The organism is Streptomyces sp. NPDC087906 (assembly GCF_055584925.1).
On record NZ_JBVJLC010000008.1, the window covers coordinates 28938 to 141275 of the forward strand.

Below are 112338 nucleotides of genomic sequence, written 5' to 3' on the forward strand. Positions count from 1 at the left end.
CCCGGCGCCACCTGGTTGTGACAACCCCCCCCGCCGCCCCACCCCCCGCCCCGTCTACGATTGTTGTACGTGCCAACACCCCCCCGGGGGGGGCGCCCCCCCCCCCCCCCCCCCACCACGGTCATCTCCGCTTACGGTCGTCCCGCTGCGAGTCGCCGGATCAACGGCGGCGTTCCACAAGGGAGATCGGGGGTGTGCTCGTGCGGATCGGACTGCTCACCGACGGTGGTTATCCGTACGCGACGGGTGAGTCCAGGCTCTGGTGCGACCGGCTCGTGCGCGGGCTCACACAGCACGAGTTCGACATCTACGCGCTCAGCCGCAGCGCCCAGCAGGAAGGGCGCGGCTGGATAGAACTGCCGCCCCAGGTCCGGCAGGTGCGCACGGCAGCGCTCTGGGCCCCCGCCGACGACGGCAGGACGTACGGCCGCCGCGACCGCCGCAGGTTCGCCGCGCACTTCACGCGGCTCGCCGCCGCCATCTGCGCGCCGGGCGACGACCCGGCCGCAGCCGACGGCTTCGCTGCGGGGCTCTACGGACTCGCCGACCTGGCCAGGGAGCGCGGCGGCCTGTACGCGGCGCTCCGCTCCGAAGTCGCCGTCCGGCTCCTCGAAGCGGCCTGCCGTGCGCCCGGCGCGCGCCGGAGCGTGCACGCCACGAGCGTCACCGGCTATCTGGCCTTCGCCGACCACCTGGAGCGCGCCCTGCGCCCCCTGTCGCTCGACTGGTACGCCGACGGCGACGCCTGCGACGACGGCCATGACGGCAACGACGGCGACGCCGTCGGCGGCCTGGCGGGCGTCGACCTCTGCCACGCCGCGTCCGGCGGCTCTGCGGCCCTGCCAGGACTGCTGGCCAAACGCTTCTTCGGGGTACCGCTGCTGGTCACCGAGTACGGCGTCCAGCTCCGCGCGCACTACCTCGCCAGCGGCGGCTCGGCCGCCGAACCTGCTGGAACGGCCGCCCTGGGCACCCCCGTACGCGCCCTGCTCGCCGGATTCCAGGGCCGGCTCGCCGCCGAGGTCTACCGGCAGGCGGCCGTCATCACCCCCGGCAACGCGCACGCCAGGCGCTGGCAGGAGCGCTGCGGCGCCGACCCCGCCAAACTGCGCACGGTCTACCCGGGCATGGAGGCCGACCGGTTCGCCGCCGTGGGCGAGAGCGACGACGGCGGCGACACCGACACCGTCGTCTGGGTCGGCAGGATCGAACCCGCCAAGGACCTCGTCTCCCTGCTGCACGCCTTCGCCGCCGTCAGGACCGCGCGGCCCGGCGCGCGGCTGCGGATCATAGGCGCCCCCGCCCAGGGCCCCGAAGCGGCCGACTACCCGGCCCACATCCGCGCCCTGGCGGCCCAGCTCTTCCCCGACGAGGCGCCGGACGCGCACGCCGTCGGGGAGAACCCGGTCTCCTTCGAGGAGATCGGCTGTCCCGAGGCGCCCGAGCTCCCCGACGCGTACGCGGCGGGGAGCGTGGTCGTCCTGTCCAGCATCGTCGAGGGCTTCCCGCTCAGCCTCGTCGAAGCGATGTTCTGCGGCCGGGCCACGGTCTCGACCGACGTCGGGGCCGTCGTCGAAGTCATCGGCGGCACCGGACTCGTCGTACCGCCGCGCAACCCGAAGGCGCTCGCCGACGCCGTCGCCGGGCTGCTCGCCGACGACGTGCGCCGCGAGCGGCTCGGCGCAGCCGCCCGCGCCCGCGCACTCGAACTGTTCACGGTCGAGCAGAATCTCGCCGCTTTCCGCTCCATCTATCTCGAAATCGTCTCGCACGCCCCCGTACGCCGCCCGGCCGAAGCCGTCGGCGCCGACGGAGCGCCGCTGCCCTTCGCCCACCCGGCCGAGGGACAGGTGCCGAGCCGCTGGCCGGTCGGCGCCACAGCGGGCACCACGGCCGGCGCGGGGGAGAGCGATGTCTGACGGAGGCACCACCATGACCGAAGCCCGCACCACCGCTACGACCACGACGGATCCCCCGTCGAGCACCACCATGACCGTCCCCGTCCCGGCCGCACGGCGCGGCCCCGCCGACCCGGTGATACTGCTGATGCACCGCCACCGGCGGCTGTGCGAAGGCGCCGTCGACCCGCTGGAGATCGCCGCCGGGCTCGAAGCGCACGGCATCACCGACCGGACGGCGGCCCGCTTCCGGCACCGCGACGTCTTCTCGCTCGCCGAGGAGCTGTACGCCCGCGTCCCGCGCGACGGCGACCGGCCGGCCGCCGCCCTGCGCCCCCCGCGCGAGCCGGAACCCGTCGCCGACGCGCGCACCGGCTGGGCCGGTTCGGCCCGCTGGCTCACGCTCTCGCTGCTGCCCGGCGCCGTCAGCGCCCTCACCCTCGTCGGACTGCATCGCACGACCGGCCAGACCCAGCTCGCGATAGCCCTGGCGGGGGCCTTCGCCCTGTCCGGCGCGCTGTCGAGCGCGCTGCGCCGGGGCCCGCTGCGCGCCACCGGGCGACGGGTCCCCGCCGCGGGACTCTGGGTGTACTGGCTCCTCGCCTACCTGGTCTGCGGCGACGGACTGCTCGACGCCCTCGTCGCCGGCGGCCCGCACGGGCCGTGGCCGGCGACCCTGACCCCGCTCGTCGCGCTGTCCTTCGCCGTCGCCCCCGCCGTCTGCTGCGCCCACCTGTTCTCCGTACACGCCAGGCGGCGGCTCTCCGACAGCAGCGGCCTCGCCGACTTCGCCGCGGGAGCCAGGCCCCTGCTGCTCGCGACCGCCGCCCTCTACGCCTGCGCGCTGACCGGCCTCGTCCTCCTCACGACCCTCGCCTTCGGCGCGGGCGCCGCGCTCGCCCCGACGCTCGCCCTCGGCACGCTGCTCATGCTCGCCCGGCTGCTGACCGTCCACGGCTACCCCGACCCCGCGGCGGCCGGACTCGTCTGCGCCTGCCTCGCCGAGGCCCTGGCCTGCCTGTCCGTCGTCGCAGGCCGGATCCCCGGCTGCGGACCGCTCGCCGCCCCCGTCACCGGCGTCGTACACGCCTGGGGAGCGGGAGCCGTCCCCGCACTCGCCTGCGCCGCGGCGGCGCTCGTCCTGCTCGCCCACGCCGTCGTCACCCTCGGCAGGGCATCGGCCCACACCTGACCCCGGCCCCCGGCCACCCCTGACCCCACCCCCCGCTGACACCCGCCCGCCGACATTCCGCCCCGCATCCCACGCGACATCCCGCTGCAAGGAGAACGAACGAGATGACCCCGCAATCCCCAGCTCAGACCCTTCGGCGCAGAGGGGCGGCACGATGAGGGTCCTGCTGCTCGGCGCCAACGGATTCCTCGGCCGGTTCGTGGCCGACCGGCTGCTCGCCGACCCCGCCGTGCATCTCACCGCCCTGGGCCGAGGCGACGACGCCGACGTACGGTTCGACCTCGCCGGCGGCAGCCCCGGAGCGCTCACCCGCTTCCTGGACGCCGTCCACCCCGGGGTCGTCATCAACTGCGCCGGCGCCACCCGGGGCGGCGCGCGCGAGCTGATCCGGCACAACACCGTCGCCGTCGCCACCGTCTGCGAGGCGCTGCGCCGCAGCGGCTGCGGCGCCCGGCTCGTCCAGCTCGGCTGCGCATCCGAGTACGGCCCTTCGCCGCACGGCTCGTCCACGGCCGAGGACGCCGTACCGCGCCCCGGCGGACCGTACGGAGTCAGCAAGCTCGCCGCCTCCGAACTGGTCCTGGGCGCGGGGCTCGACGCCGTGGTGCTGCGGATCTTCTCGCCCGTCGGACCCGGCACCCCGGCGGGGTCGCCGCTCGGCCGGCTCGCCGAGGCCATGCGCCGCGCCATGCAGGGCGGCGACGGCGAGCTGAAGCTCGCCGGGCTCGGCGTCCAGCGGGACTTCGTGGACGTACGGGACGTGGCGCGCGCCGTGCACGCCGCCTCGCTGTCCGCGGCGCAGGGCATCGTCAACATCGGCACCGGCCGGTCCGTGAAGCTCAGGGACGCCGCCGCCGTGCTGGCCAGGGTCGCCGGATACGCGGGCGCGCTGCACGAGTTGGACGCCCCGGGCCCCGCCCGGCACGGCCACGCGCCGATCGGCGCCCAGCGCGGCGAGTCCGCGCCGGAGCAGCTCGGCGCCGGCCCGTTCCCGTACCCCGACGGCTGCGGATCCTGGCAGCAGGCGGACGTGCGCACCGCGCGCGACCGGCTCGGCTGGCGCCCGCGGATCAATCTGGAGGAATCGCTCGCCGACATCTGGATGGAGGCGGCGTGCCGTATCTGACCACGACAGGTCAGCGCCTCTCCGCCACCGAGGCCGGCGAGGTCGGCCTCGGTGTCCCGGGCTACGCGCATCCGCTGCTGGCGCCCGCCGAATGGGCCGGTCTCACCCGGCCCGCCACGCCGCTGCACTGGGTCGTGCTCAACGTCGCCCAGGGCCCCGGCACCCGGCCCGACCCGCACTGCCTCGACGCCGCAGGACGGCTGACCAACGCGGGCGTACGGGTGCTCGGCCATCTCGACCTGGCGTACGGCAGCCGCCCGTTCGGCGAGATCGTCGCCGACGCGCAGCGCTATCTGGACTGGTACCGCGTCGCCGGTTTCTCCCTCGACCGGTGCCCGGCCGACCGGGCGGAGCTGCCTGCGGTACGGCGGGTCACGGCCACCCTGGAGGCGCTGGTGGAGGGCGCGCACGTCGTCCTCGGGCACGGGACCCACCCGTACCCCGGATACGCGGAGGCCGCCGACCAGTTGGTGACCTTCTCCGGGCCGTGGAGCGACTACCGCTGGTCGCAGGCGGCCGAGTGGACGGCCGGCTATCCGCCGGAACGATTCGTCCATCTCGTCCACGGACTGCCCCGCACCCACCTGGACGAGGCGATGCGGGTCGCCCGCTGGCAGGGCGCGGGGACGATCTTCTTCACCGACCGGACGGGCCCGCAGAACCCGTTCGACGCGCTGCCCGGCTACTGGGACGAGATCGTCTCGCGGGTCGGACCTGGTGTCTCGGAATGAGCAGGCGCGTGGCACTGTTACAGAGAGAACGGATTACTGAATGAACGACCAACCCCCTTGTAGAGGTCCCTGTGTCGCTGCCCCCCTTGGTCGAGCCCGCTGCTGAGCTGACCGTCGACGAGGTCCGCAGGTACTCCCGTCACTTGATCATCCCCGATGTCGGGATGGACGGGCAGAAGCGGCTGAAGAACGCGAAGGTGCTGTGTGTGGGGGCCGGTGGCCTCGGCTCCCCGGCCCTGATGTACCTGGCGGCGGCCGGTGTCGGCACGCTCGGCATCGTGGAGTTCGACGAGGTCGACGAGTCGAACCTGCAGCGCCAGATCATCCACAGCCAGTCCGACATCGGCCGCTCCAAGGCCCAGTCGGCGCGTGACTCCGTCCTCGGCATCAACCCGTACGTCAACGTGGTCCTGCACGAAGAGCGGCTCGAAGCCGAGAACGTGATGGAGATCTTCGCCCAGTACGACCTGATCGTGGACGGCACGGACAACTTCGCCACCCGGTATCTGGTCAACGACGCCTGCGTGCTGCTGGACAAGCCGTACGTCTGGGGTTCGATCTACCGCTTCGACGGTCAGGCGAGCGTCTTCTGGTCGGAGCACGGCCCGTGCTACCGCTGCCTCTACCCGGAGCCCCCGCCCCCCGGCATGGTCCCCTCCTGCGCCGAGGGCGGCGTGCTGGGCGTGCTCTGCGCGTCCGTCGGGGCGATCCAGGTCACCGAGGCGATCAAGCTGCTGACCGGCATCGGCGACCCGCTGGTCGGGCGGCTGATGATCTACGACGCGCTGGAGATGCAGTACCGCCAGGTCAAGGTCCGCAAGGACCCCGACTGCGCGGTCTGCGGCGAGCACCCCACCGTCACCGAGCTGATCGACTACGAGGCGTTCTGCGGCGTCGTGTCGGAGGAGGCCCAGGAGGCGGCGGCTGGTTCGACGATCACTCCGAAGCAGCTCAAGGAGTGGATGGACGACGGCGAGAACATCGAGGTCATCGATGTCCGCGAGCCGAACGAGTTCGAGATCGTCTCGATCCCCGGCGCCAAGCTGATCCCCAAGAACGAGTTCTTGATGGGCAACGCGCTGGAGCACCTGCCGCAGGACAAGAAGATCGTCCTGCACTGCAAGACGGGGGTGCGCAGCGCCGAGGTGCTCGCCGTCCTGAAGTCGGCGGGCTTCTCCGACGCCGTGCATGTGGGCGGCGGGGTCGTCGGCTGGGTCAACCAGATCGAGCCGGAGAAGCCGATCTACTAGATCCACCGGAACGTCGCGCATACGCAGGGCCCGGACCGTACGCGGTCCGGGCCCTGCGTCGTCCGTGTGGGGTTACTTGCAGACGGTGCCGGCCTTGGGCACGGTCCCGTCCAGCAGGTAGCCGTTGACGGCCTTCTGGATGCACGCGTCGCCGCTGTCGTACGCGCCGTGGCCCTGGCCCTCGTAGGTGATCTCCACGCCGACGCCCTTGCCCAGCGCGTCCGCCATCGCCTTCGCGCCCGCGTACGGGGTCGCCGGGTCACCGGTGTTGCCGACGACGACGATCGGGGCCGAGCCCGGCGCGCTGACGTCGGGATGCGTCCAGGTGCCCGGCACGGGCCACTCGGAGCAGCTCATGATGCCCCAGCCGAGGAAGTCGCCGAAGACCGGCGATGCCTTGCGGAACTCCGGCAGCTTGGCCTTCGTCTGCGCCAGCGTGTAGCGCTCCTTGGAGTCGACGCAGTTGACGGCCGCGTTCGCCGCCTGGATGTTGCTGTACCTGCCCTGCTGGTCGCGGCCGTTCATCGCGTCGGACAGCGCGAGCAGCAGCCCGCCGTTGCCGCCGTCCGCCTCGTCAAGACCCTGTTCGAGCAGCGGCCAGTACTCCTTCGAGTAGAGCGCCTGCGCGATGCCGTTGGTGGCCTGGGTCTGCGTCAGCTTGCGGCTGCCGATGCCCGCGATCGGCTGCTTGTCGAGCCGGGCGAGCAGCGAGGAGATGAACCCCTCGATCTGCTTCGGGGTGCTGCCGGGCAGGGTGCAGGCGTCGCCGCGCGACACGCAGTCCTTGGCGAAGTTGTCCAGGGCGAGCTGGAAGCCCTTCGCCTGGCCGAGGGAGCTCTGCTCGGCGTCCTGCGTCGGGTCGACGACACCGTCGAAGACGGCCCTGCCGACGCTCTTCGGGTACAGGTGCGCGTAGACGCCGCCCAGCTCCGTGCCGTACGAGATGCCGAAGTAGTACAGCTTCTTGTCGCCGAGCACCTGGCGCATCAGCTCCATGTCGCGGGCCGCGTTGGTCGTCCCGACGTACGGCAGTTCGCGTCCCGAGTCGCGCTCGCAGCCGGCGGCGAAGCTCGCCAGGCCCTCGGTGAGGGACTTCTCCTCGGCGGCGTCGTCGGGGGTCGCGTCCTGCGCGTAGTACGCGTCGAGCTGCTTGTCGCTCTCGCACCGGACGCCGTCGCTGTCGCCGACGCCGCGCGGGTCGAAGCTGACCAGGTCGTAGCGGGCGCGCAGCTTCTCGTAGTCCTTCGCGAAGGACGGCAGTCCGGTGACGCCCGAGCCGCCGGGGCCGCCGAAGTTGAAGACGAGCGAGCCGATCCGGTGGCCCGTGTCGGCGGCCTTGGCGCGGATGAGCGCCAGTTTGATCGTGTCGCCGTCCGGCTTCGCGTAGTCGAGCGGGACCGTCATGAACGAGCACTGCCAGCTCACCTTGCCGGGCAGCGGGGACGGCGAGGGGCCGCCGCCCTGCTCGACGGACGGGGCGGCGCAGGTCTTCCAGTCCAGCTTCTGGGTGGCCAGGTTCGTGGGCCGGGCCGTCGGGTCGGAGCTGCCGCTGCCCCTCCCGCCGTCGGATCCGCTGTCGGAACACGCGGAGACGGCCAGGAGGGCGGCGGCGGTGACGGCGGCCAGGGCAGCGGCGCGCCGGGCGGAGGAGGTCGGCATCCCCCCATCCTGTGTCACAGCGGGGCGCGCCGCGCCCGGCGGGGTCCAAGCGGAGTAGCGCGGGGCGCCTGCCGCGCGCCGCCCTGTCCTACAGGGCTCCCTTGCGGGTGAGCTGGTTGAAGGACAGCCAGCCGGGCAGCACCGGCAGCCAGAACGTCATCAGCCGGAACAGCAGGACGGCGGGTGCCGCGACCTCCTTCGGCAGTCCGACGGCGAGCAGACCCAGCGTCAGGGCGCCCTCGACGGCCCCCACCCCGCCGGGGGTCGGCGCCGCCGAGCCCAGCGCGTTGCCCGCGAGGAAGACCACGGCGATGCTCGCGTAGCTGAGCTGCTGGTTGCCGTTGTCGAACGCGCGGATCGACGCGTCCAGGCACATCACGAACATGCCGGTCAGCAGCAGCATCCCGCCGATGCCGGTGAGCAGCTTCATCGGCCGCTGGAGTACGTCGAGCATGCGCGGCACGACGCCCGCGAACAGCGAGCGCAGCCGCGTCACGACGAACTTGCGCAGGAACGGGATCGCCGTCACGACCAGCACCAGCACGGCCACCGTCAGCAGACCGGCGATCACCGTCCTGGACGGGGTGAGCGACGTCGTCTTCTCCGTACCCGTCAGATAGCCGAAGGACAGCAGCAGCAGGATGTGCGCGCCCAGCCCGAAGAGCTGCGACGCCCCGACGCTCGCCACGGCGAGCCCGGGACGGACCCCGGCGCGCTGCAGGAAGCGGGTGTTGAGCGCCACACCGCCGACGGCGGCCGGTGCGACGAGCTTCACGAACGACCCGGCGACCTGCGCGATGACCGTCCGCAGGAAGCTGACCCGCTCGGGCACGAAGCCCAGCAGGCTCATCGCCGCCGCGATGTAGCTCAGCGCGGAGAACAGCGCCGCAGCCGCCACCCAGCCCCAGTGCGCCTCGCCGACCACCATCGTGTAGTCGAGCTGGGTGAGCTGGGAGAGCAGGAAGTACGCGGCGACGGCCCCGGCGATGAAGGTGACGAGCGTACGGGCCCTGATCCGCTCCAGCCTGACCGGTTCGACCGGCGCCTGCGGCCGGATCAGCAGCACCTGCTGACGGATCTGCGAGAGCAGGTCCTCCTCGCGCGCCTCGTCGAGGGCGTCGTCTATGGCGCGCTTCTCCGCCTGCTTCTCGGCCCGCAGGGATTTGCGTACGGCCTTGCGGTCGCCGCCGCTGGCCGCCTTGGCGTCCGCCAGCCGGTGGCGCTTGTTCGCGTCGGACGCTTCGAGCACGGCCTCCCGTTCGCGCTGCGCGCGCTCGCGGGCGAGCTTGCGCAGCGTCGCGCGGGTGGAGCGGCTCAGCGCGATCGGCTGGAGCAGCGGCAGCGAGTCGGCGACGGCGTCGGGGCCCATCACCTCGACGGCCGCGGCGACCGAGCGGCGCGCGCCGACCCGTAGCCCCATCGTGGTGAGGAGCTGCGCGGTGTCCATGCGCAGCACGACGTCGCCCGCCGCGATCTCCCCGCCGCGCAGCTCGGTCAGGATCACCTGCCCCGACCGGTCGATCATGATCGCGTCGCCGGTCAGCGCGCGGTGCGCGATCCGCCGCGACTGGAGCGCCTTGACCTGCCGCCAGGCGCCGCGCAGCAGCTCGTCGGTGACGTCGTCCGTCTCGATCGAGTCCAGCGATCTGCCGCCCAGATGCTCGTAGACGAGCATGACGGCGTCGGGCCCCAGCTCGGAGGTGGCGATCAGTTTCGGCGCGTGCGCGCCCGCCGCGATGGCCGCGTAGGCGAGCAGCGCCTCCTGTTCGAGCGCCTGGCGCAGGGAGGGGATCGAGCGGCGCGCGGTGATCGAGCGCAGCGTGAGCTGCCGCCACAGCCGGTAGAAGAAGCCCTGCGCCTGCTGTTCCCTGTCGACGACCGTGACGTCGAGCGGCGCGCCCTCCTCCAGGGTGACGAAGTAGCGCCGCCCCCGGTCGGCCTGCTCGCCCGACTCGGCGCCCTCCTCGGCGCGCATGGCGCTGACGGGCCGGAAGCCGACCCTGCGCAGCCCCGCCATCAGGGTCTGCCCGGTGGGCCGTACGTTGGGCGAGCCGACCGCGTAGAGCGTGCCGTACGCGACGGTCCAGCCGATCAGTACGGTCAGGGCGATCGAGAACGGCGTGGTGTAGCCGGCCACGAGCATGGCGAACGCGTCGAGCAGCAGGACCACCCAGAGCACCACGCGCCAGCGGGGTCTGCGGGCCATGCCCACGGCCGTCATGTACGCGATGACGGGGGCCAGATAGCCGTGCACGGGATCGGTGAGCCCGGAGCCGGCCTGCGACCTGGTCAGCGCCTCCTGGATGGAGCCCGGCGCCGCTCTGGTGACCCAGAGGTCCGTGGCGAGCGTCACGCCGTGCGCGAGTACGGCGGCGAGTACGCCGTCGGCGATCCGCAGCCCGTCGCGTTTGATCAGCCGCTCGATGGCGAAGGCGACGGGGACGAGCAGGACGGCGATGCTGGAGATCAGCCCCGCCATCTTGGCCAGCAGGTCGGGCGCCTGGCCCGTACCCCTGCTGATGTCGTCCTCAAGGCCGGACGTGGTGCCGTGGGCGAAGGCCGAGAGGGCGAGCACCAGACCGATCGCGAGGATGCCGATGACCAGCCGCAGCAGGTCGGAGGGGCGGTGCACCCGGGCGGCGAGCAGCGGCTCGTCGCCGGAGACCCGGTCGGTGGGGGTCACCTCGTCGTTGCAGGGCGGCTCGTAGGGGTGGGCGCCGGTGTGCTCGTCCGAGCCGGTCTGGTCGCCGTTCTCAGGCCGGTCGGCGTCGGGGCGTGCGGGGGTACCGGAGGGCGAACCCGTGGCGCGAGCGCGCGCCACGGGCTCCTCCGTGGAGTCCGCATCCGTGTCTTCTTGATCTCGTATCACCAGTCACCGCCCGGACGATGGTGGCACGAGCCGACGACAGACGGGGGCATCAGGGTGCATTGCGGGGGCGTGGGCCGCGCGAGATACCTCCCTTTGCGTGCGTACGTACGCGGGGTGACGGCGCGCGACCGTCGTACGCCAGGAGGGGACTGTCGGTGCCGTGGGGCAGGATGGACCGGATGACGAGCGAGGAGCGTGCAGGCGAACGGGACGAGCCGCAGCGCCTCCCGGAATACGCGGAGCGGGTGCTGGACGTGGCCGAGCTGATCCCGGCAGGCCGGGTGATGACGTACGGCGACGTCGCCGAATGGCTCGGCGACGGCGGCCCGCGCCAGGTCGGCCGGGTGATGGCGCTGTACGGCGGCGCGGTGCCCTGGTGGCGGGTGGTCAGGTCGGACGGCGTGCTGCTGCCCGAGCACGAACTGCGGGCCCTCGACCACTATCGGGAGGAGTCCACCCCGCTGCGCGAGGCGGGACGCGCCACGCACGGCCATCTGCCGCGGCTCGACATGAGACGGGCGCGGTGGGACGGGACGGATCCGGTCGACGCGGGATCCGACGACGGCGCGGATCGCGGCGGCGCGGGTTCCGAAGGCGCGGGTTCCGGCCGTGCGGATCGCGGCGGCGCGGGTTCCGGTCGTGCAGGATCCGGCCGTGCAGGATCCGGCAGCACGGATCGCGGCAGCGCGGATCCCGGCCGTGCGGGTTCCGGCAGCACGGGTCCGGGTCCCGGCCATGGGAATCGCGGCAGCGCGGGTCCCGGCGGCGCGAGATCCGGCGGTGCGGATGCGGGCGATGTGGCTCACACAGGACAGTTTCCGGCATCGGACGGCCCGGCGTGAGCGCCGCACGCCATGCGGACGGATCCGCCGCGTGCCGGGCGGCGGCCCGGTAGCGTCTGAGGCACCCGCCCCGCGCACCCCGGCCGGTGCTCCCGGCACCACCAGCACCTCGTTCAGCACGTCCCCCAGCACCTCCTCCAGGACCGGCGATCCACGTGAGCTCCTCCTCCACCACCGGGCGCACCCCGGCACCGCAGCGCCGGGTACGGCAGCGGTCCACGGGTGCGTACCGACTGGTGCGCACGCCTCCGGAGCCGGTGGTCCCTCCTGAGCTGGACGCCGCACAGCGCAGGGTGGTTGACCACGGGACCGGGCCGCTGCTGGTGCTCGCCGGTCCCGGCACGGGCAAGACGACGACGCTCGTGGAGTCGGTGGCCGCGCGTGTCGCGGCGGGCGCCGATCCGGAGCGGATCCTGGTGCTCACCTTCAGCCGCAAGGCGGCGGTGGAGCTGCGCGACCGGATGGCGGTCAGGCTCGGCGGCACCCGCGGGCCGCAGGCCACGACGTTCCACTCGTTCTGCTACGCCCTGATCCGCGCGCACCAGGAGGCCGACCTCTTCACCGAGCCGCTGCGGCTGCTCTCCGGGCCCGAGCAGGACGTCGCCGTACGCGACCTGCTCGCGGGCCAGCTCGACCTGGAGCGCGAGGGCCGGGTGCGCGTCCGGTGGCCGGACGAGCTGCGCGCGTGCCTCACCACGCGCGGCTTCGCCGACGAGGTGCGCGCGGTGCTCGCCCGCAGCCGGGAGCTGGGGCTCGGACCCGACTCGCTGGCCGCCTTCGCCGCGCGTACCGGCAGGCCCGACTGGTCGGCGGCGGCTTCCTTCCTCGCCGAATATCTCGACGTCCTCGATCTGCAAGGCGTGCTCGACTACGCGGAGCTGGTGCACCGCGCCGTGCTGCTGGCGCGCCGCCCGGAGGTCGCGAAGCGGCTGACGGCCCAGTACGACACGGTCTTCGTGGACGAGTACCAGGACACCGACCCGGCGCAGGTCAGACTGCTCGGCGCACTGGCGGGCGGGGGCCGTTCGCTGATCGCCTTCGGCGACCCGGACCAGTCGATCTACGCCTTCCGGGGCGCCGACGTGAACGGCATCCTGGGCTTCCCCGACGCGTTCCCGCGCGCCGACGGCCGGCCGGCCCCGGTGGAGGTGCTGACCACCTCGCGCCGCTCGGGCGCCGCGCTGCTGGCGGCGAGCAGGATGCTGACGCGGCGGATGCCGCTGCCCCGGCTGCCGGCGGAGAAGGTGCGGGCCCACCGCGAGCTGGCGGCGGTACGGGACGGGGGGCGGGTCGAGACGTACACCTTCCCGACCCCGTCGACGGAGCTGGAGAACATCGCGGACATCCTGCGCAGGGCGCATCTGGAGGACGGCGTCCGGTGGAGCGAGATGGCCGTGCTGGTCCGCGCGGGCGGCCGCACCATCCCCTCCGTACGGCGCGCCCTCACCTCGGCCGGTGTGCCGCTGGAGGTCGACGGCGACGACGTACCCCTGCGCCACGAGCCCGCCGTCGCGCCGCTGTTGACGGCGCTCAGGGCGGTGGCGACGGCGGCGCTGCGCCCGGCGCCGGGCGAGCCGGCGGCGGACGGGGGCGACGGGGGCACTGCTCCCTGGCTGGACGTCGAGACGGCGCTGACGCTTCTCTCCTCGCCGCTCGGCGGGATGGACGCGGCCGATCTGCGCCGGCTCGGCCGGGCCCTGCGGGACGACGAACGGGCGGCCGGGAACCGGCTCCCGCCGCCCTCCGACGCGCTGCTCGCCCTCGCACTCGCCGAGCCCGAACGGCTCGTCGCGCACGACCCCGCGTACGCCAGGGGCGCGCAGGTGCTCGGCGGGCTGCTGCGCAAGGCGCGCGAACTGCTCGAAGGCGGCGGCACGGCGGAGGAGGCTTTGTGGGAGCTGTGGGACGGCACGAACCTGCCGCGCAGGCTCGAACGGTCGGCGCTGCGCGGCGGGGCTGCGGGCCGTAACGCCGACCGCGACCTCGACGCGGTCTGTGCGCTCTTCGACGCCGCCGCCCGCGCGGAGGAGCGGATCGGCGGCCGTGGCGCGCTCAACTTCCTCGAAGAGCTGGACGCCCAGGACATCGCGGCCGACACCCTCAGCAGGCGGGCGGTACGCCCCGACGCCGTACGGCTGATGACGGCGCACCGCTCGAAAGGGCTGGAGTGGCGGCTGGTCGTCGTGGCGGGGGTCCAGGAGGGGCTCTGGCCGGATCTGCGGCGGCGCGGCTCGCTGCTGGAGGCCGACAGGATCGGCAGGGACGGCCTCGCCGAGCCGCTCACCCCCGGCGCCCTCCTTACCGAGGAGCGCAGGCTGTTCTACGTGGCGGCGACGCGCGCCCGCGAACGGCTCGTCGTCACGGCGGTGAAGGCCCCCGCCGACGACGGCGACCAGCCCTCCCGCTTCCTCACCGAACTGGGCGTCGAGCCGCGCGACATCACCGGCCGCCCGCGCAGGCCGCTCGCCGTCGCCCCGCTCGTCGCCGAACTGCGCGCCACGACGGTCGACCCGGCGGCGAGCCCCGCCCTGCGGGACGCGGCGGCCCGCAGGCTCGCCACACTCGCCGCGCTCACCGACGAGGACGGCCAGGCGCTGGTCCCCACCGCGCACCCGAACAGTTGGTGGGGCATGTACGAGCCGACGCTCAGCGCGGTCCCGCTGCGCGACCGGGGCCAGCCGGTCGCGCTCTCCGGCAGTGCGCTGGACCAGCTCGCGAACACCTGCGCGCTCCAGTGGTTCCTCGGCCGCGAGGTGAAGGCGGCCGAACCGGCCACGGCGGCGCAGGGGTTCGGCAACGTGGTGCACGTCCTGGCCGACGAGGTCGCCTCCGGACGCACCCCCGCCGACCTCGCCGTCCTGATGGAACGGCTGGACTCCGTCTGGGACGCGCTCGCCTTCGACGCCCCCTGGAAGTCCCACCAGGAAAAGGAGCACGCGCGCGTGGCGCTCGAACGCTTCCTGAAGTGGCACGTCGGCGACCGAGCCGGCCGCACCCCCGTCGCCACGGAACACGAATTCGACGTCACGATCGAGGCCGGCGAGTACGAGGTCCGGATCCGGGGCTCGATGGACCGCGTGGAGAAGGACGTCCAGGGCCGGGCGTACGTCGTGGACTTCAAGACGGGCAAGGCGACCCCGACCAAGGAAGAGGTCGCCCACCACCCCCAGCTAGCCGTCTACCAACTCGCGGTACGCGAAGGAGCCCTGGACGAAATCTTCGACGGCCACCGCCCGGAGTCGGCAGGCGCCGAACTGGTCCAACTCCGCCAACCGGCCCCGAAGCGCGAGGGCGGCGACGAACTCCCCAAGATCCAGGCCCAGGAACCACTGGCAGGCGAATGGGTGGGCGACCTCCTGGCCACGGCGGCGGGCCGAGTCCTGGACGAACGCTTCACCCCGAGCACGGGCCAGCACTGCGCCCACTGCGCGTTCCGAGCGTCGTGCGGAGCGCAACCGGAGGGCCGGCAGATCGTGGAGTGACAGGTGCCCGTCCGGGCGGGGCAGGCGCGTTCGCGACGTTGGCCGTGCGCCGGCGCCGCCAGGCCACCGGCCGTCTGCTGGGTGGCGTGGGCACTGCCCGTTCGCGGTCGCGGTATGTGCTCACCGGGGGATGCGCGGCGTGCGGGGCGGCTGCTGTCCCGCCGGGCAGGACGGCTCGCCTGGTCGTGCATCCCGGGCACGTGCGCGCGTGGGGCTGCCCGGAAAGCCGGGCGGTGCCGCCCCCGGGGCTCCGGGCCGAGGAGCCGAGTGCGTGGCGGGTGTTCCTCGGTCGGACGGAATCGCCGGTCACGGCACCACGCCGTCCGGCGCACGCCGAGGGGGGGCCGGAACGCCCCTTCCGACGGCTCCCCGCCGACGCGGCCCGGCGCCTCGCGGCGGCTGCTGCCCGTACGCTCCTCCCGGCCGGGGGAGGCCTGAGGCCGTAGCGGGGGGCGTTGTCGGTGGGGGCGGATAGCCTCTCTGGGGTGGCCGCACACCTCACCGATCCCGGGCAGCTCAAGGAGCTCCTCGGCATCCCCTTCACCCCGGAGCAGACGGCGTGCATCACCGCCCCGCCCGCCCCGCAGGTCATCGTGGCCGGGGCCGGGTCGGGGAAGACGACGGTGATGGCCGCGCGGGTGGTGTGGCTGGTCGGGACGGGGCAGGTCGCGCCCGAGCAGGTCCTCGGGCTCACCTTCACCAACAAGGCCGCCGGCGAACTGGCCGAGCGCGTCCGCAAGGCCCTCGTGCGGGCCGGGGTCACCGACCCCGACGCCATCGACCCCGACCACCCGCCCGGCGAGCCCCGCATCTCCACGTACCACGCCTTCGCCGGGCAGCTCCTCACCGATCACGGGCTGCGGATAGGGCTCGAACCGACCGCGCGGCTCCTCGCCGACGCCACCCGCTTCCAGCTCGCAGCGCGGGTGCTGCGCGAGGCGCCGGGACCGTACCCGTCCCTCGTCAAGACGCTTCCCGCGCTCGTCAGCGATCTGCTCGCGCTGGACGCCGAGCTGGCGGAGCACCTGGTGCGGCCCGCGAAGCTCGGCGCGTACGACACCGAGCTGCTGCGCACCCTGGACGGTGCGAAACTCAGCAACGCCGAGCTGCGCAAGGCCCCCGAGGCCGCCCTCGCGCGGGGCGAACTCCTCGACCTCGTCGGGCGCTACCGCGACGCCAAGAGCGCCCGCGACCTCCTCGACTTCGGCGACCAGATCGCCCTCTCCGCCGAACTCGCCCTCACCAGGCCCGAGGTCGGCGGCATCCTCAGGGACGAGTTCCGGGTGGTGCTCCTCGACGAGTACCAGGACACGTCCGTCGCCCAGCGGCTCCTGCTGGCCGGTCTGTTCGGCGGCGGCAGCGGACACGCGGTGACCGCCGTCGGCGACCCCTGCCAGGCGATCTACGGCTGGCGCGGCGCGTCCGTCGCCAACCTGGACGACTTCCCGGCCCACTTCCCGTACGCCGACGGCGCGCCCGCCACCCGCTTCTCGCTCAGCGAGAACCGGCGCAGCGGCGGCCGCCTCCTCGACCTCGCCAACTCCCTCGCCGAGCCGCTGCGCGCGATGCACGAAGGCGTCGAGGCGCTACGGGCCGCGCCGGGCGCCGAGCGGGACGGCAGCGTGCGCTGCGCCCTGCTCGCCACGCACGCCGAGGAGATCGCGTGGCTGGCCGACTCGATCGGCCATCTCGTACGTACCGGCAAGGAGCCCGGCGAGATCGCCGTCCTGTGCCGCACGGCGGGCGACTTCGCCGCGATCCAGGGCGCGCTGGTCGCGCGTGACGTGCCCGTCGAGGTGGTCGGCCTGTCCGGGCTGCTGCATCTGCCCGAGGTGGCCGACCTGGTGGCGGTGTGCGAGGTGCTGCAGGACCCCGGCGCCAACGCCTCGCTCGTCCGGCTGCTGACCGGGCCCCGCTGGCGGATCGGCCCGCGCGACCTGGCGCTGCTGGGCCGCAGGGCCCGGCTGCTCGTCCACAGAGGCGGCGCCGGCTCCGCCGACCCCGACGACCCGGCCGCCATGGACGAGCGGCTGGCCGCCGCCGTCGAGGGCACGGACCCGGCGGAGGTCATCTCCCTCGCCGACGCGCTCGACACGTTCCTGGAGTCGGCGGGCGCGCCCCAGGACGGCCTGCCGTTCTCGGCGGCCGCCCGGGTACGGTTCGCCCGCCTCGCCACCGAACTGCGCGACCTGCGCAGATCCCTCGCCGACCCGCTGATGGACGTCCTGCACCGGGTGCTGGCCACGACGGGCCTGGAGGTCGAGCTGGCCGCGTCGCCGCACGCGCTGGCCGCCCGCCGCCGCGAGACCCTCGGCAACTTCCTCGACATAGCCGCCTCCTTCGCCGCGCTCGACGGCGAGGCCGGGCTGCTGGCGTTCCTGGCGTTCCTGCGCACGGCGGCGCAGTACGAGAAGGGCCTGGACAACGCGCTGCCCGGCGGCGAGAACACCGTGAAGGTGCTCACGGCGCACAAGGCCAAGGGCCTGGAGTGGGACGTCGTGGCCGTGCCGGGCCTGGTCACCGGACAGTTCCCGAGCGGCCGGGCACGCGAGGCATGGACGGCGCAGCCGAAGGTGCTTCCGCACGCGCTGCGCGGCGACGCGGCGACCCTCCCGGACATCGAGTCCTGGGACGCGAAGGGGCTGAAGACGTTCAAGGACCGGATGAAGGCGCATCAGCACACCGAGGAACTGCGCCTGGGCTACGTCGCCTTCACCCGCCCGCGCACCCTGCTGCTGGGTTCGGGCCACTGGTGGGGCCCCAGCCAGAAGCGCCCGAGGGGCCCGTCGGACTTCCTGCACGCGCTGTACGACCACTGCGCGGCGGGGTACGGCGAGATCGAGGCGTGGGCGGACGAACCGGCGGAGAGCGAGGAGAACCCGGCCCTCCTGGCGGAGACCACCCCGCAGCCCTGGCCGCTCCCCCTGGACGAGCGGTCCATGCGCCGCCGCCGGGAAGCGGCGGACACGGTCCTGACCTACCTGGAGTCAGGCCCGCCAGAACCGGAACCCGCCCCGGCCCCGGCTCCGACCGCGGACGATCCGTACGAGGAGCCGTACGCCCCCGAGGAGGACGACCCGGAACCCGACCCCGACCTGGCGGACTGGGACGCCTGGACGGACGCGCGGGCGGAGCCCGCCGCCGAGCACGACGGGGCGGCGGCCGACGAGACGCTGCCGTACGGGACCGTGCCGTACGGGACCGTGCCGTACGGGACCGTGCCGGACGGGACCGTGCCGGACGGGACCGTGCCGTACGGGACCGTGCCGGACGGGACCGTGCCGGACGGGACAGCGCCGTACGGGACAGCGCCGTACGGGACAGCGCCGGACGGGACCGTCCCCGACCGGAGCGCGCGCGGCGCCATCCCTGCCAGGGATACCCCGCCCGAGGGGCCGGAGCCAGAGTCCGATCTGGCGGACTGGGACGCCTGGACCGACACCCGGGACGAGCCCGCACCCGCCCCGGACGGCGCCAGCCCCGGCGGGGCCGTGCCCGGCACGGTCGCGCCCGGTGGGATCCGGGCCGGCGGCGCCCCGCCCGCACCGGACGGCACCCCGCACGACGGCACCGAGCCCCCGCCCCACGCTGCCCCGCTCCTCCCCGCCCCCCGCCCCCCGCAGGGAACGCCGCAAGGGGCGCCGCACAGCGGACCCCTCACGCCCGAGGAGGTCCGGACCCTCGACTCCTGGGATCGTGATCTTGACGCGCTCGCGCGCGAGCTGACCCGCGCTCGGGCCGCTGTTCGCGACGTGTCCGTACCGGCGTCGCTGTCCGCGTCCCAGTTGCTGCGGCTCGCCGCCGATCCCGACGGGTACGCGCAGGATCTCGCCCGGCCCATGCCGCGGCCCCCGCAGCCCGCAGCGCGCCGGGGGACCCGGTTCCACGCCTGGGTGGAGTCGCGGTTCGAGGAGTTGCCGCTGCCGATGCTCGGGCCCGACGAGCTGCCGGGGGGCGCCGCCGACGAGCCCGAGATCGCGGACGAGCGCGACCTGGCCGCCCTCAAGGCGGCGTTCGAGCGGACGGCGTACGCGTCCCGCACCCCGTACCGCGTCGAGGCGCCGTTCCATCTCACCCTCGCCGGGCGGGTGATCCGCGGCCGGATCGACGCCGTCTACCGCGATCTCGACCCCGCGACCGGCGCGTACACGTACGAGATCGTCGACTGGAAGACCAGCAGGATCCGCAACGCCGACCCGCTCCAGCTCGCCGTCTACCGGCTGGCCTGGGCCGAGCAGCACGGCCTGGCGCCGGCCGAGGTGGCGGCCGCCTTCCTCTACGTGCGCAGCGGCGACGTGGTGCGTCCCGCCGTGCTGCCCGGCAGGGCCGAGCTGGAGCGGATCCTCACCGAAGGAGCGGCCGAACCGGCAGACGAGCACGCCCCCTGAGCCGGTTAGGCTCGACATCATGAGCGAGACCCCGGACAGCGTCGTCCGTACGTACATAGAGACCCACCGGGCGGCTTTCCTCGACGACCTCGCCGAGTGGCTGCGCATCCCCTCCGTCTCCGCCCAGCCCGAGCACACCGCCGATGTGCGCCGCAGCGCCGACTGGCTGGCCGCCAAGCTGGCGGAGACCGGGTTCCCGGTCACCGAGGTCTGGGAGACGGGCACCCCCGCGGCGCCCGGCGCGCCCGCCGTCTTCGCCGAGTGGGCGTCCGACGACCCCGGGGCGCCGACCGTGCTGGTCTACGGCCACCACGACGTGCAGCCCGCCGCCCGCGAGGACGGCTGGCTCAGCGACCCCTTCGACCCCGTCGTACGGGACGGCCTGCTGTACGGACGCGGCGCCGCCGACGACAAGGGGCAGGTGTTCTTCCACACACTGGGCGTCCGCGCCCATCTCGCGGCCACCGGCCGCACCAGCCCCGCCGTCCATCTCAAGCTCCTGATCGAGGGCGAGGAGGAGTCGGGCTCGCCGCACCTGCGGGAGCTGGCCGAGCGGCAGGCGGCCCGGCTCGCCGCCGACGTGGTGATGGTCTCCGACACCGGCATGTGGTCCCGGGACACCCCCACCGTCTGCACCGGGATGCGCGGGCTCGCCGTCTGCGAGATCGAGCTGTACGGGCCCGACGAGGACATCCACTCGGGGGCCTTCGGCGGCGCCGTACCGAACCCGGCCACCGTCGCGGCGCGGCTCGTCGCCGCGCTGCACGACGCCGACGAGCGGGTCGCGATCCCCGGCTTCTACGACGGCGTCGCCGAGCTGACCGCGACCGAGCGCGCCCTCTTCGCCGAGCTGCCCTTCGACGAGCGGGAGTGGCTGGGGACCGCCAGGTCGCAGGGCACACTGGGGGAGGCCGGCTACTCCACCCTGGAGCGGCTGTGGGCGCGTCCCACCGCCGAGGTCAACGGCATCGGCGGCGGCTACCAGGGCTCCGGCGACAAGACGATCATCCCGTCGTCGGCCATGCTGAAGCTGTCGTTCCGGCTGGTCGAAGGACAGGACCCGGACCGGATCGAGCGGTCCGTACGCGCGTGGGCGCAGGCGCGCGTCCCGGCCGGTATCCGCCACAAGATCACCTTCGGCCCCGCCACCCGCCCGTGTCTGACCCCGCTGGACCACCCGGCGCTCCGGTCGGTCGTACGGGCCATGGGCCGCGCGTTCGGCCAGAAGATCCGCTACACCCGGGCGGGCGGTTCGGGCCCCGCGGCCGATCTGCGGGACGTGCTCGGCGCGCCGGTGCTGTTCCTGGGTGTCTCCGTACCGTCCGACGGCTGGCACTCGCCGAACGAGAAGATCGAGCTGGCACTCCTGCTCAAGGGTGTCGAGAGCAGCGCGTACCTGTGGGGCGAGCTTGCCGCGGCCCCGCGCTGAGCGGCTCGCGCAGTCCGCGCGTCGTGCGGCGCCGCCGCCACTGAGAAATACCCACGTCGTCCGGGGGAGTTGGAAGTACTTGTGAGCACCACCAGCAACGAAGACATCGCACACCGACCGATCGGCCTCACCGCCCCGAGCGGGATCGACCGCGCGGCCCACCACCGGCTGGACGAGGCGTGGCTGTCGGCTGCCTGGAGCCACCCGACGACGCGCGTCTTCGTCGTGTCGGGCGGCCAGGCGCTGATCGACGACACCCCCGAAGGCACCACCGAACTCGTCATGACACCGTCCTTCGAGGCGCCCGTCACCGAGACGCACCGCTACTTCCTCGGCACGGACGACGCGGGCGTGCGCTACTTCGCGCTCCAGAAGGACTCGCTGCCGGGACGCATGGACCAGTCGGCGCGCCCCGCGGGGCTGCGCGAGGCGGGGCTGCTGCTGTCGGCGCGCGACGCGGGCCTGCTGGTGCACGCCGTCGCACTCGAGAACTGGCAGCGGCTGCACCGCTTCTGCTCGCGCTGCGGCGAACGTACGGTGATCGCCGCGGCAGGCCACATCCGGCGCTGCCCCGCCTGCGGCGCCGAGCACTACCCGCGTACCGACCCCGCGGTGATCATGCTCGTCACGGACGAGGAGGACCGGGCGCTGCTCGGCCGCCAGGTGCACTGGCCGGAGGGCCGGTTCTCGACCCTCGCCGGCTTCGTCGAGCCGGGCGAGTCCATCGAGATGTCGGTGGCCCGCGAGGTCTTCGAGGAGGCCGGGGTCGTGGTCGGCGACGTCGAGTACGTCGCGAGCCAGCCGTGGCCGTTCCCTTCGAGCCTGATGCTGGGCTTCATGGCCCGCGCCACGTCGTCGGAGATCACCGTGGACGGCGAGGAGATCGAGGAGGCGCGCTGGTTCTCCCGCGAGGACCTGCGGACGGCGATCGAGACGGGCGAGATCCTGCCGCCGCTCGGCATCTCGATCGCGGCCCGGCTGGTCGAGCTGTGGTACGGGAAGCCGCTGCCCAAGCCCGAGCGGTGACCTGACACGAAGGAGCCCCCGCCGTTCGGCGGGGGCTCCTGGACGCCGTCGTGCGTCAGGCGCCGATCTTCTGCTTGACCTGGGCGAGCGACGGGTTCGTCAGCGTCGAACCGTCGTCGAACAGCACGGTCGGCACCGTCTGGTTGCCGCCGTTCGCCTTCTCGACGAAGGCCGCCGACTCGGGATCCTGCTCGATGTTGATCTCCTTGTACGCGATGCCCTCGCGGTCCATCTGGCCCTTGAGCCGACGGCAGTATCCGCACCACGTGGTGCTGTACATCGTCACAGTGCCCGGCATGTCCCTCGCGCTCCTCTGGCTCGTCCGTCTCGCCCTACGCGTGTGAACGTAGCGGAGGCGGCGGCCATTCCCGTACCGCGACCTCCGGTGCGGCACCCCGCGCGTTCGGTGCGGTACCCCGCGCGTTCGTACGACGAATACGCATCGCCTGTGGACAACTTCCGCTCCTGTCACAGCCGACCTGGCAGCATGGCGGGGTGACACCAGCAACGCACTCCCCACTGTTCCCGCAGGATTCCGACGCCGGCCAGATCGTGGCCCCGCCGCGCGACGCCGACGCGGTGCTCGAAGGGCTCGACCCCGAGCAGCGGGCCGTCGCCACGGCGCTGCACGGACCGGTGTGCGTGCTGGCCGGGGCCGGCACGGGCAAGACGCGCGCGATCACGCACCGGATCGCGTACGGGGTCAGGGCCGGCATCCTCCAGCCCGGCACGGTCCTGGCCGTCACGTTCACCAACCGCGCGGCGGGCGAGATGCGGGGGCGGCTGCGCCAGCTCGGCGCCGGCGGGGTCCAGGCGCGCACGTTCCATTCGGCCGCCCTGCGCCAGCTCCAGTTCTTCTGGCCGAAGGCGGTCGGCGGCGATCTGCCCCGGCTGCTGGAGCGCAAGGTGCAGCTCGTCGCCGAGGCGGCGGCGCGCTGCCGGATCAGGCTCGACCGGGGCGAACTGCGGGATGTGACGGGGGAGATCGAGTGGGCGAAGGTCACCCAGACCGTCCCCGCCGACTATCCGGCGGAGGTCGCCAAGTCGCTGCGCGACGCCCCGCGCGACCCGGCGGAGATCGGCCAGATCTACGGGATGTACGAGCAGCTCAAGCGGGACCGCGGGGTGATCGACTTCGAGGACGTCCTGCTGCTGACCGTCGGCATCCTCCAGGACCGGCATGACATCGCCGACCAGGTCCGCCGCCAGTACCAGCACTTCGTGGTGGACGAGTACCAGGACGTGAGCCCGCTCCAGCAGCGGCTGCTGGAGCTGTGGCTGGGCGACAGGGAGACCCTGTGCGTGGTGGGCGACGCCAGCCAGACGATCTACTCCTTCACCGGCGCCACCCCCGACCACCTGCTGAACTTCCGCACCCGCCACCCGGGGGCGACGATGGTCAAGCTCGTCAGGGACTACCGCTCCACGCCGCAGGTCGTCCATCTGGCCAACGGCCTGCTGAGCCAGGCCCGTGGCCGCGCGGCCGAGCACCGGCTCGAACTGATCTCGCAGCGCGAGGCGGGCCCCGACCCGGTCTTCACCGAGTACGCGGACGAGCCGGCCGAGGCCGAGGGCACCGCGCGCCGGATCCGCGACCTGATCGCTGCGGGCGTCCAGGCGGGCGAGATCGCCGTGCTCTACCGGATCAACGCGCAGTCGGAGGTCTACGAACAGGCCCTGGCCGACGCGGGCGTGCCGTACCAGCTCCGCGGCGCCGAGCGGTTCTTCGAGCGGCAGGAAGTACGGGAGGCGGGCGCCGCGCTGCGGGGGGCCGCCCGGTTCGGCTCGAACGACTCGATCCTCGACGATGTCGTCGATCTGCCGTCGCAGGTGCGCGCCGTGCTCTCCACGAAGGGCTGGACCACCGAACCGCCGGCCGGTTCCGGCGCCGTCCGCGACCGCTGGGAGTCGCTGGCCGCGCTGGTGCGGCTCGCCGAGGACTTCGTCAGGGCCAAGCCGTCGGCGACGCTCTCCGACCTGGTCGCCGAGTTGGACGAGCGCGCGGCGGCGCAGCACGCGCCGACGGTGCAGGGCGTCACGCTCGCCTCGCTGCACGCGGCGAAGGGGCTCGAATGGGACGCCGTGTTCCTGGTCGGCCTCACCGAAGGCATGATGCCGATCACGTACGCGAAGACCGACGAGCAGGTCGAGGAGGAGCGCAGGCTCCTCTACGTCGGCGTGACGAGGGCGCGGCTGCATCTCTCGCTGTCCTGGTCGCTGGCCCGCTCACCGGGCGGCCGGGCCTCCCGGCGGCCGACCCGCTTTCTCACCGGGCTGCGCCCCGGCTCGGCGGCGCCCGCCGCGCGCGGTGGGTACGGGACGTACAGCGCGGGGGCCGGCGCGGCCGCCGTCGAGCGCGGTGGTGCGGGCGCCCGGCGCAAGCGGCGCGGACCGGCGCTGTGCCGGGTGTGCGGCAAGACCCTCACGGACGCCGGCGAGATGAAGCTGATGCGCTGCGAGGACTGCCCCTCCGACATGGACGAGGCGCTGTACGAGCGGCTGCGCGACTGGCGCGCCGGCCAGGCCCAACTGATCGGCCAGCCCGCGTACTGCGTCTTCACGGACAAGACGCTGATGGCCATCGCCGAGGCGGTGCCGGGCGGCGAGGGCGAGTTGGCCGGTATCGCCGGGGTCGGCAGCCGGAAACTCGGCCGGTACGGGGCCGATGTCCTGGCCATCTGCGCAGGCGGGGAGCCTGGGGAGGCCGTCGCGGGCGGGGACGGAACAAGCTGATTCAAACTCGTCGGGAAAATAGTTTGCGCGCGCCCCGTCGGTCCCCATAGGTTCTTAACCACGGAAACAAGCGCTTCACCGAAGCCCTGTCGCCGTGCTCTACTTATCCGAATACGTGTGACCGGCCCCGGCCTGTCCCTTAGACGCCGAGAGGAGGCGATTTCCATGATCAGCATCAACAGCGGCAGCAGCGCCAAAATGACCGATCGTCCGGTCGCCTCTGTCTGCTCTCTCGGCGTCTCCCGCCCGGAGTTCATTGTCGTCACCGATCTGCTCGGCGCCTTCGCCGTGCGTTCGGGGTCCGTCGTGGAGTCAGGTGTCAACCTGCTGCCCGGTCGGCGCGTCAATGACCCGCGACGGACCAAGGCAGTGGCAGCGGGAGCGACGGCGGCCGAGGCTCAGGCCACGGCCTATGCGCTCGCGGCGGCCACTGCCGAACCCCAGCAGCAGATGAAGCACCAGCACAAGATGTGGGCCTTCCGTGGGCTCGAACCCTGGAGCGATCCAGTCTGATCGAGAATCAGGCCGGCGCCTTCAGGGCCGCGGAACCCCACCCGGGATCCGCGGCCCTTTTGTTTGTCCCTGAACGGGACGGACAGCGCGAAGGGGCCTCGGGGACAAGAAGCACCAGGTACCAAGCCGCAACCCGGCCAACAGGCCGGACCGACCAGACGAGGAAGAACAACCCGTGCAACTCGAAGCGCACGCCCCGTCCGTACCGCCTTCCGGAACAAACCCCCCGCCCGGTCTCACGGAGGACTCCACCTTGACCCCGCTCACCACCCTCACCGCGCTCGACGACGCCATCGACAGCCTCGGTGTGCCCGTTCCCTGCCGTGCCTACGACCCGGAGGTCTTCTTCGCCGAGTCCCCGGCCGACGTCGAGTACGCCAAGTCGCTCTGCCGCACCTGCCCGCTGGTCGAGGCCTGCCTCGCCGGGGCGAAGGAGCGGCGCGAGCCCTGGGGCGTCTGGGGCGGCGAGCTCTTCGTCCAGGGCGTGGTCGTTGCCCGCAAGCGGCCCCGCGGCCGTCCGCGCAAGAACCCGGTCTCGGCATGAACGCGACCGGAACCATCGACCGCCCCTTCACTCACGATCCCCAGAAACAGGATCCGATGACCCCTTCCACCCGAGAGCCGTCCGGCTCCGCCACACCAGTCGTCACCACGCTGGGCGCGAATGACTCGCGCCAGAACAGGACCCGCGAGATGCAACTCATTCCAGAAGCCCTTGCCCGTGCGCATATGGACGAACGAATGCGGGATGCCGCGGCGGAGCGCCAGGCATCGCGCCTGGTCGCCGCCCGGCGTATGCAGAGACGCGCCGAGCGCGCGTCGATGCGCGCCCGCCGCGCGCTGGCCATCGCCGTCATGCAGTGACCGCCGCCGTGCGGTAGCCGCTGAGCGCGGATCGAACTGAAGACGCGGGGGCCGGTCCTTGAAGGGACCGGCCCCCGCGGCGCGTTCAGCCCGCAGGCTCGCCTTCGCCCTTGGTACCGCCTTCGCCCTCGGGCTCGGCCTCGTCCCCGTACTCCGACTCCGGCAGGAAGCCGGGCAGCCAGTCCTCCAGCTCGGCGCGCAGCCGCACCGTCGCGTTGAGCTGGCAGAGCACCCCGATCGTGCTCAGCGTGACGCGGTGGATCAGCAGATACGCCGGCGGCAGATTGAGCTGCCGCCCCAACTGGTGGGCGGGGGAGCGGGGATCGGCGATCCGCGCCGCCTGCGTACGCATCCACGTGCGCGTGAAGGTGAACTCCTCCACGGCGGCCGGTTCGATGATCGGCAGCAGATAGTCCAGCACCGCGTCCGGGTCGAGGTCGATGGTCTCCCTGACGAAGCCCTCTTCCCGCAGCAGGTCGTACACCCCCTCGGCGTCCCCCTCAAGTGTCGTACGCAGCGCCTCCCCGATGGTGTCCGGCAGCCCGCCGGGCAGCCGGTCGACCGTGCCGAAGTCGAGCACGCCCAGCCGGAACTCGCCGATCCGCTCCTCCAGGGAGTCCGCGTCGTCTTCCTCGGCGCCGACGGGCGGCAGCAGCCGGAAGTTCCCCGGGTGCGGATCCGCGTGCAGCAGTCCGGTGCGCGCCGGGCCCGAGAAGAGGAATCTCGCCAGCAACTGGCCCGCCCGGTCCCGCTGTTCGGTGGTGCCGTCCGTGATGATGTCGGCCAGCGGCCAGCCGTCGATCCACTCCGTGACCAGCACCTGCTCGCTCTGGTGCACCACCTCGGGGATGACCACGTCGGGATCGTCGGTGAACTCCTCGGCATGCTCCTGCTGGGCCTGCGCCTCCAAGCCGTAGTCCAGCTCCTCGGCGACCCGGTCCCGCAACTCCGTGATCAGCGGTTTGATGTCCATGCCCGGGATCAGCGGCCCCAGCAGCCGGGCGAACCGGCTGAGCTGCGCCAGATCCGACAGCAGCGCCTCGCCCGCCCCCGGATACTGCACCTTGACCGCGACCTCGCGCCCGTCGTGCCACACGGCCCGGTGCACCTGGCCGATCGAGGCTGCGGCCGACGGCTTGTCCTCGAACTCCAGGAACAGCTCGCGCCAGTCCTCTCCGAGCCGCTCCGTCAGCACCGCGTGCACCGTGCGGGTCGGCATCGGCGGCGCGGCTTCCTGGAGCTTGGTGAGCGCGGCCCGGTAGGGACCCGCGACCTCCTCCGGCAGCGCCGACTCGAAGACGGACAGGGCCTGGCCGAACTTCATCGCCCCGCCCTTGAGTTCGCCGAGCACCTTGAAGAGCTGGTCGGCGGTGCGCTGCTGCAGTTCGCGGCTGACGATCTCCGCCGACTTGCCGCCGATCCGCCTGCCGAGCCCCCAGGTGGCTCTGCCGGCGAACCCGATCGGTAGCGTGGCCAGCTTCGCGGTGCGGGTGACCGCCTTCCGGGGAAGATCAGACATGAAGCCCCTCCTAGGGTCTGTCCGGCGGCCATGGAGCGTGCTGCGGTTACCCGACCATTGTGTCGTGCGGCGGGCCCGTCCCGACGACTCGCTCCCCCTCTGTTCTGCCTGCGGCCCCGCAGGAGCAGTCCCGATGCGGGGTGAGCCGCTCCGCGCGCCAGTCCAGCAGCGGCATCGACACCTCCCAGCGTGCTCCGGTGCTCGCGGGCAGTTCCCCGTCGAGGAACGACAGCGCGTGCGCGGCCGCCAGTCCCGCGACCGCCGTGGCAAGGCCCAGATCACAGGCGGGTACGGGGACGGCTCTGCGCCCCGACCTCCACTGTGCCAGCATCCGCGGCCAGCCGGGATCGCCGTCGGCCCGCTCCAGCGCCAGACATCCCGCGCAGGCCGTGCCGCCCGGCAGCACCAGCGGTCCGACCAGACCTGTGGCTTCGATCACTCCCGCGTAGAGATGCGGAGTGCCCGTGCCGATCCAGGACCCGGCGGCGGCCGGATCAGGCGCGTACGCCGCGAGCCCGTCACGCGGAGCGACGACCACCAGCGAGAGCGGGGGCTCGGCGGCCTGCCGCTGTCCCGTACGGCCCTGCTCCCCGCCCGTACGCCCCGGCGCCGAGCGCCGGACGAGCCGGCGGGCCGCCGCGTCCCTGCGCTCGCCGACGGACCGGGCGGGCGGACCGCCGGGTGCCACGTCCCACTCCTGGACGCAGCCGCCGTCCAGCACATCGACCCGGCCGACCCCGGCGGCGGACAGCAGCGCGGCGACGGCCGCCCCGACCCGGCCGGCGCCCCGCACCTGGACCCGCACGGCCCGGCGCGCCGCCAGCCGCCGGGCCGCGGCCCCCGGCTCCCGGTGCACCACGGACAGCGACGCCAGCTCCGGGCGCAGCCGGTCCAGCGCTTCCGCGTCCCGTAACGATCCGACCGCGTCGGCCGCCGCCCCGGGATCGTCCAGCAGCCCCGCCGCCGTCAGCCGCTCGACCAGCGCATCCGGCTGTCCGTCCGGCAACCCCATCGCGCGGCCCTGCTCCCGCAGCACCGGCAGATCGCGCGTCCCGTCCAGCAGCTCGAGAAAGCTGCCCGTCGCCGTGTCGACAGGACCGACGAGCACCGCGTGCGCGGGCGTCACCCCGAACTGCACCGTCTGCCGCTCCCGCCAGGCCCGCCGCAACGCGGGCTTCACCATCGGACGCATATCGGCCTCCCCGTTGATCAATCCGTCCTTACGTCCCGGTCTCCAGCATGCGGCGTCCAGGAAAACAGCGTGAAAAGTTATCCACAGGGTGGGGAATTAGTCGTTCAAATGGCGCAGGCGCCGGATTGATCAAGGCTGAACCGTCCCGTGGACGGGACTTCCCGTACACACAGCGGGTAACGTCGTGGCGTGTCCGCCGATCCTTCCCCTCGCCTCGCGGGGGAGACCCCGCCGCACAGCGCGGGAAACCAACAGCGCAGCGTGAAAAACCGCCAGCAGCGCGGATCGGCGACGAGCGCTGTCGAGGTGCGCAGGAGCACCCGCCGCAGCAGGACCGTCTCGGCGTACCGCGAGGGCGACCGGACCATCGTGCTGATCCCCGCCCGGATGTCGGAGGCCGAGGAGCGGCGCTGGGTGACGGTGATGCTCGACAAGCTCGCGGCGCAGGAGAGCAAGCGCATGCTCGGCGACACCGAGCTGACCGAGCGCGCCGAGCGGCTTTCCGCCCAGTACTTCGACGGCAAGGCCCGGCCCGACTCGGTGCGCTGGGTGACCAACCAGAACACCCGCTGGGGCTCCTGCACCCCCGCCGAAGGCAGCATCCGCCTCTCGCACCGGCTCCAGGGCATGCCGGAGTACGTCGTGGACTATGTCCTCGTCCACGAGCTGGCCCATCTGCTGGTGCCGGGCCACGGCCCGCGCTTCTGGCGGCTGCTCGACGCCTACCCCCGCACCGAGCGGGCCCGCGGCTATCTCGAAGGCGTCGTGGCCGCCGACCGGTTGCCGCACCTGCCCGCGACCTGATTCGTCGATCCTGTACCGAATGTGTACCGGCTTGCTTCAATGTCCGATCGAGCCGTTAGCCTGACGCGACGTATTCGCATTCGGGATGGGGGACGGTCGTTACGCATGGCCAGGGAATTCCAACGCGGCCACAAGGCCAAGATCAGTGACCTCACGCCAGGGACGGATCTGTACGTAGGTGTGCAGATCTCGGGTCCCGGGCTGACCTTCGACATCAGTTGCTTCGGCCTCGACGCCGACGAAAAGCTGTCGGACGACCGTTACTTCATCTTCTTCAACCAGCCCAAGTCGCCGGAGGAGTCCATCTCGCTCCTCGGCGCGCAGGCCGGTGACACCGAATCGTTCCGTGTGACGCTGGACCGTATCCCGGCGAACATCCAGCGGCTCTCGTTCACCGCCACGATCGACGGCGGCGGGCAGATGTCCCAGGTCGCCCCGGGCTATCTGCGCGTCGTCGCCGGTGGTGAGGAAGTCGTCCGCTACTCCTTCACCGGCGCCGAGTTCAGCACCGAACGCGCCGTGATGCTGGGCGACTTCTACCTGAAGGACGTCTGGCGGTTCGCCGCGGTCGGCCAGGGCTTCGACGGCGGGCTCGACGCCCTGCTCAAGAACTTCGGCGGCGAGGTCGCCGAGGAGCAGCCCGCACCGCCGCAGGCCGGCGGGCAGGCTCCGGGCTTCGCCCCGCCGCCCGGCGGTGCGCCCGCCCCGGCGTTCGGCGCACCCGCCGCTCCCGCCGCACCGCAACCGCCCGCTCCCGCGCCGTCGTTCGGCGCGCCGCAGGCACCGGCCGCTGCCCCGGCACCCGCCCAGGCGCCGCCCATCCACCACGCGCCGACGATAGCGGCGCCGCTCGCCCCACCGGGCGCGCCCGCCCCGTACGGCCAGCCGCCCGCGCCGGCCCCGTACGGCCAGCAGCCGCCCCAGCAGCCGCAGTTCGGCCAGGTCCCCGGCCAGGCGCCGGCGCCCTTCGGCCAGCCGGCCCCGAATCCCTTCGGGCAGCCGCCCGGCGGCGCTCCGCAGGGGGTCGTCCCGCAGGGCGCGCCGCCCGGTGGCGCCGGTCTCCAGGCGGCCCTCCAGCCGTACAAGGAACTGCCCACGGGCCAGCGCTGGACCTCGCAGAACGGCCATCTGATGCGGGTCGACCTGTCCATGGGCGGCTCGCCCGTCCTCGCCCGCCAGGGCAGCATGGTCATGTACCAGGGCAAGGTCGACTTCGGCTACAAGGGCGCGGGCTTCGCCGGCCGGATCGTCGGCAACGCCACGGGCCAGGAGATGCAGTTGATGCGCTGCACCGGCCGGGGCCAGGTCTTCCTCGCCGAGGAGAGCGCGCATCTGCACCCCGTGGAGCTTCAGGGCGACGGGATCTGCGTATCGGCCGAGAACGTGCTCGCCTTCGACGAGTCGCTCCAGTACGAGGTCCGCCGCATCGAGGGCCACGGCATCCCCGGCGGGGCCCTGTTCACCATGCTCTTCCAGGGCACCGGGACCGTGGTCGTCAAGACGCACGGCACGCCCGTGGTGCTGCCGGTCACGCCCACCACCTTCGCCGACTGCAACGCGGTCGTCGCCTGGTCGGCGGCGTCCCAGGTGATCCTCTCCAGCCAGGTCAGGCTGCGCAGGAACGCCTACCCGGGACACAGCGGAGAGACCGTCAACCTGCAGTTCCGGGGAGCCCCCGGCAACTTCATCGTCGTCCAGCCGTACGAGGTCTGAGGGAGCCCGAAGAATGAACCAGCAACTCGCGGGCTTCGCGCCCACGCCCATCGCGGCCCGGATGGAGAACCACGGCAGCGCCATGCTCAAGGTCGCCATGGCCACCGGGCAGGACCTGTTCGCGCGCACCGGCTCGATGGTCGCGTACGAGGGCTTCATCCAGTACGAGCCCAACCCGCCGGCCGTGCGCCAGATCGCCTCCCAGTGGGTCACCGGCGAGGCCACGCCCATCATGAAGTGCTCGGGTGACGGGCTGCTCTATCTCGCCGACTACGGCGCGAACGTCGTCGTCATCAACCTCAACAACGACGCGATCTCGGTCAACGGCACCAATGTGCTGGCCTTCGACGCGCATCTCCAATGGGGCGTCGAACGGGTCAAGGGCCTGGCGAAGTTCGCGGGCCAGGGCCTGTGGAACGTGCAGATCTCCGGGACCGGCTGGGTCGCCCTGACCTCGCGCGGCACCCCGATGGTCGTGGACTGCGGCCGCGGTGAGGACGAGACGTACGTCGACCCGGACGCGCTCGTCGCCTGGTCCCCGAACCTCAAGGTCAAGGGCAAGCGCAGCCTCAAGGCGTCGGCGCTGATCGGGCGCGGCAGCGGCGAGGCCTTCCAGATGGCCTTCTCGGGGCAGGGCATCGTCGTCGTCCAGCCGAGCGAGGACAGTACCGACCGCCTGCGGGTCCGGGGCTGAGGGGAGCCAGACAATCATGCAGAGTCCGCTTTTCGCACTCACCGAACAGCAGTCCCAGGACCGCTACACCATCCAGAACCCGCAGCTCCTGCGGGTCGCCCTCACCGGCCAGGACGACGTGCTGGCCCGCAAGGGCGCCATGGTCGCCTACCAGGGGCTGATGGACTTCGACGGCGAGTACCAGTCCGGCAGCCAGCGGCGCGCCCGCGCCCGCACCGGCGAGGGCCTCGACCTGATGCGCTGCTCCGGGCAGGGCACGGTCTATCTGGCCAACCTCGCCCAGTACATCCATGTCGTGGACGTCGACCAGGACGGCATCACGGTCGACAGCGCCTATGTCCTGGCGCTCGACTCCGCGCTGCACACCGAGGTCATCGCCGTCGACAGCCAGTACGGCGTCTCGGGCACCGGCAAGTACCAGCTCAACATCTCGGGCCGGGGCAAGGTCGCGCTGATGACCTCGGGCCAGCCGCTGATGATGCAGGTCACGCCGGACAAGTACGTCAACGCCGACGCGGACGCCGTCGTCGCCTGGTCGACGTCGCTGCGGGTGCAGATGCAGTCGCAGACGCACTCGTCGGGCGTCTTCAGGCGGCGCGGCAACACCGGCGAGGGCTGGGAGCTGAGCTTCCTCGGCCAGGGCTTCGCGCTCGTCCAGCCCAGCGAGGTGATGCCGCCGCAGAACGCGGCGATCGGGCAGGGCCTCGCCGCGCAGTTCGGCGCGGGCCAGCACGGCTCGCACGCGCAGAACCAGAACAACGCCTGGAGCTGAGCCCGTCAGGCAAGGGGCCGGTCCGCACGCGGTCCGGCCCCTTCCAGCGCTGTACGGGTACGCTCCAGCAGCCGCGCGACCGAGCCGTCGGCCACCTCGGCGGCGCGCGCGTAGTCGAACCAGCGCAGGTCCAGCGACTCCTCGCTGATCCGCTCCACCGCATCCGGCGGGGCGAGCGCCGCGTACTGGACGTCGAAATGCCAGTGGCAGGGCGCCGGGATGCGATGCCGGTCCAACCGCACAGGACCGCCCGGCAGCAGCGTCAGACCGGGGATGCCGGACTCCTCCGTCGCCTCCCGCAGCGCGGCGTCCGCAAGGCCGCCGTCCTGCGGCTCGCAGTGGCCGCCCATCTGCAGCCACATGCCGAGCTTCCTGTGCAGCGTCAGCAGCACGCGCTGCCGGGACGGATCGATCACCAGCGCGCTCGCCGTGAGATGCCCGGCCGTACAGCGCTTCCACATCCCGTCCGGATGCTCGGCCAGATGACCGAGGTAGCTCAGGCGCAGCTCTTCCTGGTCCCCGTACCCGTTCAGTACGCGGACGGCGTCGTCGTGCAGGCTCACTTGTCGCTGTCGCCCTCGCTGTCGTCCCCGTCCGAAGCGCCGTCGGCCTTGTTCCCGTCCGGCCCGTCGTGCTTCCGCAGGTCGGGCTTGCCGTCCGCCGCGTCGCCGAGCATCTTGTCCAGCTCCGAGAAGTCGAGCTGCTCGTGGTGGACGAAGCCGTCCGGGTCGTCCAGGTCGGAAGCGGTCGGCAGATTGTCCGGGTGCTCCCACAGGGCGTCCCTGCCGTCGACCCCGCGCGCGTCCGTGAGCGAGGCCCACAGCCGCGAGGCGTCCCGCAGCCGGCGCGGCCGCAGCTTGAGGCCGATGAGCGTCGCGAAGGTCTGCTCGGCGGGACCGCCGGTGGCGCGGCGCCTGCGCAGCGTCTCGCGCAGCGCGTCAGCGGCCGTCAGACGCGACTTCGCCGCCTCGTGGACCACCGCGTCCACCCAGCCCTCGACCAGCGCCAGGGCCGTCTCCAGCCGGGCCAGCGCCGCCTTCTGCTCCGGGGTGTCCTCCGGCTGGAACATGCCCTGCTGGAGCGCTTCCTGCAGCTCCTCCGGGTTCTGCGGGTCGAACTGGCCGACGATGTCTTCCAGCTTGCTCGTGTCGACCTTGATCCCGCGGGCGTAGCCCTCGACCGTGCCGAAGATGTGCGCGCGCAGCCACGGCACATGCGTGAAGAGCCGCTGGTGGGCGGCCTCGCGCAGGGCCAGATACAGCCGCACCTCGTCCTTGGGGACGCCGAGGTCCTTGCCGAACGCCTCGATGTTGAGCGGGAGCAGCGCCGCCTTGCCGGCCGGGCCGAGCGGCAGGCCGATGTCGGTCGAGCCGACCACCTCGCCCGCGAGCACGCCGATGGCCTGGCCGATCTGCTGGCCGAACATCGCGCCGCCCATGGAGCGCATCATGCCGATCAGCGGTCCGGCGACGCTCTGCATCTCCTCGGGCAGTACGTCGCCCATGGCCATGCCGACGCGCTCGGCGACCGGGTCGACGAGCTGCTGCCACGCGGGCAGCGTCGCCTCCACCCACTCGGCGCGGCTCCACGCCACGGCCGTGTTGGCGCCGGACGGCAGCGACGTCACTCCGTCGAGCCACAGGTCGGCCAGGCGCACCGCCTCACCGACCGCCGCACGGTCCGAAGGGCCGATGCTCGCGTCCTTCGTGCCGTCCGGGGTGCCCTGGGAGACCGTCTGGCGGGCGATCTGCTTCGCCATGTCCCAGTTGACCGGGCCGCCCTCGAAGCTGAGCATCTGCCCGAGCTGCTGGAAGGCCGCCCCCAGGTCGTTGGGGTTCAGCGAACCGAACATCGCGGCGAACGGATTGTCTCCGCCGCCCGCGCCGCCCGGCAGCCCGAACCCGAAGTCCCCGAAGGGGTTGCCGGAACCGCCCTGACCGCCGGAACCGGAACCCTGACCACCTCCGGCCGGGTCCTTCTTCTTGCCGTCGCCGTCCTCCGGCTCCTCCGGCGGAAGGCCGAATCCGAATGGGGTGTCACTCACGGGTTTCCTCGGCTCGTAGGGCCGCCGGCTTACCGCCGGCGGCGACTGCCCGACTACACCACCCAGCCTAACGACCTGGTCGTCAGACCGACCGTCCACAGCGGGCGACACCCGGGCGGCTTCCGGGCTCGGTGCCCCGCAGGCCGACAGCCTGCGGCAGGATGGACGTCACCTGGTACGCACGCGTCATTCACGTACGTACTGAAGACAACCGCTGGAGACGCCCGGTGAGTTCCCCAGATCCGCAGGTTCGCGCAGCGCGAAACCACTCAACCCCGAGCAGGTCGCGCGGCCCCGTCGTCGCGGTCACCGGCGCCGCGACAGGTGTCGGTGACCTGCTCGTCCGCCGACTGGTGGCGTCGCAGGAGATCAAGCAGGTCATCGCCATGGACGAGCGCAGGGGCGAGGTCCCCGAGGCGCAGTGGCACATCCTCGACGTCCGCGACCCGGCCATCGCCGAGAAGCTGCGCGGCGCCGACGTCGTGGTGCATCTGGCGCTCGACCTCGATCTGGAGACCGACGCCGCCGCCCGTACGGCCTACAACGTCCGCGGCACCCAGACCGTCCTGACGGCGGCAGCGGCCGCCGGGGTGCACCGGGTGGTGCTCTGCACCTCCGCCATGGTCTACGGCGCGCTGGCGGAGAACGACATCCCGCTCTCCGAGGACGCCGAACTGCGCGCGACGGCCGAGGCCACCGGGGTCGGCGACCTGCTGGAGATCGAACGGCTCGGCCGCCGCGCGCCGCGCGCGCACCCCGGGCTGCATGTCACGGTCGTACGCCCCGCCGTCCTCGTCGGCGGTACGGACACGGCCCTGACCCGTTACTTCGAGTCGCCCCGGCTGCTCGTGGTCACCGGATCCCGCCCGACCTGGCAGTTCTGCCATGTCGACGACCTGGTCAGCGCGCTGGAGTACGCGGCGCTCGGCAAGGTCGAGGGCGAGCTGGCCGTCGGCTGCGACGGCTGGCTGGAGCAGGAGGAGGTCGAGGAGCTGAGCGGCATCCGGCGGATGGAGCTGCCGTCGGCGGTCGCGCTCGGCGCCGCCGCCCGGCTGCACCGGATCGGGCTCACGCCCTCGCCGGCCGGTGACCTCGCCTACACCATGCACCCCTGGGTGGTCAGCGTCAGCAGGCTGCACGACGCGGGCTGGCGGCCGAGCTGGACCAACGAGGAGGTGCTCGCCGCGCTCCTGGAGGAGGTGGAGGGCCGGCACACCGTCGCGGGCCGCCGGCTGGGCCGCAAGGACGCCACGGCCGCGGGCGCGGCGGGGGCGACGGTCGCGCTGCTCGGTACGGCGGCGCTGGTACGGCGGGCCCGCAAGGCGCGCCGCCGCCTGTAGGGCCCGCCCGTGGTCCCGCTTCGGACCGGCACCGCCCGCCAGGCACAATGGGCCCATGGGAAGCATGTACGACCACCCCGGAGAGCAGACGGCGCACGACCCGATCCGGCTGCTGGCCGTCCGCGACACACCGCTGAGCCTGGACGAGGTCTTCCGGGCCGTCGGGGACGAGGCGGCGGGCGGCACGGCGATCTTCGTGGGGACGGTACGCAACCACGACGGCGGCGCCGACGTGGACGCGCTCGGCTACTCCAGCCACCCCTCGGCGGAGGCGGAGATGCGCCGGGTCGCCGAGAAGGTCGTGGCGGACTTCCCGGTACGCGCGCTGGCCGCCGTCCACCGTGTGGGTGATCTGGCGGTGGGGGATCTCGCGGTCGTCGTCGCGGTCTCGTGCCCGCACCGCGCGGAGGCCTTCACGGCCTGCCGCAAGCTCATCGACGACCTCAAGCACGAGGTCCCGATCTGGAAGCACCAGACGTTCTCGGACGGCAGCGAGGAGTGGGTGGGGGTTTAGCGACCGGGGTGGGCGCGTAGCGCCTCGTGCGCGTGTGGGCCGATTTGCGTAACCGTATCCCTGCCAGCAGCGTTGACCCTGCAGATGGTTCATCTGCTGATCAGTCGGATGCAGGACACTCACGGGGTCGGGAGATCGAGATGGCCGCACTTGCCTGGTTGCTCATTCCGCTCATCGCCGCTGTCGGCGCGGCGATATGGGGCGGCTGGGCCGCCAAGAACCGCACCATAGGCGACATATCCGAGCTGAACGGCTACGCCAGGTTCCGGGACGCGATGGAGCCGCCCGAATCAGGTCCCGACGCCCTCTGAGGCGGTCTGTCGGCCACCGGGCCCGGACGCCGCGCTCGCGGCGCTTTACCGTACTGTCGTTCCATGCCACGCCGCACAGCGACGATGCTCGCCTCCACCCTCGTCCTCATCGCGCTTCTCTGCGCGGGCGTGCTCATCAATGTTCCGTACGCGGAGATGAGCCCCGGACCGACGGTGAACACACTCGGTGACGCCGGCGGCGAACCGGTTCTGCAGATCTCCGGGCACAAGACGTACAAGACGACCGGCAATCTGAACATGACCACGGTCAGGGTCACCGGCGCCGACTACAACATGAACATCGTCGAAGCGGTCTACGGCTGGCTGGCCCACGACGACGTGGTCGTGCCGCACGACACGCTCTACCCGGACGGCAAGACCGAGCAGCAGTCGACGCAGGAGAACGCCGAGGAGTTCAGCCAGTCCCAGGAGAGCGCCAAGGTCGCCGCCCTGACGACGCTGAAGATCCCGGTCCCCTCGCGGACCATCGTCTCGACCGTCCTGAAGAAGAGCCCCGCCGAGGGCAGGCTGCACGCGGGGGACGTCATCAAGGCCGTGGACGGCACGGCGGTGCGCGAGCCCGACGACGTCGCCAAGCTGGTCACCCGGCACAAGCCCGGCGAGCAGGTCGTCTTCACGATCGTCCCGGTCAAGGCGGCCGACGCGGCGAAGAAGGCCGGCAAGGAACCGGCCACGACGCAGAAGGTCACCGTCACCACCCGCACGTCCGACGACACGGGCAAGCCGCGCGCCGTCGTGGGTATCTCGGCCGGCACCGACCACACGTTCCCGTTCCCGATCGACATCAAGCTCGCCGACGTGGGCGGGCCGAGCGCCGGGCTGATGTTCTCGCTCGGCATCGTCGACAAGCTCACACCCGGCTCGCTGACGGGCGGCAAGTTCATTGCGGGTACGGGCACGATCGACGACAAGGGCGCCGTCGGACCGATCGGCGGCATCGAGATGAAGCTGGTGGGCGCGCGCAACGCGGGCGCCCGGTTCTTCCTCACGCCCACCGAGAACTGCGCCGCGGCGGCTGCCGACACCCCGTCCGGTCTCACGCTGGTCAAGGTGAAGAACATCTCCGACGCCAAGGCGTCCCTCGACAAGATCCGCGCCGGGAACACGGCCGGCCTGCCGAGCTGTTCGGCGAGTTGACCGGCCGCGCCCCGTACAAGCGCGACAAAACGGTTGGAACAAAAGGGGCGTTACGGGTTTTGCGGGTGTTACGCCTCGAAGGTGGCGGAAAGCGCCTCGGCGAGCCCGGGGACGAGCCCTGACCCGGTGAGGACGTCGGTCGCCGAGTCTTTCTCCCGCAGCCGCAGCGCCGACTCCCGTGCGCCGTCGCGCAGTACGGCCACGGTCATCCGCACCTCCTGACGGTCCGGATGCGCGGCGACCCAGTCGACGAGTCCGGCCTCGTCGAGTCCTTCCGGTACGGACGCCTCGGCGGACGGCGGCAGCATCAGCCGCTCGACCGTGAGCGCGCAGCCGGCCACGGCCGCGGGCCAGGCGATGGTGGCGAGGAACTCGTCCAGCGGCGTGCCGGCCGGGATCTCGTCCTGTTCGATGGGGGTCAGCGGGGCGGTCGCCCCGCCGTCGTCGAGGCCCAGTTGGGCCGCGAGTTCGGGTTCGTCGGTGCGCAGCCGCGCGGTGTCTACGAGGGCGAAGAGCCGGGCCGGCTGGTCCCAGCCGAGACCCGACGCGTACTCGTCGATTTCGAGCACCGCGCGGGTGAGCGGGCTCGCGGCCATGGGCGTGCCTGAGGAGGGGGAAACGTTGGACATGGCCGATATCCTGCCTCCTTCGGACCCGGGGGCGGGAACTAGGTAAAGCCTCAGTAAGTTGCATGTGTGGGCTCTACGATCGCGGGGCCCGCTCCACACCTGCCAGAAACGATGCTGGCGGACACGACCGCGAACTTAGAGGTGCGCACGTTGGCTTTCCAGATGCCGGACCGCGGCGGAGGCCCGACCGGGCCACGGATCAGGGTGGGCCGGCCGTCGAGACGCGTCCGGACCCTGCTCATGACGTTGGGCGTCCTGGCCGTACTGGCCATGGCGTTCGTCATGTTCGCCGGGTTCTGGACCGACTGGCTCTGGTACCGCTCCGTCGATTACTCGTCGGTCTTCACCACCACGATCTGGACCAAGATCGGTCTGTTCGCGGTCTTCGGGCTGCTGATGGCGGCCGCCGTGGGCGTGAACATCTGGCTCGCGCACCGGCTCCGGCCGCCGCTGAGCGCGATGTCGATGGAGCAGCAGAACCTCGACCGGTACCGGATGAGCATCGCCCCGTACAAGAAGTGGGTGCTCCTCGCGATCACCGCCCTGGTCGGGCTGATCGCCGGGGCCTCCGCCTCCGGGCAGTGGCGCACGTGGCTGATGTGGGTCAACGGCGTCTCCTTCGGGCAGAAGGACCCGCAGTTCCATCTGGACGTGTCGTTCTACGCGTTCGACCTGCCCTGGTTCCGCTTCCTGCTCGGCTTCGGCTTCGCCGCCATCATCCTGAGCCTGGTCGCCGCCGCGCTGACGCACTACCTGTACGGCGGGCTGCGGGTCACCAGCCCCGGCGCGCGGGCGACGGCGGCGGCCACCGGCCATCTGTCGGTGCTGCTGGGCCTCTTCGTCTCGCTGAAGGCCGTGGCGTACTGGCTCGACCGGTACGGCCTCGCCGTGAAGTCCAGCGACTTCAAGGCGGCGGGCAACTGGACGGGCCTGCGGTACGTGGACGCGAACGCGTACCTGCCGGCGAAGACGATCCTGTTCTGCATCGCGGTCATCTGCGCCCTGCTGTTCTTCGCGACGCTCTGGCGCCGCACGTGGCAGCTTCCGGTCATCGGCTTCGGCCTGATGGTGCTCTCGGCGATCCTGATCGGCGGCCTCTACCCGGCGATCGTGCAGAAGTTCCAGGTCCAGCCCAACGAGCAGGCCAAGGAAGCGCCGTACATCCAGAAGAACATCGACGCCACCCGCACCGCGTACGGCATCGACGCCTCGGACGTGACGGACTACTCCGGCAAGGGCGACCCGGCGAAGAAGGCCGAGCAGCGCAAGGCGGCGGACTCGGCGGCCAGCTACCGGCTGGTCGACCCGAACGTGGTCTCGCCGGCCTTCCAGCAGCTCCAGCAGGAGCGTAAGTACTACCAGTTCCCCGCCACGCTGGACGTCGACCGGTACAAGAACCCGCAGGGCCAGCAGCAGGACACGGTGGTGGGTCTGCGCGAGCTGAACATCACGGGTATCCCGAAGCGGAACTGGATCAACGACCACTTCACGTACACCCACGGCTTCGGTGTGATCGCGGCCAAGGGCACGGGCACGGTCACGGACGAGAACCAAGGCACCGTCGGCGCCCCCGACTTCACCGAGTCGGGGCTGCCGACCACCGGCCAGCTCGGCACGTACCAGCAGCGGGTCTACTACGGCGAGAAGACCGAGCAGTACTCGATCGTCGGCGGACCGCAGAAGGAGCTGGACTACGAGAAGAACGGTGAGAAGACCACCAGTTACGCGGGCAAGAGCGGGGTCAACCTGTCCAACCCGCTGAACCGGGCTGCGTACGCCGTGGCCTTCAGCGAGCCGCAGATGCTGTACTCGGGCGCCATCGGCACGGGGTCGCGGATCCTGTACAACCGCACCCCCAAGGAGCGCGTCGAGGCGGTCGCGCCCTGGCTGACCATCGACGGGGACGCCTACCCCGCCGTGGTCGACGGCCGGATCCAGTGGATCGTCGACGCCTACACGACGACGAACGGCTATCCGTACGCGTCCCGTACGACGCTCGGCGACACCACGACCGACTCGCTCACCAACAACCAGCGCGCGGTCGTCGCCCAGCAGAACCAGGTCAACTACATCCGCAACTCGGTGAAGGCGACCGTCGACGCGTACGACGGCAAGGTCAAGCTGTACCAGTGGGACACCAAGGACCCGGTCCTCAAGACCTGGATGAAGGCGTTCCCCGGCACGGTCAAGCCGAAGTCCGACATCAAGCCGGACCTGCTGGCCCATCTCCGCTATCCGCAGGACATGTTCAAGGTGCAGCGCGAGCTGCTCACCCGCTACCACGTGACCGACTCGGCGCAGTTCTACAGCGGCAGTGACGCCTGGCAGGTGCCGGACGACCCGACGAACAACAACAGGAACGCGGTCCCGCCGTACTACCTGAGTCTGAAGATGCCGGGCCAGACGGACCAGCGGTTCTCGCTGACGACGACCTTCACGCCCAACGGGCGCCCGAACCTGGGGGCGTTCATGGCGGTGGACGCGGACGCGACCAGTCCGGACTACGGCAAGATCAGAGTGCTCAGAGTGACCTCGACCGTCCAAGGGCCGCAGCAGGTGCAGAGCGAGCTGAACGGCGTCGACAAGGTCGCCGAGTTCGTCAGGAACCTGAGAGGCACCGACTCGGACATCGAGTACGGGAACCTGCTGACGATCCCGCTCGACAACGGCTTCCTGTACATCGAGCCGGTCTACGCACGCGGCGGCAGCGCCAACTACCCGCTGCTGAAGATGGTCGCGGCCTCGTACGGCGGCAAGCCGGTCTTCGAGACGAGCCTGACGGGCGCGCTCAACGCGGTGTTCGGTGCCGAGGGCACCGAGCCACCGACGACGACGCCACCACCGCCGGGCGACACCACGAAACCGCCGCCGGCCACCGGTGACAAGGAGCTGCAGAAGGCCATCACGGACGCCCAGAAGGCGTACGACGACGGTGAGGCGGCGCTGAAGAAGCAGGACTGGACGGCGTACGGCAAGGCCCAGCAGGAGCTGCAGGAGGCGCTGCAACGGGCGGCCGACGCGGGATCCACGGCCTCGGCCGGCGGTGGCGGGAGCACCAACAGCGGCTGAACAGGGCCCACTCCGCGCCGTGGTACGGTTGGGACACAACGGCGCGGGGTGGAGCAGCTCGGTAGCTCGCTGGGCTCATAACCCAGAGGTCGCAGGTTCAAATCCTGTCCCCGCTACTCATGGTCAAGGGCCCGGATCCTTCAGGATCCGGGCCCTTGGCGTACGTCTGTACGGATGTGTCCCAAGTGTGTTTCAGGTCGGTGGAGTTGGCCCCGACCGTGTTTGACTTGTCTCTCTGTGGGCATGTCGACAAAACGCTGAAGTGACCTTGTCGCACGCGATATACCAGGTGTGCGCGGGTAGCGGGTGGTGCGACGATGGATTTTATGGGGGATAGGACAACTCTGTTGGAGACAGGGCGGTTTGTGCAACGGCCCGAAACGGGAGGTTTCGGGGCCGACAGCGCTGCCGACAGTACGGCGTCCGCCGTGGAAACCGCCGACGCCGAGGCCGAGGCGCGCCATCGCGCCGCCGCCGACGCGGGCGACACGGCGGCGATGAGCACGCTCGGCGCCCTGCTGCTGCGCCGCGGCGACCTCGACGCGGCCGAGCCCTACCTCCGCGCCGCCACCTCCGACGGCGACCGCGCGGCGGCCAACAACCTGGGCGTCCTGCTCCAGCAGCGCGGCTACCCCGACGAGGCGGCCGGCTGGTGGCGGATCGCCGCCGTCGCCGGCTCCGCCGCCGCGGCGCACGCCCTCGGCCGGCACTACCGCGAGCGCGGCGACGAGCCCGCCGCCGAGTACTGGCTGCGCCAGTCCGCCGAACAGGGCCACGCGCTGGGCGCCTACGCGCTCGCCGACCTGCTGGAGCACCGCAGCGACGTCGGCGCCGAGCGCTGGCTGCGCGCCGCCGCCGAACAGGGCCACCGCGAGGCCGCTTACCGGCTCGCCATGGCCCTGGAGCGGCGTGCCCGCGAGGCCGTGCGCTCCACCGAGGACGCGGCGCCCGCGCTGCTCGCCGAGGCCGCGCAGTGGTACCGGCAGGCAGCCGCGCGCGGCCACCGCAGGGCCGCCCTGCACCTGGGCTCGATCCTGGAGCGGCGCGGCGAGCTGAAGGAAGCCGGCCGCTGGTATCTGAACTCCGCCAAGGACGGCGAGGCGCGGGCCGCCTGCGCGCTGGGCTTCCTGCTCCGCGACGCGGGCGACGAGGAGAGCGCCGCCATCTGGTGGCTGCGCGCCGCCCAGGACGGCGACGGGAACGCGGCCAACGCGCTCGGCGCGCTGCACGCGGCCCGCGGCGAGCAGCAGAGCGCCGAGCGCTGGTACCGCGCGGCGATGGACGCGGGCGATGTCAACGGCGCGTACAACCTCGGGCTGCTCTGCGCCGCCCAGGAGCGTACGGGCCAGGCCGAGCAGTGGTACCGCCGCGCCGCCTACGCGGGCCACCGCGAAGCCGCCAACGCGCTCGCCGTCCTGCTGCTCCAGGCCGACGACCCGACCGGGGCCGAGCCGTGGTTCTCCAAGGCGGCCGAAGCGGGCAGCGTGGACGCCGCGTTCAACCTCGGCATCCTCTACGCGGGCCGCGGCGACGACCGTTCGGCGCTGCGCTGGTACGAGCGCGCGGCTGCGGCCGGGCACACGGAAGCCGCCCTCCAGGTGGGCATCGCCTGCCTGCGGGACGGCGACGAGCAGTCGGCGGAGCGGCATCTGCGCTGCGCCGCGGGCGGCGGCAGCGCCGAGGCGGCGTTCCGGCTCGCAGCCCTGCTCGACTCGCGGCTGCCCCCGCCGGGCCCCCCGGCGCTCGGCGAGACGCACACCGAGAAGACCGAGTGCGAGCAGTGGTACGAGCGCGCTGCCGAGCAGGGGCACCGCCGCGCCCAGGTGCGGGTCGGCATGCTCGCCGCCGGGCGCGGTGACATCGCGGAGGCCGCCCGCTGGTACCGCGAGGCGGCCGAGGCGGGCAGCCGCAACGGCGCCTTCAACCTCGGGCTGCTGCTCGTACGCGAGGGCGGTGAGCGCGAGGCCGCCCTGTGGTGGACCCGCGCCGCCCAGGCCGGGCACGGCCGCGCCGCGCTGCGCCTTGCCCTGCTGGCCGCCCGCAGGGGCGAGTTGACCGAGGGGCAGCGCTGGTGCGCCCGCGCCATGGACCTCGGCCCCGCCGAGGTGTCCGAGCGCGCCGCCCGGCTGCGCGAGGCGCTGCACCAGGAACTGACCGCCTGACCGCCTGACGGTCCGACCGCCCGGCGGTCGGACCGGCGGGGCGGCGGGGCGGAACCGATCCTGTCAGGAGCATTGACACCCCGAGAGATCAAGTGATCTATTCACTTTATGAGTCGCAGTGAAGGGTCACTGTCCGAGCATCTGGCGGACAGCATCGTCGAGATCATCCGGACCGAACGGCTGGTTCCCGGGGACGCGTTGGCGTCCTCCCGTGACCTGGCCCGCCGGTTCGACGTCACCACGCCCACGGTCCGCGAGGCCCTGCGCAGGCTTGAGGCCACGGGCGTGGTGGAGTTCCGGCACGGTTCGGGGACGTATGTGGGGCCCGGCAGTGAGCGGCGGCTGCTCGCCAACCCCCATCTGCCCCGGGCCAGTCGGCGCTCGGTGCTGGAACTCGTCGAGGCACGGCTGGTCCTGGAGCCCGCCGTGGCGGCAGCCGCGGCGCGGGTCCGGGAGTCCGCTGCGGTACGGCAGTTGGAGGCGGCGGCCGTCAACGCGCTGCACCCACCGCGGAGTCCTGAGCTGCGGGCGGTGCACTTCCATGTGGAGCTGGCCGCCGCCAGCGGCAACGCGCTGCTGCGCGAGGCCGTCGAGGCACTGCTCCAGGTACGCGCACGTGAGCAGGTCGAGATCCGGCACCGCTACAACGACCGTGCGCGGGACCACGCCGAGCATGTGGAGATCTTCGAGGCGGTACGGGACGGCGACGCGGACGCGGCCGAACGGCTGACGCGTACCCACCTCGCGGCCATCCGCACGGCGGTCATCGCCGCCGACTTCCCTGATCCCGACTCTCCCGGCCCCGGCCTGCCAGGTCCGCGGTCCTCGGGTGCGTCGTCCGCCACCGAGGAGGCGGGCCGATGAGCGGCGGACGGCCGGCCCGGCTGGCGGAGATGACCACGGTCGAGGCGGCCGACGCCGTCACGGCGAGCCCGGTGGTGATCATCCCGGCCGGTGCGTGCGAACAGCACGGTCCCGGCATGCCGTTGGCCACGGACACGATCCGGGCCGAAGGCGTGGCCGACGCCGTGGCCGCCCGGCTCCCCGGGCGGGTGGTGATCGGCCCGCCGCTGCCGATCGGCGTCTCCCCGCACCATCTGGCCTTCGCCGGCACGGTCACCCTGACCACGACCACCCTGGCCGCCGTGGTGCGGGAGTACGTGGCCAGCCTCTACCGGCACGGCTGGCGGAAGATCCTCGTGGTGACAGGTCACGGCGGCAACAACGCCACCCTGACCACGGTGGCGCAGGACCTGCTCACCACCCACCCCGACCTCCAGTTCGCCTGGACCCCCGTCACCGTGCTGGCCAACGACGTCATCGCGGAGCTGGGTGTCAGCGAGGTGCACGGGCACAGCGGAGAGGCCGAGACCGCCCAGATGCTGTACCTCGCACCGCAGTTGGTGCACTCCGACCGGCTGGCCGCCGGGACGACGTCCACCGGGCAGCTCGATCCGCTCTCCCGGCTCGCCCGCCGCACGAACCACCCCGCGCTCGCCGTGCGCTACGACCGGCTCAGCGAGAACGGCGTGCTCGGCGACCCGCGCCGGGTGAGCGCCGAGGACGGGAAGGCGATCCTGGAGGCGGTGGCAGGCCGGGTGACCGCCTTCGTCGAGGAGTGGCTGACCATTTGACCCGTATCCGCGCATGATCCGTATCCGCACACCGCACCCCACCCACCGCACAGCGCCCGCCGCACCCACCGGGCTCCGCTGACCGACCGGCGCCGCGCCGCCCTCACTTCACGGCGCGCGCGGTGCCGCAGCACCAACGGCTCGACGGCTCGTACCGCCGGGCCCGTGCGCCACCCGTCACAGTCACGCGCCGCGCGCGTCCCCGCCCCCGCACGCCCGGGGCACCCCCGTCCCAGAACCGTCCAGCCGTCCGCCCCCCGGCGTCCGGCAGAAGGAGCCTGCCATGAACCGCACCACCGGAAGCGACAGCAGGAGCAGCGGCCCCCTCCGGCGGCTGGCGAGCGCCGTCATCGGCCTGGCGCTGGTCGCCGGAGCGGTCGCCGCCGCCGGACCCGCCGCCGCGGCCACCACCGCCCGGCCCGCGGCGAAGTCCGCGTGCAAGCTGCCCCCGCCCCAGCCGGCCGGCACCAGCGCCGCGCACACGATCAGCAGCGGCGGCCGGGACCGCGCGTACCGCCTCCACCTCCCCGCCGGGTACGGGACGAAGCGGGACTGGCCGGTGGTGCTCGCCTTCCACGGGCGCGGCAACACCGGGGCCGGCACCGAGGAGTTCTCCAAGCTGTCGACGCTGCCTGCCGTGGTCGTCTATCCGGAGGGCGTGATCGGTACGGGCGACGGCGACCGGCAGGCCTGGCAGGGCGCGCCGTACGCGGCGGCCGGTGTCGACGACGTCGCCTTCACCGGTGATCTGCTCGACCGGCTCGAAGCCACCCTGTGCGTGGACGAGCGGCGGGTGTACGCCACCGGGAAGTCCAACGGGGCCGGGTTCGTGGCCACGTTGCTCGCCTGCCGGATGGCCGACCGGATCGCCGCGATCGCGCCGGTGGCGGCGGCCCTCTACCCGACAGGGGAGGAGTGCGGGCCCACCCGCCCGATGCCCATGATCGACTTCCATGGCACCGGTGACGTGACGATCCCGTACGCCGGGGACGCCGACCGGGGCCTGCCCGCGATCGACACATGGGTGGCGGGCAAGGCCGCGCTCAACGGCTGCCGGAGCCGCGCGAGCGTCCGGGTCGTCGAGCCCGACATCACCGTCTCCCGCTGGAGCGGCTGCGACCGGGGCGCCGAGGTGCGGCACGTGGCCGTCACGGACGGCGGACACACCTGGCCCGGGGCCGACAGCTACAGCGGCGGCGGATACACGACCCAGACCGTGGAGGCCGCCGATGTCCTGTGGGACTTCGTACGCGACTTCCGTACGCCGCAGCCCCGGCACCAGCACCAGCCCCGGCCGCACGGCCACCACTGATCCGCCGACCCGAGCAAGGAGCCGCTCCCCATGACCACGTCGACCGCACCACCGAACAGACCTGACGGGCCGCCGCCGCCCTCCGACGGGACCGAACTGCCGCGCCTCGTCCGCGCGATGGCCGTCATCGAACGCGCGGGCAACGCCCTGCCGCATCCGTTCTGGCTCTTCTGGATCCTCTCCGCGATTCTCGCCGTGGTGAGCGCCGTCCTGGCGGCGGCCGACGTCTCCGTCATCTCCCCGAGCGACCACAAGACCGTCGTCGTGCAGAACCTGCTCAGCGGTGACGGTCTCGCGATGGCCGTCTCCACCATGATCGAGAACTTCGCCACCTTCCCTCCCATGGCCACCATCGTCGTGGTGATCATGGGGGTCGCCGTGGCCGAACGCACCGGGTTCCTCGACGCGTTGATGCGGGTCAGCGTCTCGCGGGTGTCCGCGTCCTGGGTCGTGTTCGCCGTCGCCTTCGCCGGGACGGTGGCCCATGTCGCCTCGGCCGCCGCGTACATCATTCTCGTACCGCTGGGCGGTCTTGCCTTCCGGGCCGTCGGGCGCTCGCCGATCCTCGGCATCGTGGTGTCCTACACGGCCATCGCCTCCGGCTACGACGCGAGTCCGGTGCCGACCCCCAACGACGCGATATTCGCCGGCATCACCACAGCGGCGGCGAAGATCGTCGGCGGGGACGACGCCTATGTCTCACCGCTGAGCAACTGGTTCTTCAACATCGTCTCCTCGCTGCTGCTGGCCGCCGTCATCACGCTGGTGACGCGGTTCGTGCTGAGCCGCAGGCCGGACCTGGACGCCGATCCGGACGCCGACCTGGAGGACCTGGGCGCGCTCTCGCTCAGCACGAAGGAGCGCTCGGCGCTGCGGGCCGCCGTCATCACGCTGCTCGTGACGCTGGTGGTGCTCGTCGCCGCGATGGTGCCGGCCTCGTCGCCGCTGCGGGGCGAGGGCGGCAGCATCGTCGAATCGCCGTTCCTGGACGGCATCGCCGCGGTGGTGGCGTTCGTCTTCGGCCTGGTCGGCACCGTGTACGGGTACCGGTCGGGGTCGATCACCTCGGCGGCCGACGTACCGAAGCTGATGGCCCAGGGCATCAGGCAGATGGCTCCCGTGCTGGTGCTGTTCTTCGCGATCGCCCAGTTCCTGGCGTACTTCGACTGGACCCGGATCGGCGATGTGCTGGCGGTGCGGGCCGCGGAGGCGCTGGAGCGCAGCGGGATGCCGATCGTGCTGGTCTTCCTGCTGATCCTGCTCCTGCTGACGCTGGTCAACGTGATGGTGACGAGCGGTTCGGCGATGTGGGCGCTGGCGGCGCCCGTACTGGTGCCGATGCTGATGCTCGTGAGCGTCCCCGCCGAGACGACCCAGGCGCTGTTCCGGATCGCGGACTCGGGGTCGACGGCGATCACGCCGATGAGTCCGTACTTCCTGATGGCGCTGGGCTTCCTCCAGCGGTACCGCAAGAGCGCGGGGATCGGCACGCTCGCCTCGTACACGCTGCCGCTCGCGGTCGCGATGACGGTGGCGTGGACGGCGCTGTTCCTGGTCTGGTGGGCGGTCGGCATACCCCTGGGGCCGGGGGCGCCGGTGCGGTGAAACGGGGATTTGCTCTGGTCGGCGCCGTGACGTAACGTTCAGTTCAACGGCGCGGGGTGGAGCAGCTCGGTAGCTCGCTGGGCTCATAACCCAGAGGTCGCAGGTTCAAATCCTGTCCCCGCTACTGAAATCGAAGGCCCGGAACTCGAAAGAGTTCCGGGCCTTCGGTCATTGCCTTCGATCATGGATCAGGCAGAAGCGGTCAAGCGGAGACGATCACGCGGAAGCGCACTCCGGGCAGGTGCCCCGGTAGGTGACCTCGACGTCCGAGACCGTGAAGCCGAAGCGCTCGCCGCTCGGCAGCTCGGCCAGCGGATCGCCGGTCGGGTGCACGTCGCGGATCGTGCCGCAGGTCGAACACACCAAGTGGTGGTGCGGACGGTGCGCGTTCGGGTCGTACCGCTTGGCGCGGCGGTCCGTCGACACCTCTATGACCTCACCGAGGGTGACCATCTCGCCCAGGGTGTTGTAGACGGTCGCGCGGGAGATCTCCGGCAGCCTGGCCACGGCACGCGCGTGCACCTCGTCGGCCGTCAGATGCACATGGTCGCCGTCGAGGACCTCGGCCACCACGCGCCGCTGCGCCGTCATGCGCCAGCCGCGTCCGCGAAGTCGTTCCAACAGGTCACTCATAGGGGCAAGCCTAACAGGGAGGCACCTCAGGTCCCGATCGAGTACGGCTTTGGATGCCTGCTCGACTTGGACGAAGTCCAATACGGGATCGGCAGGACCGGCGGCCAGGTCAGCCCGCGAGCACCGGCTGCACGGCGGCCGGCGCCCAGCAGCGGATGATGTCGCGTACGGAGACGATGCCCACCGGCTCGCGCTCGTCGAGCACGATCAGATGGCGGAAGCCGCCGTTCGACATGGCCCCAGCCGCCTCCTGCAGCGTCCAGTCGGGGGAGGCGAAGACGACATCGGTCGTGGTGTGGGAGCACGCCGTCTCGGTGTCCGGGCTCTGGTCCTTGCCGATCGACACGAGAATGTCGCGCTCGGTGAGGATGCCGATCCCGCAGTCGTCCGTGTCCAGCACGACGGCCGCGCCGACGCGGCGCTCGGCCATCAGTCTGGCGGCCTGCCGGAGCGTATGGGTGGGCCCGATGGTCAGCACCACCGAGGTCATTGCGTCGCGTACCAGCATGGCCGCAGCCACCTCCTGGAGTGGACCGCCTCGTGAGAAAGAATTCACAAGTTCACAAGTGGGCGGACTCTTAGAGTGACACGCCTACGCGGAGTCAACAAGGGGGCGCACGGAGCAGGAGCGCACGCCCGGCGCCAGCGGCGCTGTCAGTAGCGCTGGTTGAGATATCCGAGCAATTCCTCGTGCAGCACACCGTTCGAAGCCGCCGCGTTGCCGCTGTGCGGACCCGGGCGCCCGTCGAGCCCCGTGAAGTCGCCGCCCGCCTCCTGCACGACGATCGCGGTGGCCGCCATGTCCCACAGGGACAACTCAGGCTCGGCGCACATGTCGACCGACCCCTCGGCGACCATCATGTACGGCCAGAAGTCACCGTAGCCCCGGGTGCGCCAGCAGGCCCTGGTCAGATCGAGGAAGCCGTCGAGCCGCCCCTGCTCCTCCCAGCCGCTGAGGGACGAGTACGCGAACGACGCGTCCTTGATCCGCGCGACCTTCGAGACATGCAGCCGGGTCGCCGACGACAGGCTGCGGCCCGTATAAGCGCCGCCGCCCTTCGCCGCCCACCAGCGGCGGCCGAGCGCGGGCGCCGACACCACGCCGACCACCGGCTCGAAGCCGCCCTCGCCTGCCACCATCAGCGAGATCAGCGTCGCCCAGACGGGCACACCGCGCACGTAGTTCTTCGTACCGTCGATCGGGTCGACCACCCAGCGGCGCGGTCCCGTGCCCTCGATGCCGAACTCCTCGCCGAGGATCGCGTCGCGCGGCCTGGCCCGCTGCAACTGGCCGCGGATCAGCTCCTCCGCCGACTTGTCGGCCTCACTCACCGGAGTCATGTCCGGTTTGGTCTCGACCTTCAGGTCCAGAGCCTTGAACCGGTCCATGGTCACCGCGTCCGCGGCGTCGGCGAGGACATGGGCAAGGCGCAGATCATCGTGGTAGTCGGGCATGGTCGTCACAGTATCGACCGGTCAGGACCCCGGGCCAGCGGGCCCGCCCGAGGGTGGCTGCCGCTGCTCTTGACAGTGAGCGACGGCGCGTCAACTCTGAGCGCAGAGCCGACAGGACCCGGAGGCGCTGATGCCTGCTGCGCGTGAAGCCCTGTTGAACGCCGCACTGTCGGCGATCGGCGACCTGCCCTGGACCGCCGTCAGGATGGTCGACGTCGCGTCGGCCGCCGGCGTCTCCCGGCAGACCCTCTACAACGAGTTCGGCGGCAAGGACGGGCTGGCCCGCGCGCTGGTGCGCCGCGAGACCGACCGCTATCTGCTCGGTGTGGAGCGGCTGTTGGCACAGCGCGGCGACGCGGGGGAGCGGCTCGTCTCCGTCGCCGAGTGGACCGTCGGCGAGGCGGCTGCCAGGCCCGTGCTGCGCGCGTTACTCACCGGCTGCTGGGGGGACCGGCTGCCGCCGCCCAGAGCGGCCCGTTCCGCGCCGGCCGATCTGGTGGCGCTGGTACGGGACAGATCGGCCGCCGCGCTGGACCCCGAGCCGCCCGACCACTGCGAGTTGGCGGTACGGCTCGCGCTCGCCCAGGTGGTCGCCCCGGCCGACGAGCCCGTCGGACGGCTCGTCAGATCGGTGGTGGCGGGACCGGGTGCGGCAGCCGTCAGTGCGCCGAGCCCGAGAGCTGCAGACCGATGACCCCGATGATCACGAACGAGATCGAGACCAGCTTGAGCACCGAGACGACGTCGTTGAGGAAGATCATTCCGTAGATCGCGGTGCCCGCGGCCCCGATACCGGTCCACACCGCGTACGCGGGACCGACGTCCAGCTTCTTCAGAGAGAGCGTCAGCAGCCCGAAACTGCCGAGGGCGAAGCTCGCGAAGGCGATCGTCGGCCACAACCGGGTGAAGCCGTGGGACAGTTTGAGACAGACGGCGAAGCCCGTCTCCAGGATTCCGGCGACCACAACCAGCAGCCACGCCATTGTTTCAGTGCCTCCCCGTCGGTGACTGCTTCGTATCGCTTGGGTGCGATTATGCACTTACCAACGTCGGCGGGCCGCAAACGCCGGTCCGTCAGTCACCTTCGCGCCGCTCGCGCGTGGCGAGAAGCCGCCGCAGCGAATAGAGCCTGGCCGGATCGGCGTGACCCTCCGCCACCCACGCGTCCAGCGCGCAGTCGGGCTCGTCATGGCTGCACGCCCGCGGGCAGTTCTCCGTACCCGGTACGAGGTCGGGGAAGGCGAGCACGATGCGCGAGGGATCGATGTGGTGCAGCCCGAAGGACCGGATGCCCGGCGTGTCGATCAGCCATCCGTCCGCCTTGGCCAGCGGCAGCGCGAGCGCCGAGGTCGTGGTGTGCCTGCCGCGCCCCGTCACCGCGTTGACCAGGCCGGTGCTGCGCTCCCTGTCCTTCGGGACCAGCGCGTTGACCAGGGTCGTCTTGCCCACGCCCGAATGCCCGACGAACGCGGTGACCCGGCCGTCGAGATACTCCCGCACCTGCTCGGCCGCCTCGCCGGTGGCCAGCTCGTCCCGCCGCGTGACGACGTAGCGGACGCCGAGCGTCCGGTAGATCTCCAGGAGTTCGTCGGGCGACTCCAGGTCCGACTTGGTCAGCACCAGCAGCGGTTCGAGCCCCGCGTCGAACGCGGCGACCAGGCAGCGGTCGATCAGCCGGGGGCGCGGCTCGGGGTCGGCGAGCGCGGTGACCACGGCCAACTGGTCGGCGTTCGCGACGATCACGCGCTCGTACGGGTCGTCGTCGTCGGCCGTGCGGCGCAGCACCGAGGTGCGCTTCTCGATCCGTACGATCCGCGCCAGCGTGTCCTTCTTGCCCGACAGATCGCCGACCAGGCCGACCCGGTCGCCCACGACCGCCGCCTTGCGGCCCAGTTCGCGCGCCTTCATCGCGAGGACGGGCCGGTCGTCGACGAGACAGGTGAGCCGGCCCCTGTCGACGGTCAGCACCATGCCCTCGGCCGCGTCCTCGTGCTTGGGGCGGATGTTGGTACGCGGCCGGTTGCCCTTGGGGTTGGGGCGGGAGCGGATGTCGTCCTCGTCGGGGTTCTTGCCGTAGCGGCGCATCGCGTCAGGCTCCCGCACCCGCGAGCATGTCGGCCCACATCAGCGGGAAGTCCGGCAGGGTCTTGGCCGTCGTCTCCACGTTCTCGATCTGCACCCCGTCGACCACCAGGCCGATGATCGAGCCCGCCGTCGCCATCCGGTGGTCGTCGTACGTGTGGAAGACGCCCCCGTGCAGCGGGCGCGGCCGGATGTGCAGCCCGTCGGCCGTCTCCGTGACATCGCCGCCCAGCTCGTTGATCTCCTTGGTGAGCGCGGCCAGCCGGTCCGTCTCGTGGAGCCGCAGATGGGCGACGCCCCGCAGGGTGGAGGGCGAGTCGGCGAGCGCGGCGACGGCGGCGATACCGGGGGTCAGCTCCCCGACCTCGCTCAGATCGACGTCGATGCCATGGATCCGCCCGGTGCCGCTGAAGGTGAGGCTGCTGCCCTCGGTCGTCGCCTCGAAGCGGCAGGAGCCACCCATTTCGGTGAAGATCGCGCGCAGCGCGTCCCCGGGCTGCGTGGTGCGCACGGGCCAGTCGGGGACGGTGACCCGGCCGCCGGTGACCAGCGCGGCGGCCAGGAAGGGCTGCGCGTTGGAGAGATCCGGCTCGACGGTCAGATCGCGGCCCAGCAGCGCGCTGGGGGAGACCCGCCACACATCGGCCTCGCCGCCGGTCTCCGGCTCGTCGACCTGGGCACCGACCGCGCGCAGCATGTCGACCGTCATCCGGATGTGCGGCATCGACGGCAGCGCCGAGCCGACATGCCGTACCTCGACGCCCTGGTTGAACCGGGCCCCCGACAGCAGCAGCGCGGAGACGAACTGCGAGGACGCCGAGGCGTCGATCCGTACCGAACCGCCGTCCAGCGCGCCCGCGCCCTGCACCGTCAGCGGCAGGGCGCCGCGGCCGTCGTCGTCGATCCGCGCGCCGAGGACCCGCAGCGCCTCGATGACGGCGCCCAGCGGGCGCACGTACGAGCGGGGGTCGCCGTCGAAGCGGACCGGACCGTCGGCGAGGGCGGCGACGGGCGGCAGGAAGCGCATGACCGTGCCCGCGTTGCCGACGTCGACCGTGGCCGGGCCGTGCAGCCCCGCGGGGATCACCCGCCATGCCTCGCCCGTGCTGCCCGCGGTGCTCGCGGTACCTGCGCCGCCCGAGCTGGACGAGACGGTCTCCTCGATGCCGACGCCCATCGCGCGCAGTGCTTCCGCCATCAGCAGGGTGTCCCGGGAGCGCAGCGGCCGGCGCAGCCAGCCGGGCTCGGCGGCCAGCGCGGCGAGGACGAGACCGCGGTTGGTGACCGATTTGGAGCCGGGCACGGTGACCGTCGCTTCGACGGTCCTGCTCGCGTAGGGGGCGGGCCAGAGGGCGGGCTGCACGGAACTCTCGGTCATGCCTTCACTTTAGTGGCTGAGGGCCGACCCTGATCCTGATCAAATACTGTGAAACCAGGACGTAACCATCAGGTACTCAGACGTAATCAGCCAGTGCTACGACCGAATCGACGGCACCGGGCTTCAGGGCGCCTCAGGACGTCTCGGAGCACCGCAGAGCGCCTCAGAGCCCGAGCAGCCAGCGTCCGCCGCCGATCAGCGAGCAGAGCGAGACGGCGTGGAAGAGGAACAGCCACATCGCGGCGGGCGCCCCGGTCAGCCGCGCGAGCTGGTCGGCGTCCGAGTCGGCCGCCCCGCCGCGCCGCCGCTTGGACTGGAGCTCGAACGCCGGGCGCACCCCGCCCAGCAGCAGGAACCACACGGCTGTGTACGCGAACGCCGCCTGCACCTGCGGTCCGGTCAGCCAGGACACCAGCAGGAAGGCCGCGCCGGTGACGACGACGGTGAAGACCCCGTACGCGTTGCGGATCATCACCAGCATCGCGATCAGCAGGACCGTCGCCAGCCAGAGGAACAGCGTGATGTGGTGCGCGGCGAGCAGCCAGGCCCCGCCGAGTCCGAGCAGCGGCGGCGCCGGGTAGCCGGCAGCGGCCGTCAGCACCATCCCGAGCCCGGAGGGCTTGCCCCGGCTGACGGTCAGCCCCGAGGTGTCCGAGTGCAGCCGGATCCCGTCGAGTCTGCGGCCCGTGACCAGGGCCGTCAGCCCGTGGCCGCCCTCGTGCGCGATGGTCACGGCGTTCCGCGCTATTCGCCAGACCTGGTGCGGTACGACGACGGCCAGGGCGAGCACGGCCGTCACGTACACCACCCATTCGTCGGGCGCCGGCTGGCTGCCGAAGACGCGGTCCCACAGTTCGCCGATCGAGGCGGGGTCGATGCTGGCCATTTCTCCGGCGGCTCCTCAACAGGGTTTGCGTCGTGGCAGTCTGGCATCTATGTGCGGACGGTATGCGGCGAGCAGGCGGCCCGAAGACCTTCAGGGTCTCTTCGGGGTGGAGAAGTGGAACCCCGAGGAGACCCTGGCGCCCGACTGGAACGTGGCGCCGACCAAAGAGGTCTACGCGATCCTCGAACGCGCGGTGAAAGACGCGAACGACCCCGCTCCGGTTCGCCAGCTCCGCACCTTGAAATGGGGACTCGTGCCGTCCTGGGCCAAGACGCCCGAGGGCGGCGCCCGGCTGATCAACGCGCGCGCCGAGACCGTGCACGAGAAGCCGTCGTTCCGCAGGCCCTTCCTCTCGCGCCGCTGCATCCTGCCCGCCGACGGGTACTACGAGTGGGTCACCGGCAGCGACGAGCGGCAGTTGGAGGAGCAGGGCAAGAAGAAGCGGACGCGCAAGCAGCCGTACTTCGTCACCCCGGCCGACGGCTCGGTGATGGCGCTCGCCGGGCTCTACGAGTTCTGGCGCGACCGGACGCTGCCCGACGACCACCCGCGCGCCTGGTGGGTGACCTGTTCCGTGATCACCACGGAGGCCGAGAAGACCCCGCTCGGCGTGGCCCCCGCCGAGGGGCCGGGCTCGCTGGCCGACATCCACCCCCGGATGCCGCTCATGCTGACCCCGGACCGCTGGGACGCCTGGCTCGACCCGGCGCGTACGGACCCCGACGAGCTGACCGGGCTGCTCGCACCGCCGCCCGCGGGGCTGATGCGGGCGTACCCGGTCGGCACGTCCGTCAGCAACGTCCGCAACAACGGACCCGAACTGCTGGAGGAGCTGGCGGCGCCGGAGGAGAGCACGCTGTTCTGAGCCGCCACCCGGCACGATGGCCCGGTGACAAGCAATCCTGCGCCAAGCAATCCTGCGCCAACCAATCCCGTGACCAGCGTCGAGACACCGGCCGGAGAGGCCAGGATCACCTGGCACCACGCCCCGCGCGCCCGTCTCGTCCTCGCCGTCGGCCATGGCGCCGGCGGCGGAATCGAGGCCCGCGACCTCCAGGCGCTCGCCGCCGCCCTGCCCGCGCGCGGCGTCACCGTCGCCCTGGTGGAGCAGCCCTGGCGGGTGGCGGGCAAGAAGCTCGCCCCCGCCCCGAAGACCCTCGACACCGGCTGGCGCGCGCTGTGGCCGGCGCTCGGCGCACCCGGGCTGCCGGTGGTGGCCGGGGGCCGCAGCGCCGGGGCCCGGGTCGCCTGCCGTACGGCGGCCGAGCTGGGCGCCCACGCCGTACTGGCACTGAGCTTCCCGCTGCACCCGCCGGGCAGGCCCGAGAAGTCGCGCGCGGCCGAGCTGCTCGGCGCGGGGGTGCCCACGCTCGTCGTCCAGGGCGGCAACGACCCGTTCGGCAAGCCCGCCGAATTCCCCGCCGAATTCCCCGGCGGCGGAAACGAACTGCTGGAGATCCCGTACGCCGACCACAGCTTCGGCATCCCCAAACGGGCCCCGCTGAGCGAGGCCGAGGCGCTGGACACGCTGGTCGAAGGGGTCGCTTCCTGGCTCGGAAAACCCCGGGAATGCTGAGGATGCGACCACTGTTGACAGAAACGTTGGTACACCAAGCGTGAGAGGGAGTCCGTCGTATGGGTTCGACCATGTGCCCCCGCCGTTCGGACGGCACTGACCTGGCGTGGACGGTGCTGGCCGCCGGTAAGCCGGCGCCGGCTGTGACGGTCGGCGCACCGGACCGGACCGCCCCGTCGAAGCAAGGTCGACTATTCTCCGATTCGAGTGGGTCCGCTTTTGGATCCGCCACAGCGTTGGAGGAGGTGGGTCCGGTCACTGGGACCGACGCGGGGACTTCAGGGACCGACGACGGCCGCGCCGAAGAGACCACTGCGGAGCGCAGTGCGCGCTTCGAGCGCGATGCCCTGGGCTACCTCGACCAGATGTACTCGGCCGCGCTGCGCATGACGCGCAACCCGGCCGACGCCGAGGATCTGGTGCAGGAGACGTACGCGAAGGCGTACGGCTCGTTCCACCAGTTCCGTGAGGGCACGAATCTCAAGGCATGGATGTACCGCATCCTCACGAACACCTTCATCAACTCGTACCGCAAGAAGCAGCGGGAGCCTCAGCGCAGCGCCGCCGAGGAGATCGAGGACTGGCAGCTCGCGCGCGCCGAGTCGCACATGTCGACCGGGCTGCGCTCCGCCGAGTCGCAGGCGCTCGACCATCTCCCGGACTCCGACGTGAAGTCCGCCCTGCAGGCGATTCCCGAAGAGTTCCGCATCGCGGTTTATCTCGCCGATGTAGAGGGCTTTGCCTACAAGGAGATCGCGGACATCATGGGTACACCCATCGGCACGGTGATGTCGCGGTTGCACCGCGGTCGCCGTCAGCTACGCGGCATGCTGGAGGACTACGCCCGTGAGCGCGGGCTCGTCCCGGCGGGTGCCGGAGAGTCGTCCGACGATCGGAAAGGTTCGGGCTCATGAGCTGCGGAGAGCCGCATGAGACGGATTGCAGCGAAGTCCTCGATCACTTGTATGAGTTTCTCGACCACGAGATGCCCGACAGTGACTGCACCAAGTTCGAGGTGCACTTCGAGGAATGCTCCCCGTGCCTGGAGAAGTACGGTCTCGAACAGGCCGTGAAGAAGCTCGTCAAGCGGTGCTGCGGTCAGGACGACGTACCCGCCGACCTGCGGGCCAAGGTCATGGGCCGGATCGACCTGGTGCGATCGGGACAGACCGTTCCTGACCACGACGTGACCGCTTCCGGCGCGAACCTGCCGGGTGCGGCCAAGGACTGACCGGCAACGCACGACGGATTTCGTAGGGGCGTACGGCGCATCGCGCCGTACGCCCCTACTGCTTGTTCCGTCCGGTTGTCACCCGAAGGTGCTAATCAGTCGCATAATTCCGCTCGCCGACGCCCAACTCGCTAGCCTGACCGTCTGTTTGAGCCCTGCGAGGGCTGGGTGAGCCCCTGCCGGGGGCCGGGCCGAGGAGGGGCGGCGACGCCGTGAGGGCCATACCGGGTGCGGCGCGCGCGTACATCCTGTGCACCGCGCTCTTCGCGACCCTCTGCGTGCTGCCCGCGCTGCGTCCCGGCAGGCCGTCGCCCGTCCCCTGGCCGGCCGTCCTGCTGCTCGCCGCGCTGTACGCCTTCTGCGAGATGCCCGCCCGCTACCGGCTGCACTTCCCCGGACGCGCGCTCGGCGGGTCCGTACCCGTCGCCGCCGGATCGTTCTTCCCCGTCCTGCTCGCCGCGGCCTTCCTGCTGCCGCCGTCCGCCGCCGCGCTGGTCGCCGTGCCCGGCGCCGTGCTCGGCCGGGTCGAGCAGCGGCCCGAAGGCGCCCGGCGGATCTGGCGCGCCGCCCAGCTCGCCGTCGCCACCTGGGCAGCGGCGCGGGCGCACCTGGTCTTCGGCGGGCCCGTCGCGCTCGGCGGCGGGGGCTACGGCCTCGCCGCGCCCGACTTCCCGTACGTCCTGCTGCCGGCCGGCGCCGCGGCCCTCGCCTTCTGCCTGGTGCTCGCCGCCCTGGACGGCGGCATCCTCGTCACCGCAGAGCGGCTGCCGGCCCGTACCGCCTGGCGCGGACTGCTGCCCCGGTCGCTGGCCTCGCACGGCGCGCACGGACTCGCCGGGCTGATGATGGCCGTCCTGTGGCGCAGTCCGTACGGGCCGCTCTCCGCGCTCTTCGTGCTGCTGCCGATGTACATCTCCTGCTGGGTCTTCGCCCAGTACCACCGGGAGCGCGCGGCGCACCAGGCCACCATCAGGGCGCTCGTCCAGGCCGTCGACATCAAGGACAAGTACACGCGCGGCCACAGCGAGCGGGTCGGCAGGGCGTCCGTGATGATCGCGCACGAGCTGGGCATGGAGCGCGAGCGGCTGGAGGTCCTGCGGTTCGCCGGGATCCTGCACGACGTGGGCAAGCTCGGCGTCCCCACCCGGGTGCTGCGCAAGGAGGGCCCGCTCACCCCGGAGGAGCGCCGCGTCATCGAGCTGCACCCCGAGTACGGCCACGAGATGGTGCGCGGCATCGGCTTCCTCGGCGAGGCCCGCTCGGCGATCCTGCACCACCACGAACGGCTCGACGGCACCGGTTACCCGTACGGGCTCGCGGGGCGGCAGATCCCCGAGTTCGCCCGGGTGGTCGCCGTCGCCGACGCCTTCGACGCGATGACCTCCACCCGCTCCTACCGGCGGGCGCGGCCGGTGCGGACCGCCGTGGCCGAGCTGGAGCGGTGCGCGGGCAGCCAGTTCGACCCGGAGATGGTCAGGGCGCTGGTCAGGGCCCTGGACCGGCACGGCTGGCAGACGGCGGTGACGGCCGACGACGCGAACGCCGCGCGGAACATCGCGGCGGGGGCGGGTGCGGGTACGGCGTCCCCGCCCGCCCCCGAGGCCGCCTCCGAGGCTGAGCCCGCCCCCGAAGCGGAGGCCGAAGCCGAGCCGGAGGCCGAGGCCGAGACCGAGGCCGACGCCGCCCCGGCGCCCGAGGCCGACGCGCGCGGCAGCGTCCCGCAGCCGGCCCGCACCACCACCGCAGGACGCACCCCGCGCGGCGGCACCCGGTGAGCGCCGCAGCCGCCGCGGGCGCCGTCACCCGCACCCGGCGGCGGATGTCCCGTACGGTCGTCGCCGTCTACGGCGCCGCAGCGCTGCTCACCGCGGCCGGGCTCGGCTCCACGCTGTGGCGCGGCGTCACCGAACCCCGCGACGCGCTCGCCTTCGGGCTGCTCATCACCGTCGGCGAGCTGGCCCGCTGGGGCGCGCTGCCCGGGGAGCGCGAGCCGGCGCCGCTCGGCGCGGCGGGCGCGCTCGCGTACGCCCTGCTCGGCGCGAACGGCGGCCAGCCCACCGGCCACGGCGCGCTCCAGACGGTCGCCGTCGCCGTCGCGGCGGCGCTCGCCGGGTCCGTACCGCACATCGCACGCGGCAGCGGCCCCGCGCTCGACCACATGGTGCGCCGCGTGCTGACCGTCGGCTTCGCCGCCGTCTGCTTCCAGCCGCTCTACAACTCCGGCGGCTTCGGCGACCTGACCCGGCAGGGCCCCTACTACGCGGCGCTGCTGCTCCTGCTGCTGGTGCTGACCGCCCTGTGCGACGCCGTGCTGGCCGCGCTGATGGCCCGCGCCCGCACCCACCACCCCTTCGGCCCCCTGCTCAGGGAGGAACTGCGGGCCCTGCTCGGCATCGGCTCGGCCGTGTGCGCGACGGGCGCCGTCATGGCGCTCGGGGTGGCCGTCGCCGGGCTCTGGGCGCTGCCGGTGTTCTGTGTGCCGCTGCTGCTCACGCACCTGTCGTTCCGGCGCTACGCGGCCGTGCGGACCACCTACGGCCAGACCATCGCGTCGCTGGCCCGCGCCACCGAGATCGCCGGGTACACCCCGCCCGGCCACGCCCGCCGGGTCGCCGAGCTGAGCCGCGCGGTCGGCCGTGAGCTGGGCCTTTCGGGGCCGGACCTGACCGTGCTGGAGTACGCGGCGCTGATGCACGACATCGGCCAGCTCTCGCTCGTCGACCCCGTGCCCGAAGGGGCCACCGCCCTGCTGCCGGTCGCCGAGCAGCGCCGGATCGCGCTGCTCGGCGGAGCCGTCGTACGCCAGACCGGGGTGCCGGCGGCGGTGGCCGTCGTGGTCGAACGGCAGGCCGACCCCTACCGGGAACAGCCGCTGCCTGCCAGGATCGTCCGCGCCGTCAACGCGTACGACGATCTGACCGGGGAAGGGGCCGGAGAAGGAGCGGGCGCGAGCGGCGCGCTGAGCGCGCTGGAGCGGCTACGGCTGGGCACGGCGCACGACTACCAGCCCGAGGTGGTGGAATCCCTGGCACGCGTGCTGTCCCGGGGCGGTCTGACGTCGGGCGGGGCTGGGTAACCCATGGGTAAGAAGCGGGCGTCCGACCCGGCATGGTTGGATGCGAAGAAGAGGGTGTCCGGGAGTATGGCCCGAGCGACCGGCAGGCGGGAATCGTGAGGATCTTCGGGAAGGTACGGCATCGGCCATCCGCCTCGTGGCGGCAGGCCACCGACCGCGCGTTCACGCTGATCGGTGACGGCCGGTACGAGGACGCGGGCGCGCTGCTGACGCGTGCGGCCGATCTGGAGCCCTGGCTCTCGGAGTCCTGGTTCAACCTGGCGCTGCTGCACAAGTTCCGGCACGACTGGGAGCAGGCGCGGGCGGCGGGACTGCGGGCCGTGGCCCTGCTCGACAAGGAGACCGGCGCCCCCGACTGGTGGAACGTGGGCATCGCTGCCACCGCGCTCCAGGACTGGCCGCTGGCCCGGCGCGCCTGGCAGGCGTACGGGCTGCGGGTGCCCGGCAATCCGCACAGCGTCGAGGCGAACGGCGAACCGGAGGGCATGGAGCTGGGCAGCGCCGCTGTCCGGCTGTCGCCCGAGGGCGAGGCCGAGGTCGTCTGGGGCCGCAGGCTCGACCCGGCGCGGATCGAGGTGCTGTCGATCCCGCTGCCGTCGTCGGGGCGGCGCTGGGGCGAGGTCGTCCTGCACGACGGCGTACCCAACGGCGAGCGCACGACGGCGGCGGCCCCGGACGGCGCCACCCGCGCCTACCCGGTCTTCGACGAGATCGAGCTGTGGGCGCCCTCGCCCGTACCCACCTGGGTGGTGCTGCTGGAAGCGGCGACCGAGGACGACAGGGACGCGCTGGAGCGGCTCGCCGCCGACGCCGGCTTCGCCGCCGAGGACTGGTCGTCGTCCGTACGGCTGCTGTGCCGGGCCTGCTCGGAGAGCCGGATGCCGAGCGCCGAGGGCGACGGCGAGCATCTCGACCCGCACGACCACAGCGAGCCCGGCCACCCGGGGCCGCTCGGCCACCGCACGGCGGGCGAGCTGTGGGTGCCGGAGCGCGAATGCGGCATCGCGGCGCCGCAGGCCCTGGTGCGCGGGCTGCTGGACGGCTGGGTCGCCGACAGCCCCGAGACCCGCGAGTGGCGGGATCTCGAAGAAGTCTGCTGACGGGCGACCTGAGCCTCCCGCGGCTGCGCTTAGGCTGTACGGGCACATCGTGCGGACCCGCGCGGCGTGCGGGCAGCAGCATCGGGTACTGAGGAAGGCGTACTGCGGACATGGCGCAGCAGGAGACGGACCAGCGGATCGACAGTGAGGCCCCGGTGACGGACGCCGACGGGTTCGTCGACGACACCACGGACGCCGAGGCGCGCGAGCTGGCGCACCGGGAGCGCGGCACGGCCCGCCCGATCACCGTCGTCGGCAATCCCGTGCTGCACAAGGAATGCCGGGACGTGACGGAGTTCGACGGCGCACTCGCCGCGCTCGTGGACGACATGTTCGCCAGCCAGCGCGCCGCCGAGGGCGTGGGCCTGGCCGCCAACCAGATCGGCGTCGACCTGAAGGTCTTCGTCTACGACTGCCTGGACGACGACGGCGTACGGCACGTCGGCGCGGTCTGCAACCCCGTCCTGGTGGAGCTGCCGCCCGGGGAGCGCAATCTGGACGACTCCAACGAGGGCTGCCTGTCCGTGCCGACCGCGTACGCCGCGCTGCCGCGCCCCGACTACGCCGTCGTCACCGGCGTCGACCTGAAGGGCCGCCCGGTCAAGCTCCAGGGCACGGGGTACTTCTCCCGCTGCCTCCAGCACGAGACGGACCATCTGTACGGGTACCTGTACATCGACCGGCTCTCCAAGCGCGACCGCAAGGACGCGCTGCGGCAGATGGCCGAGGGCACCCCGCGCTACGAGACCGTCCCCAACGACTGAGCGTCCCGCATCCCGGCCGTGGCCGACGCGGGTACGCGGAAGGTGCGGCGGTAGGCGTTCGGGGTCGTCCCGAGCGTCCGCAGGAAGTGGTGGCGCAGCCCCGCCGCGCTGCCGAAGCCGGAGCGCCCGGCCACGCTGTCCACCGTCTCGTCCGTCGCCTCCAGCAACTCCTGGGCGAACAGCACCCGTTGGCGCAGCAGCCAGCGGTAGGGCGTGGTCCCCGTCTCCTGCTGGAAGCGGCGGGCGAAGGTGCGCGGCGACATATGGGCCTGCTCGGCCAACTGCTCGACGGTCATCTCGCTGTCCAGATGCCGCTCCATCCAGGCGAGCACGTCGGCGACCGTGTCGCAGCGGTCCCGTGGCAGCGGGCGCTCCACGAACTGCGCCTGGCCGCCGTCGCGGTGCGGCGGGACGACCATGCGGCGGGCGACGGCGTTGGCGATCTCCGGGCCGTGCTCCAGCCGCAGCAGATGCAGACAGGCGTCGATCCCGGCCGCTGTACCGGCCGATGTGATGACGCGGCCGTCCTCCACGTACAGCCCGTCCTGCTCGACCTTGGCCTGAGGAAACGTCCGGGACAGCAGCTCGGTGTGGCTCCAGTGGCTGACGCACCGCCGCCCGTCGAGCAGCCCGGCGGCGCCCAGCACGAACACGCCGGAACACACGCTGAGCACCCAGGCGCCGCGGTCGACGGCGCGCCGCAGCGCGTCCAGCAGCTCCGGCGGATAGTCGCGCACGGCGTACGAGGCACCGGCGGGTACGGCGATCAGATCGGCCTCCTCCAGCCGGTCCAGGCCGTACATGTCGCCGAGGGTGAACCCGGCATGGGTGCGCAGCACGGGCCCCTCGGCGGACACGACGCCGAAGTCGTACGCCGGCAGCCCTTCGTCACTGCGGTCGAGGCCGAACACCTCGCAGATCACGCCGAGTTCGAAGGGATGAACGCCGTCGAGGAGGACCGTCGCCACGTTTTTCAGCATGGCAGCAAGTGTGGCAGCAATTCGATGCTTGATGACAGTCCTGCCACTGCTTTTCCTGGGGCGGAGCGACGAAAGTGAAGGCATGGACACCTTCCTCACCATTCTCGCCCTGATCGCCCTGTTCGTCCTCCTCGCGCTGCCCCCGCTGTACTGGCACGTCAAGGACCGCGTGACCGACCGCCGGGTCCGGCTGGCCCGGATCGACCACGAGCTGCGCGAGCTGCGGGAGCGCCGCAGCCCGAACCGCGACGACTACTCCCGCACCAACTGACCCGCACGCCGGCCGAGCCCGCCGGGCCCGGACACCGCGTCGAATTCGCCGCTCATGCAACCACCGTGCCCGCGTCTTGCCGTTTCCGCAAAGAGCTTTGCCCGCCGGCCGATCCGGGCGGATCGTTGCGTCGCAGTCACCGCGAACTTCACCGCGCACTGCACCGCCGACGCGACGAGAGGCCGACCGCCATGGATGCCCAGGGCTGGAACGAGATGTACCGCAGCCGCGAGCAGGTCTTCAGCGGCAACCCCAACGGGGTGCTCGTCGCCGAGACGGCCGAGCTGCCGCCGGGCCGGGCGCTCGACGCCGGGTGCGGCGAAGGCGCCGACGCGCTCTGGCTGGCCCGGCGCGGCTGGCAGGTCACCGGGGTCGACATCGCCGAGACCGCCCTGCGGCGCGCGGCCGAGGCCGGCACCGACGTCCAGGACCTGGTGACCTGGACACGCGCCGACCTCAGCACCACACCGCCCCCGGCGGACGCCTTCGACCTGGTGTCCGTCCAGTACTTCCCGCTGCACCGCACGCCGGACCACGCGGCGCTGCAAGGTCTCCTGGCCGCCGTCGCCCCCGGCGGCACGCTGCTCTTCGTCGGCCATGACCTCGCGGACCTGACCCACCGGGAGGGCGACGACTTCGACCCCGCCGACTACTACCAGCCCGCCGACATCCCGCCACTCCTCGGCGCGGGCTGGGACGTCCTGGTCGACGAGACCCGGCCGCGCGCCGTCCCGCCCCCGGCCGGCACCCACCACACCCACGACACCGTCCTGCGGGCGCTGCGCAGGCCGTGAGCAGGTCAGAAGTCGTCGTCCAGACTGACCGAGCCCTCCACCGCCACCTGGTAGGCGGACGGGCGGCGTTCGAAGAAGTTGGTCAGCTCCTGGACGCCCTGCAGTTCCATGTACGAGAACGGGTTCTCCGAGCCGTACACCGGCGCGAGGCCGAGGCGGCGCAGCCGCTCGTCGGCGACGCACTGGAGGTATTCGCGCATCGACTCGGTGTTCATGCCGGGCAGCCCGTCACCGCACAGGTCGCGGCCGAACTGCAGCTCCGCCTCGACCGCCTCCTTGAGCATGTCCGTGACCTGCCGCTGGAGTTCGTCGTCGAAGAGGTCCGGCTCCTCCTTGCGGACGGTGTCCACGACCTCGAACGCGAAGTTCATGTGCATCGTCTCGTCGCGGAAGACCCAGTTGGTGCCCGTGGCGAGACCGTGCAGCAGGCCGCGCGAGCGGAACCAGTAGACGTACGCGAACGCGCCGTAGAAGAACAGGCCCTCGATACAGGCGGCGAAGCAGATCAGGTTCAGCAGGAAGCGCCGCCGGTCCGCCTTGGTCTCCAGCCGGTCGATCGTCTCGACCGAGTCCATCCAGCGGAAGCAGAACTGCGCCTTCTCGCGGATCGAGGGGATGCTCTCCACCGCGTCGAACGCCGCCGCCCGGTCCGCCGGGTCGGGGAGGTAGGTGTCGAGCAGCGTCAGATAGAACTGGACGTGCACGGCCTCTTCGAAGAGCTGGCGGGACAGGTACAGCCGCGCCTCGGGGGAGTTGATGTGCTTGTACAGCGTCAGGACGAGGTTGTTCGACACGATCGAGTCGCCCGTCGCGAAGAACGCGATCAGCCGGCCGATCATGTGCTGCTCGCCGGGGGAGAGCTTGGCGAGGTCGGCGACGTCGGAGTGGAGGTCGACCTCCTCCACGGTCCAGGTGTTCTTGATCGCGTCGCGGTAGCGGTCGTAGAAGTCGGGGTAGCGCATCGGCCGCAGGGTCAGTTCGAAGCCGGGGTCGAGCAGATTCTTCTCAGTGGTCTTTTCAGTCGTCATTACTGGCAGGCCTCGCAGGACTCGGGGTTTTCCAGGGAGCAGGCGACGGCGTCCGCGTCGGGCGCCATCGGTACGGGTACGGGTACGGGTGTGGAGGCGGCGCCGGGGGCGACGCGCGCCGCCGGTACGTCGGCGGCGCCGGCCGCGCGGGCGATCCGGGTCGCCGGGCGCGAGCGCAGGTAGTACGTGGTCTTGAGGCCCTTCTTCCAGGCGTACGCGTACATCGAGCTGAGCTTCCCGATGGTCGGCGTCTCCAGGAACAGGTTCAGCGACTGGCTCTGGTCGAGGAACGGCGTACGCGCCGCCGCCATGTCGATCAGACCGCGCTGCGGGATCTCCCACGCCGTGCGGTACAGCTCGCGCACCTCGGCCGGCAGCCAACTGAAGCCCGCCACCGAGCCGCTGGCCTCGCGCAGCGCCTCACGGGTCCTGGTGTCCCAGACACCGAGCCGCTTCAACTCCGCCACCAGGTACGAGTTGACCTGGAGGAACTCGCCCGACAGCGTCTCGCGCTTGAAGAGGTTCGAGACCTGCGGCTCGATGCACTCGTAGACCCCGGCGATCGAGGCGATGGTCGCGGTCGGCGCGATGGCGAGCAGCAGCGAGTTGCGCATACCGCTCCTGGCGACCCGGGCGCGCAGGGCGTCCCACCGCTCGGGCCAGTTCAGCTCGACGCCGTAGTGGTCGGGGTGCAGCACCCCGCGCGCCGTACGCGTCTGCTCCCAGGCGGGCAGCGGGGCGTACCGCTCGGCGAGCCCGCAGGACGCCTCGTACGCGGCGAGCATGACCCGCTCGGCGATCTTCGTGGAGAGCGCGGCGGCCTCGGCGGAGTCGAAGGGCAGGCCATTCTTGAAGAAGACGTCTTGGAGGCCCATCACACCTAGGCCGACCGGGCGCCATGTGGCATTGGAGCGGCCCGCCTGCTCGGTCGGGTAGAAGTTGATGTCCACGACCCGGTCGAGGAAGGTGACGGCGGTGGCGACCGTCGAGTCCAGCCGCGCCCAGTCGATCTCGCCCGAATCCAGCACGAAAGCGGCCAGGTTGACCGAGCCGAGGTTGCAGACGGCCGTCTCGCCGTCGTCCGTGACCTCCAGGATCTCCGTGCAGAGGTTGGACGAGTGAACGGTGCGGCCGGGCTCCGCCGTCTGGTTGGCCGTACGGTTCGACGCGTCCTTGAAGGTCATCCAGCCGTTGCCGGTCTGGGCGAGGGTGCGCATCATCCGCCCGTACAGGTCGCGGGCCGGGATCGTCCTGATCGCGAGGCCCGCCGCCTCGGCCGCGCGGTACGCCGTGTCGAACGCGTCGCCCCACAGGTCGACCAGCTCGGGCACGTCTGAGGGTGAGAACAGCGACCAGTCGGTGTCCGCCTCGACGCGTCGCATGAATTCGTCGGGGATCCAGTGCGCGAGGTTGAGGTTGTGCGTACGGCGTGCCTCCTCACCGGTGTTGTCCCGCAGTTCGAGGAACTCCTCCAGGTCGGCGTGCCACGTCTCCAGATAGACGGCGGCGGCGCCCTTGCGCCGGCCGCCCTGGTTGACGGCGGCGACCGAGGAGTCGAGCGTGCGCAGGAACGGCACGATGCCGTTGGAGTGCCCGTTGGTGCCGCGGATCAGCGAACCCCGGGAGCGGATACGGGAGAACGGGATGCCGATGCCGCCCGCGTGCTTCGAGAGCCGGGCCACCTGGTGGTAGCGGTCGTAGATCGAGTCGAGTTCGTCGGCGGGGGAGTCCAGCAGGTAGCAGGAGGACATCTGCGGGTGCCTGGTACCGGAGTTGAACAGGGTCGGCGACGACGGCAGATAGTCCAGCCGGCTCATCAGCCGGTAGAGGGCGGCGACTTCGTCCAGCGCGGCCGTACTGTCGTCCTCGGCGAGCCCGCACGCCACGCGCAGCATGAAGTACTGCGGGCGCTCGAAGACGTGGCGGGTGATCGGGTGGCGCAGCAGGTAGCGGCTGTAGAGCGTACGCAGCCCGAAGTACCCGAACCGGTCGTCGGCGGCCGGGTCGACGAGCGCGTCGAGCCGCTCGGCGTGCAGCGCCACGAAGCGGGCCGTGGCGTCGGCGATCAGCCCCTCGGTGTGTCCGACGCCGACCGAGGCGGAGAACGACACCGCGCCCTGGCCCGCGGCCTCGTCCGCGATGGAGCGGGTCAGCAGCCGGGCGGCGAGCCGGGAGTACGCCGGGTCCTCGGAGATCAGCCCGGCGGCGGCCTCGGTGGCCAGCTCACGCAGGCCCGCGGCGTCCGATCCGGCGTGCCGCCCCCGGAGCGCCGCCGCGGCGACCTTGCCCGGGTCGGTGTCGGGCAGATCGGCGGTGAGGTCCGTCAGCGTACGCAGCAGTGCCTCGCCTGAAGCGGCGGTGTGCGTGGCCGGACGGTCTGGCGCGATGGTCACGTGATGCTCTCCCTCGCTCGGACCGGGTCCGGCGGGCAGGAGGCAGGCGTACGACGGACCGCACCCGGAGCAGGGCGCACCGCCGTGTCCGCCGGCCCTACCGCGGGGCCCGGGACGTCTCGACGCCCGAATCGGCCGACCCGGACGCACCGCCGGCAGGTGTTCGGACTCGCGGGGTACGACAAAGCGCACCACAGCACACCGTTGCGGGACAGTTCCGGATTCGCACCGGATTCCCCTGTGTCGACAGCGAGACGAGCATACATCTGGTGGACGTTCCGGGAGCCACCCCCCACATGTTGTGTCGCGGCGAGTTTCGTCTGCTCGCTGTCAGCGCTGTGTCAGCGATTTCCGCTACCGTCCTGGAGACAAGGAGGTGTCCCCATGGCGGCGGTCGAAGGCAGGCACGGGATTCTTCCGGAGGAGTTCGACGAGGCGACCCGGGTACTGGCGAGGACCACTGAGGGCGTCCGGCTGGAACTCATCGACGGACGGATCAGGAGCAGGGCCGTGCCGGACGGTTCCCGCGGGCGCGTCGTTCAGTGGCTGACACGTATCTGCATGAGAGCGCGTCCTGAGCTGTGGCTCCATCCGGGGCAGGGGCTGAAGGTCCAGACGTATCGCAACGGCCGTGCTCGCCCGGACGGTGCCCTGGCGCCCAGCGGCGCTTTCGTCGGCCAGGGCGAGTGGGGCGACCCGGAACGGGTCCTGATGACCGTCGAGGTCACGTCGTACGACTCCGACACCGACGACCGAGCAGCTCAAGGAATGGGTGCGCTGAGGGCAGCGAAAACGGGCCGCCGGTGGTGCCGGCGGCCCGTTCCTGTCGCGGTTTCGCGGTGGCTCAGTGGGCCGGTTCCGCCGGGGTCGTCAGGGGGAGTTCGGCCTTGACGTCCGGGTCGCCCGCGTCCGCCGTGTAGTCCGACGCGCTCGTCTCGTCGATGCCGTCCGGTGCCTTGACCGCGCGCAGGATCAGGGTGAGGACCACCGTCACCACCACGTTCAGCACGAACGCGGTGAGGCCGATGTAGCCGATCTCGCCGAGGCCCGGGATCTCCTTCGACGAGCCGCCGAAGTGCTTCTGGGTCGGGCTCGCGACGCCGTACGCGGCGAGCGTCCCGTAGACCATGCCGACCGCCCAGCCCGCCAGCAGGGCCCAGCGGTGGAACCAGCGGGTGAACAGGCCGCCGACCAGGGCCGGCAGGGTCTGCAGGATCCAGATGCCGCCCAGGAGCTGGAAGTTGATCGCTACGGTCGGGTCCATGCCGAGGACGAAGACCAGCGCGCCCACCTTCACCAGCAGGGACACCAGCTTGGAGACCTTGGTCTCCTGCGCGGGGGTCGCGTCCGGCTTGATGAAGTCCTTGTAGATGTTGCGGGTGAAGAGGTTCGCCGCGGCGATCGACATGATCGCGGCCGGCACCAGCGCGCCGATGCCGATCGCGGCGAACGCGACGCCCGCGAACCAGTCGGGGAACATGTTCTCGAAGAGCTGCGGGATCGCCAACTGGCCGTTGTCGACCTTGATCCCGGCGGCGATGGCCATGAAGCCGAGCAGCGCCAGCAGCCCCAGCATCAGTGAGTACAGCGGCAGGATCGCGGTGTTGCGCCGGATCACGTCGCGGCTGCGGCTGGAGAGCGTCGCCGTGATCGAGTGCGGATACATGAACAGCGCGAGCGCCGAGCCGAGCGCCAGCGTCGCGTACCCCCACTGGCCGGCTTCGGGGGGCGCCAGCGCGCCGCGCGGTTTGCCGGTGGCCGGGTTGACCTTCGCGAAGGCGTCGCCCGCCTTGGCGAAGATGTCGTCGAAGCCGCCGAGCCGGATCGGGATGTAGATGATCGCCACGAGAATGACGATGTAGATCAGACCGTCCTTGACGAACGCGATCAGCGCGGGCGCCCGCAGCCCCGACGAGTACGTGTAAGCGGCGAGCACGGCGAACGCGATGAACAGCGGCAGGTCCTTGACGAACCAGTTGGTGTCGTTGCTGCCGCCGATGCCCATCACGTCGAGCACCGACTGGATACCGACCAACTGGAGCGCGATGTATGGCATCGTCGCGAGGATGCCGGTCACGGCGACCGCCAGGGACAGCGACTTCGAGCCGAACCGCCCCCTGACGAAGTCCGACGTCGTCACGTACCCGTGCTTGTGCGACACCGACCAGAGCCGGGGCAGGAAGGTGAAGATCAGCGGGTAGACCAGGATCGTGTACGGGACGGCGAAGAAGCCCGAGGCGCCCGCCGCGTAGATCGCGGCCGGTACGGCCACGAAGGTGTACGCCGTGTAGAGGTCGCCGCCGAGCAGGAACCAGGTCACCCAGGTGCCGAACGACCGGCCGCCCAGGCCCCATTCGTCGAGGCTGTGCTGGTTCTCCGCCCTGCGCCAGCGCGCCGCCAGGAACCCCATGGCGGTGACGGCCAGGAAGAAGAAGATGAAGACGCCGAGCGCGACGCCGTTCACACCGTCCTTCATCGCGACACACCTCCCTTGCGGGCGCGCTGGTCACGCTGCCACAGCTTGTAGGCGGTCATGGTCAGCGCCGTGGAGATGAAGACCCACAGCAGTTGGTACCAGTAGAAGAAGGGGATACCGATGAACGCCGGGTCGACCTTCGCGTACGAGCCGACCCAGAGCATCGCCACGAACGGCGCCAGCAGGCAGACGCCGATGACCACCCGCAGCGGTGTCACCACGGGCGCCGCTGTCGCCGTGGGCGGTTTTTCTTCCGGGTTGTCCGGCATTCGGCGTACCGTCCCCTCACTGATCACCTGGTGTAATGCGCAGGCAATCTAGGGGAGGAGGCCGACCGCCGTCACCCCCGCCGCCGTCTCGGAACGGCAACGGTGCGGCTAAACCGCTCAATGGGCGGGTCGTTTGAGCCGCGCGACGAACTTGTACCGGTCGCCGCGGTACACCGAACGCACCCATTCGACCGGTTCGTTGTCCGCGTCCACCGAGTGCCGCGAGAGCATCAGCATCGGCAGGCCCACGTCCGTGCCGAGCAGTCCCGCCTCGCGCGGGGTGGCCAGCGAGGTCTCGATGGTCTCCTCGGCCTCGGCCAGATGGACCCCGTACACCTCGGCCAACGCCGTGTAGAGAGACGTGTACTTGACGAGCGAGCGGCGCAGCGCGGGAAAGCGCTTGGCCGACAGGTGCGTCGTCTCGATGGCCATCGGCTCACCGCTCGCCAGCCGCAGCCGCTCGATGCGCAGCACCCTGCCCCCGGCGGTGATGTCGAGCAGCCCGGCCAGGGTGTCGTCGGCGGTGACATAGCCGATGTCCAGGAGCTGGGAGGTCGGTTCGAGCCCCTGGGCCCGCATGTCCTCGGTGTACGAGGTGAGTTGCAGGGCCTGCGACACCTTCGGCTTGGCGACGAACGTGCCCTTGCCCTGGATGCGTTCGAGCCTGCCCTCGACCACCAGCTCCTGGAGCGCCTGCCGCACGGTCGTACGCGAGGTGTCGAACTCGGCGGCGAGCGTACGTTCGGGCGGAACCGGGGTCCCTGGCGGTAGAGTCTCCGTCATGTCCAGCAAGTGCCGCTTGAGGCGGTAGTACTTGGGCACGCGTGCCGTGCGGGTCGCCGCCGGTCCCTCGGTCTCCGTGCCGCCCCCGTCCGTGGCCATGCCCTGCCTTCCCGACTGCTGCGCTGCTGCCGTCACCGGCTCCTCCGTCTGTCGCGGCTCACATGGTGGCACGGTCCGGTCACAAGACGTGGGCCTGCCTCTCAGGTGTCGGTCCGATAACGGACGTCACTGCCCTTCTTATACACCCTTGACACCCCCAAAGGTCTAGGCCAAGCTCCCCGTACTGGTCTAAACCATTAAAGACCAGGTCCCAGCCCCAGTCAGTACTCGGCGTAAGTCTTCGCGGTGGGCGGGGGGTTGCAGGAATCCCTGAGGAGGGTGGCGTGAAGCGCAAGCTCATCGCGGCGGTCGGCGTCGCGGGCATGTTGGTCAGCATCGCGGCGTGTGGCTCGGACGACAAGTCCGACAACGGGTCTTCGAAGTCGGAGGACGCCAAAGCACTCACCGTATGGCTGACGGTGGATGCCCAGAACAACTGGCCGGACCTGGTGAAGGCCGCCGATGCCGCACTGGTCAAGAAGCACCCCGGCGTCAAGATCAAGCACGAGTACTACGGCTGGCCCGACAAGAACACCAAGCTCGACGCCGTCCTCGCCACCGACAAGGCGCCGGACGTGGTCGAGATGGGCAACACCGAGATGCTCGGCTACATGGTCAAGGGCGCCTTCGCCCCCGTCGACGCCTCCAAGTTCGACAACTCCGGTGCCTGGCTCGACGGCCTCAAGCAGTCGGTGACCTACTCCGGCAAGACCTACGGTGTGCCGTACTACGCCGGCGGCCGCGTGGGCAACTGGCGCAAGGACATCGCCAAGAAGGCCGGCATCAGCGCGCCGCCGAAGACCTACGCCGAGCTGACCTCCGACCTGGACAAGATCCAGAAGGAGGAGGGGACCAAGTTCAACGCCTGGTACCAGCCCTCCCGTGACTGGTACGCGGCGATGTCCTTCGTCTACGACGCCGGCGGCTCCATAGCCACCGACAACGGCGGCACGTTCAAGGCCAACCTCTCCTCCGCGGAGTCGATCAAGGGCCTGAACGACTGGAAGAAGATCGAAGACAAGTACATGCACGGCGACAAGACCAAGGACGAGTCGGACCGTTTCACCATCTACGGTCAGGGCAAGTCCGGCATGATCTTCGGCGCCGCCTGGGAAGGCGCGTCCGCCGAGGACCCGAAGGCCGACACCACCGGCAAGCTCAAGGGCAACCTCGAGAACTTCGTGATGCCCGGTCCCTCGGGCAAGAACATGCCCGTCTTCCTGGGCGGTTCGGACCTGGCCGTCCCGGTCAAGTCCAAGGCGCAGGACCTCGCAGCCGAGTGGATCAACGACTTCACCGGCGCGCAGGGCCAGAAGGGCCTCGTCGCCAAGGGCAACCTGCCCAACAACACCACGGACCTCGCTCCCATGAAGAGCGACCCGGCCACCGCAGTGCCGGCCACCGCCGCCGAGTCGAGCTGGTTCGTCCCGCAGGCTCCGGGCTGGGGACAGGTCGAGAAGGCCCAGGTACTGCAGACGATGCTGCAGTCCATCGCCACCGGCAAGGCGTCGGTCGAGGACGCCGCGAAGACCGCGGACGCCGCGATCGACAAGGTCATCAACACCAAGTGACCTGAGCACGGGGCCCCGTCGAACCCGACGGGGCCCCGTCCGGCGGGCTGCACCAAGAGAGGGACCCCGAGGAGCGCGCGATGAGTGCCGCAGAGACAACCACTGTCAAGGTGCCGCCGGCGCGGCGCGACCCACAACCGGGCATCGCACCCGGCAGACCCGGGAAGCCCGGCGGAAAGCGCGGGAAGGGCGGGGGCTCGATCCCCTGGCTGCTGCTCGCGCCAGGACTGCTCGTCATCGGTCTCGTCTTCGGCTACCCGCTGGTGCGGCTGGTCACCCTGTCGTTCCAGAAGTTCGGCCAGCCCCAGCTCTGGGGCTTCCAGCCAGCCGAGTCGGCAGGCTTCAGCAACTTCACCGAGGTCCTCGGCGACAGCGAGTTCTGGACCGTCGCCCTGCGGACCGTCGTCTTCGCCGCGGTCTGCGTCATCCTGACGCTGGTCCTCGGCATGCTGGTCGCGCTGCTCCTTCAGCGCGTCTCCGGCTGGGTCAAGACCCTCATCAACATCGCCCTCATCGCGAGCTGGGGCATGCCCGTCGTCGTCGCCATCACCATCTTCAAGTGGATGTTCGACTCCGACTACGGCGTACTCAACTGGCTGCTCAGCAGGGTCCCCGGGGTCGACCTGATCGGCCACAACTGGTTCGCCAGCGGCACCCAGGGCCTCTCCGTGATCATCCTGCTGGTGGTCTGGGGCGCCGTACCGTTCGTCGCCATCACCCTCACGGCGGGACTCACCCAGGTGCCCGCCGAACTCGAAGAGGCGGCCCGCCTCGACGGCGCCGGCGCCTGGGGCGTCTTCCGGCACGTCACCATGCCGCTCCTCAAGCCCATCCTCGTCATGCTGGCGACCCTGTCGGTCATCTGGGACATGGGCGTCTTCCCCCAGGTGTTCGTGATGCGCGACGGCCACCCCGAGGCCGAGTTCCAGTTGCTCACCACCTACTCGTACGACAAGGCGTTCGTCGTCAACGACTACTCCCAGGGCTCGGCCATCGCACTGATCACGGTCGCGCTGCTGCTGGGCGTGATCGCCGTGTACATGCGCCAGATGCTGAAGATCGGAGAGGTGGAGTGACCACGACCGCCGCGACCCCTGTCGCCGCCGCCGCCCCGGCGCCCGCGCGCACCACCGGCAAGCGTTCCCGCAAGAAGGGCAAGCTCGGCTGGAACATCGTCGGGCTGCTGGTCTTCGTCGCCATCGGCTTCCCCGTCTACTGGATGCTGAACACGGCGTTCAAACCGGCCAAGGAAGCGATCGACCCCGACCCGCACTTCTTCCCCCGGACCTTCACCCTGTCCAACTTCCAGCGCGCGCTGGACATCGCCGACTTCTGGGGCCCGGTCACCCGCTCGCTGATCGTCTCGGCAGCCGCCGTCCTCATCGCGATCGTGGTCGGCCTGCTCGCCGCCCTCGCCATCTCCCGGTTCGCCTTCCGCGGCCGCAAGATCGTGATCGTCGGGATCCTCGCCGTCCAGATGGTCCCGCTGGTCGCCATGATCATCCCGGTCTTCCTGCTGCTGAACGACCTCAAGCAGTACGACAAGCTCAGCGGGCTCGTCCTCACCTACCTGACGCTGACCCTGCCCTTCACGGTGTGGACCCTGCGCGGCTTCATCGTCAACATCCCCAAGGAGCTGGAGGAAGCGGCGATGGTCGACGGGTGCAGCCGCACCGGCGCCTTCGTCCGCGTGGTCTTCCCGCTGCTCGCCCCCGGCCTCGTCGCCACCTCCGTCTACGGCTTCATCCAGGCGTGGAACGAGTACCTCTACGCCCTGATGCTGATGAGCCAGCAGAACCAGACGGCGACCGTGTGGCTGTCCAACTTCTCCACCAAGCACGGAACCGAGTTCGCACCGATGATGGCCGGCTCCACGATGATGGCTGTCCCCATCGTGGTCCTCTTCCTCATCGTCCAGCGCAAGATGGCCGCAGGTCTGACGGCCGGCGCGGTGAAGGGATAACGCCGACCCATGACCACCATCACCACCGGTACGGACACGCTGACGCGTGACGCGCTCGCCGTCCTGCAGCCCGGCTTCGTCGGCACCACGGTCCCCGACTGGGTGCTGCGCCGCATCGGCGAAGGACTCTCCTCGGTCGCCCTGTTCGGCCGCAACGTCGCCGAGCCCGAGCAACTGGCCGCGCTCACCGCCCGGCTGCGCGCCGAGCGCCCCGACGTCCTCGTCGCCATCGACGAGGAGGGCGGCGACGTCACCCGGCTCGAAGTGCGCACCGGCTCGTCCTTCCCCGGCAACTACGCCCTCGGATCCGTGGACGACACGGACCTCACCCGGGACGTGGCCCGCGAACTCGGCCGCAGGCTCGCCGAGTGCGGGGTCAACTTCAACTGGGCGCCCTCCGCCGACGTCAACTCCAACCGCGACAACCCCGTCATCGGCGTACGGTCCTTCGGCGCCGACCCCGCGCTGGTGGCCCGGCACACCGCCGCCTACGTCGAGGGCCTGCAGTCCGCCGGGGTCGCCGCCTGCACGAAGCACTTCCCCGGACACGGCGACACCGCGGTCGACTCGCACCACGCGATGCCCAGGGTCGACGTGGACTTGGACACAGTGCACGCCCGTGACCTGCTGCCTTTCCACGCGGCCATCGCAGCGGGTTCCAAATCCGTGATGAGCGCGCATATCCTGCTCCCCGCGCTCGACCCGCACCACCCGGCGACACTGAGCCCGCGGATCCTCACCGGTCTGCTGCGCGGCGAACTCGGGTTCGAGGGTCTGATCGTCACCGACGGCATCGAGATGCAGGCCGTCGCCTCGGCGTACGGAATCGAGCGCGGCTCCGTCCTCGCGATCGCCGCGGGCGCCGACGCCATCTGCGTCGGCGGCGGGCTGTCGGACGAGGGCACCGTACTGCGGCTGCGCGACGCCCTGGTCGCCGCGGTACGGAACGGTGAACTGCCCGAGGAGCGACTGGCCGACGCGGCCGCGCGCGTGCGCGACCTCGCCGACTGGACTCATCGGGTAAGGGGGGCTTCGGGGCCGGGCGCGGCTGCACAGGAGGGGACCGCGCCCGGCACCGTGAAGAGCGCGCCGGTCGGTCTGGCCGCCGCCCGCCGCGCGGTACGCGTGACCGGCGAGGTCACCCCGCTCACGTCGGCGCCGTACGTCGCCGCCTTCACCCCGGTCGCGAACATCGCCGTCGGCAACGAGACCCCGTGGGGTGTCGGGGCCGAGCTGGCGCGGCTGCTGCCCGGCACGGAGACCGGTTCGTACACGGCAGGCGACGACGGGGCGCGGGCCGTGGCCGCCCAGGTGGTCGAGGCCGCGGGCGACCGTACCGTGGTCGCCGTCGTACGGGACGTCCACCGGCACGCCTGGATGGCGGAGGCGCTGGACGCGCTGCTCGCGGTCCGGCCCGGCACGGTCGTGGTCGAGATGGGCGTGAACGAGGCGGAGCCCAGGGGAGCGGTGCACATCGCGACCCACGGGGCCGCCCGCGTCTGCGGCGAGGCCGCGGCGGAGGTCATCACCGGCCGTACGGCGGGCTGATCCGCCCCTTCGACACCACCGGAACACAAGAGCGCCGGACGGCCCCGCGAGGGCCGCCCGGCGCTTCCGTGTTGTCTCCGAGGAGCGGCGGAGTCGTCAGACCCCGAAGGGTGCCGGGTAGAGGATGGTGCCCCTCGGGACGGGAGCGGTGGCGTCCAGGGCGAGGACCATCATGGCCTCGTCGGGTACCTCGAAGGTGGGGCGGATGCCGTGGGTCGAGGCTCGGGTGAACCCGAAGCGCGGGTAGTAGCCGGGGTGTCCCAGACAAGTGATGAGGTTTTCGCCTTGGGCGCGGGCGGCGTCGAGGGCGGCGCGGATCGCGGCGGATCCTGCTCCCGTCCTCTGGTAGGCGGGGAGCACCGCGCATGGGCCCAGCACGAGGGCGGGGCTGTCGTCGATGTGGCAGCGGGTCAGCAGCGCGAAGCCCGCGATGGTGCCGTCGGGGGTCTGTGCGACCAGGGAGAGGCCGTCGATCCAGGCCGGGTCGGTGCGCAGGGCCTCGACCAGGTCGGCTTCCAGCGGGGTCGGGAACGCGGCGAGGTTGACCGCGCGGATCGCGGCGACGTCGGCGGCGGTCTCGGGGCGGGTGGTCCAGGTAAGGGGATTGTTCATGAGGAGAGGCCGGTCCGTTTCACAGAGGCAGCGGGGGAGGTCCGAGTGGCGCGGTCGTACGCCGGTGACGACGTCGCACTGACCACGGTCCGCACGCACGATCCGGGCGGGCACGAGACCGGCGGCGCGATGCGCGGCGAAGGCGCGGTGGAACGCCTCGTCCCACCCGAACGCGAGCAGCGTTGAACCGGCAGACGAGCCGGGGGAGGAAGAGGTGGAGGAGGATGACAACTTGAGAGACCTTTGGATCAGGGGCCCCGCCAGGACGTCACACGACCACCGCGCGAGCGAGCACGCTCACCGCTGGATGGAGGGAAACGGATTCAGACAGGGACCCGGGACGTGAGGATGGTCCGGGCGCTGCCGACAGCAGCGATCTCTACCGCGATCATTGACCTCACCTCCCTCGAACAGTCACAAGCCGAAAAGTCCTCCGAGAAGATACCACCTGATCGGCTTCGAGCAGCGTCCAGACCTCGATGAGGTGACGAGAACCGGGCCGACACCACCGGAACACGCAAGCGCCGGGCGGCCTGTGCGGGCCGCCCGGCGCTTTGTCGTGTCCTCAAGGATCAGAGGCCCTGCCAGTCCGGCTTGGACGCGTACGTCGCGCGGAAGTAGTCGGCCAGCTTCAACTTGGACGCCGCCGCCTCGTCCACCACGACCGTGGCATGCGCGTGCAGTTGCAGCGCGGAGGCCGGCACCAGCGCGGCCACCGGGCCCTCGACGGCCTGCGCCACCGCCTCTGCCTTGGCCTCGCCGGTCGCGAGGAGCACCAGATGGCGCGCCTCCAGGATCGTCCCGATGCCCTGGGTGATGACGTGGTGCGGCACCTGCTCGATGTCGTTGTCGAAGAAGCGCGCGTTGTCCACCCGGGTCTGCTCGGTCAGCGTCTTGATCCGGGTGCGCGAGGCGAGCGACGAGCACGGCTCGTTGAAGCCGATGTGCCCGTCGGTGCCTATGCCGAGGAGCTGGAGGTCCACCCCGCCGGCCTCGGCGAGCGCCTTGTCGTACGCCTCGCAGGCGGCCTGTACGTCGTCGGCGCCGCCGTCCGGGCCCATGAAGGACTTCTCGGAGAGCCCCAGCGGCGCCACGACCTCGCGCAGCACCACCGAGCGGTACGACTCCGGGTGGCCTGCCGGCAGTCCGACGTACTCGTCGAGCTGGGCGATCCGGGCGTCCGAGACATCCACGGCCCCCGCGCGCCGCTGGGCGGCCAGCGCCAGATACACGGGCAGCGGGGTCGAGCCCGTGGCGACCCCGATCAGCGCGTCGCGCTTGCGCCGCAGCAGGCGGGCGATGGCGTCCGCGACGATCTCGCCGCCTGCCGCGGCGTCCTGGACGATGACAACTTCCACGCTGGCCCTGCCGATCTGGGGGAGTGACGATGTCCGATGTGTGGTATAGACCAATCTAGCAGAGCCTTCCGCCCTGGTTGAAGGGCCCCTGACCAGCGGATCAACCGCCCCCGGCTGGCGGCGCCCCACGAGCCCATGGTCGACTGGACGGGTTGCGGGAAGGCGTACGAACCCCGCCGTACGGAGGCAGAGACGATGTCGGAGAGCGAGCAGCCCGGACTGATCATGGCGGGCGAGATGGCGGAGCAGCCCGCGGTGCTGCGGCGCATCCTGCGGGACGGCGCCCCGGGCATCCGCGAGGTGGCGGCGGCGATCGGCGAGCGCCGGCCGCGCTTCGTGCTGCTCTCGGCGCGCGGCACGTCCGACCACGCGGCGCTCTACGCGAAGTACCTGCTGGAGATCCGGCTCGGCATGCCGTGCGGACTCGCCTCGATGTCCACCATCACGGCGTACGGCGCCCGCCCCGACCTCACCGACGTGCTGGTGATCACGGTCAGCCAGTCGGGCGGCTCGCCCGACCTGGTGACCTCCACCCAGGCGGCCAGGGACGCGGGCGCGATCACCCTCGCCGTCACCAACAGCCCGGACTCGCCGCTGGCCGCCGTGTCCGAGTTCCACATCGACGTCCTGGCGGGGCCCGAGAAGGCGCTGCCCGCCACGAAGACGTACACCGCGACCCTGCTGGCGCTCTACCTCTTCGTGGAGGGCCTGGGCGGCGGTGACGGCGTCGCGGCGGCCGTCCTGCCGGACCTCGCCGAGGAGATCCTCAGCCGCAGGGCCGAGGTGCGGACGCTCGCCTCCCGCTACCGCTTCGCCGACCGGATGGTCCTCACCTCCCGGGGCTACGGCTACCCGACGGCCAAGGAGGCGGCGCTGAAGCTCATGGAGACGAGCTACATCCCGGCGCTCGCCTACTCGGGCGCCGACCTGCTGCACGGCCCGCTCGCGATGGTCGACAACGTATCGCCGGTGATCGCCGTCGTCCCCGACGGCAAGGGCGGCGAGGTGCTGCGTCCCGTGCTCGACCGGCTGCGCGGCCGGGGCGCCGACCTGGTGGTGGTCGGCCCGAAGTGGGAGGTCGAGACCGCGTCGGCCGGATTCGTCCTGCCGACGGACGGCGTCGCCGAGGAGGTGCAGCCGGTCCTGGAGATCCTGCCGCTGCAACTGCTTGCGTACGAGGTCACCATCGCCCGCGGCCAGGACCCGGACGCCCCGCGCGCCCTGGCGAAGGTCACCGAGACCCGCTGAGAGCCGCTGCCGCGTGGCGTGCGGCCCGCGCCGCCGTGCCCAGGAAACACCCGCGGGCCGCGGCGCCGGGACGGGACCCTCAGCCCGTCCGGCACCGCAGCCCGGAGTTACTACGGCCGGACGGGTGTGCGGTCCCGCACGGCCGTGGAAGAGGCAGCGGCGCGGTCAGGGCAGAGGGCGCCGGGTGCCTCGGTCCCGCCTTCCTGTGCGGGGAAGGCGGAAGCTTTACCCGTTCATTGTGGACTAGACCATTCTGTGCTGTCCATCCGTAGGGGCGGGTCAATTCCGCGGGTACGCTCGCTGTGTGCCCTCCATGAACGACCTCGTACGCCAGCACACCGCCCTGAGCGAGTCCGATCTCGAATGGCTCCACCTGCTGGTCTCGGAGTGGCAACTGCTCTCCGACCTCTCCTTCGCCGACCTCGTGCTGTGGGTCCCCACCCGCGACGGCACCCGGTACGTCTCCGTCGCACAGATGCGCCCCAACACCGGACCCACGTCCTACCAGGACGACATGGTCGGCCATCTCATCCCGCGCGGCCGGCGCCCGCTGCTCGACGCCGCCCTGGACGAGGGGCGGATCGTCAGGGAGGGCGACCCCGAGTGGCGCGAGGAGGTGCCGGTACGGGTCGAGTCCATCCCGGTACGGCGGGACGGCCGGGTGCTCGGCGTGATCGCGCGCAACACCAACCTGCTCACCGTCCGCACGCCGAGCCGGCTGGAGCTGACGTACCTCCAGTCCGCCTCCGACCTGGCGCAGATGATCGCCGCCGGATCGTTCCCCTACCCCGGTGAACAGGTCGACATGGACGCGTCACCGCGCGTCGGTGACGGGCTGATCAGGCTGGACGCCGACGGGGTCGTCCAGTACGCGAGCCCCAACGCCCTGTCCGCCTACCACCGGCTGGGGCTCGCCTCCGACCTCGTGGGCCAGCATCTGGGCCGGGCGACCGACGAACTCGCGCCCGCCCGAGGCCCGGTGGACGAGGCCCTGGTCAAACTGGCCAGCGGGTACGCGCCCAAGGAGACCGAGGTGGAGAGCGCCGTCGGGGTCATCCAGCTCCGGGCCATCCCGCTCAAACCCAAGGGCACCCGCATCGGTTCGCTGGTGCTGCTCCGCGACGTCACGGAACTCCGGCGCCGCGAGCGTGAATTGATAACGAAGGACGCCACCATCCGGGAGATTCACCACCGGGTGAAGAACAATCTCCAGACGGTGGCGGCGCTGCTGCGGCTGCAGTCCCGGCGGATGGACTCCGAGCAGGGCAGGGAAGCGCTCAACGAGGCGGTACGGCGCGTCGGTTCGATCGCGATCGTGCATGAGACGCTTTCACAGAATCTTGACGAGCGGGTGGAATTCGACGAGATCGCCGACCGGGTTCTCGCAATGGTTTCCGAAATTTCACCCGGCAAGGTCGTCTGCCGGCGCACCGGCCGGTTCGGGATTCTGGACGCCGAAGTGGCCACGCCGCTTTCGATGGTGCTCACGGAAATTCTGCAGAACGCCCTGGAACACGCTTTCGGCCCCGCCGACCAGGGCCGGGTCGATGTCTCCGTGATCCGCTCGGGCGAGACGGCGGGCAAGCAGCGGAGCGAGGGCGCCCGTTCGGACGCCCGGCTGCTGATCACCGTCCAGGACGACGGCCGCGGGCTGCCCGAGGGATTCGACCCGCAGCGGGCGGGCAACCTGGGGCTGCAGATCGTACGGACGCTGGTGGAGGGCGAGTTGGGCGGCAGCTTCGACATGGTGCCGGCCCCCGAGCGCGGCACGCAGGTGGTGCTGGACATCCCCGTCGAGCCGCAGAAGTGACGTACGTCTGAAGTGACGCGGGGTCAGGCCTGAACCGGGACCGCACAGCAGCGAGCCCCGAACCGTTTGTGACGGTTCGGGGCTCGGCTCGAAGCTCATTTGCTATGCGCATCGGTGGGGGTACTGCGCGCTGCGGTTCGGGGGCGGGACCATGCGTACACGCTGTACGCTCCGCCTGCTGAGGCTCGTGCGGGGTGGATCAGGCGGTCGCGTTACGCGCCCGGTTGCGAGCGGCACGGCGCTTCATCGCGCGGCGCTCGTCCTCGCTGAGGCCACCCCAGACGCCCGAGTCCTGGCCGGACTCAAGCGCCCACTGCAAGCACTGCTCCATGACGGGGCAGCGACGGCAGACGGCCTTGGCTTCCTCGATCTGCAGCAGCGCAGGACCGGTGTTGCCGATGGGGAAGAACAGCTCGGGGTCTTCCTCGCGGCAAACGGCGTTGTGACGCCAGTCCATGGCTGCTACCTCTCTGGGTGTGTCATTCATGTTGCTTGTGAATGTGAACGCTTTCACGAATCCCTCAACAAGGGAAGGGTCGACCGTCAGATGGACTGACGTCGTCCTTGGCATGAGGAGGGGTTCTGGTTCTCAGGGAGGCCGGTGTTGCGGGCCGTCCCGATCGCCATGTAGAGATTCGCAAACCTCGGCGGCGGATACAACCCCTTCCGGAAAGTTTTTTTTGATTCCTCGGTGTCGACTAGGTCACAGCCGTACTTCCATGGGGTGGATGCCAGCCTAAACGTTCGAGTGGAAGGAGTTTGGCCCCTTCCACTCACACAATCACACGCAGTGCACGGCGTACGCCTGTGAACGTCACGCTCGTTCGCAGTCCTAGGTGGTCGCCGTCCAGTTGGAAGGGCAGGGGCACCTTTGAATGCAAGGTGAAGTCCGTCAGGTCGTGCAGGGCGACGGCATGCTTCCCATGAAGGCCTTTTTCGGGCGTCGAAGTGAGCAGTTGCGTGGCGTATCTGGCGACCGCGGCCGACGACAGCCGGCTCAGTCCGATCACGTCCAGCGCGGTGTCGAAAGAGGCGCCGGGGGAGCCGTACACCGGACGATTCCCCAGGTAGGTCCAGGGGCCCGTGTTGCAGACTATGGACAGCACGAGGTCGGTGACGGGGTCGGCGCCGGGCCGCTCCAGGGTGATCATCCCCTGTCTGCGGTGCGGCTCTTCGAGGAACTGGCGTATCACCTGGCGCACGTAAAGGGCGTGCGTCGAACGCTTCCCGCGCTCCCGGTGCTGTTCGACCCGGCCGACGACTCCGGCCACCATCCCGAATCCGGCGCAGAAGGTGAACCAGCGCGACGGCACCGCTTCGTCGTCCGTCCCAGGAGTGCCCGCGGCGAGCCCCAGACCGACCGTACGGCCGCTGCCGTCCCGCAGGGCGTCCAAGATCGCTCCGGTGGCCTCCACGGCGTCGTTGGGGATGCCGAGCGCCCGTGCGAAGACGTTGGTGGAGCCGCCGGGCACGACGGCCAGCCGGGGCAGCCGGTCCGGATCGGGGCCGTTGTGCAGCAGCCCGTTCACGACCTCGTTGACCGTGCCGTCCCCGCCGAGCGCGACGACCAGTTCGATGTCGTCGGACTCGGCCGCCTTCCTGCCGAGGTCGCGCGCGTGTCCGCGGTACTCCGTCGTGACGGCCTCCAGCTTCATCTCGCTGGCGAGTGCGTGGATCAGAACGTCACGTGTCCGGGCACTGGTGGTGGTTGCTGCCGGATTGACCACGAGGAGTGCGCGCATGCCTGGAAGATTACCGGCCGGTGACCCCGGGGGCCGATCCCGGCCCGTGGGCGGCGGCTACGCTGCTCGGGTGAGCAGCAGTGAGAAGAAGACCCCCGAACCCGCACCCGGCGCCGTCCGGGGACCGCGCCCCGCGCGGCTCGCCGTCGCGGCGGCCGTGTGCCTGGCCGAGGCCCTGGCACTGCTGGCCGGCGGGGTGTATCTGCTGGTCGAGGCGGTGAGCGGCGACCCGGACAGTCCGCAGCAGGCGGCGACGCTCGGGGTGACCGTGCTCGTCCTCGGCGCCATTCCGCTGATCGCCGCCCGCGGGCTGTGGCTGCTCCGCCGCTGGAGCCGGGGCCCCGCGATGATCACGCAGATCATGGCGCTGCCCGCCGCCTGGGCGCTGCTCACGGCGTCCGGGGCGCTGGTGCCGGCCGGTATCGCGCTCGCGGTGGTCGCCGTGGCCGGGCTCGTGGCCCTGGTCAACCCGACGACCACCGAGGCGCTCGGCATCCGGGGCCCGGCAGGCGACGACGCCTGACGCACGGGCCCCGCCCTGCCCCGTCATTCCTCCACGAGCAACCGTTCCCGCAACTGCGCCAGCGTGCGGGCCAGCAGTCGTGACACATGCATCTGGGAGATGCCGACCTCCTGCGCGATCTGCGACTGGGTCATGTTGCCGAAGAAGCGCAGCAGCAGGATCCGCTTCTCGCGCGGCGGCAGATCCTCCAACAGCGGCTTCAGCGACTCCCGGTACTCGACGCCCTCCAGGGCCTCGTCCTCGGAACCGAGCGTGTCGGCGACGGCCGGCGACTCGTCGTCCGTGTCCGGCACGTCCAGCGACAGGGTCGAGTACGCGTTGGCGGACTCCAGGCCCTCCAGGACCTCCTCCTCGGAGATCCCCAGCCGCTCGGCCAGTTCATGGACCGTGGGCGAGCGGCCGTGCTGCTGCGACAGCTCGGCCGTGGCGGTCGTCAGCGAGAGCCGCAGCTCCTGGAGGCGGCGGGGCACCCGTACCGCCCAGCCCTTGTCGCGGAAATGCCGCTTGATCTCGCCGACGACGGTCGGGGTCGCGTACGTCGAGAACTCGACCCCGCGGTCCGGGTCGAACCGGTCGACCGACTTGATCAGGCCGATCGTCGCCACCTGCGTCAGATCGTCCAACGGCTCGCCGCGGTTGCGGAAGCGCCTGGCCAGATGCTCGACCAGCGGCAGGTGCATCCGCACCAGCCTGTTGCGCAGATCCGCCTTCTCGGACGAACCGTCAGGCAGCTCGCGCAGCTCGATGAACATCGCCCGCGCCCCGCTGCGGTCATGTGGATCGTGGTGTTGCTCGCTCATAAAGGCCGCCCGCTCCGCCCGCGCCTGCTCCGCCGCCGTCCCGCCGTCCGGTCCGTCAGATCCGTCCACCGGGTGGGGGCGGGCCTGCTGCTCCGGGACACCCGCAGGAGTGAGCACCCGCTCGGAGCCCTCGTGCCCTCCCCCAGGATCCCGGGGGACGCGCCCCTCGTCCTGCACCGGCCTTCCCCCGTCCACCGGCCTCCCCCCGTCCCTCACGCCGGACCGGGTCCGGCGCCGCGCTGTTTGTACAGGCTGATGGCGACCGTACGGTCCTCTGCCACCGTCGAGTTGACCTTGCCGGCCAGCGCCGAGAGCACCGTCCACGCGAACGTGTCACGCTCCGGCGCGCGCCCGTCGGTGGTCGGGGCCGAGACGGTGACCTCCAGCGAATCCTCGATCAGCCGGAAGACGCAGCTCAGGACGGAGCCGGGCACGGCCTGCTGAAGCAGGATCGCGCAGGCCTCGTCGACGGCGATGCGCAGGTCCTCGATCTCGTCGAGGGTGAAGTCCAAGCGCGCCGCGAGGCCGGCCGTGGCCGTACGCAGCACGGACAGGTAGGCACCCGCAGCGGGCAGCCGGACTTCCACGAAGTCCTGGGTCCCGGGCTCGCCTGCGATCTGGGACACCCTCACCTCCAAGGTGGCACAAGCTTTCAGGGCTCAGGACCGGGAGAGGTCCGGAGCCTTGCGGTACGTGGTCGGCACGCAGCCGGTCTGGACTGGCGACGCTATCGCGATCCATAGTGCCCTGTCGCCGGACCCTCTCCGCACGGCTGTCACCGATGGTAAGTCCATGCGCACGCAAAGTCGCTTGAGGTGTGGACCGCCCAATGCGGAATAACCGGCGGAGGGTTGACGTACCCACACGTCAGACGATCGAACCGTCCACAAAGCACCAGCGCCAGCTCTCGCCCGGCTCGAACGACCGCATCACCGCATGGCCCGTGTCCTTGAAATGCCGGGTCCCGTGCCGGAACGGAGAGGAGTCGCAGCAGCCGACATGGCCGCACACCAGACACATCCGTAGCTGTACGGGATGGGTGCCGGCCGCCAGGCACTCCAGACACGTGTCACTCTGCGGTTCGGGCTCGGGGCGCGGCAGATCCGCGACGTGTTCGCACTCGCTCATGATGACCAAGGTTACGACGCATGTGAGGACACACCCGGATGGATGTATTGGAGCTGGTCGCGCTGGTGGCGGGCAGCGCCGCCGTGGCCGGGGCCGCGCGGCGCACGCCGGTGCCCGCGCCGCTGCTGCTCGTGACGGTCGGGCTGATCGCCGCCTACGTGCCCGGCGTACCCGCCTATACGCTCGACCCGCACATCGTGCTGCCGCTGATCCTGCCGCCGCTGCTGTACACGGCGTCGGTGGACAGCTCGTACCTCGACCTGCGGGCCAACATGCGGCCCGTCGCGCTCCTCTCGGTCGGTTACGTGCTCTTCGCGACCCTCGTCGTCGGCTATCTGGCCTTCCTGCTGGTGCCCGACCTGCCGCTGACCGCCGCCCTGGTGCTGGGCGCCGTCGTCGCGCCGCCCGACGCGGTCGCCGCCACGGCCATCGCCAGGAAGCTCGGGCTGCCGGGCCGGGTCACCACGATTTTGCAAGGCGAGTCGCTGGTGAACGACGCGACGGCGATCACCGCGTTCAAGGTGGCGCTGGCGGCGGCCGTCGGCGCGGGGACCGGCTGGGGCGAGGGGCTCCGCGAGTTCGCGCTGGCCTCGCTGGGCGGGGTGGCCGTCGGGCTCGTCCTGATGGTGCCGCTCCACTGGCTGCGCACCCACCTCAAGGAAGCGCTCCTGCAGAACACGCTGTCGCTGCTCATCCCCTTCGTCGCGTACGCGCTCGCCGAGCAGTTCGGCGCCTCCGGGGTGCTGGCCGTCGTCGTGGTCGCCCTCTACCTCGGACACCGCTCCTGGCAGGTCGACTTCGACACCCGGCTCCAGGAGCACGCCGTGTGGAAGATGGTCGCGTTCGTGCTGGAGTCGGCGGTCTTCGCACTGATCGGGCTCCAACTGCCGTTCGTGCTCAGGGGACTCGGCGAGTACGGGGTAGCCGAGTCGTGCCTGTACGCCGTCGGCGTCTTCGTGGTCGTCGTCCTGGCCCGGTTCGTCTGGGTCTACCCGGCGACCTTCCTGCCGCGCCGGCTGTCCCGGCGGATCAGGGAGCGCGAGCCGGACACCACCTGGAAGGCGCCGCTCATCGTGGGCTGGGCCGGGATGCGCGGGGTGGTGTCGCTGGCCATCGCCTTCTCCATCCCGCTGACCATGGACGACGGCGACCCCTTCCCCGGGCGCAACCTCGTGCTGTTCCTGACCTTCACGACCGTCATCGGCACGCTCGTCGTCCAGGGGCTCACCCTGCCGCTGCTGATCCGGCTGCTGAAGCTGCCGGGGCGCGACAGGCAGGCCGAGACGCTCGCCGAGGCGCAGGCGCAGAGCGAGGCGTCACGGGCCGCCGAGCAGCGGCTGCGCGAACTGCTCGCCGACGACCGCAACTCCCTGCCGAAGCCGCTGGCCGACCGGCTGCGCGCGGTCCTGGAGCGGCGCCGCAACGCCGTGTGGGAGCGCCTCGGGACCGTCAACGAGACGACGGGGGAGTCGGCGGACGAGACGTACCGGCGCCTCGCGGGCGAGGTGCTGCAGACGGAGCGGTCGGTCTTCGTCGAGCTGCGGGACCGGCGGAGCATCGACGACGAGATGCTGCGGACGCTGCTGCGCAGGCTGGACCTGGAGGAGGCGGCGGCCTACCGGGAGGAGAGTTCGGACTGACCGGGGCCCGGTCCCTTACGCGCTCGGGGGTCCTCACGTGCTGGGGGTCCTCACGCGCTCGGGGGTCCTCACGTGCACCGGGGCCCTTACGTGCACTGGGGCCCTTACGTGCTCGGGGGTCCTTATGCGCTCCGGGTTTCGGGGCTGCCGGTTTCGGGGCGGCCGGTGATGACGGCGGCGACCGTGCTGCCGGGCGCGAAGGCGCCCTCCGTGGCGAGCGTCGTCAGACCGTAGAGCATCTTGGCGACATAGACCCGCTCCACCGGCAGTCCGTGCCGGTCCTCGAAGTCGTCGGCGAAGGCGTCGAGGACGGCGGGCACCCGGGCGAAACCGCCGAAGTGGAACCGGTCGTCAAGGCTCCAGTCACCGGCGGGACCGCCGAAGGCCGCCCGTTGCAGCTCGCGCGTCTCCTGGCCGATGAAGCCGCCTCTGAGGACCGGGAAGCCCACCGCCCGCTGTCCGGTCCCGAGCCCCGCCGCAAGGCCCGCCAGGGTGCCGCCGGTGCCGCAGGCGACGGCGGCGACCTCGGCGGCGCCGCGCAGCTCCTGGCCGAGACCGGCGCAGCCCCGGGCCGCTCTGGCGTTGCTGCCGCCCTCGGGCAGCAGATAAACGGAATCCCGCTCCAGGCCGCTGCCCGCGAGCGCCGCTGTCACCAGCGAGGCCGCGACTCCGGGCTCTGCCTTACGGCGGTACGCGGCCCGCGGGACGAAGCACAGCCGCATCCCGTCGGCCGCGCAGCGCGCGAGTGAGGGGTTCAGCGGCCGGTCCGCCAACTCCTCGCCCCGTACGACCCCGACGGTGGCGAAGCCGAGCAGCCGGCCCGCCGCCGCCGTGGCGCGCAGATGGTTGGAGTACGCGCCGCCGAAGGTCAGCAGGGTGCGCAGCCCGGCGGCTGACGCGGCCCGCAGATTGGGCGTCAGCTTCCGCCACTTGTTGCCCGGCAGCTCCGGGTGGATCAGGTCGTCGCGCTTGAGCAGCAGCCGTACCCCGTGCCGGGCGAAACGCTCGTCGTCCGCGGGCTGGAGCGGCGAGGGCAGCAGGGGCCGCAGTCCTGCGGGATCGAGCGCATCGGGCGAGGTCACCCCTCATTGTCGGCGCGCGGCCGCCCCGGTGTCATGTCGGTCTGCCGTCGGTCCGGTCGCGATACGGGTACGCACCGCGCACCGCCCGCCACTGCCGGTGCGGGCTTATCAGGACAATTGGCCCATCGGAGTGGACTATCGCGTGTTGTGCCCCGTCCTACGGGAATCAGTCCCACTCATTTGTGTAATGGCGCGGCCACGGTCGGTGCTGAAAGTCTTTGTCCCGCAGGTCAGCACATGATCGAAGGGGAGACTTCATGTCGGTTGGTGACGAGGTCCGTGAAGCACAGGCGCCGCCCCAGCAGAGCCTGGGAACCGCCGCCGCGCGGAACCTGGCGACCACCACCAAATCGGTTCCGCAGATGCAGGAGATCACCTCGCGGTGGCTGCTGCGGATGCTGCCGTGGGTTCAGGTGCAGGGCGGTACCTACCGGGTGAACCGGCGGCTCAGCTATGCGGTCGGCGACGGACGCGTGACGTTCGTGCAGACCGGGGACCGGGTGGCGGTCATCCCCGCCGAGCTCGGGGAACTGCCTGCGCTACGTGATTACGAGGACGAGGAGGTGCTCGCCGAGCTGGCGAACCGCTGCGAACAGCAGGAGTTCGCCGCCGGCCAGGTCCTGGCGGCCAGCGGGGACGCGGACGACCGGGTGTTCCTCCTCGCGCACGGAAAGGTGGAGCGGATCGGCACCGGCCCGTACGGGGACGAGACGGTGCTCGAAGTCCTCGCCGACGGGGCGTACTTCGGCGACCAGGCCCTGCTCGACGCGGACGCCACCTGGGAGTACACGGCCCGTGCGGCGACGAAGGCCACGGTCCTGGTGCTGACCCGCCAGGACGTGCTGAACCTCGCGGAGCGCGCCGACTCGCTCAGCGGGCATCTGGCGGGCCTGGCGGCCATCCCCGAGCAGCGGACGAACCAGTACGGCGAGGCCGCGATCGACCTCTCGGCGGGCCATGTGGGCGAGGCCGCCATCCCCCACACGTTCGTGGACTACGAGGGCGCGCCGCGCGAGTACGAACTGAGCGTGGCCCAGACCGTGCTGAAGGTGCACAGCAGGGTCGCCGACCTCTACAACCAGCCGATGAACCAGACCGAGCAGCAGTTGCGGCTCACGGTCGAGGCGCTGCGCGAGCGCCAGGAGTACGAGCTGGTCAACAACCGCGAGTTCGGCCTGCTGAACAACTGCGACTACGGCCAGCGGCTCCAGCCGCACGACGGCGGCCCGAGCCCCGACGACATGGACGAGCTGCTGTCGCGGCGGCGCGGCTCGAAGCTCTTCCTGGCCCATCCGAAGGCCATCGCCGCCTTCGGCCGCGAGTGCAGCAAGCGCGGGATCTACCCGGACAGTGTGGAGGTCGCGGGACACCATGTGCCCGCCTGGCGCGGGGTGCCCATCTTCCCGTCCAGCAAGATCCCGATCTCGGACGCGCGGACGACCTCGATCATCTGCATGCGTACCGGTGAGGCCGAGCAGGGCGTCATCGGGCTCCAGCAGAGCGGCATCCCCGACGAGATCGAGCCGAGCCTGTCGGTCCGCTTCATGGGGATCGACGAGCAGGCGATCATCTCGTACCTGGTCACGGCCTACTACTCGGCCGCGATCCTGGTGCCGGACGCCGTGGGTGTCCTGGAGAACGTGGAAGTGAGCCGCTGGTAGTGAGGCGGCGGGAGTGACCCGTCGGCAGTGAGACGCCGGCAGTGAGGCGCCGGACCGGGTGAGGACAGCCCGGAGGGGCCGGCCGGACCGTACGAGCCCGCCGGCCGGCCCCTCCGGCACCCGCCCCGCACCACGGCCCGTTTCCTCCACCTCGCCCCACCCCGCCCCCCACCTCGTTCCCCCGTCGCGCCGCAGAAGGAAGCGATCATGACCATGACCAGCACGGACGCCCCCGCCGAGGGCCATGAGGCGGTGGCGCTCCTGGAACGCACCCGGACCGTCGTCGATCCGGAACTGCGCTCCACCGTCGAGTCGTTGCCGGGCTCCATACGGAGAGTCGCGATGTACCACTTCGGCTGGGAGCATGCCGACGGCACCCCGTCCTCCGGCCGGGCGGGCAAGGCCATCAGACCCGCCCTCGTACTCTCCGCGACCCGCGCGCTGGGCGGAGATCCGCGGCAGGCCGTACGGGCCGCGGTCGCCGTGGAACTCGCCCACAACTTCACCCTCCTCCACGACGACGTGATCGACGAGGACCCGACCCGTCGGCACCGCGCCACCGCCTGGACGGTCTTCGGCACCCCGGACGCGATCATCACGGGCGACGCCGTGATGGCGCTCTCGCTGCGGCTGCTCGCCGAGGACCCGCATCCCGCGTCGGCGGCGGCCTCGGCCGCCCTGGCGTCCTGCGTCATCGAACTCTGCGCCGGCCAGCAGGCGGACTGCGCCTTCGAGGACCGGGGGCCGCACGAGGTCACGCTCGACGAGTGCCTCTCCATGGCGACGGCCAAGACGGGCGCCCTGCTCGGCACGTCGTGCGCGCTCGGCGCGCTCTACGCGGGCGCCGGCGCCGAGGAGGTCGCCGCGCTGGACGCGTTCGGCAGGGAGGCGGGCCTGGCCTTCCAGCTCATCGACGATCTGATCGGCATCTGGGGCGACCCGGACCGTACGGGCAAACCGGCCGGCGCCGACCTGGTGGCCCACAAGAAGTCCCTGCCGGTCGTCGCCGCGCTCGCCTCCGGCACCCCGGCCGCCGAGGAGCTGGCCGAGCTGTACCGGGGCCCGATGGACGCGGCGGACGTCCAGCGCGCGGCGGCTGCCGTCGAGCGGGCCGGCGGGCGGGACTGGGCGCAGCTCCAGGCGGCCGACCGGATGTCCCGGGCGGTCCATCAGCTCTCCCGGGCCGTCCCCGACCTCACGGCGGCCGGCGATCTGATGGCCCTGGCGGAGTTCGTCACGCGCCGCAGCCGGTAACGACTCCGTCGCCCGCTGGGACAGCCGGGCGCCCCAACTCTAAGATCGCCTCGTCCTATTGACGACACGACGATCAGCGAGGAGGGCCGGATCATGAGCCAGGCGACAGACACGGCCGCGGAATCGGGCGCGGGGCCCGGCGGGGTGCCGGGCGGGCTGCCGGGCCAGGTGCCGGGCGTAGGGATCCGACAGGCCGGGGAGGAGGACCGGGCGACCCTGGTGCGGCTGCTGGACGAGGCGTTCATGGACGACCCGGTGAGCAGTTGGGTCTTCCCGGACGAGGCGCAGCGGCGCACCCTGCACAGCAAGTTCCTCGGCGTGTTCGTGGACGTGGCGCTCACCGAGGGACGCGCGGACATCACGGAGGACGGCAACGCGGCGGCGCTCTGGCTCCAGATACCCGCCGGGCTGCCCGAGGAGGAGGACGACACCCCGGCCAGGATGCGGGAGGTCTCCGACCCGGACAACGAACGCGCCGAGCTGATCGGCCGGCTGACGGGTGCGATCCATCCGCACGACCGGGCCCACGAGTATCTGCTGATGATCGCGGTGTCCCCGGAGCACCAGGGCCAGGGCCTCGGCAAGGCGCTGATCGAGCCGGTGCTGGAGCGCTGCGACCGCGAAGGGACCCCGGCCTATCTGGAGGCGAGCAGCGAGCGCAGCGGCCGGCTCTACGAGCGGCTCGGCTTCGCCTTCACCGGCACCACCGTCGATCTGCCGGACGGACCACATATGTGGCCCATGTGGCGCGATCCGCAGGGCGGCTGACGGTGAAAGATCCCGTTAGCGCTACAGTCCGCGCCATGACAGCGGAGTTGACGGATTCATGGGCGGGTTGGTACCGGGACCGCCAGGGCGCGGAAGCGATCACCTTTACGACGAGCGGGCATGAGGTCCGGACCCGGATCAGGGAAGTCGAGTACCAGGGCCCGGATTTCGCCACCCTGGAACCGGTGGGCGCGGGTGAGGTGCTGTCGTCCTGCGTCATGGAGTGGGACGTCCGGCTGCCGGTCGTCGCGGCGGGGGTGGCGCAACAGGCCACGCTCAACTGCCTGCTGACGCTCGGTGAGCGGCAGACCGGAGCACCGGCCGGCCGCGCCGAGCTGAGCCTGACGCTGCACTGCGCGGGGGCGGCGTACGAGTCGGGTATCTCGGGCGGCGGTTTCGGCGGGGCGCTGGAGCGGATCAGGCGCCAGCTCCCGACCGACACGGAACTGGGCGGCAGGCCGCTGGTGGGCGCCTGAGTCCGGCCATCGGCACCACCACCACGGCCACCACCAGCACCACCAGCACCACCAGCACCACCAGCATCACCATCGGCATCAGGCTGCGGAACCGACCGGGTCAGACCCGGCCCGGCGGGCTGAACGGGGGGTTGTCGTCGAGGAGTACGAACCCCTCCTCGACGTCGGCCGGCTGGAAGCCCGCCGAGAACAGCGCGTCCAGCAGCCCGTCCAGCCGGGCGCGCGCGGCGGTCCGGCCGGCCCCTGGCACCCGCTGGACGACGGACCGCTCCTGTACGCCGGGGGAGAGCACCCGGCGTGCGGTGCGCGCCACCTGGGCCGAGTGCCGCTCGGCGAGCGCGGCCAGCCGCTTCGTGTCGTACGGGATGGCCAGCCGCAGCGTGATCCGGTGCTCGAAGTGGCAGTGCGGGGGCAGCGCCGCCGCGTCGGCGTCCGTCAGCGGCACCCCGTCGTTCCAGGCGGCCGCCTCGATCCGCGTCCGTACGACGGCGAAGCCGGCCTCGGCCAGCAGCCCGGCGCACGCGTCGGCGGCGTGCCGCTGCTCCTCGTAACTGCCGGTGCCGCGCCGGGTGAGCGTCGGCCGGCCCGGCGTACGGCCCCGGTCCAGGACGGTCGGGGTCAGGGTGAGGCCGTGGGCGTCCGCCCAGTCGGCGAGCTGGACGCTCGTGCGTAACGTCGTCCGTACCGTGAGCTGGGTCTGGAAATCGCCCTCGACGGCCGGCCGAAGGCCGCTGCCGGGCGATGCGCCCGTGTTCGTACTGAAGTCCACCGAGCGACGCTACCAAGGGAAAGGGCGCCCCACCGTACGAAGCGTACGGTGGGGCGCCCTTCCGGCGTACGGACGGGTCAGGACACCTTGGCGAGCGCGGCGGCGATGCCGTTGGCCCACAGGGCGTCGACCTGGGAGCGCTCCGACGCGTCCGGCTGGCTGTTCGTGCAGGACGTACCGGGTCCGCCGCCCGACATCAGCTCACTGCACGGACCGTCGTAGGTGTCGGGCAGACCGAGCACGTGCCCGGTCTCGTGCGTGGTGACACGGACCGAGTCGTACTGCTGGTTCTGGGCGTAGTCGAGGAAGACATAGCCCCGGCCGTGCCCGTCGGTGCTCGCGTACGAGCCCGCCGGGTCGTTGCCCTCGTAGTAGTCGAAGTCGGCGTTGCTGCCGGCCTGGAGCTGCACGTTGGAGACCGCGCTGTTCCAGATCGACGCCGCGCTCGATATCTGGCCGGCGAAACTGGGCGCCTGCGACGGGTCGTAGACGACGGTGACAGCCTGCGCGCCGGGGTTGGCGGCGCGCTTCTGCGCGGCGGACTTGAGGACGGCCTCGAAGAACGCCTTGTTGTTGGCCGCCTCTTCCTTCGAGCCCTCGTAGGCGGCGACCGAGGTCGCGGCCGGCGAGGAGAGGGAAGTGGCGCCGGCAGCGCTGGTGGGGGCAGCGCTGCCGGTGGCTGCGGTGGCGGGAGCGCCGAAAGCGGTGGCGAGGCCGAGGCCGATTCCGCAGATTGCGGACATCACCGTCTTGGGGTGTCTCATGTGGGGGGACTCCTACTCGTCCGTAGAACGAATTCGGTACCGCAGAGTCTCGGTGAGTCCGGCCCCGCGCGGATGATGGCAACAGCCGATAGCACGGACCAATCACCGCGAAGTCCGCGCCTATTGCAGCGGTTTGGGCCCCTGGTGCAAGCGGAGCAGCACGCTCTACGCTCGGAGGATGGAGCTGGAGGTAAGGCACTTGCGTGCCGTCTGCGCCATCGCCGACACGGGGAGTCTGCACAAGGCGGCGCGGCTGCTGGGCATGAGCCAGCCGTCCTTGACCACGCAGTTGCGCCGGATCGAGAACACCCTGGGCGCCGAACTGTTCTCCCGTGAACGGACCGGCTGCCGGCCGACCCCGCTCGGCCGCTCGGTGCTGAGCCGGGCCCGGCCGCTCGTCGCGGGGATGGCCACGCTCGTCGCCGAGGCGCACGCGGCGGCCGGCCGGGCCGACGGGCCGTGCCTGCGGGTCGGCTCCACCGCGAGCCGCGCCCTGGCGGGCTGGCTGCGCCGGCTGCGCGACCGGCTGCCCGGCACGGACATCACGCTCCACATGGACGTGTCGGCCGGCGCCCTGCTGAAGATGGTGGCCGCGGGCCAGTTGGACGTGGCGTTCGTCCACGAGGTGGAGGGCTGCCCGCTGCCCGTCCCCGAAGGGCTGGAGCGGCGCGTACTGGTCGAGCGCGAGCCGCAGTTCGTCTCCATGTCGCTGGACCACCCGGCGGCGGCCAGCTCCGTCGTGGAACTGGCCGACCTCGCCGACGACCGCTGGATGATCGACCCGACGGTGGACGGCGAATCGGACGGCCTGCGCCGCGTCCTGGGCGCCGCGGGCCTCAACCCCCGTGTCATGCACGGCGACTATCTAACGGCGGCAAATTTGATCGCAGTCGGCGAGGCGGTCGCCCCCTGCCAGCCCACCTCGGGCCCGCGCGACGACATCGCGATCAGACCCCTGCGCGACGACCCGCTGGCGGTACGGCTGCTGCTGTTCTCCCGCCCGGGAGGCGAAGGCGCCGAGGCGTACGAGGACTTGACGGCGGCGTACCGCGAGGCGGCGCTGCGCACGGTCGCGTACCGCCAGTGGCTGACCCACCACAAGAGCCCCTTGCTGCACGCGCCCGCAGCCTGAGCCACGCCCGCGCCGCCCCCGCACCCGCCCCACGGCGTAGACCGGCACCAGCTCCGCTCCCGCCCCGTGACGTAGACCGGCACCGGCGCCGCTCCCGCGCGAAGCCGGTCAGCCGGCGGGGGGCCGTCCCGGTGCGCTGACCAGCGCCCGTGCCTGGTCCCTGGCGTGGCCCACCGGATCCGGGAACGTCCGCAGCCCGTGGGCCACGAGCGCGCCTTCGTGCAGCAGCGCGAGGGTGCGCCCCAGCGTCTCGGGCTCCGGCGCCCCGGGATCGGCGGTCCGTGCCTCGCGGGCGAGCGCGGTGAACAGATCCAGCATCCAGACCTTCTGGCCGGTGATGATCGCGTACGCGGGGTGGCCGGGGTCATCGATCTCCGCGTGGGCGTTGACCATGCTGCATCCCCGCCGACTGAATTCGTCCATCCAGTCCCGCGAGGCGTCGAACACCGCGACGATCCGCTCCGCGGCTCCGCCGCCTGCGGCGTCCGTGGCGGCGAGCCGCTCGGCGAGGAACGCGCGCCAGCGCTCGTCGCGCGCGGCGAGGTACTCGACGACGAGCTGCTCCTTGGAGCCGAAGCGGTCGTAGAGCGTCTTCTTGGTGACCCCGGCCTCGGCGGCGATGAGATCCACGCCGACGGCATGGATCCCGCGCTCGTAGAAGAGCCGGGACGCGGCATCCAGGGCGCGGCGGGCGCCTGGTGTGAGCACGATCCGTTCCATGGTTCGACTATACCGTTCTGTTTACGTCGACAGGTCGTCGGGCACGCGACTAAACAGATCGGTTTACTCGCACCCTCCCGGATGGTGATTCCCCGTGCAGGTCCTGATGGCAGCCGCGTTCGTCGTCTGCTGGAGCTCCGGCTTCATCGGAGCCAAACTCGGCGCGGGCAGCGCCGGCACGGTGACGATCCTGATGTGGCGCTTCCTGCCGCTCGCCGCGGTCCTCGGGCTGGCCGCGCTGACCGTCACCCGCGCCTCCTGGCGCGGTCTCACGGCGCGCGACCTGCTCCGGCAGGCGGCGGTCGGCCTGCTGTCCCAGAGCGGCTACCTGCTCACCGTCTACTACGCGATCCAGCTCGGCGTCTCCAGCGGCACCACCGCCCTCGTCGACGGCACCCAACCCCTGGTCGCCGGAGCCCTGGCGGGCCCGCTGCTGCGCCAGTACGTCTCGGCGCGGCAGTGGCTCGGGCTCTGCCTGGGCGTCGCGGGCGTCGTCCTGGTCACCACGGCCGACGCCACGGCGACCGTGTCGGCCGGGGTCCGGCCGTGGGCGTACGGGGTGCCGTTCATCGGCATGCTCTCGCTGGTCGCCGCGACCTTCGTGGAGGGCCGCAGCCGCACCCGTACCGCACCGTCGGTCGCCATGACGCTCCACTGCGCCACCAGCGCCGTCGTCTTCACGGCCCTGGCACTGGCCACGGGTGCGGCTGCACCGCCCGCCGACCCGGACTTCTGGCTGGCGATAAGCTGGCTGGTCGGCCTCGCGACCTTCGGCGGCTACGGGCTGTACTGGCTGGTGCTACGGCGCTACGGCATCACGAGGGTCAACGCACTCATGTTCCTGATGGCCCCGGTCACCGCGGTCTGGGGCGCCCTGATGTTCCACGAACCCTTCGGCCCACGCACAGCCGCGGGCCTCGCGCTGGGCCTGGCGGCGGTAGCCGTCGTCACCACCGCGCCCGCTCACGCCGGTGACGCTGGTCGTCCTGGGCTCGCGCGCCGTTGCTGTCGACTACTCACGGTTCGTGCCGCATCCGGAGACGTCCGCAATCCGCAGGCCACGAGCGCACCTTCGTGCAACAGCACGAGGGCGCGCCAGCGATCCGGGCTTCGCGGCCCGTGGAATTCTTGAATACTAGCGAGGGGCAGACGTGCTGAACTGATGGTCGCGAGTGGCGACAGCCGCGTGCGCAGCCTTCGGAGAAGTGGAGTAAGCCTCCGATGGATTGCAGATCGCGCATAGCGATATCATCACAGCAAATGTGCAAAGTGAAACAGGTATTGCTTTGCTGATGGCTCTGTTCCTTTTGGGCACTATGAGTCTTTCTCCATGCTTCGAACTCGGCGCTGTGGGACGAAGATCTCCCGAGGAAGAGCCTGTCAGATGCTGAGGCGAGTGGCAAGCTTCGAGGTGCCCTTTACGCAGACCCTGCGCTGCCCATCCCGTGCCTCAGAGTCTCGCCAGGAGTTCGTCGATCCGATCGGCCTCACGGGAATCCCCGAGGCTGCTGAAAGCTGCGGATGCGCGTACCCAAAGCGCCCGAGCATGCTCGACATCTCCGGTTTCGGCACGGAGGGTGGCCAGGCAGTCGAGAGCCATACCGGTCTCTCGTACGGCACCGATGTCGATGGCCAGGGCGAGGGCACTCTCCAGATGGTCGCCGGCCGCGGTCCAGTCCTTGAGGTGCCGTTGCGCTTCGCCCCAGCCGCGCAACGCCTGCGCCTCCTCGTGGACGGCGCCGATTTCTCTGGCCAGGTCCAGCGCCTGACGATGATGTGCCGCAGCTTTGTGGTGCTGAGCCGCGCTCTGGTAGGCGACGCCCATGCGGTGAAGCGTGATCGAGGCGTTTCGCCGGTCTCCGCGTCTGCGGAATATGAGCAGCCCTTGCCGATATTTTTGCAGGCATTCCTCCAGTTCGTCGACAGAATTCATGGTGTCGGCGAGATTAACCTGCGCCATGGCGCGGTCGGATTCACTTCCGGTAGTGGAAAGTATTTCTAGCAGATCGCTAAGAACGAGTCGTGCAGACTTCATATCTCCAGTGTGAATGTAGAGATCTGCAAGATTATTGAGCGCCCGCGCAGCTTCCGTTTCATTGTTGCATTCACGAAATCCGGAAAGTGCTTCGAGGAATAGTTCAAGAGCGGCTGCATGGTTTCCCAAATGCCGATGTGTGATTCCGAGATTGTTTCGTGTGCGCGAAGTCTGAAAAACATCCCCTTCGCGTAAGCGAAGATCTAACGCTCGGTTCTGGAAAGAAAGAGCTTCGGTGTAGCGGCCGAGATTCCAATTGAGTAGGCCCAGAAAATGGAGGGCCTCTGTCTCGGCCGACGCCGTCCCCGCCATTTGTGACAGGCCCAGCGCGCGCAGGCCGGAATCGAGGGCCTCTCCATAGTGGCCGCCGTGCGACTGGGCAGACCCGAGGCTGATCAACGCCAGGGCCTCGGCCTGCCGGTTGCCCCCCTCGTGCCAGTGGGCCGCCGCCGCCGTGTGCATCGCACGGGCCTCCGACCAGTAGCCCTCCTCGTCCAGGAAGCCCGCCAGTACGTGGGCCAGTCGCGCGGCCGTCGCGGGGTTGCCGTGATCTCTGGAATGACGCTCGGCCTCGACGAGCGCCGCCCGCTCGTCGTTCAGCCACTGTCTGGCGCCCTGTGCGTCACTCCAGTCAGGCGATCGAGTGCTGGATGAGAGTTCGAAAAGGTCGAGTTGTGAGTGGTGCGGATACACGGCGCGGGCCGCCTGCGCGCAGGACTCCGTGTAGAAATCGATCAAGCGTTCAACGGCCGTGTCGCGTACGTCCGGCAGGTCCTCGGCCGTCGTGAGGGTGCGGGCGAATTCCCGGAGCAGGTCGTGGTACGCGTACCGCTCGGGGGACGGCTCAGAAATGAGGTGCGCGTCGAGGAGTTCTTCCAACATCCTTTCGGATTTATCGGGTTCGCGGCCCAGCAGGGCTGCGGCCGCGTGGAGGTCGAAATCCGGCCCCAGGTGCAGGCTCAGCAGCCGGAACGCGGTGCGTTGATCTGCGGGAAGCGTGTGGTACGACATCTCGAACGCGCGAGCGATCTCCATCGAGAAGCCGTCCCGGATTTCACCGAGCCGGCCATGTTCCCTGGACAGCCTGCGGATCAGGTGCGCCGTCGTCCACGAAGGACGTGATACCAGCCGGCCCGCCGCCAGTTCCACGGCCAGCGGAAGGTTTCCGCACAGCCGGGTTATCTCGGACACCTCCGCCTGATTGCGGCTGCGCTCCTCGCCCGCCAACTGCCGGAACATGGCGTTGGCCTCGTCCGCCGTCATGACGTCCAGGAACAGCGACCGCACCCCGGGCAGGCCGGTGAGCCGCCGGCGGCTGGTGATGATGACCAGGGACGGGGAGTCCCCCGGGAGCAGCGGGCGGACCTGTTCCGCGTCGGCTGCGTCGTCGAGGACGATCACCGCGCGGCGGGTGGCGAGCAAGGTCCGCCAAAGAGACACCAACTCGCCCAGCTCGCCGGGGATTTCGGAGGCGGGTACGCCGAAGATCCGTAACAGCGCGGACAGTGCCGCCTGCGGGGTGAGCGGGTTACGGCCCGGCGCGTGTGCCTCCAGGTCGAAGTGGACCTGGCCCGAGGGGTAGGAAGGGGTGAGGCGCCGGGCCGCGTGGACGGCGAGGGTGGATTTACCGATGCCCGGCATGCCGCTGATGGCTTGGAGGGCGATCACAGCGCCGCCCGGCCCCGGCCCCGGTGCCTGGAGCGCCCGCATCTCTCGTTCCCTGCCGACGAGTTCACCGTGGCTCGGCAAGGTGTGCGGCGCCGCCGAGACCGGTTCGGGCCGTGCGAGCAGCTCCGCCACGGGAGCCTGGTTCAGGATGAGTTGCTGGAGCCGCGAGAGTGCGCCGCCCGGCTCTGCGCCCAACTCCTCGCTCAGCCGGCGTCGTACGGTGTCGTACACGCGTAACGCGTCCGCCTGCCGGCCGCAGCCGTAGTCGGCGACCATCAGATGGCCCGCCAGGCCCTCGTCGGTCGGATGCTGTTCGAGCAGCGTCGTCAAGTCCGGTATCAGCTCGGCGAAATGGCCCATCCGTAACTCGACGGCGATACGGGTGAGCTGCGCGGCCAGATGCTTCTCCGCCATATTCGTCCGGACGCTCTCCGCCCAGAGGCCGGGCAGCCCCGACAGCGGCTCGCCCCGCCAGCCCGCTTCGGCCTCCTCCAGCAATGCGAGTGCCTGGACGTCGTCCCCCGCGTCGGAGAGGGATCGCGCTTCTGCCGTCAGTCGCTGGAAGCGGTGCAGATCGACCTGATCGGGGTCGATTTCGAGCGTGTACGAACCCGCCTGCTGCGCGAGACGGACATCGCCGTCCGCGCTGTCGAGTCTTCGGCGGATCCGCGCCGCGTACACATGCAGGCTCGCCCGTGGCTTGCGGGGCGGATTGTCGTCCCACAGCCGGTGGATCAGGGTGTCGAGGGGGACGGGGCGGCCGGCGTCAACGGCCAGCGCGGCCAGGGTCAGCCCCTCCCGGGCGGTGCCGAGTGCGTCTCGGCGACCGCCGGAGCGTAATTCCACCGGCCCCAGGATGAGTATCTCGAAGGTCACCAGCGCCCCCATACCCGGTCCGCTGCCCGCGGGCCCCTGCCAAAGGATCCCACGACGTCAACTTCGATCAAAAGATGGCGTCAGTTGAATACTTATCTTGGCTTGAACGTTCATTAGCTGAATTATTCAGTCTGCAATAGACAAAGTATGGGTAAGTTCCGATCAATCAATGGACGGGCGCCTCTTCTGACCGGCCGCGACCGGACGTCGGGGACAATGCACATACGGGGGAGGGCGGTTGCATTGGGCGAGGTCACGGCTGTCGAGCTGCGTGTGGCTATGACAAAGGCATATGCCAGGCCGGGAGGGTGGCGGGCGCTCGTCGGCGCGCTGGAGGGCGTGGGGGGCGTGGATCCGGCGACGGTGTTACGGGTTCGGGCGGCGGCGGAGGGTGACGTCGGTGGGTTGGCTGACGAGCTGGCCGAACAGGCATCCACAGCAGCGGAGTTGGCTCGGGCGTTGCGGGGGTGGATCGATGCGGGCGGGGGAGTGGCAGGGCCGGTCGGCAACACCGTCTCCGGTGACACGTCGATCGACGGGCACCTCGTCCAGGCCCACCACATCCAGGGCGGAGTGCACTTCCACGCCCCGGCCTCCGTCGCCGCACCGGCCGCTCCCGCCGTCCCGCGCCAACTGCTGCCCGTACCGGCCGACTTCACCGGCCGTACGAGCGAACTCGCCACCCTCGACGAGCTGGTGGGCCGGCCCTTCGGCGGGCCCGCGATCGTCGTCATCAGCGGTTCACCGGGAGTCGGCAAGACCACCCTCGCCTCCCGCTGGCTGAGTGCTCTGGCCGACGAGTTCCCCGACGGGCAGCTCTACGCCGATCTGCGCGGTCACTCAGGGCAGGACCAGCCGCCGGCCGGGCCCGGCGAGATTCTCGGACAGTTCCTCCGGGCGATCGGCGCGCCGGACTCGCCGGCCGGGCTGAGCGAGCAGGCCGCCCTGTGGCGGTCGCACACGGCGGGGCTGCGGCTCGCCGTGATGCTCGACAACGCGGTGAGCGCCGCGCAGGTGCGTCCGCTGCTGCCCGGCGGGCCCGGCACGCTCGTCGCCGTCACCAGCAGGTCCCGGCTGACCGGACTCGGCGTCGACGGCGCGGCGTTCGTCCAGCTCGGCGCGCTCGCCGTGAACGACGCCGTCGATCTGCTGAGGCGCCGGATCGGCGCCGACCGGGTCGGCAGGGAACCCGAGGCCGCCCGGCAGGTCGTCACCGCGTGTGCCGGACTGCCGCTGGCCGTGTGCGTGGCGGCGGCGCGGATGGCGGTGCGGCCGCGGCAGCCGCTCGCCGCCATGGCCGGGGCTCTCGACCGGGACGGCGGCGCGGGCCGGCTCGACACCCTGAGCATCGAGGGCGGGTACGCCGTGCGGGGCGCGCTGGACGAGTCGTACCGCCATCTGCCGCCCGGACTGGCCGTGGGCTACCGGCGGTTGGGGCTGCTGCCCGTCGTCGTGTTCGGCACGGCCGTCGCCGCCGCTGCCTGTTCTGTACGTCCGGACGAAGCGGCTCTGCTGCTCGACGATCTCGCCGAGGTGAATCTGTTGGAAGAGCTGGGTCCCGACCCCGTCTCCGGGGCCGACCGCTACCGGTTCCACGATCTCACCAGGGCCCACGCGGCAGACCTGGCGGGCGAGTTGGAGACATCCGCCGACCGGCGCGACACCGTACGCCGGGTCGTGGACGCGTATCTGTTCACCGCCACGGCCGCCGAGGCCCTGCTGGCACCGAGCCACCGCACCTTGCCCCGTTACTACGAATCCCCACAGGACCCCGGGCGGCAGCCGCCGTTCACCGGCGCGCCCGGCGCGCTGAACTGGTTCAATGCCGAACTGCCCCATCTCATGGCCGCGTTACGCACGGCGGCCGAGCACGGCTGGGACAGTACGGCCTGGCAGCTCGCCGACGCGATGTGGCCCGCCTTTCTCCGATTACGGCCCTACGACCTGTGGATCGAAGCGCACGAGATCGGACTCGCCGCTGCCCGCAGGGTCGGGGACCGGCAGGCCGAGAGCCGGATGCTCACCTCAGGCGGCACCGGACTGCGCAACGCCGGGCGCTACGACGAAGCCGTCGAGTGGTTCGCCCAGGCGAGGGAGGGTGCGATCCGGGATGGCGACCGGCGCGCCGAGGCGCAGGCGCTGCACGGCATCGGCCAGTCGCACCGGCTCGCAGGACGGCTGGCCGAAGCCGCGACGTTCTTCACCCCGGCGCTCGAACTGCGTGAGGAGATCGGCTACCGGCGCGGCGCCGCGCTCACCCGGGTTTGCCTCGGCGACGTGGCCCTCACGGTCGACCGCCCCGAACAGGCCGTCCCGCTGCTCGAACGCGCCCGCGCGGACCTGCTCGCCGAACACGACGCGTACGACGCCGCCCGCGCCCTGGCGTTTCTCGGCCGCGCGTCCGCCCGACTCCCGCGCGCCGGGCGGACCGTCGACGACATTGAGCGTCAACTGATCGCCGCATTGGGTGAGTTCGAGGAGACCGGATCCCGGCACTGGCAGGGCCGGGTGCTGGAGATGCTCGGCGAGTCGGCCGAGGAACGGCAGGACGGCGCACGGGCCAGGAACTGGTACGAGCAGTCCCTGGCCCGCTACGCCCAGGTCAGCGCGCCCGACGTACGGCGCCTGGAGGAGCGCCTGGACCGTCTCCCTCCACCGGACCGCGGACCGGACCGGCCGTCCGGCCGGTCGCCGGACCGGCCGTCCGAGCCCTGACCAGCCAGACGTACAGCAGCGACGAGAAGCGCACATAACCCTCGGTGGAGAAAGCGGCCCCGACCGGCAGCCACCTCACGACGACCCGGTCACCGGCGCGGGCCGCCGCCACACATCCGCCGTCCGTGCACCGTACGACGGTCAGCAGGCACCCCGGCCGCCGCCGCATCGTCCGGCGGGCGAGCCGTAACGCCTCGCCGTACGGGCGGAGTACCGAGGCGTGGAGCACGTCGGCGCATTGCAGCCACCGCTCGTCCACCCCGCCGTCGAGGTCGATGTTCAGATGGCCGTCGGCGACCATGTCAGCCCCTCCTCCGACTCCAGCGGTTCCGGCAACGGCAGCGGCCGTACTGCCGGTTGATGGGCCGGTCGGCCGAGGCCCAGGATCCGGTACATCAGCTTGCGCATCAGCTCGTTGAAGCGGCCGGGCTCGGACGAGATCCGCGCCGCGATCCGCGCGTACTCCCGCGCCGGGTACTCGGCCGCCGCGTAAGCCAGTTGTTCGGGCACCGGGTGAGCCGGTGACAACGACGGTGCGACCTGGGCCAGTTCGGCCCCCGGTGACTCCGGATTGACGTCCCCGTCCGGGAATCGGGCCAGCAGGATGGCCGCCCGCGTCAACGTGGCGTACAGCGTGACGGAACCGTGGTCCCCGATCACCCAGTCCGCCGCGATCAGATGCGAACGCCAGTCGGCGTCCGGCGGTACGACCGCGACGCCGCGCCGCCGGAAACCGGCCAGCCACGCCTTCACCTGCCAGTCGCCGTGGCCGGCGTGGATGTTGGGGTGCAGCAGCACCGCGATCCGGTACTTGTGGCGCGGCAGCTCGGCCACGAGTCTCGGCAGCAGCGCGTCGATCCGGTTGAACGACGACCCCAGCCCCCACGTCGAGCAGACCATGATCAGCCCCTGCTCGGGGCGCACCCCCAACGCCTCGCGGTAGGCAGCACGATGCGGAAGGCTGGCGGTGATCCGGTCGTGGTCGGCGTCACCGACCACCTCGGCCACCGGCAGCGCCTCCGGGCACCAGCGCTCCAGAGCCGTCAGGTCGGACCGGTGGGCCAGCGCGAACGCCTTCGGTACGACCCGCCCGTCCCACATGAGGTACGAGCGCCCCAGCCCGCCGACCGTCCGCGGCTCCCCGGTCGGCTCCCCGGCCGCGTTGCTGTCGGTTACCCCGCTGTCGGCCACCCCGCCGTCGATCACCCGCGACATCTTCATGTGCCCCGCCCCGTGCGGCAGCCGGATCAGCGGCGCGCGAAGCCGCTCAACTCCCTGCGAACCGGCGGCGAGCGCGAGGTCGAACTCGGTGCGGACCGCTTCCTCCCATGGCATCACGGTGCTCCCCATCGCGCGCAGCGAGCGCGCCGCGCCCTCGTTGAACGCGTGCGGCGCGATCGTGAAGACCACCTGGATCCGCAGATCGGACTCCAGCAGCGGCAGCAGCTCGCGCAGCCGCTGCCCGTACACCTCCGTATGCACGACGACCAGCACCTTCCGGCAGCCGGTCAGTGTCAGCCACTGACCGGTCTCCCGCTGTACCGGGCCGGTCTTCCGCTCTACCGGGCCGCCGCTCAAGGGCCGCCCTCTCACATCAGTCATCAGATCCCCCGACGCTGTTTTCGGACCTTTCTTCCGGGCCTTGCGTGACGTGACATGCCCTCGCAGGTCGGTCGGAGGCTTGACCGGGCCTTGCCGAAACCTTGCAGCGGGCCGCCCGCGCCGACACGCGCGCGGCGCGGGAAAACCAGTGGGCGGGGAGGGGGACGAGTGACGAGAATGCCGGGGCCGGTACGTGTGGGCCCGGCGCGAGGAGCGACATCGATGGTTCGCCGTACGACCGTGCCCGGCCTGTTCCCCCCGCCGGACTACGCGCATGCGGCGGTGGTCGACACCGACCGCCGCCTCGCGTTCCTCGCCGGGGCCGTACCGCTCGACGCCGAGGGGAACCTCGTAGGCCCCGGCGACCTGGAGGCGCAGACCCGGCAAGTGCTCGCCAACATGGAGACGGCGCTGCGGGCCGTCGGCTGCGGGCCCGGCGATGTGGTGTCCACCGAGGTGTACGTGGTGTCGCAGGACCCCGCCGAACTCGGCCGCGTGTGGACGGTCGTACAGGCCGGCGGCCTGACGCTCGGCCCGCACACGTCGACGCTGCTCGGGGTGGCCTGCCTCGGGTACGCGGGCCAGCTCGTGGAGATCACCGCCGTCGCGGAGGTGCCGAGTTGACCGCCCCGCGAACCGGCCGGGTCGCCGTCGTGTCCGACATCCACGGCGTCCTGCCCGCCCTGGAGGCGGTGCTGGCCGAGCCCGAAGTCGCCGCCGCGGCACGGGTGGTGGTCACCGGCGACATCGCGGCGGGACCGCAGCCCAACGAGGTGCTGGAGGTGCTGACGGGCCTCGGCGACCGGGCCGTACTGATCGGCGGCAACGCCGATCGCGAACTGGTAGAGCTGCGCGCGGGGTTGATGGCCGAGGTCCCCGGCGACGCGATGGCGACCTGGGCGGCCGGGCAGCTCACCGCGGACCATGTGGCGCTGCTCGCGGGACTTCCGCGCACCCGGAGGCTGCCGGTGGTCGGCCTCGGTGACGTCCTCTTCTGCCATGCGACGCCGCGCGACGACGAGGAAGTGGTCCTGGTGGACTCCCGGCTCGCCCGCTGGGCCGAGGTGCTGGCCGGCCTGGACGACGGCGTACGTACGGTCGTGTGCGGCCACACCCATATGCCGTTCGTCCGGCTCGCGCACGGCCGCCAGATCGTCAACTCGGGCAGCGTCGGCATGCCGTACGGCCGGGCGGGCGCGCACTGGGCGCTGCTGGGCCCCGGCGTCGAACTGCGGGTCACCCGTTTCGACACCGAGGCGGCGGCGGCCCGGCTCGGCGCGGAGTCCGGGTATCCGGACATCGCGGAGTGGGCGGAGTACGTCCTCAACGCCGGCGCCGGTGACGCGGAGGCGCTGGAGGCTTTCGGCCCGAGGGACGGGAGGAAGGGCCCGAACGGAGCCTGATCGGACACGCGTTGACGGGAGCAAAGAGGGTGAAAAACCCATAAATACCCGAACGCGTCATCGATTACCATCGAACGCGTGCATGAGGACATGCCTGGTCGGCGCCAGCGCTCCCGCAGGGAGCAGCGACGCCGCCGCAAGGCCAAGAGACGGCGGGTGACGTGGGCGGTCACCGCCGCTGTCCTGCTGATCGGCGGCGGCGGTACGTACGCGGCGACGAAGGCGCACGAGGACGACAAGGGCACGCCGACCGCCCAGCGCACCCTGCGCTCACTCCGGCCCTCCCCGTCCCCCACCCCCGTACCGATGGACCTGCGACCGGCCCTCGCCCCGCTCGCGGCCACCCTCTCCGGCAACGAACTGTCCGTCGCGCTGCTGGACACCGGGAGCGGCAAGTGGGCCACGTACGGCGACGGCGCCTTCGACACGGCCAGCATCGTCAAGGTGGACATCCTTGCCGCACTCCTGCTCCAGACGCAGGACGCGGGGCGGGAGTTGACGGCGAAGGAGCGGGCCTACGCCGCCGATATGATCGAGAACAGCGACAACGAGGCGACGAGCGCGCTGTGGACCGCCATCGGCAGCGCCGTCGGCCTCGACGCCGCCAACAAACGCCTCGGCCTCTCCGAGACCCAGGGCGGCGGCGGCACGGTCTGGGGCGTGACCAGGACCACCGCACAGGACCAAGTGCGCCTGCTGCAAGCGGTGTTCGGCGAGGACCCACCCCTGTCGGCGGCCTCGCGCCGGTACATCCAGGACCTGATGGGCCACATAGCCAAGAGCCAGCAATGGGGCATCTCGGCAGCGGCCGACACCGGCACCAGCCCGGCCCTCAAGAACGGCTGGCTCCAGCGGACCGCGACGGAGAAGTGGGACGTCAACAGCATCGGCCGGATCGAGACCGGCGGCCGGGTCTATCTGATGGCGGTCCTGCTGAACGGCTGTACCACGGAAGAAGCAGGCATCAAGATCGTGGAACAGGCGGCCCTGGTAGCGGTGAAAGGTTTCTCCTCAACCTGAACACCCCACCGGGAAAGAACCGGAGGACGAACGACATGACCAGCGATCCCGTGTCTCGGTCAGTGGGCGCACACACCGCCGATCCGTGCCCCCGGTGCCGCGTCGAGGCGTTCCGCGCCGGCCGGCCCATGGCGGGCGCGGGGTGGGGTGTCGTCGGCTACGTCTGCGCCGACTGCGGGCACACATGGTCCCGCCCGGTCGAGGACGACGTGGAGGTGTACGACATCGTCAGGGTGGACCTCTCGGACGCCACGCTCTACGGCACCGTCTGGCAGGTGGCGGGCGATCGGATCCAGGTGCGCGGCAGTGGCGGTGCCTGGCTGCGCTGGGTCGAGCGCTGGAGAGTCCACATCTACTGAGATCGACCCGCCCTGGGCCGACAGAGCCCGACGTCGAGCCCTCGGCGACCGCTTACAGCCCCGATGCCGGACCAGCCCGAGCTGTAGCCCCGCCCGCTGCCATCGGCTGCAGCGGGCGGGGGTCTCGTCTCGCTAGCTGCCGGGCTTGGCGCTGTCGTCAGCGCATATGGCCCACACGAGCTTGCCGACACCAGCACGGCCGCTGACTCCCCAGCACCCATGGGTGAGGGCGTCTACGAGCGCCAGGCCGCGGCCCGAGTCGGAGTCCGCCGTCGGCGCTCGCAGTTGCGGCTTGGTGTCGCCGGCGTCATGCACTTCAATCCGTACCCCGCCGACGAGACGCTCGAATCGCGTCTCGATCAGACGTCCCGGCACGCGCCCGTGCTGAACCGCGTTGGTCACCAGTTCCGAGAGAACAAGCGGTGCCGAGTCGGCCAAGTCGGTAAGGCCCCACGCCTGCAAGTGCCGCAGCAGCAAGTGGCGCGCCCTTCCGACGGATTGCGCGCTGCTCGGCCAGCGCTTGACCACAAGCGGCGGAAGGCCGTCGAGCGCGGACGCCTTGATGGTGGCGGTCTCGGTCATGCGTGAGCCTCCTGCGCTACGCGGTAGAGGGCTGTGCCCGTGGGACAACTGGACCCGTCGTCACGGCAGAACCCGCAGTCGCCAAGGTGCCGACGAAGGGCTTCTTCGGGGGCGAGCGCGGTATTCACGGTGACGAGTTGCAGGTAGCCGGGGGCGGACATGCGCTCTCGGTACTGCCAGGCGAACATGATTGCGGCCGCCTGCTCAGGGGCTTCGAGGATCGTGCCGTCGGTGAGCCGGACGGCGCCCATGCCTTCGGGCGGGTGCTCGTCAAACGGAAGCAGGCGGCGAAACCGCACGCATTCCGGGCATACTTCGATGTCCCACCCTGGTCCCGATAGCGAATGGGTCCGGCCGACCTCCACCGGGTCGTCCGTGGGCTGCTTACAGAAGCGGCACGCCGCTCGCGCCGCAGCGATCTGTTCGTCTTCGAGGGCCGGGCGAACGGTACCCGCAGGTACCCGCCATTCCGGGCCGCCTCGTACGGGGCGGAGGATAACGAAACCGGAAAGCTCGTCGATGACTTCGCCGGCGCGGCCTTCCTCGTCCACTCCTACCCAACCAGCGGGCGCTGGTCCGTCTTCGCTCATCGCGACATCTCTTTCCCGACCATGGCTCACCTTCGGCTGATGTCTTTTGAGGGGTAACCAGGCCAAATGGTGTACGCCTCAGCGGTTCTTTACCGATGATGGATTTCACGCCGAATGGGAGATAGGTCACGGCGTGGCCACGCGCGGCCACGTAGCGGCCGCGGCCGGGAGTGCGAGCGATGACACGAGAGACTGGAACTGCGGGCCGCAACGATGCGCTCAGGGCGGCCCGGTTACGTCGCGGCTGGCGGACGATCGACGCCGCAGCCAACGCGCTCCAGGCGCACGGGCAGCAGCTCCTGGACGACGTCCAGTTCACCGTGTCCGCGCGGACCTGGCGACGCTGGGAGAGCGACCGTCCCGGATGGCCGTCGGAGGAAACGGCGATCGTGCTGCACGACGCGCTCGACCGCTGGCCCGAAGACCTGGGCTTCACCGTTCCGCCGGGCTGGATCCGGCCGGAGCACCATGAGGAGGCGGACGTGCGCCGCCGCGCTCTCATATCCGTCACAGCCGCCGCACTCGTAGCCGGCCCCGTCGCGCCGCAACACGTCGACCCTGCCCTGATCGACTACTTCCAGCAGCAGTTGGAGGGGCACTACCGCGCGGACATGTTCCTCGGCCCGCATGACTTGATCGGTACGGTGGCCGCGCAGTATCAACTGATCGACAAGCTGGTCCGCAGCGCGAAAGGCGAGACTCGGCGGGGGCTGCTCCGCGTCGGGGCCGCGTACTCCGCACTCGTCGGCTGGCTGTACCAGGACGCCGGCGACATGGACGGCGCGAGCTTCTGGCGTGGTGTCACCCAGGAGATAGCCATGCGGTCCCGCGACCCGCACCTGATCGGCTACTCCCTCGTCAACCAGGCCCAGGTCCGGACCGACCTCGGGGACGGCTACGCGGTTGTCGATCTCTGCGAGGCTGCGATGGAGAACGCCACCCGCCTTGCTCCGAAGGTACGAGTGATGTCCCTTCAGCAATGGGCACACGGAGCCAGCCTCACCGACGACCGTACGGCCGTCGATGGTCTCCTCGATCAGGCGACCGGGCTCCTCTCCTCCGTGGACGACGACTTGCCCTGGGGCAACGCCTGCAGGCGCACCCCCGGCTACCTGAAGATCCAGCGCGCGACCTGTTACGGACGGCTCGGCCTCGGAGCGGAGGCTGGTGCACTGTGGGAGCAGGTTCTCGCGATCGTCCCCGAGACCGCCCGGCGCGACCGCGGCGTCTACATGGCTCGACAGGCCACAGCGGCAGCCACCGCACAGGAGCCGGACCACGCCCTCGAGATCGCCCGGGATGTGGTGACCGTCGCCGTCGAGACTCGGTCCGCACGCATGCGCAGGGAGCCGATCACTCTGGAGCAGGCGATGCGCCCGTGGCACGATGCTCCCGTCGGCCGGGACCTGGCGGAGGTGCTGGCACCGGTGACCGAGAGGGGATGACGTGGCTCAGGTACCAACGCCGCTGACCGACGAGGAGATTGAGGCGCGGCTGGCCGAGCTGCCGCTGTGGTCCCGCGCGGGGACCGAGATCACGCGGACCATCGAGATCCGCTACCACGCAGCCGTCGCGATGATCGTGCACATCGCCGACCGCGAGCGGCGCATCGGGCACCACGCGGACATCGACCTCCGCATGGACCACACCAAGGTCTCGGTCACCACGCACGACGCCGGATACCAACTGACGGCGGCCGACTTCGACCTGGCCGCACGCATCGACGCCATCGCGGCCGCGCACCAGTCCGTACCCCTCGACTGACATCCAATCGCACGAATGCGCCCCCTCCGAGCTTGCGCATCGGGCGGTCGAGGCGTCGTCGCTCACCCGGTCCGCGCGCGTGCGTGCGCAGTTGAGCACCCTCTACCCGTACACAGTCGGGCGTAGCGAGTCGGCAACCATGCGTGAGGCTCACGATAGTATCCGCGATCTGCTGTCGAGTTGATCGGAGTATGGGCGTGACGACGACCATCGCGGTAACCGGACACATGGACATCACGGCTGAGAGCGTGCCGCTCGTTCGTGCGGCGTTGCGTGAGGTGTTGCAGCCTTACACGGTCGACGGGTTGATCGGTGTGTCGTGCATCGCGGCAGGCGCCGACAGTCTGTTCGCCGAGGCTGTCACGGAAGTTGGCGCGCAGCTCGTCGTCGTGCTGCCCTCGAAGGACTATCGCGAGGCCAAGGTGCGCCCCGATCACGCTGCTGTGTTCGACCATCTCGTCGAGGCCGCCGTCGAGGTCGTCGTCATGCCGTACGACTCCGCGAACCGGGCGGCGTACGAAGCTGCGAACTCGGAACTGCTACGCCGAGCTGACCGGCTCGTCGCGGTGTGGGATGGCACTCCCCCCTCGGGCAAAGGTGGCGGAACGGCCGACACCGTGCTCGAAGCACGCGATGCCGGTCTCGCTGTCGACGTCGTATGGCCTTCGGGTGCCGCTCGCCGGGTGTGAGTTGCTGAGACGACGAACGCCCCCTGCCCGGCAGTAACTTGGGTTCTAACGGTCATCGCAACACCCGACCTTCATCGACTCACCACGAGTGAGCGGTCACGTCCAGGAGCTTCACCGCAGCATGCTGCCGTACGCCGGCGAGGCCCCCGTCCTGGCCTTCGAGCAACGCATGCGCGAGGCCCTCGGCTGATTCCTACGAGCCGCCGGTCGCCTCGTCCAGCAGCAGATAGAGCAGGCCGACCAGGCTGCCGCTGCTGACCACCTCGCGGCGGTCGATCATGCCCCGGATCTCCGAGATCGGAATCCACTCGATCCGGTCGGACTCGTTCACCTCGGTCGGTGGACCCGCATAGGAAGCGGCCTCCGCACGGAAAATGAAGTGCTCGGAATCGGTGATGCCGTTCGCGGGCTGCGCGTAGACCAGGGGTTTGACCCCTTCCACCCGCCAGCCGGTCTCTTCCTCCACCTCGCGGGCGGCAGCCTGCTCAGGTGTCTCGTCGGCCTCGATGAGGCCCATCGGAAGTTCCCAGCCCCAGGTGTCGGTGATGAACCGGTGCCGCCACATCATCAGCACGCGCTTCTGGTCGTCGACAACGGTCGCCACGGCGAGATGCCGCATCCGGACCACATGGTGTTCCCACCGCCGGCCGTCGGGCTGCTGGACGTCCACGAGCCAGAGGTTCACCCATGGGTTGCTGTAGATCTGCCGCTCGCCATG

At 71.3% G+C, this 112338-nt stretch carries 100 protein-coding genes, 2 tRNA genes, 1 pseudogene and 1 riboswitch (1 of these 104 cut by a window edge); of the genes and pseudogenes, 65 read left to right on the forward strand and 38 right to left on the reverse strand.

Annotated features, from left to right (window positions below):
- The first annotated feature begins 200 nt into the window (after positions 1-200).
- The 5 genes from ACZ63I_RS23270 (at position 201) to moeZ (ending at position 6197) form a co-directional block, all read left to right on the forward strand.
- Positions 201-1919, forward strand: a complete 1719-nt coding sequence (locus ACZ63I_RS23270; protein ID WP_469341120.1) for a glycosyltransferase — start codon at positions 201-203, stop codon at positions 1917-1919.
- A 13-nt stretch (positions 1920-1932) separates the two neighbouring features.
- Positions 1933-3090 carry a hypothetical protein gene (locus ACZ63I_RS23275; RefSeq protein WP_469340915.1) on the forward strand — a complete coding sequence of 386 codons (1158 nt, stop codon included), beginning with the start codon at positions 1933-1935 and terminating at the stop codon, positions 3088-3090.
- Positions 3091-3244: 154 nt separating this feature from the next.
- The gene (locus ACZ63I_RS23280) at positions 3245-4216 is read left to right on the forward strand and encodes an NAD-dependent epimerase/dehydratase family protein (RefSeq protein WP_328583448.1); all 972 of its coding nucleotides are present in this window, start codon (positions 3245-3247) and stop codon (positions 4214-4216) included.
- On the forward strand, positions 4204-4947 hold the full coding sequence (locus tag ACZ63I_RS23285; RefSeq protein ID WP_469340916.1) for a spherulation-specific family 4 protein: 744 nt from the start codon (positions 4204-4206) through the stop codon (positions 4945-4947). The genes ACZ63I_RS23280 and ACZ63I_RS23285 overlap by 13 nt, the downstream gene beginning before the upstream one ends.
- A gap of 71 nt (positions 4948-5018) precedes the next feature.
- A complete protein-coding gene (moeZ, locus tag ACZ63I_RS23290) occupies positions 5019-6197 on the forward strand; it encodes an adenylyltransferase/sulfurtransferase MoeZ (RefSeq protein WP_469340917.1) in 1179 nt (392 codons plus the stop codon).
- A 72-nt stretch (positions 6198-6269) separates the two neighbouring features.
- Here the strand turns inward: moeZ and ACZ63I_RS23295 are convergent, their stop codons facing one another.
- Positions 6270-7856, reverse strand: coding sequence for an alpha/beta hydrolase (locus tag ACZ63I_RS23295; protein WP_469340918.1), 1587 nt, complete (start codon positions 7854-7856; stop codon positions 6270-6272).
- An 88-nt stretch (positions 7857-7944) separates the two neighbouring features.
- Positions 7945-10677: a lysylphosphatidylglycerol synthase domain-containing protein gene (locus ACZ63I_RS23300; protein ID WP_469340919.1), complete on the reverse strand. Its 2733-nt coding sequence runs from the start codon at positions 10675-10677 to the stop codon at positions 7945-7947.
- Positions 10678-10904: 227 nt separating this feature from the next.
- Between ACZ63I_RS23300 and ACZ63I_RS23305 the strand changes: the two genes are divergently transcribed.
- The 5 genes from ACZ63I_RS23305 to nudC all read left to right on the forward strand — a co-directional run bounded on the left by ACZ63I_RS23305 (position 10905) and on the right by nudC (position 21892).
- On the forward strand, positions 10905-11567 hold the full coding sequence (locus ACZ63I_RS23305; protein WP_469340920.1) for an MGMT family protein: 663 nt from the start codon (positions 10905-10907) through the stop codon (positions 11565-11567).
- 155 nt (positions 11568-11722) lie between these two features.
- Positions 11723-15049, forward strand: coding sequence for an ATP-dependent helicase (locus tag ACZ63I_RS23310; protein WP_469340921.1), 3327 nt, complete (start codon positions 11723-11725; stop codon positions 15047-15049).
- A 485-nt stretch (positions 15050-15534) separates the two neighbouring features.
- Entirely contained in the window at positions 15535-19437 is a 3903-nt protein-coding gene (locus ACZ63I_RS23315; protein ID WP_469340922.1) for a UvrD-helicase domain-containing protein, read from the forward strand.
- Positions 19438-19456: 19 nt separating this feature from the next.
- Positions 19457-20866 carry a dipeptidase gene (locus ACZ63I_RS23320; protein WP_469340923.1) on the forward strand — a complete coding sequence of 470 codons (1410 nt, stop codon included), beginning with the start codon at positions 19457-19459 and terminating at the stop codon, positions 20864-20866.
- Positions 20867-20947: 81 nt separating this feature from the next.
- Positions 20948-21892 carry an NAD(+) diphosphatase gene (gene nudC, locus ACZ63I_RS23325; protein WP_469340924.1) on the forward strand — a complete coding sequence of 315 codons (945 nt, stop codon included), beginning with the start codon at positions 20948-20950 and terminating at the stop codon, positions 21890-21892.
- Between the two features lie 55 nt (positions 21893-21947).
- Here nudC and ACZ63I_RS23330 read toward each other — a convergent pair whose 3' ends face one another.
- On the reverse strand, positions 21948-22190 hold the full coding sequence (locus ACZ63I_RS23330; RefSeq protein ID WP_041984696.1) for a mycoredoxin: 243 nt from the start codon (positions 22188-22190) through the stop codon (positions 21948-21950).
- A 197-nt stretch (positions 22191-22387) separates the two neighbouring features.
- On the opposite strand from ACZ63I_RS23330, the gene ACZ63I_RS23335 reads away from it, so the two are divergent.
- From ACZ63I_RS23335 to ACZ63I_RS23350, 4 genes are all read left to right on the forward strand, one after another.
- A complete protein-coding gene (locus tag ACZ63I_RS23335; RefSeq protein WP_469340925.1) occupies positions 22388-24625 on the forward strand; it encodes an ATP-dependent DNA helicase UvrD2 in 2238 nt (745 codons plus the stop codon).
- A 165-nt stretch (positions 24626-24790) separates the two neighbouring features.
- Positions 24791-25138, forward strand: coding sequence for a hypothetical protein (locus ACZ63I_RS23340; RefSeq protein ID WP_469340926.1), 348 nt, complete (start codon positions 24791-24793; stop codon positions 25136-25138).
- Between the two features lie 175 nt (positions 25139-25313).
- Positions 25314-25682 (forward strand): WhiB family transcriptional regulator, encoded by a 369-nt coding sequence (locus ACZ63I_RS23345; RefSeq protein ID WP_469340927.1) that lies wholly within the window; start codon positions 25314-25316, stop codon positions 25680-25682.
- Positions 25679-26002 (forward strand): hypothetical protein, encoded by a 324-nt coding sequence (locus tag ACZ63I_RS23350; protein WP_469340928.1) that lies wholly within the window; start codon positions 25679-25681, stop codon positions 26000-26002. Before ACZ63I_RS23345 ends, ACZ63I_RS23350 begins: the two co-directional genes overlap by 4 nt.
- Before the next feature lie 85 nt (positions 26003-26087).
- On the opposite strand, the gene ACZ63I_RS23355 is transcribed toward ACZ63I_RS23350, so the two are convergent.
- Positions 26088-27521, reverse strand: a complete 1434-nt coding sequence (locus ACZ63I_RS23355; RefSeq protein ID WP_469340929.1) for an ABC1 kinase family protein — start codon at positions 27519-27521, stop codon at positions 26088-26090.
- 46 nt (positions 27522-27567) lie between these two features.
- Positions 27568-28713, reverse strand: coding sequence for a ThiF family adenylyltransferase (locus tag ACZ63I_RS23360; protein ID WP_469340930.1), 1146 nt, complete (start codon positions 28711-28713; stop codon positions 27568-27570).
- 189 nt (positions 28714-28902) lie between these two features.
- Between ACZ63I_RS23360 and ACZ63I_RS23365 the strand changes: the two genes are divergently transcribed.
- From ACZ63I_RS23365 to ACZ63I_RS23380, 4 genes are all read left to right on the forward strand, one after another.
- Entirely contained in the window at positions 28903-29517 is a 615-nt protein-coding gene (locus ACZ63I_RS23365) for a M48 metallopeptidase family protein (RefSeq protein ID WP_469340931.1), read from the forward strand.
- Positions 29518-29622: 105 nt separating this feature from the next.
- Entirely contained in the window at positions 29623-31230 is a 1608-nt protein-coding gene (locus ACZ63I_RS23370; RefSeq protein WP_469340932.1) for a TerD family protein, read from the forward strand.
- Positions 31231-31243: 13 nt separating this feature from the next.
- Entirely contained in the window at positions 31244-31924 is a 681-nt protein-coding gene (locus tag ACZ63I_RS23375; protein WP_328583458.1) for an AIM24 family protein, read from the forward strand.
- 16 nt (positions 31925-31940) lie between these two features.
- Positions 31941-32696 carry an AIM24 family protein gene (locus ACZ63I_RS23380; RefSeq protein WP_469340933.1) on the forward strand — a complete coding sequence of 252 codons (756 nt, stop codon included), beginning with the start codon at positions 31941-31943 and terminating at the stop codon, positions 32694-32696.
- Positions 32697-32701: 5 nt separating this feature from the next.
- On the opposite strand, the gene ACZ63I_RS23385 is transcribed toward ACZ63I_RS23380, so the two are convergent.
- Positions 32702-33259: an NUDIX hydrolase gene (locus ACZ63I_RS23385; RefSeq protein WP_469340934.1), complete on the reverse strand. Its 558-nt coding sequence runs from the start codon at positions 33257-33259 to the stop codon at positions 32702-32704.
- The gene (locus ACZ63I_RS23390; RefSeq protein ID WP_469340935.1) at positions 33256-34740 is read right to left on the reverse strand and encodes a zinc-dependent metalloprotease; all 1485 of its coding nucleotides are present in this window, start codon (positions 34738-34740) and stop codon (positions 33256-33258) included. Before ACZ63I_RS23390 ends, ACZ63I_RS23385 begins: the two co-directional genes overlap by 4 nt.
- Positions 34741-34967: 227 nt before the next feature.
- Between ACZ63I_RS23390 and ACZ63I_RS23395 the strand changes: the two genes are divergently transcribed.
- The 4 genes from ACZ63I_RS23395 (at position 34968) to ACZ63I_RS23410 (ending at position 38063) form a co-directional block, all read left to right on the forward strand.
- Positions 34968-36080 carry an SDR family oxidoreductase gene (locus ACZ63I_RS23395; RefSeq protein WP_469340936.1) on the forward strand — a complete coding sequence of 371 codons (1113 nt, stop codon included), beginning with the start codon at positions 34968-34970 and terminating at the stop codon, positions 36078-36080.
- Between the two features lie 55 nt (positions 36081-36135).
- Positions 36136-36594, forward strand: coding sequence for a molybdenum cofactor biosynthesis protein MoaE (locus tag ACZ63I_RS23400; protein WP_469340937.1), 459 nt, complete (start codon positions 36136-36138; stop codon positions 36592-36594).
- A gap of 140 nt (positions 36595-36734) precedes the next feature.
- Complete coding sequence (locus tag ACZ63I_RS23405) at positions 36735-36905, forward strand: hypothetical protein (RefSeq protein WP_469340938.1); 171 nt, start codon at positions 36735-36737, stop codon at positions 36903-36905.
- 63 nt (positions 36906-36968) lie between these two features.
- On the forward strand, positions 36969-38063 hold the full coding sequence (locus ACZ63I_RS23410) for a YlbL family protein (RefSeq protein WP_469340939.1): 1095 nt from the start codon (positions 36969-36971) through the stop codon (positions 38061-38063).
- A 68-nt stretch (positions 38064-38131) separates the two neighbouring features.
- On the opposite strand, the gene ACZ63I_RS23415 is transcribed toward ACZ63I_RS23410, so the two are convergent.
- Positions 38132-38692 carry a PPA1309 family protein gene (locus ACZ63I_RS23415; RefSeq protein ID WP_469340940.1) on the reverse strand — a complete coding sequence of 187 codons (561 nt, stop codon included), beginning with the start codon at positions 38690-38692 and terminating at the stop codon, positions 38132-38134.
- Between the two features lie 162 nt (positions 38693-38854).
- On the opposite strand from ACZ63I_RS23415, the gene ACZ63I_RS23420 reads away from it, so the two are divergent.
- The 8 genes from ACZ63I_RS23420 to ACZ63I_RS23455 all read left to right on the forward strand — a co-directional run bounded on the left by ACZ63I_RS23420 (position 38855) and on the right by ACZ63I_RS23455 (position 48598).
- The gene (locus ACZ63I_RS23420; RefSeq protein ID WP_469341121.1) at positions 38855-41761 is read left to right on the forward strand and encodes a UPF0182 family membrane protein; all 2907 of its coding nucleotides are present in this window, start codon (positions 38855-38857) and stop codon (positions 41759-41761) included.
- A gap of 42 nt (positions 41762-41803) precedes the next feature.
- Positions 41804-41877, forward strand: a tRNA-Met gene (locus tag ACZ63I_RS23425).
- Between the two features lie 201 nt (positions 41878-42078).
- The gene (locus tag ACZ63I_RS23430) at positions 42079-43923 is read left to right on the forward strand and encodes a tetratricopeptide repeat protein (protein ID WP_469340941.1); all 1845 of its coding nucleotides are present in this window, start codon (positions 42079-42081) and stop codon (positions 43921-43923) included.
- 108 nt (positions 43924-44031) lie between these two features.
- A complete protein-coding gene (locus tag ACZ63I_RS23435) occupies positions 44032-44787 on the forward strand; it encodes a FadR/GntR family transcriptional regulator (protein WP_469340942.1) in 756 nt (251 codons plus the stop codon).
- A complete protein-coding gene (locus tag ACZ63I_RS23440; protein ID WP_469340943.1) occupies positions 44784-45557 on the forward strand; it encodes a creatininase family protein in 774 nt (257 codons plus the stop codon). The genes ACZ63I_RS23435 and ACZ63I_RS23440 overlap by 4 nt, the downstream gene beginning before the upstream one ends.
- Before the next feature lie 283 nt (positions 45558-45840).
- Positions 45841-46869: a CE1 family esterase gene (locus ACZ63I_RS23445; RefSeq protein ID WP_469340944.1), complete on the forward strand. Its 1029-nt coding sequence runs from the start codon at positions 45841-45843 to the stop codon at positions 46867-46869.
- A gap of 30 nt (positions 46870-46899) precedes the next feature.
- Entirely contained in the window at positions 46900-48474 is a 1575-nt protein-coding gene (locus tag ACZ63I_RS23450) for an AbgT family transporter (protein ID WP_469340945.1), read from the forward strand.
- A 50-nt stretch (positions 48475-48524) separates the two neighbouring features.
- Positions 48525-48598, forward strand: a tRNA-Met gene (locus ACZ63I_RS23455).
- Positions 48599-48690: 92 nt separating this feature from the next.
- Here ACZ63I_RS23455 and ACZ63I_RS23460 read toward each other — a convergent pair.
- The 3 genes from ACZ63I_RS23460 to hisN all read right to left on the reverse strand — a co-directional run bounded on the left by ACZ63I_RS23460 (position 48691) and on the right by hisN (position 50562).
- Positions 48691-49107 (reverse strand): Fur family transcriptional regulator, encoded by a 417-nt coding sequence (locus ACZ63I_RS23460; RefSeq protein WP_063779614.1) that lies wholly within the window; start codon positions 49105-49107, stop codon positions 48691-48693.
- 109 nt (positions 49108-49216) lie between these two features.
- Positions 49217-49615 (reverse strand): CBS domain-containing protein, encoded by a 399-nt coding sequence (locus ACZ63I_RS23465; RefSeq protein WP_469340946.1) that lies wholly within the window; start codon positions 49613-49615, stop codon positions 49217-49219.
- A gap of 146 nt (positions 49616-49761) precedes the next feature.
- A complete protein-coding gene (gene hisN, locus ACZ63I_RS23470; protein WP_469340947.1) occupies positions 49762-50562 on the reverse strand; it encodes a histidinol-phosphatase in 801 nt (266 codons plus the stop codon).
- A gap of 130 nt (positions 50563-50692) precedes the next feature.
- Here hisN and ACZ63I_RS23475 point away from each other — a divergent pair, with 130 nt between their 5' ends.
- Positions 50693-51256: a TetR/AcrR family transcriptional regulator gene (locus ACZ63I_RS23475; RefSeq protein WP_469340948.1), complete on the forward strand. Its 564-nt coding sequence runs from the start codon at positions 50693-50695 to the stop codon at positions 51254-51256.
- Here the strand turns inward: ACZ63I_RS23475 and ACZ63I_RS23480 are convergent.
- The 4 genes from ACZ63I_RS23480 to ACZ63I_RS23495 all read right to left on the reverse strand — a co-directional run bounded on the left by ACZ63I_RS23480 (position 51222) and on the right by ACZ63I_RS23495 (position 54908).
- Complete coding sequence (locus tag ACZ63I_RS23480) at positions 51222-51545, reverse strand: DMT family transporter (protein ID WP_041984642.1); 324 nt, start codon at positions 51543-51545, stop codon at positions 51222-51224. The two genes, ACZ63I_RS23475 and ACZ63I_RS23480, sit on opposite strands and share 35 nt — an antisense overlap.
- Before the next feature lie 91 nt (positions 51546-51636).
- Positions 51637-52647 carry a ribosome small subunit-dependent GTPase A gene (rsgA, locus tag ACZ63I_RS23485; protein ID WP_469341122.1) on the reverse strand — a complete coding sequence of 337 codons (1011 nt, stop codon included), beginning with the start codon at positions 52645-52647 and terminating at the stop codon, positions 51637-51639.
- A 4-nt stretch (positions 52648-52651) separates the two neighbouring features.
- A complete protein-coding gene (aroA, locus tag ACZ63I_RS23490) occupies positions 52652-54022 on the reverse strand; it encodes a 3-phosphoshikimate 1-carboxyvinyltransferase (RefSeq protein WP_469340949.1) in 1371 nt (456 codons plus the stop codon).
- Positions 54023-54185: 163 nt separating this feature from the next.
- The gene (locus ACZ63I_RS23495) at positions 54186-54908 is read right to left on the reverse strand and encodes a M50 family metallopeptidase (protein WP_469340950.1); all 723 of its coding nucleotides are present in this window, start codon (positions 54906-54908) and stop codon (positions 54186-54188) included.
- Positions 54909-54957: 49 nt separating this feature from the next.
- Here ACZ63I_RS23495 and ACZ63I_RS23500 point away from each other — a divergent pair, with 49 nt between their 5' ends.
- The 8 genes from ACZ63I_RS23500 to def all read left to right on the forward strand — a co-directional run bounded on the left by ACZ63I_RS23500 (position 54958) and on the right by def (position 62655).
- Positions 54958-55773: an SOS response-associated peptidase gene (locus ACZ63I_RS23500; RefSeq protein WP_469340951.1), complete on the forward strand. Its 816-nt coding sequence runs from the start codon at positions 54958-54960 to the stop codon at positions 55771-55773.
- Between the two features lie 69 nt (positions 55774-55842).
- Positions 55843-56484, forward strand: coding sequence for an alpha/beta hydrolase family protein (locus tag ACZ63I_RS23505; protein WP_469340952.1), 642 nt, complete (start codon positions 55843-55845; stop codon positions 56482-56484).
- Positions 56485-56729: 245 nt separating this feature from the next.
- Positions 56730-57398, forward strand: a complete 669-nt coding sequence (locus ACZ63I_RS23510) for a sigma-70 family RNA polymerase sigma factor (RefSeq protein WP_041984627.1) — start codon at positions 56730-56732, stop codon at positions 57396-57398.
- Positions 57395-57715 carry a mycothiol system anti-sigma-R factor gene (gene rsrA / locus ACZ63I_RS23515; protein ID WP_469340953.1) on the forward strand — a complete coding sequence of 107 codons (321 nt, stop codon included), beginning with the start codon at positions 57395-57397 and terminating at the stop codon, positions 57713-57715. Before ACZ63I_RS23510 ends, rsrA begins: the two co-directional genes overlap by 4 nt.
- 212 nt (positions 57716-57927) lie before the next feature.
- Positions 57928-59490: an HD-GYP domain-containing protein gene (locus ACZ63I_RS23520; protein WP_469340954.1), complete on the forward strand. Its 1563-nt coding sequence runs from the start codon at positions 57928-57930 to the stop codon at positions 59488-59490.
- A 44-nt stretch (positions 59491-59534) separates the two neighbouring features.
- Complete coding sequence (locus ACZ63I_RS23525; protein WP_469341123.1) at positions 59535-60791, forward strand: HD-GYP domain-containing protein; 1257 nt, start codon at positions 59535-59537, stop codon at positions 60789-60791.
- A gap of 95 nt (positions 60792-60886) precedes the next feature.
- Entirely contained in the window at positions 60887-61891 is a 1005-nt protein-coding gene (locus ACZ63I_RS23530) for a tetratricopeptide repeat protein (protein ID WP_469340955.1), read from the forward strand.
- 110 nt (positions 61892-62001) lie between these two features.
- On the forward strand, positions 62002-62655 hold the full coding sequence (def, locus tag ACZ63I_RS23535; protein WP_469340956.1) for a peptide deformylase: 654 nt from the start codon (positions 62002-62004) through the stop codon (positions 62653-62655).
- On the opposite strand, the gene ACZ63I_RS23540 is transcribed toward def, so the two are convergent.
- Positions 62631-63635: a GlxA family transcriptional regulator gene (locus ACZ63I_RS23540; protein ID WP_469340957.1), complete on the reverse strand. Its 1005-nt coding sequence runs from the start codon at positions 63633-63635 to the stop codon at positions 62631-62633. The genes def and ACZ63I_RS23540 overlap by 25 nt on opposite strands.
- Positions 63636-63717: 82 nt before the next feature.
- On the opposite strand from ACZ63I_RS23540, the gene ACZ63I_RS23545 reads away from it, so the two are divergent.
- Entirely contained in the window at positions 63718-63906 is a 189-nt protein-coding gene (locus tag ACZ63I_RS23545) for a hypothetical protein (protein WP_469340958.1), read from the forward strand.
- Between the two features lie 191 nt (positions 63907-64097).
- Complete coding sequence (locus tag ACZ63I_RS23550; RefSeq protein ID WP_469340959.1) at positions 64098-64700, forward strand: class I SAM-dependent methyltransferase; 603 nt, start codon at positions 64098-64100, stop codon at positions 64698-64700.
- A gap of 5 nt (positions 64701-64705) precedes the next feature.
- Here ACZ63I_RS23550 and ACZ63I_RS23555 read toward each other — a convergent pair whose 3' ends face one another.
- Complete coding sequence (locus ACZ63I_RS23555) at positions 64706-65728, reverse strand: ribonucleotide-diphosphate reductase subunit beta (RefSeq protein WP_469340960.1); 1023 nt, start codon at positions 65726-65728, stop codon at positions 64706-64708.
- On the reverse strand, positions 65728-68121 hold the full coding sequence (locus ACZ63I_RS23560) for a ribonucleoside-diphosphate reductase subunit alpha (protein WP_469340961.1): 2394 nt from the start codon (positions 68119-68121) through the stop codon (positions 65728-65730). The genes ACZ63I_RS23555 and ACZ63I_RS23560 overlap by 1 nt, the downstream gene beginning before the upstream one ends.
- 137 nt (positions 68122-68258) lie before the next feature.
- A riboswitch (cobalamin riboswitch) is annotated at positions 68259-68384 on the reverse strand.
- Positions 68385-68505: 121 nt separating this feature from the next.
- Here ACZ63I_RS23560 and ACZ63I_RS23565 point away from each other — a divergent pair.
- Positions 68506-68877: pseudogene (locus tag ACZ63I_RS23565) on the forward strand (Uma2 family endonuclease); the annotation flags it as partial.
- 88 nt (positions 68878-68965) lie between these two features.
- On the opposite strand, the gene mctP reads toward ACZ63I_RS23565, so the two are convergent.
- From mctP to ACZ63I_RS23580, 3 genes are all read right to left on the reverse strand, one after another.
- Entirely contained in the window at positions 68966-70597 is a 1632-nt protein-coding gene (gene mctP, locus ACZ63I_RS23570) for a monocarboxylate uptake permease MctP (protein WP_469340962.1), read from the reverse strand.
- The gene (locus tag ACZ63I_RS23575; protein ID WP_469340963.1) at positions 70594-70866 is read right to left on the reverse strand and encodes a DUF3311 domain-containing protein; all 273 of its coding nucleotides are present in this window, start codon (positions 70864-70866) and stop codon (positions 70594-70596) included. The genes mctP and ACZ63I_RS23575 overlap by 4 nt, the downstream gene beginning before the upstream one ends.
- 117 nt (positions 70867-70983) lie before the next feature.
- Positions 70984-71748: a GntR family transcriptional regulator gene (locus ACZ63I_RS23580; protein ID WP_041984584.1), complete on the reverse strand. Its 765-nt coding sequence runs from the start codon at positions 71746-71748 to the stop codon at positions 70984-70986.
- Positions 71749-72032: 284 nt separating this feature from the next.
- Here ACZ63I_RS23580 and ACZ63I_RS23585 point away from each other — a divergent pair, with 284 nt between their 5' ends.
- The 4 genes from ACZ63I_RS23585 (at position 72033) to ACZ63I_RS23600 (ending at position 76830) form a co-directional block, all read left to right on the forward strand.
- Positions 72033-73319, forward strand: a complete 1287-nt coding sequence (locus ACZ63I_RS23585) for an extracellular solute-binding protein (RefSeq protein WP_469340964.1) — start codon at positions 72033-72035, stop codon at positions 73317-73319.
- Between the two features lie 80 nt (positions 73320-73399).
- Positions 73400-74395 (forward strand): carbohydrate ABC transporter permease, encoded by a 996-nt coding sequence (locus ACZ63I_RS23590; RefSeq protein WP_469340965.1) that lies wholly within the window; start codon positions 73400-73402, stop codon positions 74393-74395.
- Complete coding sequence (locus tag ACZ63I_RS23595; protein ID WP_469340966.1) at positions 74392-75282, forward strand: carbohydrate ABC transporter permease; 891 nt, start codon at positions 74392-74394, stop codon at positions 75280-75282. The genes ACZ63I_RS23590 and ACZ63I_RS23595 overlap by 4 nt, the downstream gene beginning before the upstream one ends.
- A gap of 9 nt (positions 75283-75291) precedes the next feature.
- The gene (locus ACZ63I_RS23600) at positions 75292-76830 is read left to right on the forward strand and encodes a glycoside hydrolase family 3 protein (protein WP_469340967.1); all 1539 of its coding nucleotides are present in this window, start codon (positions 75292-75294) and stop codon (positions 76828-76830) included.
- Between the two features lie 96 nt (positions 76831-76926).
- Here the strand turns inward: ACZ63I_RS23600 and ACZ63I_RS23605 are convergent, their stop codons facing one another.
- Positions 76927-77442: a GNAT family N-acetyltransferase gene (locus ACZ63I_RS23605; RefSeq protein WP_469340968.1), complete on the reverse strand. Its 516-nt coding sequence runs from the start codon at positions 77440-77442 to the stop codon at positions 76927-76929.
- Positions 77443-77487: 45 nt separating this feature from the next.
- Between ACZ63I_RS23605 and ACZ63I_RS23610 the strand changes: the two genes are divergently transcribed.
- Positions 77488-77628 carry a hypothetical protein gene (locus tag ACZ63I_RS23610; RefSeq protein ID WP_469340969.1) on the forward strand — a complete coding sequence of 47 codons (141 nt, stop codon included), beginning with the start codon at positions 77488-77490 and terminating at the stop codon, positions 77626-77628.
- Between the two features lie 386 nt (positions 77629-78014).
- On the opposite strand, the gene nagB is transcribed toward ACZ63I_RS23610, so the two are convergent.
- The gene (gene nagB / locus ACZ63I_RS23615; protein WP_469340970.1) at positions 78015-78800 is read right to left on the reverse strand and encodes a glucosamine-6-phosphate deaminase; all 786 of its coding nucleotides are present in this window, start codon (positions 78798-78800) and stop codon (positions 78015-78017) included.
- A gap of 195 nt (positions 78801-78995) precedes the next feature.
- Here nagB and ACZ63I_RS23620 point away from each other — a divergent pair, with 195 nt between their 5' ends.
- Both ACZ63I_RS23620 and ACZ63I_RS23625 read left to right on the forward strand, forming a co-directional pair.
- Positions 78996-80048, forward strand: a complete 1053-nt coding sequence (locus ACZ63I_RS23620) for an SIS domain-containing protein (RefSeq protein WP_469340971.1) — start codon at positions 78996-78998, stop codon at positions 80046-80048.
- A gap of 313 nt (positions 80049-80361) precedes the next feature.
- A complete protein-coding gene (locus ACZ63I_RS23625) occupies positions 80362-81858 on the forward strand; it encodes a histidine kinase N-terminal domain-containing protein (protein ID WP_469341124.1) in 1497 nt (498 codons plus the stop codon).
- Between the two features lie 199 nt (positions 81859-82057).
- Here the strand turns inward: ACZ63I_RS23625 and ACZ63I_RS23630 are convergent, their stop codons facing one another.
- Positions 82058-82315, reverse strand: a complete 258-nt coding sequence (locus ACZ63I_RS23630) for a WhiB family transcriptional regulator (RefSeq protein WP_004937597.1) — start codon at positions 82313-82315, stop codon at positions 82058-82060.
- Between the two features lie 316 nt (positions 82316-82631).
- Positions 82632-83600, reverse strand: coding sequence for a diacylglycerol/lipid kinase family protein (locus ACZ63I_RS23635; RefSeq protein ID WP_469340972.1), 969 nt, complete (start codon positions 83598-83600; stop codon positions 82632-82634).
- 70 nt (positions 83601-83670) lie between these two features.
- On the opposite strand from ACZ63I_RS23635, the gene ACZ63I_RS23640 reads away from it, so the two are divergent.
- Positions 83671-84123, forward strand: a complete 453-nt coding sequence (locus tag ACZ63I_RS23640; RefSeq protein WP_469340973.1) for a hypothetical protein — start codon at positions 83671-83673, stop codon at positions 84121-84123.
- Between the two features lie 23 nt (positions 84124-84146).
- Here ACZ63I_RS23640 and ACZ63I_RS23645 read toward each other — a convergent pair whose 3' ends face one another.
- The 3 genes from ACZ63I_RS23645 to ACZ63I_RS23655 form a co-directional block, all read right to left on the reverse strand.
- Positions 84147-85100 (reverse strand): RNA polymerase sigma factor SigF, encoded by a 954-nt coding sequence (locus ACZ63I_RS23645; RefSeq protein WP_469340974.1) that lies wholly within the window; start codon positions 85098-85100, stop codon positions 84147-84149.
- 35 nt (positions 85101-85135) lie between these two features.
- A complete protein-coding gene (locus tag ACZ63I_RS23650) occupies positions 85136-85549 on the reverse strand; it encodes an ATP-binding protein (RefSeq protein ID WP_469340975.1) in 414 nt (137 codons plus the stop codon).
- Between the two features lie 241 nt (positions 85550-85790).
- Positions 85791-86051: a UBP-type zinc finger domain-containing protein gene (locus tag ACZ63I_RS23655; RefSeq protein WP_469340976.1), complete on the reverse strand. Its 261-nt coding sequence runs from the start codon at positions 86049-86051 to the stop codon at positions 85791-85793.
- Positions 86052-86089: 38 nt separating this feature from the next.
- Here ACZ63I_RS23655 and ACZ63I_RS23660 point away from each other — a divergent pair, with 38 nt between their 5' ends.
- Complete coding sequence (locus ACZ63I_RS23660) at positions 86090-87691, forward strand: Na+/H+ antiporter (RefSeq protein ID WP_469340977.1); 1602 nt, start codon at positions 86090-86092, stop codon at positions 87689-87691.
- A 122-nt stretch (positions 87692-87813) separates the two neighbouring features.
- On the opposite strand, the gene ACZ63I_RS23665 is transcribed toward ACZ63I_RS23660, so the two are convergent.
- Entirely contained in the window at positions 87814-88773 is a 960-nt protein-coding gene (locus ACZ63I_RS23665; RefSeq protein WP_469340978.1) for a 1-aminocyclopropane-1-carboxylate deaminase/D-cysteine desulfhydrase, read from the reverse strand.
- A 257-nt stretch (positions 88774-89030) separates the two neighbouring features.
- Between ACZ63I_RS23665 and ACZ63I_RS23670 the strand changes: the two genes are divergently transcribed.
- From ACZ63I_RS23670 to ACZ63I_RS23685, 4 genes are all read left to right on the forward strand, one after another.
- Positions 89031-90434: a family 2B encapsulin nanocompartment shell protein gene (locus tag ACZ63I_RS23670; RefSeq protein ID WP_469340979.1), complete on the forward strand. Its 1404-nt coding sequence runs from the start codon at positions 89031-89033 to the stop codon at positions 90432-90434.
- A gap of 207 nt (positions 90435-90641) precedes the next feature.
- Entirely contained in the window at positions 90642-91688 is a 1047-nt protein-coding gene (locus ACZ63I_RS23675) for a family 2 encapsulin nanocompartment cargo protein polyprenyl transferase (protein WP_469340980.1), read from the forward strand.
- A 243-nt stretch (positions 91689-91931) separates the two neighbouring features.
- Positions 91932-92456, forward strand: coding sequence for a GNAT family N-acetyltransferase (locus ACZ63I_RS23680; protein WP_469341125.1), 525 nt, complete (start codon positions 91932-91934; stop codon positions 92454-92456).
- Positions 92457-92491: 35 nt separating this feature from the next.
- Positions 92492-92932 carry a DUF6304 family protein gene (locus ACZ63I_RS23685; RefSeq protein WP_469340981.1) on the forward strand — a complete coding sequence of 147 codons (441 nt, stop codon included), beginning with the start codon at positions 92492-92494 and terminating at the stop codon, positions 92930-92932.
- Between the two features lie 100 nt (positions 92933-93032).
- Here the strand turns inward: ACZ63I_RS23685 and ACZ63I_RS23690 are convergent, their stop codons facing one another.
- Both ACZ63I_RS23690 and snpA read right to left on the reverse strand, forming a co-directional pair.
- Positions 93033-93701, reverse strand: coding sequence for a hypothetical protein (locus ACZ63I_RS23690; protein ID WP_469340982.1), 669 nt, complete (start codon positions 93699-93701; stop codon positions 93033-93035).
- 77 nt (positions 93702-93778) lie between these two features.
- A complete protein-coding gene (gene snpA, locus ACZ63I_RS23695) occupies positions 93779-94465 on the reverse strand; it encodes a snapalysin (protein WP_469340983.1) in 687 nt (228 codons plus the stop codon).
- A 178-nt stretch (positions 94466-94643) separates the two neighbouring features.
- Here snpA and ACZ63I_RS23700 point away from each other — a divergent pair, with 178 nt between their 5' ends.
- A complete protein-coding gene (locus tag ACZ63I_RS23700; RefSeq protein ID WP_469340984.1) occupies positions 94644-95597 on the forward strand; it encodes a LysR family transcriptional regulator in 954 nt (317 codons plus the stop codon).
- 108 nt (positions 95598-95705) lie between these two features.
- Here the strand turns inward: ACZ63I_RS23700 and ACZ63I_RS23705 are convergent, their stop codons facing one another.
- Positions 95706-96317, reverse strand: coding sequence for a TetR/AcrR family transcriptional regulator (locus ACZ63I_RS23705; RefSeq protein ID WP_469340985.1), 612 nt, complete (start codon positions 96315-96317; stop codon positions 95706-95708).
- 106 nt (positions 96318-96423) lie between these two features.
- On the opposite strand from ACZ63I_RS23705, the gene ACZ63I_RS23710 reads away from it, so the two are divergent.
- The gene (locus ACZ63I_RS23710; RefSeq protein ID WP_469341126.1) at positions 96424-97449 is read left to right on the forward strand and encodes a DMT family transporter; all 1026 of its coding nucleotides are present in this window, start codon (positions 96424-96426) and stop codon (positions 97447-97449) included.
- Positions 97450-97767: 318 nt separating this feature from the next.
- Here the strand turns inward: ACZ63I_RS23710 and ACZ63I_RS23715 are convergent, their stop codons facing one another.
- On the reverse strand, positions 97768-100896 hold the full coding sequence (locus tag ACZ63I_RS23715) for an AfsR/SARP family transcriptional regulator (RefSeq protein ID WP_469340986.1): 3129 nt from the start codon (positions 100894-100896) through the stop codon (positions 97768-97770).
- A 405-nt stretch (positions 100897-101301) separates the two neighbouring features.
- Between ACZ63I_RS23715 and ACZ63I_RS23720 the strand changes: the two genes are divergently transcribed.
- Positions 101302-103611 (forward strand): ATP-binding protein, encoded by a 2310-nt coding sequence (locus tag ACZ63I_RS23720; protein ID WP_469340987.1) that lies wholly within the window; start codon positions 101302-101304, stop codon positions 103609-103611.
- Here the strand turns inward: ACZ63I_RS23720 and ACZ63I_RS23725 are convergent.
- Both ACZ63I_RS23725 and ACZ63I_RS23730 read right to left on the reverse strand, forming a co-directional pair.
- Complete coding sequence (locus ACZ63I_RS23725) at positions 103499-103912, reverse strand: hypothetical protein (protein WP_469340988.1); 414 nt, start codon at positions 103910-103912, stop codon at positions 103499-103501. The genes ACZ63I_RS23720 and ACZ63I_RS23725 overlap by 113 nt on opposite strands.
- Entirely contained in the window at positions 103891-105093 is a 1203-nt protein-coding gene (locus ACZ63I_RS23730; protein ID WP_469340989.1) for a hypothetical protein, read from the reverse strand. Before ACZ63I_RS23730 ends, ACZ63I_RS23725 begins: the two co-directional genes overlap by 22 nt.
- 342 nt (positions 105094-105435) lie before the next feature.
- Here ACZ63I_RS23730 and ACZ63I_RS23735 point away from each other — a divergent pair, with 342 nt between their 5' ends.
- The 4 genes from ACZ63I_RS23735 to ACZ63I_RS23750 all read left to right on the forward strand — a co-directional run bounded on the left by ACZ63I_RS23735 (position 105436) and on the right by ACZ63I_RS23750 (position 107995).
- Complete coding sequence (locus ACZ63I_RS23735) at positions 105436-105837, forward strand: RidA family protein (RefSeq protein WP_469340990.1); 402 nt, start codon at positions 105436-105438, stop codon at positions 105835-105837.
- Positions 105834-106616, forward strand: coding sequence for a metallophosphoesterase family protein (locus ACZ63I_RS23740; RefSeq protein ID WP_469340991.1), 783 nt, complete (start codon positions 105834-105836; stop codon positions 106614-106616). Before ACZ63I_RS23735 ends, ACZ63I_RS23740 begins: the two co-directional genes overlap by 4 nt.
- A 78-nt stretch (positions 106617-106694) precedes the next feature.
- A complete protein-coding gene (locus ACZ63I_RS23745; RefSeq protein ID WP_469340992.1) occupies positions 106695-107636 on the forward strand; it encodes a serine hydrolase in 942 nt (313 codons plus the stop codon).
- Between the two features lie 35 nt (positions 107637-107671).
- Positions 107672-107995, forward strand: coding sequence for a hypothetical protein (locus tag ACZ63I_RS23750; protein ID WP_469340993.1), 324 nt, complete (start codon positions 107672-107674; stop codon positions 107993-107995).
- 132 nt (positions 107996-108127) lie between these two features.
- Here the strand turns inward: ACZ63I_RS23750 and ACZ63I_RS23755 are convergent, their stop codons facing one another.
- Together ACZ63I_RS23755 and ACZ63I_RS23760 are read right to left on the reverse strand one after the other, a co-directional pair.
- Positions 108128-108577: an ATP-binding protein gene (locus tag ACZ63I_RS23755; protein WP_469340994.1), complete on the reverse strand. Its 450-nt coding sequence runs from the start codon at positions 108575-108577 to the stop codon at positions 108128-108130.
- Positions 108574-109128: a hypothetical protein gene (locus ACZ63I_RS23760; RefSeq protein ID WP_469340995.1), complete on the reverse strand. Its 555-nt coding sequence runs from the start codon at positions 109126-109128 to the stop codon at positions 108574-108576. The genes ACZ63I_RS23755 and ACZ63I_RS23760 overlap by 4 nt, the downstream gene beginning before the upstream one ends.
- A gap of 218 nt (positions 109129-109346) precedes the next feature.
- Between ACZ63I_RS23760 and ACZ63I_RS23765 the strand changes: the two genes are divergently transcribed.
- From ACZ63I_RS23765 to ACZ63I_RS23775, 3 genes are all read left to right on the forward strand, one after another.
- Positions 109347-110612 carry a Twin-arginine translocation pathway signal gene (locus tag ACZ63I_RS23765; protein ID WP_469340996.1) on the forward strand — a complete coding sequence of 422 codons (1266 nt, stop codon included), beginning with the start codon at positions 109347-109349 and terminating at the stop codon, positions 110610-110612.
- Position 110613: 1 nt separating this feature from the next.
- Positions 110614-110931 (forward strand): 4a-hydroxytetrahydrobiopterin dehydratase, encoded by a 318-nt coding sequence (locus ACZ63I_RS23770; protein WP_469340997.1) that lies wholly within the window; start codon positions 110614-110616, stop codon positions 110929-110931.
- 227 nt (positions 110932-111158) lie between these two features.
- Complete coding sequence (locus tag ACZ63I_RS23775) at positions 111159-111620, forward strand: hypothetical protein (RefSeq protein WP_469341127.1); 462 nt, start codon at positions 111159-111161, stop codon at positions 111618-111620.
- A gap of 193 nt (positions 111621-111813) precedes the next feature.
- Here ACZ63I_RS23775 and ACZ63I_RS23780 read toward each other — a convergent pair whose 3' ends face one another.
- Positions 111814-112338 carry the 3' portion of an NUDIX hydrolase gene (locus ACZ63I_RS23780; protein WP_041984484.1) on the reverse strand. Its footprint extends 15 nt past the window's final position, so only the last 525 of its 540 coding nucleotides appear in the window; the start codon falls outside the window, past its right edge — the gene reads right to left on this strand; the stop codon is at positions 111814-111816.

What these genes read in the sequence shown, in the direction of transcription:
- ACZ63I_RS23275 (WP_469340915.1), top strand. Translation starts at nt 1,933, where the DNA reads ATGACCGAAGCCCGCACCACCGCTACGACCACGACGGATCCCCCGTCG.
- ACZ63I_RS23280 (WP_328583448.1), top strand. Translation starts at nt 3,245, where the DNA reads ATGAGGGTCCTGCTGCTCGGCGCCAACGGATTCCTCGGCCGGTTCGTG.
- ACZ63I_RS23295 (WP_469340918.1), bottom strand. Translation starts at nt 7,856, where the DNA reads ATGCCGACCTCCTCCGCCCGGCGCGCCGCTGCCCTGGCCGCCGTCACC.
- ACZ63I_RS23305 (WP_469340920.1), top strand. Translation starts at nt 10,905, where the DNA reads ATGACGAGCGAGGAGCGTGCAGGCGAACGGGACGAGCCGCAGCGCCTC.
- ACZ63I_RS23320 (WP_469340923.1), top strand. Translation starts at nt 19,457, where the DNA reads ATGAGCGAGACCCCGGACAGCGTCGTCCGTACGTACATAGAGACCCAC.
- ACZ63I_RS23330 (WP_041984696.1), bottom strand. Translation starts at nt 22,190, where the DNA reads ATGCCGGGCACTGTGACGATGTACAGCACCACGTGGTGCGGATACTGC.
- ACZ63I_RS23340 (WP_469340926.1), top strand. Translation starts at nt 24,791, where the DNA reads ATGATCAGCATCAACAGCGGCAGCAGCGCCAAAATGACCGATCGTCCG.
- ACZ63I_RS23350 (WP_469340928.1), top strand. Translation starts at nt 25,679, where the DNA reads ATGAACGCGACCGGAACCATCGACCGCCCCTTCACTCACGATCCCCAG.
- ACZ63I_RS23355 (WP_469340929.1), bottom strand. Translation starts at nt 27,521, where the DNA reads ATGTCTGATCTTCCCCGGAAGGCGGTCACCCGCACCGCGAAGCTGGCC.
- ACZ63I_RS23360 (WP_469340930.1), bottom strand. Translation starts at nt 28,713, where the DNA reads ATGCGTCCGATGGTGAAGCCCGCGTTGCGGCGGGCCTGGCGGGAGCGG.
- ACZ63I_RS23370 (WP_469340932.1), top strand. Translation starts at nt 29,623, where the DNA reads ATGGCCAGGGAATTCCAACGCGGCCACAAGGCCAAGATCAGTGACCTC.
- ACZ63I_RS23375 (WP_328583458.1), top strand. Translation starts at nt 31,244, where the DNA reads ATGAACCAGCAACTCGCGGGCTTCGCGCCCACGCCCATCGCGGCCCGG.
- ACZ63I_RS23380 (WP_469340933.1), top strand. Translation starts at nt 31,941, where the DNA reads ATGCAGAGTCCGCTTTTCGCACTCACCGAACAGCAGTCCCAGGACCGC.
- ACZ63I_RS23400 (WP_469340937.1), top strand. Translation starts at nt 36,136, where the DNA reads ATGGGAAGCATGTACGACCACCCCGGAGAGCAGACGGCGCACGACCCG.
- ACZ63I_RS23405 (WP_469340938.1), top strand. Translation starts at nt 36,735, where the DNA reads ATGGCCGCACTTGCCTGGTTGCTCATTCCGCTCATCGCCGCTGTCGGC.
- ACZ63I_RS23410 (WP_469340939.1), top strand. Translation starts at nt 36,969, where the DNA reads ATGCCACGCCGCACAGCGACGATGCTCGCCTCCACCCTCGTCCTCATC.
- ACZ63I_RS23415 (WP_469340940.1), bottom strand. Translation starts at nt 38,692, where the DNA reads ATGTCCAACGTTTCCCCCTCCTCAGGCACGCCCATGGCCGCGAGCCCG.
- ACZ63I_RS23420 (WP_469341121.1), top strand. Translation starts at nt 38,855, where the DNA reads ATGCCGGACCGCGGCGGAGGCCCGACCGGGCCACGGATCAGGGTGGGC.
- ACZ63I_RS23430 (WP_469340941.1), top strand. Translation starts at nt 42,079, where the DNA reads ATGGATTTTATGGGGGATAGGACAACTCTGTTGGAGACAGGGCGGTTT.
- ACZ63I_RS23435 (WP_469340942.1), top strand. Translation starts at nt 44,032, where the DNA reads ATGAGTCGCAGTGAAGGGTCACTGTCCGAGCATCTGGCGGACAGCATC.
- ACZ63I_RS23440 (WP_469340943.1), top strand. Translation starts at nt 44,784, where the DNA reads ATGAGCGGCGGACGGCCGGCCCGGCTGGCGGAGATGACCACGGTCGAG.
- ACZ63I_RS23445 (WP_469340944.1), top strand. Translation starts at nt 45,841, where the DNA reads ATGAACCGCACCACCGGAAGCGACAGCAGGAGCAGCGGCCCCCTCCGG.
- ACZ63I_RS23450 (WP_469340945.1), top strand. Translation starts at nt 46,900, where the DNA reads ATGACCACGTCGACCGCACCACCGAACAGACCTGACGGGCCGCCGCCG.
- ACZ63I_RS23460 (WP_063779614.1), bottom strand. Translation starts at nt 49,107, where the DNA reads ATGAGTGACCTGTTGGAACGACTTCGCGGACGCGGCTGGCGCATGACG.
- ACZ63I_RS23465 (WP_469340946.1), bottom strand. Translation starts at nt 49,615, where the DNA reads ATGCTGGTACGCGACGCAATGACCTCGGTGGTGCTGACCATCGGGCCC.
- hisN (WP_469340947.1), bottom strand. Translation starts at nt 50,562, where the DNA reads ATGCCCGACTACCACGATGATCTGCGCCTTGCCCATGTCCTCGCCGAC.
- ACZ63I_RS23475 (WP_469340948.1), top strand. Translation starts at nt 50,693, where the DNA reads ATGCCTGCTGCGCGTGAAGCCCTGTTGAACGCCGCACTGTCGGCGATC.
- ACZ63I_RS23480 (WP_041984642.1), bottom strand. Translation starts at nt 51,545, where the DNA reads ATGGCGTGGCTGCTGGTTGTGGTCGCCGGAATCCTGGAGACGGGCTTC.
- rsgA (WP_469341122.1), bottom strand. Translation starts at nt 52,647, where the DNA reads ATGCGCCGCTACGGCAAGAACCCCGACGAGGACGACATCCGCTCCCGC.
- aroA (WP_469340949.1), bottom strand. Translation starts at nt 54,022, where the DNA reads ATGACCGAGAGTTCCGTGCAGCCCGCCCTCTGGCCCGCCCCCTACGCG.
- ACZ63I_RS23495 (WP_469340950.1), bottom strand. Translation starts at nt 54,908, where the DNA reads ATGGCCAGCATCGACCCCGCCTCGATCGGCGAACTGTGGGACCGCGTC.
- ACZ63I_RS23500 (WP_469340951.1), top strand. Translation starts at nt 54,958, where the DNA reads ATGTGCGGACGGTATGCGGCGAGCAGGCGGCCCGAAGACCTTCAGGGT.
- rsrA (WP_469340953.1), top strand. Translation starts at nt 57,395, where the DNA reads ATGAGCTGCGGAGAGCCGCATGAGACGGATTGCAGCGAAGTCCTCGAT.
- ACZ63I_RS23525 (WP_469341123.1), top strand. Translation starts at nt 59,535, where the DNA reads ATGTCCCGTACGGTCGTCGCCGTCTACGGCGCCGCAGCGCTGCTCACC.
- def (WP_469340956.1), top strand. Translation starts at nt 62,002, where the DNA reads ATGGCGCAGCAGGAGACGGACCAGCGGATCGACAGTGAGGCCCCGGTG.
- ACZ63I_RS23540 (WP_469340957.1), bottom strand. Translation starts at nt 63,635, where the DNA reads ATGCTGAAAAACGTGGCGACGGTCCTCCTCGACGGCGTTCATCCCTTC.
- ACZ63I_RS23545 (WP_469340958.1), top strand. Translation starts at nt 63,718, where the DNA reads ATGGACACCTTCCTCACCATTCTCGCCCTGATCGCCCTGTTCGTCCTC.
- ACZ63I_RS23550 (WP_469340959.1), top strand. Translation starts at nt 64,098, where the DNA reads ATGGATGCCCAGGGCTGGAACGAGATGTACCGCAGCCGCGAGCAGGTC.
- ACZ63I_RS23555 (WP_469340960.1), bottom strand. Translation starts at nt 65,728, where the DNA reads ATGACGACTGAAAAGACCACTGAGAAGAATCTGCTCGACCCCGGCTTC.
- mctP (WP_469340962.1), bottom strand. Translation starts at nt 70,597, where the DNA reads ATGAAGGACGGTGTGAACGGCGTCGCGCTCGGCGTCTTCATCTTCTTC.
- ACZ63I_RS23575 (WP_469340963.1), bottom strand. Translation starts at nt 70,866, where the DNA reads ATGCCGGACAACCCGGAAGAAAAACCGCCCACGGCGACAGCGGCGCCC.
- ACZ63I_RS23580 (WP_041984584.1), bottom strand. Translation starts at nt 71,748, where the DNA reads ATGGCCACGGACGGGGGCGGCACGGAGACCGAGGGACCGGCGGCGACC.
- ACZ63I_RS23590 (WP_469340965.1), top strand. Translation starts at nt 73,400, where the DNA reads ATGAGTGCCGCAGAGACAACCACTGTCAAGGTGCCGCCGGCGCGGCGC.
- ACZ63I_RS23600 (WP_469340967.1), top strand. Translation starts at nt 75,292, where the DNA reads ATGACCACCATCACCACCGGTACGGACACGCTGACGCGTGACGCGCTC.
- ACZ63I_RS23605 (WP_469340968.1), bottom strand. Translation starts at nt 77,442, where the DNA reads ATGAACAATCCCCTTACCTGGACCACCCGCCCCGAGACCGCCGCCGAC.
- ACZ63I_RS23620 (WP_469340971.1), top strand. Translation starts at nt 78,996, where the DNA reads ATGTCGGAGAGCGAGCAGCCCGGACTGATCATGGCGGGCGAGATGGCG.
- ACZ63I_RS23625 (WP_469341124.1), top strand. Translation starts at nt 80,362, where the DNA reads ATGAACGACCTCGTACGCCAGCACACCGCCCTGAGCGAGTCCGATCTC.
- ACZ63I_RS23630 (WP_004937597.1), bottom strand. Translation starts at nt 82,315, where the DNA reads ATGGACTGGCGTCACAACGCCGTTTGCCGCGAGGAAGACCCCGAGCTG.
- ACZ63I_RS23635 (WP_469340972.1), bottom strand. Translation starts at nt 83,600, where the DNA reads ATGCGCGCACTCCTCGTGGTCAATCCGGCAGCAACCACCACCAGTGCC.
- ACZ63I_RS23655 (WP_469340976.1), bottom strand. Translation starts at nt 86,051, where the DNA reads ATGAGCGAGTGCGAACACGTCGCGGATCTGCCGCGCCCCGAGCCCGAA.
- ACZ63I_RS23660 (WP_469340977.1), top strand. Translation starts at nt 86,090, where the DNA reads ATGGATGTATTGGAGCTGGTCGCGCTGGTGGCGGGCAGCGCCGCCGTG.
- ACZ63I_RS23670 (WP_469340979.1), top strand. Translation starts at nt 89,031, where the DNA reads ATGTCGGTTGGTGACGAGGTCCGTGAAGCACAGGCGCCGCCCCAGCAG.
- ACZ63I_RS23675 (WP_469340980.1), top strand. Translation starts at nt 90,642, where the DNA reads ATGACCATGACCAGCACGGACGCCCCCGCCGAGGGCCATGAGGCGGTG.
- ACZ63I_RS23680 (WP_469341125.1), top strand. Translation starts at nt 91,932, where the DNA reads ATGGACGACCCGGTGAGCAGTTGGGTCTTCCCGGACGAGGCGCAGCGG.
- ACZ63I_RS23685 (WP_469340981.1), top strand. Translation starts at nt 92,492, where the DNA reads ATGACAGCGGAGTTGACGGATTCATGGGCGGGTTGGTACCGGGACCGC.
- snpA (WP_469340983.1), bottom strand. Translation starts at nt 94,465, where the DNA reads ATGAGACACCCCAAGACGGTGATGTCCGCAATCTGCGGAATCGGCCTC.
- ACZ63I_RS23700 (WP_469340984.1), top strand. Translation starts at nt 94,644, where the DNA reads ATGGAGCTGGAGGTAAGGCACTTGCGTGCCGTCTGCGCCATCGCCGAC.
- ACZ63I_RS23705 (WP_469340985.1), bottom strand. Translation starts at nt 96,317, where the DNA reads ATGGAACGGATCGTGCTCACACCAGGCGCCCGCCGCGCCCTGGATGCC.
- ACZ63I_RS23710 (WP_469341126.1), top strand. Translation starts at nt 96,424, where the DNA reads ATGGCAGCCGCGTTCGTCGTCTGCTGGAGCTCCGGCTTCATCGGAGCC.
- ACZ63I_RS23725 (WP_469340988.1), bottom strand. Translation starts at nt 103,912, where the DNA reads ATGGTCGCCGACGGCCATCTGAACATCGACCTCGACGGCGGGGTGGAC.
- ACZ63I_RS23735 (WP_469340990.1), top strand. Translation starts at nt 105,436, where the DNA reads ATGGTTCGCCGTACGACCGTGCCCGGCCTGTTCCCCCCGCCGGACTAC.
- ACZ63I_RS23750 (WP_469340993.1), top strand. Translation starts at nt 107,672, where the DNA reads ATGACCAGCGATCCCGTGTCTCGGTCAGTGGGCGCACACACCGCCGAT.
- ACZ63I_RS23755 (WP_469340994.1), bottom strand. Translation starts at nt 108,577, where the DNA reads ATGACCGAGACCGCCACCATCAAGGCGTCCGCGCTCGACGGCCTTCCG.
- ACZ63I_RS23765 (WP_469340996.1), top strand. Translation starts at nt 109,347, where the DNA reads ATGACACGAGAGACTGGAACTGCGGGCCGCAACGATGCGCTCAGGGCG.
- ACZ63I_RS23775 (WP_469341127.1), top strand. Translation starts at nt 111,159, where the DNA reads ATGGACATCACGGCTGAGAGCGTGCCGCTCGTTCGTGCGGCGTTGCGT.